104 protein-coding genes, 3 tRNA genes, 1 other RNA gene, 1 pseudogene and 1 riboswitch (2 of these 110 cut by a window edge) are annotated in these 114,073 nt (G+C 65.2%); of the genes and pseudogenes, 54 read left to right on the top strand and 55 right to left on the bottom strand.

From position 1 onward, the window contains the following. From ACJ8FR_RS11765 to ACJ8FR_RS11755, 3 genes are all read left to right on the top strand, one after another. A protein-coding gene (locus tag ACJ8FR_RS11765; RefSeq protein WP_407828804.1) for a pyruvate dehydrogenase complex E1 component subunit beta crosses the window boundary here: on the top strand, positions 1-785 show its 3' portion. The gene continues 649 nt to the left of window position 1, outside the view; 785 of the gene's 1,434 nt are visible here — the last part of the coding sequence; the start codon falls outside the window, past its left edge; it ends in the stop codon at positions 783-785. Next, positions 778-1,437, top strand: a complete 660-nt coding sequence (locus tag ACJ8FR_RS11760) for a squalene/phytoene synthase family protein (RefSeq protein WP_407828849.1) — start codon at positions 778-780, stop codon at positions 1,435-1,437. The genes ACJ8FR_RS11765 and ACJ8FR_RS11760 overlap by 8 nt, the downstream gene beginning before the upstream one ends. A 63-nt stretch (positions 1,438-1,500) precedes the next feature. Next, entirely contained in the window at positions 1,501-1,983 is a 483-nt protein-coding gene (locus tag ACJ8FR_RS11755; protein WP_407828803.1) for an EF-hand domain-containing protein, read from the top strand. A 62-nt stretch (positions 1,984-2,045) separates the two neighbouring features. Here ACJ8FR_RS11755 and ACJ8FR_RS11750 read toward each other — a convergent pair whose 3' ends face one another. Next, positions 2,046-2,636, bottom strand: a complete 591-nt coding sequence (locus ACJ8FR_RS11750; RefSeq protein WP_407828802.1) for an aspartyl/asparaginyl beta-hydroxylase domain-containing protein — start codon at positions 2,634-2,636, stop codon at positions 2,046-2,048. A gap of 109 nt (positions 2,637-2,745) precedes the next feature. Here ACJ8FR_RS11750 and ACJ8FR_RS11745 point away from each other — a divergent pair, with 109 nt between their 5' ends. Beyond that, positions 2,746-3,432, top strand: a complete 687-nt coding sequence (locus tag ACJ8FR_RS11745; protein ID WP_407828801.1) for a sulfotransferase domain-containing protein — start codon at positions 2,746-2,748, stop codon at positions 3,430-3,432. On the opposite strand, the gene trmFO is transcribed toward ACJ8FR_RS11745, so the two are convergent. Next, positions 3,370-4,749: a methylenetetrahydrofolate--tRNA-(uracil(54)-C(5))-methyltransferase (FADH(2)-oxidizing) TrmFO gene (gene trmFO, locus ACJ8FR_RS11740; protein ID WP_407828800.1), complete on the bottom strand. Its 1,380-nt coding sequence runs from the start codon at positions 4,747-4,749 to the stop codon at positions 3,370-3,372. The two genes, ACJ8FR_RS11745 and trmFO, sit on opposite strands and share 63 nt — an antisense overlap. A 92-nt stretch (positions 4,750-4,841) precedes the next feature. On the opposite strand from trmFO, the gene ACJ8FR_RS11735 reads away from it, so the two are divergent. Both ACJ8FR_RS11735 and ACJ8FR_RS11730 read left to right on the top strand, forming a co-directional pair. After that, the gene (locus ACJ8FR_RS11735) at positions 4,842-5,273 is read left to right on the top strand and encodes a DUF488 family protein (RefSeq protein WP_407828799.1); all 432 of its coding nucleotides are present in this window, start codon (positions 4,842-4,844) and stop codon (positions 5,271-5,273) included. Between the two features lie 85 nt (positions 5,274-5,358). Beyond that, positions 5,359-5,943, top strand: coding sequence for a DUF4142 domain-containing protein (locus ACJ8FR_RS11730; RefSeq protein ID WP_407828798.1), 585 nt, complete (start codon positions 5,359-5,361; stop codon positions 5,941-5,943). 48 nt (positions 5,944-5,991) lie between these two features. On the opposite strand, the gene ACJ8FR_RS11725 is transcribed toward ACJ8FR_RS11730, so the two are convergent. Then, on the bottom strand, positions 5,992-6,459 hold the full coding sequence (locus ACJ8FR_RS11725; RefSeq protein WP_407828797.1) for a host attachment family protein: 468 nt from the start codon (positions 6,457-6,459) through the stop codon (positions 5,992-5,994). Between the two features lie 80 nt (positions 6,460-6,539). Further along, positions 6,540-9,350 carry a DNA gyrase subunit A gene (gene gyrA / locus ACJ8FR_RS11720; RefSeq protein WP_407828848.1) on the bottom strand — a complete coding sequence of 937 codons (2,811 nt, stop codon included), beginning with the start codon at positions 9,348-9,350 and terminating at the stop codon, positions 6,540-6,542. A gap of 305 nt (positions 9,351-9,655) precedes the next feature. Between gyrA and ACJ8FR_RS11715 the strand changes: the two genes are divergently transcribed. From ACJ8FR_RS11715 to ACJ8FR_RS11685, 7 genes are all read left to right on the top strand, one after another. Further along, positions 9,656-10,930, top strand: a complete 1,275-nt coding sequence (locus ACJ8FR_RS11715; RefSeq protein WP_407828796.1) for a tetratricopeptide repeat protein — start codon at positions 9,656-9,658, stop codon at positions 10,928-10,930. Positions 10,931-11,081: 151 nt separating this feature from the next. Then, positions 11,082-12,632 carry a sensor histidine kinase gene (locus tag ACJ8FR_RS11710; RefSeq protein ID WP_407828795.1) on the top strand — a complete coding sequence of 517 codons (1,551 nt, stop codon included), beginning with the start codon at positions 11,082-11,084 and terminating at the stop codon, positions 12,630-12,632. A gap of 53 nt (positions 12,633-12,685) precedes the next feature. Further along, a tRNA-Ile gene (locus ACJ8FR_RS11705) sits at positions 12,686-12,760 on the top strand. 73 nt (positions 12,761-12,833) lie between these two features. Continuing rightward, a tRNA-Pro gene (locus ACJ8FR_RS11700) sits at positions 12,834-12,910 on the top strand. Positions 12,911-13,088: 178 nt separating this feature from the next. Next, positions 13,089-18,470 (top strand): HAMP domain-containing protein, encoded by a 5,382-nt coding sequence (locus tag ACJ8FR_RS11695; protein ID WP_407828794.1) that lies wholly within the window; start codon positions 13,089-13,091, stop codon positions 18,468-18,470. Between the two features lie 3 nt (positions 18,471-18,473). Beyond that, positions 18,474-20,546 carry a response regulator gene (locus ACJ8FR_RS11690; RefSeq protein ID WP_407828793.1) on the top strand — a complete coding sequence of 691 codons (2,073 nt, stop codon included), beginning with the start codon at positions 18,474-18,476 and terminating at the stop codon, positions 20,544-20,546. An 85-nt stretch (positions 20,547-20,631) separates the two neighbouring features. Next, positions 20,632-20,850: a hypothetical protein gene (locus tag ACJ8FR_RS11685; RefSeq protein WP_407828792.1), complete on the top strand. Its 219-nt coding sequence runs from the start codon at positions 20,632-20,634 to the stop codon at positions 20,848-20,850. Positions 20,851-20,927: 77 nt separating this feature from the next. Here ACJ8FR_RS11685 and ACJ8FR_RS11680 read toward each other — a convergent pair whose 3' ends face one another. From ACJ8FR_RS11680 to ACJ8FR_RS11670, 3 genes are all read right to left on the bottom strand, one after another. Beyond that, positions 20,928-21,221, bottom strand: a complete 294-nt coding sequence (locus tag ACJ8FR_RS11680) for a hypothetical protein (RefSeq protein ID WP_407828791.1) — start codon at positions 21,219-21,221, stop codon at positions 20,928-20,930. A gap of 26 nt (positions 21,222-21,247) precedes the next feature. Beyond that, positions 21,248-22,651 carry a M20/M25/M40 family metallo-hydrolase gene (locus tag ACJ8FR_RS11675; RefSeq protein WP_407828790.1) on the bottom strand — a complete coding sequence of 468 codons (1,404 nt, stop codon included), beginning with the start codon at positions 22,649-22,651 and terminating at the stop codon, positions 21,248-21,250. 70 nt (positions 22,652-22,721) lie between these two features. Next, positions 22,722-23,792 (bottom strand): PA0069 family radical SAM protein, encoded by a 1,071-nt coding sequence (locus ACJ8FR_RS11670; RefSeq protein WP_407828789.1) that lies wholly within the window; start codon positions 23,790-23,792, stop codon positions 22,722-22,724. Between the two features lie 312 nt (positions 23,793-24,104). Here ACJ8FR_RS11670 and ACJ8FR_RS11665 point away from each other — a divergent pair, with 312 nt between their 5' ends. From ACJ8FR_RS11665 to ACJ8FR_RS11655, 3 genes are all read left to right on the top strand, one after another. Continuing rightward, positions 24,105-25,160, top strand: a complete 1,056-nt coding sequence (locus ACJ8FR_RS11665) for an outer membrane protein (RefSeq protein WP_407828788.1) — start codon at positions 24,105-24,107, stop codon at positions 25,158-25,160. A 349-nt stretch (positions 25,161-25,509) separates the two neighbouring features. After that, on the top strand, positions 25,510-26,580 hold the full coding sequence (locus ACJ8FR_RS11660) for an outer membrane protein (RefSeq protein WP_407828787.1): 1,071 nt from the start codon (positions 25,510-25,512) through the stop codon (positions 26,578-26,580). Positions 26,581-26,859: 279 nt separating this feature from the next. Continuing rightward, a complete protein-coding gene (locus ACJ8FR_RS11655) occupies positions 26,860-27,747 on the top strand; it encodes an outer membrane protein (RefSeq protein WP_407828786.1) in 888 nt (295 codons plus the stop codon). 59 nt (positions 27,748-27,806) lie between these two features. Here ACJ8FR_RS11655 and ACJ8FR_RS11650 read toward each other — a convergent pair whose 3' ends face one another. Both ACJ8FR_RS11650 and ACJ8FR_RS11645 read right to left on the bottom strand, forming a co-directional pair. Continuing rightward, positions 27,807-29,408 carry a lytic transglycosylase domain-containing protein gene (locus tag ACJ8FR_RS11650; RefSeq protein ID WP_407828785.1) on the bottom strand — a complete coding sequence of 534 codons (1,602 nt, stop codon included), beginning with the start codon at positions 29,406-29,408 and terminating at the stop codon, positions 27,807-27,809. A 206-nt stretch (positions 29,409-29,614) separates the two neighbouring features. Next, positions 29,615-30,349, bottom strand: a complete 735-nt coding sequence (locus ACJ8FR_RS11645) for a uracil-DNA glycosylase (protein WP_407828784.1) — start codon at positions 30,347-30,349, stop codon at positions 29,615-29,617. A gap of 90 nt (positions 30,350-30,439) precedes the next feature. Between ACJ8FR_RS11645 and ACJ8FR_RS11640 the strand changes: the two genes are divergently transcribed. The 5 genes from ACJ8FR_RS11640 to ACJ8FR_RS11620 are packed head-to-tail and all read left to right on the top strand — an operon-like array spanning position 30,440 to position 37,083. After that, on the top strand, positions 30,440-32,089 hold the full coding sequence (locus tag ACJ8FR_RS11640) for a 4Fe-4S dicluster domain-containing protein (protein ID WP_407828783.1): 1,650 nt from the start codon (positions 30,440-30,442) through the stop codon (positions 32,087-32,089). 28 nt (positions 32,090-32,117) lie between these two features. Next, the gene (locus tag ACJ8FR_RS11635; protein ID WP_407828782.1) at positions 32,118-33,740 is read left to right on the top strand and encodes a tetratricopeptide repeat protein; all 1,623 of its coding nucleotides are present in this window, start codon (positions 32,118-32,120) and stop codon (positions 33,738-33,740) included. Next, complete coding sequence (locus tag ACJ8FR_RS11630) at positions 33,737-34,549, top strand: 4-(cytidine 5'-diphospho)-2-C-methyl-D-erythritol kinase (protein ID WP_407828781.1); 813 nt, start codon at positions 33,737-33,739, stop codon at positions 34,547-34,549. Before ACJ8FR_RS11635 ends, ACJ8FR_RS11630 begins: the two co-directional genes overlap by 4 nt. A 9-nt stretch (positions 34,550-34,558) precedes the next feature. Then, positions 34,559-35,917: an NAD(P)H-hydrate dehydratase gene (locus tag ACJ8FR_RS11625; protein WP_407828780.1), complete on the top strand. Its 1,359-nt coding sequence runs from the start codon at positions 34,559-34,561 to the stop codon at positions 35,915-35,917. After that, on the top strand, positions 35,914-37,083 hold the full coding sequence (locus ACJ8FR_RS11620) for a class I SAM-dependent RNA methyltransferase (RefSeq protein ID WP_407828779.1): 1,170 nt from the start codon (positions 35,914-35,916) through the stop codon (positions 37,081-37,083). The genes ACJ8FR_RS11625 and ACJ8FR_RS11620 overlap by 4 nt, the downstream gene beginning before the upstream one ends. On the opposite strand, the gene ACJ8FR_RS11615 is transcribed toward ACJ8FR_RS11620, so the two are convergent. From ACJ8FR_RS11615 to ACJ8FR_RS11600, 4 genes are all read right to left on the bottom strand, one after another. After that, positions 37,073-37,525, bottom strand: a complete 453-nt coding sequence (locus ACJ8FR_RS11615) for an MAPEG family protein (protein ID WP_407828778.1) — start codon at positions 37,523-37,525, stop codon at positions 37,073-37,075. The genes ACJ8FR_RS11620 and ACJ8FR_RS11615 overlap by 11 nt on opposite strands. 139 nt (positions 37,526-37,664) lie before the next feature. Continuing rightward, positions 37,665-37,979, bottom strand: a complete 315-nt coding sequence (locus ACJ8FR_RS11610; protein WP_407828777.1) for a hypothetical protein — start codon at positions 37,977-37,979, stop codon at positions 37,665-37,667. 124 nt (positions 37,980-38,103) lie between these two features. Then, positions 38,104-39,162 (bottom strand): 1,9-bis(guanidino)-5-aza-nonane synthase, encoded by a 1,059-nt coding sequence (locus tag ACJ8FR_RS11605; protein ID WP_407828776.1) that lies wholly within the window; start codon positions 39,160-39,162, stop codon positions 38,104-38,106. Between the two features lie 96 nt (positions 39,163-39,258). Then, a complete protein-coding gene (locus ACJ8FR_RS11600; protein WP_407828775.1) occupies positions 39,259-40,488 on the bottom strand; it encodes a type III PLP-dependent enzyme in 1,230 nt (409 codons plus the stop codon). A gap of 207 nt (positions 40,489-40,695) precedes the next feature. Between ACJ8FR_RS11600 and ACJ8FR_RS11595 the strand changes: the two genes are divergently transcribed. Further along, on the top strand, positions 40,696-41,634 hold the full coding sequence (locus ACJ8FR_RS11595; protein ID WP_407828774.1) for a threonine/serine dehydratase: 939 nt from the start codon (positions 40,696-40,698) through the stop codon (positions 41,632-41,634). Here the strand turns inward: ACJ8FR_RS11595 and ACJ8FR_RS11590 are convergent. After that, positions 41,631-41,885: a hypothetical protein gene (locus ACJ8FR_RS11590; RefSeq protein ID WP_407828773.1), complete on the bottom strand. Its 255-nt coding sequence runs from the start codon at positions 41,883-41,885 to the stop codon at positions 41,631-41,633. The two genes, ACJ8FR_RS11595 and ACJ8FR_RS11590, sit on opposite strands and share 4 nt — an antisense overlap. Before the next feature lie 52 nt (positions 41,886-41,937). On the opposite strand from ACJ8FR_RS11590, the gene ACJ8FR_RS11585 reads away from it, so the two are divergent. Further along, positions 41,938-42,105: a hypothetical protein gene (locus ACJ8FR_RS11585; protein WP_407828772.1), complete on the top strand. Its 168-nt coding sequence runs from the start codon at positions 41,938-41,940 to the stop codon at positions 42,103-42,105. On the opposite strand, the gene ACJ8FR_RS11580 is transcribed toward ACJ8FR_RS11585, so the two are convergent. After that, positions 42,077-42,760 carry an alpha/beta hydrolase gene (locus ACJ8FR_RS11580; RefSeq protein ID WP_407828771.1) on the bottom strand — a complete coding sequence of 228 codons (684 nt, stop codon included), beginning with the start codon at positions 42,758-42,760 and terminating at the stop codon, positions 42,077-42,079. The genes ACJ8FR_RS11585 and ACJ8FR_RS11580 overlap by 29 nt on opposite strands. A gap of 98 nt (positions 42,761-42,858) precedes the next feature. Here ACJ8FR_RS11580 and ACJ8FR_RS11575 point away from each other — a divergent pair, with 98 nt between their 5' ends. The 3 genes from ACJ8FR_RS11575 to ACJ8FR_RS11565 are packed head-to-tail and all read left to right on the top strand — an operon-like array spanning position 42,859 to position 45,388. Next, positions 42,859-43,941, top strand: a complete 1,083-nt coding sequence (locus ACJ8FR_RS11575; protein WP_407828770.1) for a cysteine desulfurase family protein — start codon at positions 42,859-42,861, stop codon at positions 43,939-43,941. Continuing rightward, complete coding sequence (locus tag ACJ8FR_RS11570; protein WP_407828769.1) at positions 43,938-45,056, top strand: cysteine desulfurase family protein; 1,119 nt, start codon at positions 43,938-43,940, stop codon at positions 45,054-45,056. Before ACJ8FR_RS11575 ends, ACJ8FR_RS11570 begins: the two co-directional genes overlap by 4 nt. Further along, on the top strand, positions 45,053-45,388 hold the full coding sequence (locus tag ACJ8FR_RS11565; RefSeq protein ID WP_407828768.1) for a 2Fe-2S iron-sulfur cluster-binding protein: 336 nt from the start codon (positions 45,053-45,055) through the stop codon (positions 45,386-45,388). The genes ACJ8FR_RS11570 and ACJ8FR_RS11565 overlap by 4 nt, the downstream gene beginning before the upstream one ends. Here the strand turns inward: ACJ8FR_RS11565 and ACJ8FR_RS11560 are convergent. Then, on the bottom strand, positions 45,385-46,071 hold the full coding sequence (locus ACJ8FR_RS11560) for an EF-hand domain-containing protein (RefSeq protein ID WP_407828767.1): 687 nt from the start codon (positions 46,069-46,071) through the stop codon (positions 45,385-45,387). The genes ACJ8FR_RS11565 and ACJ8FR_RS11560 overlap by 4 nt on opposite strands. 56 nt (positions 46,072-46,127) lie before the next feature. Beyond that, positions 46,128-46,958: an EF-hand domain-containing protein gene (locus tag ACJ8FR_RS11555; RefSeq protein WP_407828766.1), complete on the bottom strand. Its 831-nt coding sequence runs from the start codon at positions 46,956-46,958 to the stop codon at positions 46,128-46,130. Positions 46,959-47,048: 90 nt separating this feature from the next. Here ACJ8FR_RS11555 and ffs point away from each other — a divergent pair. The 8 genes from ffs to ACJ8FR_RS11515 all read left to right on the top strand — a co-directional run bounded on the left by ffs (position 47,049) and on the right by ACJ8FR_RS11515 (position 54,137). Beyond that, an RNA gene (gene ffs, locus ACJ8FR_RS11550) (signal recognition particle sRNA small type) lies at positions 47,049-47,143 on the top strand. A gap of 58 nt (positions 47,144-47,201) precedes the next feature. Then, complete coding sequence (locus tag ACJ8FR_RS11545; protein WP_407828847.1) at positions 47,202-48,809, top strand: DNA polymerase III subunit gamma/tau; 1,608 nt, start codon at positions 47,202-47,204, stop codon at positions 48,807-48,809. A gap of 10 nt (positions 48,810-48,819) precedes the next feature. Next, a complete protein-coding gene (locus tag ACJ8FR_RS11540; RefSeq protein WP_407828846.1) occupies positions 48,820-49,143 on the top strand; it encodes a YbaB/EbfC family nucleoid-associated protein in 324 nt (107 codons plus the stop codon). Positions 49,144-49,207: 64 nt separating this feature from the next. Further along, positions 49,208-50,809 (top strand): long-chain fatty acid--CoA ligase, encoded by a 1,602-nt coding sequence (locus ACJ8FR_RS11535; protein ID WP_407828845.1) that lies wholly within the window; start codon positions 49,208-49,210, stop codon positions 50,807-50,809. 71 nt (positions 50,810-50,880) lie between these two features. After that, on the top strand, positions 50,881-52,551 hold the full coding sequence (gene ettA / locus ACJ8FR_RS11530) for an energy-dependent translational throttle protein EttA (protein ID WP_407828765.1): 1,671 nt from the start codon (positions 50,881-50,883) through the stop codon (positions 52,549-52,551). Positions 52,552-52,672: 121 nt separating this feature from the next. After that, a complete protein-coding gene (locus ACJ8FR_RS11525) occupies positions 52,673-53,008 on the top strand; it encodes a GIY-YIG nuclease family protein (protein ID WP_407828764.1) in 336 nt (111 codons plus the stop codon). A 4-nt stretch (positions 53,009-53,012) separates the two neighbouring features. Then, positions 53,013-53,594 (top strand): YdeI/OmpD-associated family protein, encoded by a 582-nt coding sequence (locus ACJ8FR_RS11520; protein ID WP_407828763.1) that lies wholly within the window; start codon positions 53,013-53,015, stop codon positions 53,592-53,594. 255 nt (positions 53,595-53,849) lie between these two features. Further along, positions 53,850-54,137 carry a DUF1905 domain-containing protein gene (locus tag ACJ8FR_RS11515; RefSeq protein WP_407828762.1) on the top strand — a complete coding sequence of 96 codons (288 nt, stop codon included), beginning with the start codon at positions 53,850-53,852 and terminating at the stop codon, positions 54,135-54,137. Positions 54,138-54,141: 4 nt separating this feature from the next. On the opposite strand, the gene ACJ8FR_RS11510 is transcribed toward ACJ8FR_RS11515, so the two are convergent. Both ACJ8FR_RS11510 and ACJ8FR_RS11505 read right to left on the bottom strand, forming a co-directional pair. After that, positions 54,142-54,711, bottom strand: coding sequence for a PAS domain-containing protein (locus ACJ8FR_RS11510; RefSeq protein WP_407828761.1), 570 nt, complete (start codon positions 54,709-54,711; stop codon positions 54,142-54,144). Positions 54,712-54,871: 160 nt separating this feature from the next. Beyond that, positions 54,872-55,606, bottom strand: coding sequence for an NYN domain-containing protein (locus tag ACJ8FR_RS11505; protein ID WP_407828760.1), 735 nt, complete (start codon positions 55,604-55,606; stop codon positions 54,872-54,874). Between the two features lie 161 nt (positions 55,607-55,767). On the opposite strand from ACJ8FR_RS11505, the gene ACJ8FR_RS11500 reads away from it, so the two are divergent. Next, positions 55,768-56,181: a hypothetical protein gene (locus tag ACJ8FR_RS11500; RefSeq protein ID WP_407828759.1), complete on the top strand. Its 414-nt coding sequence runs from the start codon at positions 55,768-55,770 to the stop codon at positions 56,179-56,181. 24 nt (positions 56,182-56,205) lie between these two features. On the opposite strand, the gene ACJ8FR_RS11495 is transcribed toward ACJ8FR_RS11500, so the two are convergent. After that, positions 56,206-56,841 carry a carbonic anhydrase gene (locus ACJ8FR_RS11495; protein ID WP_407828758.1) on the bottom strand — a complete coding sequence of 212 codons (636 nt, stop codon included), beginning with the start codon at positions 56,839-56,841 and terminating at the stop codon, positions 56,206-56,208. Between the two features lie 65 nt (positions 56,842-56,906). On the opposite strand from ACJ8FR_RS11495, the gene lipA reads away from it, so the two are divergent. Both lipA and ACJ8FR_RS11485 read left to right on the top strand, forming a co-directional pair. Further along, positions 56,907-57,827 (top strand): lipoyl synthase, encoded by a 921-nt coding sequence (gene lipA / locus ACJ8FR_RS11490; protein ID WP_407828757.1) that lies wholly within the window; start codon positions 56,907-56,909, stop codon positions 57,825-57,827. Continuing rightward, on the top strand, positions 57,827-58,288 hold the full coding sequence (locus tag ACJ8FR_RS11485; protein WP_407828756.1) for a type II toxin-antitoxin system RatA family toxin: 462 nt from the start codon (positions 57,827-57,829) through the stop codon (positions 58,286-58,288). The genes lipA and ACJ8FR_RS11485 overlap by 1 nt, the downstream gene beginning before the upstream one ends. Here the strand turns inward: ACJ8FR_RS11485 and ACJ8FR_RS11480 are convergent. Then, the gene (locus ACJ8FR_RS11480) at positions 58,249-58,752 is read right to left on the bottom strand and encodes a CinA family protein (protein ID WP_407828755.1); all 504 of its coding nucleotides are present in this window, start codon (positions 58,750-58,752) and stop codon (positions 58,249-58,251) included. The genes ACJ8FR_RS11485 and ACJ8FR_RS11480 overlap by 40 nt on opposite strands. Further along, positions 58,749-59,894: a bifunctional 2-C-methyl-D-erythritol 4-phosphate cytidylyltransferase/2-C-methyl-D-erythritol 2,4-cyclodiphosphate synthase gene (locus ACJ8FR_RS11475; protein ID WP_407828754.1), complete on the bottom strand. Its 1,146-nt coding sequence runs from the start codon at positions 59,892-59,894 to the stop codon at positions 58,749-58,751. The genes ACJ8FR_RS11480 and ACJ8FR_RS11475 overlap by 4 nt, the downstream gene beginning before the upstream one ends. Before the next feature lie 51 nt (positions 59,895-59,945). Between ACJ8FR_RS11475 and dusB the strand changes: the two genes are divergently transcribed. The 5 genes from dusB (at position 59,946) to hflX (ending at position 66,461) form a co-directional block, all read left to right on the top strand. Beyond that, the gene (gene dusB / locus ACJ8FR_RS11470) at positions 59,946-60,944 is read left to right on the top strand and encodes a tRNA dihydrouridine synthase DusB (protein ID WP_407828753.1); all 999 of its coding nucleotides are present in this window, start codon (positions 59,946-59,948) and stop codon (positions 60,942-60,944) included. Between the two features lie 61 nt (positions 60,945-61,005). Continuing rightward, positions 61,006-63,270 carry an ATP-binding protein gene (locus ACJ8FR_RS11465; protein ID WP_407828752.1) on the top strand — a complete coding sequence of 755 codons (2,265 nt, stop codon included), beginning with the start codon at positions 61,006-61,008 and terminating at the stop codon, positions 63,268-63,270. Continuing rightward, positions 63,270-64,652: a sigma-54-dependent transcriptional regulator gene (locus ACJ8FR_RS11460; RefSeq protein ID WP_407828751.1), complete on the top strand. Its 1,383-nt coding sequence runs from the start codon at positions 63,270-63,272 to the stop codon at positions 64,650-64,652. The genes ACJ8FR_RS11465 and ACJ8FR_RS11460 overlap by 1 nt, the downstream gene beginning before the upstream one ends. Positions 64,653-64,662: 10 nt before the next feature. Continuing rightward, complete coding sequence (gene hfq / locus ACJ8FR_RS11455; protein WP_407828750.1) at positions 64,663-65,157, top strand: RNA chaperone Hfq; 495 nt, start codon at positions 64,663-64,665, stop codon at positions 65,155-65,157. After that, entirely contained in the window at positions 65,154-66,461 is a 1,308-nt protein-coding gene (hflX, locus tag ACJ8FR_RS11450) for a GTPase HflX (protein ID WP_407828844.1), read from the top strand. Before hfq ends, hflX begins: the two co-directional genes overlap by 4 nt. Here hflX and mazG read toward each other — a convergent pair. The 9 genes from mazG to ACJ8FR_RS11405 form a co-directional block, all read right to left on the bottom strand. Beyond that, entirely contained in the window at positions 66,440-67,192 is a 753-nt protein-coding gene (gene mazG / locus ACJ8FR_RS11445; protein WP_407828749.1) for a nucleoside triphosphate pyrophosphohydrolase, read from the bottom strand. The two genes, hflX and mazG, sit on opposite strands and share 22 nt — an antisense overlap. A gap of 66 nt (positions 67,193-67,258) precedes the next feature. Further along, a complete protein-coding gene (locus ACJ8FR_RS11440) occupies positions 67,259-67,831 on the bottom strand; it encodes a TIGR02281 family clan AA aspartic protease (protein WP_407828748.1) in 573 nt (190 codons plus the stop codon). A gap of 11 nt (positions 67,832-67,842) precedes the next feature. Next, on the bottom strand, positions 67,843-68,610 hold the full coding sequence (locus tag ACJ8FR_RS11435; RefSeq protein WP_407828747.1) for an MBL fold metallo-hydrolase: 768 nt from the start codon (positions 68,608-68,610) through the stop codon (positions 67,843-67,845). Next, positions 68,607-69,395, bottom strand: a complete 789-nt coding sequence (locus tag ACJ8FR_RS11430) for a TatD family hydrolase (protein WP_407828746.1) — start codon at positions 69,393-69,395, stop codon at positions 68,607-68,609. Before ACJ8FR_RS11430 ends, ACJ8FR_RS11435 begins: the two co-directional genes overlap by 4 nt. After that, a complete protein-coding gene (gene metG, locus ACJ8FR_RS11425; protein WP_407828745.1) occupies positions 69,392-70,903 on the bottom strand; it encodes a methionine--tRNA ligase in 1,512 nt (503 codons plus the stop codon). Before metG ends, ACJ8FR_RS11430 begins: the two co-directional genes overlap by 4 nt. A 23-nt stretch (positions 70,904-70,926) precedes the next feature. Continuing rightward, positions 70,927-71,907, bottom strand: coding sequence for a DNA polymerase III subunit delta' (locus tag ACJ8FR_RS11420; protein WP_407828744.1), 981 nt, complete (start codon positions 71,905-71,907; stop codon positions 70,927-70,929). Then, a complete protein-coding gene (gene tmk / locus ACJ8FR_RS11415; protein ID WP_407828743.1) occupies positions 71,904-72,530 on the bottom strand; it encodes a dTMP kinase in 627 nt (208 codons plus the stop codon). The genes ACJ8FR_RS11420 and tmk overlap by 4 nt, the downstream gene beginning before the upstream one ends. After that, positions 72,527-73,705 (bottom strand): D-alanyl-D-alanine carboxypeptidase family protein, encoded by a 1,179-nt coding sequence (locus ACJ8FR_RS11410; RefSeq protein WP_407828742.1) that lies wholly within the window; start codon positions 73,703-73,705, stop codon positions 72,527-72,529. The genes tmk and ACJ8FR_RS11410 overlap by 4 nt, the downstream gene beginning before the upstream one ends. A 40-nt stretch (positions 73,706-73,745) precedes the next feature. Further along, a complete protein-coding gene (locus ACJ8FR_RS11405; protein ID WP_407828741.1) occupies positions 73,746-74,840 on the bottom strand; it encodes a lytic transglycosylase domain-containing protein in 1,095 nt (364 codons plus the stop codon). Positions 74,841-74,954: 114 nt separating this feature from the next. Between ACJ8FR_RS11405 and ACJ8FR_RS11400 the strand changes: the two genes are divergently transcribed. The 6 genes from ACJ8FR_RS11400 to ACJ8FR_RS11375 all read left to right on the top strand — a co-directional run bounded on the left by ACJ8FR_RS11400 (position 74,955) and on the right by ACJ8FR_RS11375 (position 81,969). Continuing rightward, positions 74,955-75,044 (top strand) — tRNA-Ser (locus tag ACJ8FR_RS11400). Beyond that, a complete protein-coding gene (locus ACJ8FR_RS11395) occupies positions 75,017-75,526 on the top strand; it encodes a BlaI/MecI/CopY family transcriptional regulator (protein ID WP_407828740.1) in 510 nt (169 codons plus the stop codon). The genes ACJ8FR_RS11400 and ACJ8FR_RS11395 overlap by 28 nt, the downstream gene beginning before the upstream one ends. Then, a complete protein-coding gene (locus tag ACJ8FR_RS11390; protein ID WP_407828739.1) occupies positions 75,526-77,421 on the top strand; it encodes a M56 family metallopeptidase in 1,896 nt (631 codons plus the stop codon). The genes ACJ8FR_RS11395 and ACJ8FR_RS11390 overlap by 1 nt, the downstream gene beginning before the upstream one ends. A 67-nt stretch (positions 77,422-77,488) precedes the next feature. Next, the gene (locus ACJ8FR_RS11385; protein ID WP_407828738.1) at positions 77,489-78,400 is read left to right on the top strand and encodes a hypothetical protein; all 912 of its coding nucleotides are present in this window, start codon (positions 77,489-77,491) and stop codon (positions 78,398-78,400) included. A 140-nt stretch (positions 78,401-78,540) separates the two neighbouring features. Continuing rightward, entirely contained in the window at positions 78,541-80,703 is a 2,163-nt protein-coding gene (locus ACJ8FR_RS11380; protein WP_407828737.1) for a TonB-dependent receptor plug domain-containing protein, read from the top strand. Between the two features lie 75 nt (positions 80,704-80,778). Continuing rightward, the gene (locus ACJ8FR_RS11375; RefSeq protein WP_407828736.1) at positions 80,779-81,969 is read left to right on the top strand and encodes an acyl-CoA dehydrogenase; all 1,191 of its coding nucleotides are present in this window, start codon (positions 80,779-80,781) and stop codon (positions 81,967-81,969) included. A gap of 4 nt (positions 81,970-81,973) precedes the next feature. On the opposite strand, the gene ACJ8FR_RS11370 is transcribed toward ACJ8FR_RS11375, so the two are convergent. From ACJ8FR_RS11370 to ACJ8FR_RS11360, 3 genes are all read right to left on the bottom strand, one after another. After that, complete coding sequence (locus ACJ8FR_RS11370) at positions 81,974-82,507, bottom strand: GNAT family N-acetyltransferase (RefSeq protein WP_407828735.1); 534 nt, start codon at positions 82,505-82,507, stop codon at positions 81,974-81,976. Positions 82,508-82,512: 5 nt separating this feature from the next. Next, positions 82,513-82,743 carry a 50S ribosomal protein L31 gene (rpmE, locus tag ACJ8FR_RS11365; protein ID WP_407828734.1) on the bottom strand — a complete coding sequence of 77 codons (231 nt, stop codon included), beginning with the start codon at positions 82,741-82,743 and terminating at the stop codon, positions 82,513-82,515. A gap of 99 nt (positions 82,744-82,842) precedes the next feature. Next, the gene (locus ACJ8FR_RS11360; RefSeq protein ID WP_407828733.1) at positions 82,843-83,379 is read right to left on the bottom strand and encodes a DUF6580 family putative transport protein; all 537 of its coding nucleotides are present in this window, start codon (positions 83,377-83,379) and stop codon (positions 82,843-82,845) included. Between the two features lie 54 nt (positions 83,380-83,433). Further along, a riboswitch (cobalamin riboswitch) is annotated at positions 83,434-83,584 on the top strand. Positions 83,585-83,676: 92 nt separating this feature from the next. On the opposite strand from ACJ8FR_RS11360, the gene ACJ8FR_RS11355 reads away from it, so the two are divergent. Next, positions 83,677-85,530, top strand: a complete 1,854-nt coding sequence (locus tag ACJ8FR_RS11355; protein ID WP_407828732.1) for a TonB-dependent receptor plug domain-containing protein — start codon at positions 83,677-83,679, stop codon at positions 85,528-85,530. Here the strand turns inward: ACJ8FR_RS11355 and fabZ are convergent. The 11 genes from fabZ to rpsB form a co-directional block, all read right to left on the bottom strand. After that, positions 85,499-85,963: a 3-hydroxyacyl-ACP dehydratase FabZ gene (fabZ, locus tag ACJ8FR_RS11350; protein WP_407828731.1), complete on the bottom strand. Its 465-nt coding sequence runs from the start codon at positions 85,961-85,963 to the stop codon at positions 85,499-85,501. The two genes, ACJ8FR_RS11355 and fabZ, sit on opposite strands and share 32 nt — an antisense overlap. 6 nt (positions 85,964-85,969) lie before the next feature. Beyond that, the gene (locus ACJ8FR_RS11345) at positions 85,970-86,557 is read right to left on the bottom strand and encodes an OmpH family outer membrane protein (protein ID WP_407828730.1); all 588 of its coding nucleotides are present in this window, start codon (positions 86,555-86,557) and stop codon (positions 85,970-85,972) included. Further along, positions 86,557-89,202, bottom strand: coding sequence for an outer membrane protein assembly factor BamA (gene bamA / locus ACJ8FR_RS11340; RefSeq protein ID WP_407828729.1), 2,646 nt, complete (start codon positions 89,200-89,202; stop codon positions 86,557-86,559). Before bamA ends, ACJ8FR_RS11345 begins: the two co-directional genes overlap by 1 nt. A 120-nt stretch (positions 89,203-89,322) precedes the next feature. Next, positions 89,323-90,435, bottom strand: a complete 1,113-nt coding sequence (locus ACJ8FR_RS11335; RefSeq protein WP_407828728.1) for a M50 family metallopeptidase — start codon at positions 90,433-90,435, stop codon at positions 89,323-89,325. Between the two features lies 1 nt (position 90,436). Beyond that, positions 90,437-91,597: a 1-deoxy-D-xylulose-5-phosphate reductoisomerase gene (locus ACJ8FR_RS11330; protein WP_407828727.1), complete on the bottom strand. Its 1,161-nt coding sequence runs from the start codon at positions 91,595-91,597 to the stop codon at positions 90,437-90,439. After that, a complete protein-coding gene (locus ACJ8FR_RS11325) occupies positions 91,594-92,226 on the bottom strand; it encodes a phosphatidate cytidylyltransferase (protein WP_407828726.1) in 633 nt (210 codons plus the stop codon). Before ACJ8FR_RS11325 ends, ACJ8FR_RS11330 begins: the two co-directional genes overlap by 4 nt. Beyond that, positions 92,223-92,996 carry an isoprenyl transferase gene (locus tag ACJ8FR_RS11320; protein WP_407828725.1) on the bottom strand — a complete coding sequence of 258 codons (774 nt, stop codon included), beginning with the start codon at positions 92,994-92,996 and terminating at the stop codon, positions 92,223-92,225. The genes ACJ8FR_RS11325 and ACJ8FR_RS11320 overlap by 4 nt, the downstream gene beginning before the upstream one ends. Beyond that, the gene (frr, locus tag ACJ8FR_RS11315; RefSeq protein ID WP_407828724.1) at positions 92,993-93,553 is read right to left on the bottom strand and encodes a ribosome recycling factor; all 561 of its coding nucleotides are present in this window, start codon (positions 93,551-93,553) and stop codon (positions 92,993-92,995) included. Before frr ends, ACJ8FR_RS11320 begins: the two co-directional genes overlap by 4 nt. Positions 93,554-93,557: 4 nt before the next feature. Further along, a complete protein-coding gene (gene pyrH, locus ACJ8FR_RS11310) occupies positions 93,558-94,280 on the bottom strand; it encodes a UMP kinase (protein ID WP_407828723.1) in 723 nt (240 codons plus the stop codon). A 91-nt stretch (positions 94,281-94,371) separates the two neighbouring features. After that, the gene (gene tsf / locus ACJ8FR_RS11305) at positions 94,372-95,316 is read right to left on the bottom strand and encodes a translation elongation factor Ts (protein WP_407828722.1); all 945 of its coding nucleotides are present in this window, start codon (positions 95,314-95,316) and stop codon (positions 94,372-94,374) included. A 127-nt stretch (positions 95,317-95,443) separates the two neighbouring features. Then, positions 95,444-96,199 (bottom strand): 30S ribosomal protein S2, encoded by a 756-nt coding sequence (gene rpsB / locus ACJ8FR_RS11300; RefSeq protein ID WP_407828721.1) that lies wholly within the window; start codon positions 96,197-96,199, stop codon positions 95,444-95,446. 198 nt (positions 96,200-96,397) lie between these two features. Between rpsB and ACJ8FR_RS11295 the strand changes: the two genes are divergently transcribed. Then, the gene (locus tag ACJ8FR_RS11295; RefSeq protein ID WP_407828720.1) at positions 96,398-96,619 is read left to right on the top strand and encodes a hypothetical protein; all 222 of its coding nucleotides are present in this window, start codon (positions 96,398-96,400) and stop codon (positions 96,617-96,619) included. Here the strand turns inward: ACJ8FR_RS11295 and ACJ8FR_RS11290 are convergent. Continuing rightward, entirely contained in the window at positions 96,582-97,307 is a 726-nt protein-coding gene (locus tag ACJ8FR_RS11290) for a CDP-alcohol phosphatidyltransferase family protein (RefSeq protein ID WP_407828843.1), read from the bottom strand. The genes ACJ8FR_RS11295 and ACJ8FR_RS11290 overlap by 38 nt on opposite strands. A 38-nt stretch (positions 97,308-97,345) precedes the next feature. Beyond that, positions 97,346-98,086, bottom strand: coding sequence for a phosphatidylserine decarboxylase (locus ACJ8FR_RS11285; RefSeq protein WP_407828719.1), 741 nt, complete (start codon positions 98,084-98,086; stop codon positions 97,346-97,348). Between the two features lie 101 nt (positions 98,087-98,187). Between ACJ8FR_RS11285 and ACJ8FR_RS11280 the strand changes: the two genes are divergently transcribed. Next, positions 98,188-99,432: an NADP-dependent isocitrate dehydrogenase gene (locus ACJ8FR_RS11280; RefSeq protein ID WP_407828718.1), complete on the top strand. Its 1,245-nt coding sequence runs from the start codon at positions 98,188-98,190 to the stop codon at positions 99,430-99,432. Here the strand turns inward: ACJ8FR_RS11280 and ACJ8FR_RS11275 are convergent. After that, positions 99,371-100,591: an FAD-dependent oxidoreductase gene (locus tag ACJ8FR_RS11275; RefSeq protein WP_407828717.1), complete on the bottom strand. Its 1,221-nt coding sequence runs from the start codon at positions 100,589-100,591 to the stop codon at positions 99,371-99,373. The two genes, ACJ8FR_RS11280 and ACJ8FR_RS11275, sit on opposite strands and share 62 nt — an antisense overlap. 46 nt (positions 100,592-100,637) lie before the next feature. On the opposite strand from ACJ8FR_RS11275, the gene ACJ8FR_RS11270 reads away from it, so the two are divergent. Further along, positions 100,638-102,398, top strand: a complete 1,761-nt coding sequence (locus ACJ8FR_RS11270; protein WP_407828716.1) for a cation:proton antiporter — start codon at positions 100,638-100,640, stop codon at positions 102,396-102,398. On the opposite strand, the gene ACJ8FR_RS11265 is transcribed toward ACJ8FR_RS11270, so the two are convergent. Next, positions 102,395-102,853 carry a hypothetical protein gene (locus ACJ8FR_RS11265; protein WP_407828715.1) on the bottom strand — a complete coding sequence of 153 codons (459 nt, stop codon included), beginning with the start codon at positions 102,851-102,853 and terminating at the stop codon, positions 102,395-102,397. The genes ACJ8FR_RS11270 and ACJ8FR_RS11265 overlap by 4 nt on opposite strands. A 75-nt stretch (positions 102,854-102,928) precedes the next feature. Further along, on the bottom strand, positions 102,929-105,583 hold the full coding sequence (alaS, locus tag ACJ8FR_RS11260) for an alanine--tRNA ligase (protein ID WP_407828714.1): 2,655 nt from the start codon (positions 105,581-105,583) through the stop codon (positions 102,929-102,931). Positions 105,584-105,663: 80 nt separating this feature from the next. Here alaS and mtgA point away from each other — a divergent pair. Next, positions 105,664-106,392 (top strand): annotated as a pseudogene (gene mtgA, locus ACJ8FR_RS11255) (monofunctional biosynthetic peptidoglycan transglycosylase); the annotation flags it as partial. Positions 106,393-106,723: 331 nt separating this feature from the next. Then, on the top strand, positions 106,724-107,383 hold the full coding sequence (locus ACJ8FR_RS11250; RefSeq protein WP_407828713.1) for a hemerythrin domain-containing protein: 660 nt from the start codon (positions 106,724-106,726) through the stop codon (positions 107,381-107,383). 2 nt (positions 107,384-107,385) lie between these two features. Here ACJ8FR_RS11250 and dnaE read toward each other — a convergent pair whose 3' ends face one another. The 5 genes from dnaE to proS all read right to left on the bottom strand — a co-directional run. Continuing rightward, entirely contained in the window at positions 107,386-110,832 is a 3,447-nt protein-coding gene (dnaE, locus tag ACJ8FR_RS11245; protein WP_407828712.1) for a DNA polymerase III subunit alpha, read from the bottom strand. 61 nt (positions 110,833-110,893) lie between these two features. Further along, the gene (locus ACJ8FR_RS11240) at positions 110,894-111,793 is read right to left on the bottom strand and encodes a lysozyme inhibitor LprI family protein (RefSeq protein WP_407828711.1); all 900 of its coding nucleotides are present in this window, start codon (positions 111,791-111,793) and stop codon (positions 110,894-110,896) included. Between the two features lie 35 nt (positions 111,794-111,828). Then, on the bottom strand, positions 111,829-112,503 hold the full coding sequence (locus ACJ8FR_RS11235) for an ABC transporter ATP-binding protein (protein ID WP_407828710.1): 675 nt from the start codon (positions 112,501-112,503) through the stop codon (positions 111,829-111,831). Next, positions 112,496-113,746 carry a lipoprotein-releasing ABC transporter permease subunit gene (locus tag ACJ8FR_RS11230; protein ID WP_407828709.1) on the bottom strand — a complete coding sequence of 417 codons (1,251 nt, stop codon included), beginning with the start codon at positions 113,744-113,746 and terminating at the stop codon, positions 112,496-112,498. Before ACJ8FR_RS11230 ends, ACJ8FR_RS11235 begins: the two co-directional genes overlap by 8 nt. Then, a protein-coding gene (gene proS, locus ACJ8FR_RS11225; RefSeq protein ID WP_407828708.1) for a proline--tRNA ligase crosses the window boundary here: on the bottom strand, positions 113,743-114,073 show its end. 992 nt of this gene lie beyond the right edge of the window; only the last 331 of its 1,323 coding nucleotides appear in the window; its start codon lies off the right edge, out of view; it ends in the stop codon at positions 113,743-113,745. Before proS ends, ACJ8FR_RS11230 begins: the two co-directional genes overlap by 4 nt.

Raw genomic sequence — 114,073 nt, 5'->3', positions numbered from 1 at the left:
TCGGCACGGGCGCGGCAATGGGGGGCTTAAGGCCGATCGTCGAGTTCATGACCTTCAACTTCGCGATGCAGGCGATCGACCACATCATCAATTCGGCGGCCAAGACCAATTACATGTCGGGCGGGCAGATGCGCTGCCCGATCGTGTTCCGCGGGCCCAATGGCGCAGCGGCGCGGGTCGCCGCCCAGCACAGCCAGAATTACGGGTCCTGGTACGCGCATGTGCCGGGCCTGATCGTGATCTGCCCCTATAGCGCGGCCGATGCCAAGGGCCTCCTCAAGGCCGCGATCCGCACCGACGATCCGGTCGTGTTCCTCGAGAACGAACTGCTCTACGGCCAGCATTTCGACGTGCCCCAGCTCGACGATTACGTTCTGCCGATCGGCAAGGCGCGGATCGTCCGCCCGGGCAAGGACGTGACCATCGTCAGCTATTCGATTGGGGTCGGAGTTGCGCTCGAGGCGGCGCAGGAGCTGATGGCGCAGGGCATCAACGCCGAGGTCATCGACCTTCGCACGCTCCGCCCGCTCGACAAGGCGACGGTGCTACAGAGCCTCAAGCGCACCAACCGCATGGTGGTGGTCGAGGAGGGCTGGCCGGTCTGTTCGATCAGTTCGGAGATCATCGCGATCGCGATGACCGAAGGCTTCGACGACCTCGACGCGCCGGTGCTTCGCGTGACCGACGTGGACGTGCCGCTGCCTTACGCCGCGAACCTCGAGAAGCTGGCGCTGATCAAGGCGGGCCAGGTGGTCGAGGCGGTGAAAGCGGTCACCTATCGCTGAGCGCGGGCTCGACCACGACCGCCGGGTCGCGCTCGACCAGCTGCCACGCGCCGTCAGAGGCGCCTTTTCGGCCTTGTGGAACCTGGACCTGGCCTTTGCCGACGTCGTCACGACGAGCAGCGACCCGCGGCTCGGCGCGATCCGCCTCGCGTGGTGGCGGGAGCGGCTCGAAGGACTTGATCAGGGCAAGGTGCCGGCGGAGCCGCGGCTGCGGGCCGTCGCCGAAGAGCTTGTTCCGCTCGGCGTCAGCGGCCAGCAGCTGTTGCAGCTCGAAGACGGGTGGCTGCCGCTGCTGGAGCCGTTTCCGTGGAGCGATCCGCAGGCCGAGGGTCTGAAGTTGCGCGGGGGGATCTTGTTCGGCGCCGGTGCGCGGCTCCTCGGCGCTGAGGCGAGCGACGGTGAAGCCGCCGGGGCGTTTTGGTCGCTGATGGACGGCGCGCACCATTGCAGTGATTCCGCGTCGCGAGACTATCTCTTGAGTGAGGCGCGTGCGGCGTTGGCGGGCCTCGGCGAGAGGCTGCCGCGGCAATTGCGGCCGCTGACGGTGATCGCGGCACTCGCCGCCGCCGATTTGGTGCGGCAGGGTCGCGGACTGGCGCGGCTGTCCGCCGTGGTTCGCCATCGGCTCGTGGGTAGTCTGCCCCACGGTTGACAGGGGTGCCTCCAATCTGGAGGTTGCCGCCCGTGCCGAATCTCCTCTCGAAGGAGATGTGCCTTGCTGCGATTCTTTGCCGGCGCCGCCGCCTGCTTCCTCCTCCTGACCGGCGCATTCCTGATCTGGCAGTCGCGTGCCGCAAAAGGTCCTGTCTTGCCTGGAGCGCCGCCGGCGCGCGCGGCGAGCGCGTCACTATTCGGCGCAGCCGAGCCGCTCCAGGCGCCCGAGGCCGATGCCAAAACGCGCGAAGAGAAGCGCTTCAGCCGCTACGACAAGAACAAGGATGGAAAGGTCGCCGCGGACGAGTATCTCGCCGCCCGCCGCCGGAATTTCGACAAGCTCGACCTCGATCACAACGGCGCGCTCGGTTTCCAGGAATATGCGGCCAAGGGGATCGAGAAGTTCAACACGGCCGGCGGCCGCAAGGGATGGCTGTCAGCGGCCGAATTCGTGGCGACCGCGCCGCCGCCAGCGAAGCACAAAGCAGCGTGCAGTTGCCGTAGCTCCGCCCCGGCGGAGGTGGACAACGCGAATGATGATTAGGCTGGTTTCAGCCGATCCAGCCGCGCACCAAGGGCATTACGGGCGCGGTCGCCAGCCCGAGGTCACGCGACGCAACGTTCTTCAGGATCTTCGATGATCTCACCCGGGACGACATAGTCGACGATCAGGTGGACGCGGCCATTATCGGTCGGATTCCGCACGGCGTGTTCCTCCCGATTGTTGATTTCCCAGATTTCGCCCGGCGCTAGATGCCGGATATCGTCGCCGACCTCGAACTCGATTCGCTGGTCGGTCGTAATCGCGATATGATTCCGGTGTGACCGAAGGAGCGTGTCACCACCGTCGCGGTGGCGATATATCCAGCAGTGCGGATTTAGACGCGTGAGGATGATCCTGATGAAATATCCCTCATCGTCCGTTCCAGGGACAGGGGGATTGGCCTTCCTGATGATCGTCAGCGCGGGTTCCAGGAGCGGCTCGAGTTGAGCCAAGCGTGGCCAAGGCGTCGGTTGCGTATGGCGCCCGTCGTCATCATAGAGCAACGGGATCGACTGGGTCCCGCGATGCATGTTGTATGAGTGCTGGCGACCGACATGTTCAAGCCATGCGGCTTCGCCGAAAGACTCGACCGCGCGTGCCAATGGCGCCGGATCGATTGCGCCGATGTAGCGAAACGTGCCGTCGAAATACATGCTATGCTTCCTTCAACGCCTGGCGGCTTTCGCCTTCAGAAAAGATGGTTCCGCTCTTCCATCCGCTGCGTGGATGCAATCTCGATTTCTTGGGGCTTAGCGGCACGACATGATCGTAACGGACCGACTGGTATTTCTGCATCTTCATAAAAGCGGCGGCACTTTCGTCAACGTGTTGCTGATGCGCTGCGTGCCTTCTGCGAGGCAGATTGGTTACCACCTGCCTTATCGCGAATTACCGCAGCCCTATCGCAGCCTTCCGGTTGTCGGCACCGTCAGAAGTCCTTGGGATTATTACGTTTCGTGGTACCATTTCCAACGCAACCAGCACAACCCGAATGTGCTTTTTCGCATCTGTTCGAACGCCGGACAGCTCGGTTTCAAGGAAACGATCACCAATCTGGTAGGACTGTCCGCGGACGAACCTCGCCTCGCGCTTCTCGAAGCGGGCGTGCCGGACACCTTCACTAATCATGGCCTGAATCTCACAAAGAAATGCGTCGGCGAGCTTCGGGAAGGGCAGCTGGGATTCTACAGTTTTCTGTACGAGCGCCTTTATGCCGGAGCGCAGCAGGCGACGATCCTTCGGATGGAACGCCTCCGCGAGGAACTGCGGACGACGCTTTCGCTGCTCGGACACCTGCCCAATGAATGTGCTGACCGCTTTCTAAAGCAGGTTCCGCGCCTGAATGTTTCGCCGCACGATGTGAGCTCGCGCTATTTCGATGATCGTCTAGCTGCCCTCGTCGCCGACCGCGATCGACAGGTCATCGAACGCTACGGCTACACGCTCTGAGCGGTCAGTCGTTTCGCTCCAGTGCGCCAAAGCGGCGCGGGCGCGGTCGGTGTAGGCCTTCTTGCGGTCGGCGCGCTTCCATCGGCCGGGAAGCGGGGGCATCAGGCCGAAATTGACGTTCATCGGCTGGAAGGTCTCCGCGTCGGCGCCGCCGGTGATGTGGGCGAGAAGCGCGCCCATGGCGGTTTCCGGCGGCGGTGGCGTCATGGCGTCACCGCGCAGCTCGCCAGCAGCGAAACAGGCGGCGAGGATTCCGACCGCGGCGCTTTCGACATAGCCTTCGCAGCCGGTGATCTGCCCGGCGAAACGGATGTTCGGTTTCGACTTCAGGCGCAGCTCGCGGTCGAGCAGCCGCGGCGAGTTGATGAAACTGTTGCGATGGATCCCGCCGAGCCGCGCGAACTCGGCTTTCTCGAGACCGGGGATGGTGCGGAAAATGCGGACCTGCTCGCCATGCTTCAGCTTGGTCTGGAAGCCGACCATGTTCCACAGGGTGCCGAACGCATTGTCCTGGCGGAGCTGGACTACCGCATAGGGCGAGCGGCCGGTGCGGGGATTATCGAGGCCGACGGGCTTCATCGGGCCATGCCGCAAAGTCTCGGGGCCGCGCTCGGCCATCACTTCGATCGGCATGCAGCCTTCGAAATATGGGGTGTCGGTTTCCCATTCCTTGAACGGCATCTTCTCGCCGGCGACCAACGCCGCGACGAAGTCCTCGTACTGCGGTCTGTCGAGGGGGCAGTTGATGTAATCTTTCCCACCTTTGTCCCAACGCGCGGCCATCCAGGCGACGTGCATGTCGACGCTGTCGCGGTGAACGATCGGGGCGATCGCGTCGAAGAAGGCGAGAGCGCTTGTCCCGGTCTCGGCGGCGATCGCTTCGGCCAGCCGCGATCCCGTGAGCGGGCCGGTGGCGATGATGGTGGGGTGATCGGGGAGCGTGTCGACGCGCTCCCGGACGACACTGATGTTCGGATGGCGCTCGATCGTGTCCGTGACTTCGGCGGCGAAGCCTTCGCGGTCGACAGCCAGCGCCGAACCGGCGGGGACGCGGTGCTGGTCGCCCGCGCGGATGATCAGCGAACCAAGCGCGCGCATCTCCTGGTGGAGCAGGCCGACTGCATTGTGATCGGCGTCGTCCGAGCGGAAGCTGTTCGAGCAGACCATTTCGGCGAGGCGGTCAGTCTCGTGCGCAGGCGTGGTGTCGCCGCCGCCGCGCATCTCGCTGAGGCGTACGCGCAGGCCGGCTTCCGCGAGCTGCCACGCCGCCTCGCTGCCGGCGAGCCCGCCGCCAATGATGTGAATGTCGAAAGCCATTGTTCGATCGTCATTGCGGGGAGTGAGGCGATGAAGCAATCCACTTGCGCCGCTGGATTGCTTCGCTCTGCTCGCAATGACAGGGAAGAGCCATGCGCATTTTCACCATCGGCTACGAGGGCGCGACGGTCGGCGAGTTCCTGGCCGCCCTGCAAAAGGCCGGCGTCGAACGCGTCATCGACGTCCGCGCGCTGCCATTGTCGCGGCGGCCCGGCTTCTCGAAGTCGCCGCTGCGGGCTGCACTCGAGGAAGCCGGGATCGAATATGTCCACTTGAAGGCTCTGGGAACGCCGGCGGAGGGCCGCGCTGCAGCGCGGGCAGGGCGGCATCAAGACATGGCGCGGATCTACGCCGGCCAGCTCGAGTTGCCCGAGGCGCTGGCCCAATCGGCGCAAATGCTCGACCTTGCGCGCGAGCGGCCGAGCGCCTTGCTGTGTTTTGAACGTGAGCCGGCGGACTGCCACCGGACCTTGCTGCTTGACGCCGTGGCGCCGAACGTCGAGGCGCTTCATCTGTTCGCCTGACACCATCAGATCAGCACTCGGAACCGCGCGCGTCATTGCCGGTTTCTCCTCCGCAACGATGACCGAAAGATAGGGAGAAGCGTCGATGAGGAAACTGGGGATCCTGCTCGGCGGAGCGCTTGTGCTCGCCGCTTGTGCGCAGCGTACGCCTGTGCCGGTTGATCTCAACAACGCGCTGCTGGCGCCGGGCTTCCTCGCCCAGGCCGGGAGCGCCAACGAGTTCGAGATCGAATCGAGCCAGCTCGCGCTACAGGCATCGCAGAATGCCACGGTGCGCAATCTCGCCAACGTGCTGATCAGCGACCATACGCAACTTGGGCAACAGGTCGGGGCAGCGGCCGTGTCCGCGCACCTCGCGCCGCCGCCGCCGACGCTGTTGCCGGCGCAGCAGGCGACGCTCGACCAGTTGCGTGCCGCGGGCACCGGCTACAGCTTCGATCAGGCGTACCAGCAGGCGCAGATCACGGCGCACCAGCAGGCCATCGGGCTGATGCAGAATTATGCAACCAGCGGTGATGTGCCAGTGTTGCGGACCACCGCCGCCAGCGCCATTCCGATGATGCAGCGGCACCTCGCGATGGCGCAGTCGCTGGTGGTCACCCCGCCGCCACCGCCGGCGCCACCACCGCCTCCACCGCCGCCGGTCCGGCGCTCGGGCGAGCGGGGCTAAAGCGCGTATATTCGGAAGGGCTCGGCGTCGTCGCCGGGCCCTTTCGATTCACGCGGTCGGCAAGTCGCCGGCGGCCGTCTCGCTTTCGAGCAGGGCTTCGATGTCGGGGACCGGCCGGCCGCTCATTTCCTTGTTGATCGTGCTGACGATGCGCCTCGCGACTTCCTTGTGAAGGCATTTCTTGAGGACTCCGAGCGCCTTGGGCGGGGCGACGATCGCCAGTGCATCGAAATCGCCGCGAAGGACTCGCGACTTCAGTTCATCGGCGGCGTCCTTGATCCAGCGGTCCTCTTCCTGTTGTTGAAAATCAGCCTCCTCATAGGTTGAGCGGCCATAGCCAAAGCTTTGCTTGGCCGTCCCTGGCGCATCGGTCTTGATCTCCCGGTCCTTGCGGTCCCGGCGCGCACCATGCGCCTCGGTTCTAAGGTCGATCTGATTTTCATCGCCATGATTGCGGAAGAACAGCATCTTGCGGCCGTCGGCGACGAGGACCAGCGCATCGTGGGGAAGGGGCATGGATCAGCTTCTCCTTAAGTGTCGAAGACGAGAACGCGGCCCTGTCCCAGCAAGTTTCAGCAGCTCGTCGCAGCCGGACCTTACTCCGGCTCCGGGTCCGCGGGACGGTCGAGCTCGCTCTCGCCGACGATCGCATCCTCGGTCGGCGCGATTTCATCGCCGCCTTCGATCTCGATCTCCTCCTCGTCGCTTTCGTCGATCTTGGCGACGCTGACGACATGCTCGTTCTCGCCGACACGGAAGATCGTTACACCCTGGGTGTTGCGGCCCATGACGCGGATGTCGCCGACCGTGGTGCGGATCATCTTGCCCTGGTCGGTGACCAGCATCAGCGCCTCGCCCTGGTGCGCGGGGAAGCTCGCGACGACGCAGCCGTTGCGCTCCGAGGTATCGATGTTGGTGATGCCCTGGCCGCCGCGGTTGGTGCGGCGATATTCATAGGCCGAAGAGCGCTTGCCATAGCCGTTCTCGGTGAGGGTGAGGATGAACTGCTCCTTGTCAGCAAGCTCGGCGACACGCTCCGCGGCAAGCGTGCATTCGACGTCCTCGCGCTCGCGCCATGGCGGGCATTTCAGATAGGCCTCGCGTTCCTCCTGTGTCGTGCCGACACGGTGGAGGATCGACATCGAGATGACCTGGTCGCCCGTGTGCAAGCGGACTCCGCGTACGCCCCGCGACGTGCGCGACTGAAACTCGCGGACATCGGTCGCCATGAACCGGATCGCCTTGCCGTTGCGGGTGGCGAGCAGCACATCGTCACCCTCGGTCAAAAGCTCGACCCCGATGAGGCGGTCGCTGGGATCGCCCTGGTCGTCGCTGTCGTCGCTCTCGGTCTCCTCAGCCGGTCCGATGCCGAAGCGCATTGCGATCTTCCCGGCGGTGGGGATGTTGGTGAAGGCGGCCATGCTGTTGCGGCGCACGGTCCCGTTGGCCGTTGCGAACATGATGTGCAGGCCGCCCCATTCGGCTTCGTCCTCGGGCAGGGGCAGGACGGTCGAGATGGTCTCGCCCTCCGCCAAGGGGAGCAGGTTGACCATCGGCCGGCCCTTGGTGTTGGCGCCGCCCTCGGGCAAGCGCCAAACCTTCATCCGGTAGACCCGCCCGAGGTTGGAGAAGAACAGCACCGGGTTGTGGGTCGAGGTCACGAACAATGTAGTGACCGCATCCAGTTCCTTGGTCGCCATGCCGGCGCGGCCCTTGCCGCCGCGTTTCTGCTCGCGGAACACCGTGAGGGGCGTGCGTTTGATGTAGCCTTCCATGGTCACGGTCACGACCATGTCCTCGCGCTCGATCAGGTCCTCGTCCTCGATACCGTCGGCGGCGGGGGCGAGTTCGGACATGCGGGGCGTCGAATATTCCGCGTCCACCTCATCGAGTTCTTCGCGCATCACCTCGTAAAGACGGACTCGGTTAGCAAGGATCTCGAGCAGCTCGCCGATGTTGACGGCGAGCCCCTTAAGCTCATTGCCGATCTCGTCGCGGCCGAGGGCGGTGAGGCGGTGCAGGCGAAGCTCGAGGATCGCCTTAACCTGCGCGTCGCTGAGCTTGTATTTCTCGCGCTTGGCCTGCGGTTCGACCGCTTCGACGAGCTGGATGTACGGGCGGATTTGCTCACCGGGCCATTCGCGCTCGAGCAGCTTTTCGCGCGCTACGACCGGGCTCGCCGACCCGCGGATCAGCTTCACGACCTCGTCGAGATTGGTCACCGCGACGACAAGGCCGAGCAGGAGATGGGCCCGCTCGCGGGCCTTGAACAGCTCGAACTTCGAGCGGCGGGTGATCACTTCCTCGCGGAAGCGGATGAACGCCTCGATGAAGTCGCGCAGGGTCAGCGTCTCGGGCCGGCCGCCGCGGATCGCGAGCATGTTGGCGGGGAAGCTCGACTGCGCCGGGGTGTGCCGCCACAGCTGGTTGAGCACGACGTCCGGGGTGGCGTCGCGCTTCAGGTCGATGACGACACGGACACCCTCGCGGTTGGATTCGTCGCGGATGTCGGCGACGCCCTCGATGCGCTTGTCCTTGGCCGCCTCGGCGATCTTCTCGACCAGGCCGTTCTTGCCGACCTGATAGGGGATTTCAGTGAGCACGATCGAGCGCCGGTCGCCGCGTCCCTCCTCGACGTGGTGACGCGAGCGCAGCATGATTGAGCCGCGGCCTGCCGTGTAGGCGCCGCGGATGCCCGACTGGCCAAGGATGAACCCGCCGGTCGGGAAATCGGGGCCCTTCACATGCTCCATCAAGCCTTCCGAGCTGATCGCCGGATCCTCGATGTAGGCGCGGCACGCGGCGAGCACTTCGCCCAGATTGTGCGGCGGGATGTTGGTCGCCATGCCCACGGCGATCCCGCCGGCGCCGTTGACCAGGAGGTTGGGGAAACGCGCCGGAAGAACCTGCGGCTCGCGCTCGGAAGCATCATAATTGGGCTGGAAGTCGACCGTGTCGCGGTCGATGTCGCCCAAGAGGAAGTTCGCGACCTTGGCGAGGCGCGCCTCGGTGTAGCGCATCGCCGCCGGCGGGTCGGGATCCATCGAGCCGAAATTGCCCTGGCCGTCGATCAGCGGCACGCGCATCGACCAATCCTGGGTCATGCGAGCAAGGGCATCGTAGATCGCGCTGTCGCCGTGCGGGTGATACTTACCCATGACGTCACCGACGATGCGGCTCGACTTGCGGTAGGGCCGGCCGGCGACATAGCCGGCTTCCTGGCACGCGTAGAGGATCCGCCGGTGAACCGGCTTCAGGCCGTCGCGCACGTCGGGCAGCGCGCGGCTGACGATCACGCTCATCGCGTAATCGAGGTATGAGGTCTTCATCTCCTCGACGATGGAGATTGGCGTGATCGCGCTGTCGCCAGAAGGCGGTGGGGTGGTTGGTGCCGGGTTGTCGTCGATCGGGGGCTGAGTGGCCAAGAAGCGGTCCTGCTAGACTGAGGTGTAGGAGAGGGCGGCCGAATGCCGCTTGCCCCCTTCACCCTAGTTAGTCGCACTCTCGGGCAAGCGCCACCCCGCGCGTACGCGCGCGAGGGAGGAATTCATGCAGCGGCACTTGGGATCGGGCGATTTCCGGTGCGAATCCAAACGGTTCAAAGGCCGTTCAGAGCGCATCTGCCAAGCCGCTTGGCCTTGCAACATTCCGGGTCTAATGCGCCGCCGACATTCCTCGCCGGCGTAACCGGCCGCAACAGGAGAGCCCGCTCATGAAGCCGATCACCACCACCGCGCTTGCGTTCGTCATGGCCCTCGCGGCAACTCCCGCAGCCGCCCAATATGGCAGCAGCGCGCCGCAGCAGCCGCCGCCGGAGCTTCCGCCGCGGGCAAACCAGCAAGAGGCGGCGCAACCGCAGGCTCAACCCAAGATCAAGCCGTCGGCGAAGGCCCTGAAGGCGATCATCGAGCTTCAAGACGCGGTCAACAAGAACGACGTCGCCAACGTGCCGGCCAAGGTCGCGGCGGCACAGTCGGTCGCGACGACCAAGGAAGACCGCTATTTGATCGGCCAGTTGGAGATCAAAGCCGGGCTGGCGGCAAAGGACAACACGTTGCTGGTCGCCGGCGTCGATACGGTCGGGTCCTCCGGCTATGTCGATGGCGCCAAGGCAAGCGAACTCTACCTCAGCCTCGGTTCGACGCTCTACAACGCCAAGCAATATGCGCAGGCCCAGGCGGCCTTCCAGAAGGCGATCACCGCCAATCCGGCCAATTCGAATGCCATCGCGATGCTTGGGGAAGCCTATCTCACCCAAGGCCAGAAGGCAGAGGCCGCCGCCGCGTTCCAGCGTGCGGTCCAGGCGAGCGTGGCGGCCGGCCAGAAACCCGACGAGGCGCTTCTCAGGCGGGCTGTCGCCATCGCCTACGAGACGCAATCGCCCCAAGCAGTCGACCTCGCCCGCCAATGGGTTGCGGCCTATCCCAGCGCCGACAGCTGGCACAATGCGATCGCCATCTACCGCAATCTCAACAGTCCCGACGTCGAGGGCACGCTTGACCTGTTGCGCCTGATGCAAGCCGCGGGCGCGCTGACCAGCGCGGGCGATTATGGACTTTTTTCCCGCGCGGCCGCCGAGCAGCTCAACTATAACGAGGCGCAGGCCGTGGTGAACGCAGGGATCGCGGCGAAGCTGGTCGATCCCTCGGCGCCCGAATTCCGCGACGTCGTGGTCGGACTCAAGGCCAAGAACATCGCCACCGCCGCCGACCTCGACGTCGCAACCAAGAGCGCGCGCGATGGAATGGCGCTGTTGCGTATCGGCGACCGCTACTACGGCATGGGCAACTACGCCAAGGCGGCGGAACTCTATCGCATGGCAATGGCCAAGCCCGGCGTCGACACTGCGGTCGCCAACCTTCACCTCGGGATGGCGCTTGCGCGCGCCGGCGACAAGCCGGCGGCGACGGCGGCATTCAACGCGGTCACGGGCCCGCGCGCCGGCATCGCCAAATTCTGGCTTGCCTACGTCAACCAGAAAGCCTGACGGCGGTCGTCGCGTTCGGGCCGTCGACGCGCGGCAGCCCACCGAGACGGGCTTGTGCCGTTTCGGGATGGTTAAATCGTTTCCCCTTAGCGCTTGGTAAATGCTCGCTTAGAGCGGGTTACGAGTGCGTCCGAAGGAAACGAGCAAAAAGGTGCGGTTCGACGATCGTCTGCTGACCGTCCTCAACCAGCCGGCGGAGGACCGCCACGATGCGGCGGTGCGGTGGCGCCAGCTGGTCGACCTCGTCGCGCGCGCCGGTGCGATCAGCGCGAGCCCGGTGCTTGCCGAGGCCCTCGCAGCCATCCGCGATGAAGCCGCTCGGGTTGACGAGGGGGTTCGCGCCGCCACTGCCCGCTCGGTCGCGGCGCTGCCCTTGCCGCTCGGTCTGCTCGAATATTTCGCCTCGGACACCTTGAGCGTGTCCGCGCCGGTGCTTGCTGCGGCAACGCTCGATTCGTGGCAGTGGCGTGCGCTTGGCGCCGTCGGCGACGATGAAACCAATACATTCATCGCAACCCTCCATCCCGAAATTCGCGCCGAACCCCATGCCGAAGCCGAGTCTCGGCAGGCCGAGACCGTCGTGCGCGAGGCAACTCTGGTCGGGGCCGCAGATCGACCAACGGGCTCTCCGTCGCTGCAGGACGTGATCGAGCGCATCGAGCGTCGGCGCCGGCTGCGCTCGGATCAGCCGGCGGCGCCAAGCCAGAGCGCAGCACCAGTGGCCGGGTCACCGGCCTTGTTCCGCTGGGAATGCGGCCCGGGCGGCGAGATCGCCTGGGTCGAGGGCGCGCCGCGAGGGCCTCTCATCGGCAGATCGATCGCGCGGCAACAGGAGAATGACGGCGACCGCGTCGACGTCGACGTGGTTCGCGCGTTTGCGGCGCGCGCGCCGTTTCGCGATGCGTCGCTGCGCGTCGGCGGCGCCGGACCGGTCGCGGGAGAATGGAAGATTAGCGGCGTTCCCGCATTCGAGCCGAGCGACGGCCGCTTCGCCGGCTATCGCGGGGTCGCATTGCGCGACACGCCGGCAGCCGTTGCCGCCCCACAGCGGGAGATGCTTCCGGACGTGCTTTCGGATCCGGATTCGGTGCGCGAGCTGGTCCACGAGATCAAGACCCCGCTCAATGCGATCATGGGTTTCGCCGAGATCATCGAAGGGCAATATCTGGGTCCGGCGGACCGCGGCTACCGCGAGCGCGCAGCCGAAATCGGTCGCCAGGCGCGGCTGCTGCTGACGGCGACCGACGACCTCGATTTCGCGGCCAAGGTTCATTCATCCATTGGCGACGCGCGCGAACGCGTCGACCTTGGAGCGCTGGTCGAGCGAGCGGGTGGCGAGCTGCGCGACATGGCCGGCAAGCGGGGCGTCGAGGCGACAATTGTTCGCGCGCGCCGCGAAGTCGCCGCAGCGGTCGAGCCCGAGCTTGCGGACCGGTTGCTGTTCCGATTGTTCGGCGCGCTCGCCGACCGCGCCGAGCGCGGCGAGCGGCTCCAGGTATCGGCCGAACAGGGGAGCGACGGTCCGCGGATATCGATCAGCCGGCCTGCGGCGCTGAAGGGGATCGGCGATCCTGAGCTGTTCGAGGGGGCCGGCGTCGAGGGCGCCTTTTCGTTGCGCCTCGCACGCGGGCTTGCCCGCATCGCCGGCGGCGATCTCGTCAGCAGCCGCGACACATTCGCACTGCTGTTCCGCCGCGCCTGACGTTCGCGCCTTGGCGGGCGCTCAGCCTTTCTCTATCCCGGCATGACCGGGGAGGGCCTGTAGCTCAACGGTAGAGCCGGCCGCTCATAACGGCTAGGTTGTAGGTTCGAATCCTGCCGGGCCCACCATTTTCACGCGCAGGCAATCCCGGGGGATTGCCGAGCATGAAAATCTGAGCGAAGCGAGGGCCGGCTCCAATGTCGGGGAGTGGCGCAGCCTGGTAGCGCATCTGCTTTGGGAGCAGAGGGTCGCAGGTTCGAATCCTGTCTCCCCGACCATCTTTTCCTCGTGGCCGCTGCGGAAATCCCGAATTGACGGGTAGCGGCTGATGGAATGAAAACCTTCATTTTTCAGGAAGCGTAAACCGATTCTTTTGATAAGGTGGGAGTCCGCAGCCGGGGGGCTGCGCTTGGATCAACCACGGGTGGGGGGAGAAGAGCCACCGGAGTAACACGCGTGAACATCCAAGCCCCGCGGGACTTTATCGATCGCCGCCAGCTCGTCAGCGCGCTTCGCGCGTTGCGCCGCGGTGACTTCTCTGTGCGCCTCCCCGAAGAGGTTGACGGCGCGGATGGCGAAATCGCCAGTATCTTCAACGAAGTCGTGTCCCTCAACGAGGAGATGACGCAGGAGTTCGAGCGGCTCTCCAAGGTCGTCGGCAAGGAAGGAAAGATTAGCCAGCGGGGGCGGGTGAAGAACGCGCGGGGCGGCTGGGAAACGGCGATCCGTTCGGTCAACGAGCTGATCGAGGACATGGTCCAGCCGACCGCGGAAGTTTCCCGCGTCATCGGCGCGGTCGCCAAGGGCGACCTTGCACAAAGCATGACGGTCGAGATCGACGGTCGGCCGCTGCGCGGCGAATTCCTGCGCATCGGCAAAGTCGTCAACACGATGGTCGATCAGCTGAACGGATTCGCCTCGGAAGTGACTCGCGTGGCGCGCGAGGTCGGCACGGAGGGCAAGCTCGGCGGGCAAGCGCGGGTGAAAGGCGTCGCCGGTACGTGGAAGGACCTCACCGACAACGTGAATGCGATGGCCACCAACCTCACTGGCCAGGTGCGCAACATCGCCGAAGTGACGACGGCCGTGGCCCGCGGCGATCTTTCCAAGAAAATCACCGTCGAGGTGAAGGGCGAGATTCTCGAGCTCAAGAACACTATCAACACGATGGTCGATCAGCTCAACGGCTTCGCTTCGGAGGTGACGCGCGTTGCCCGCGAGGTAGGCACCGAAGGCAAGCTTGGCGGTCAGGCGCGCGTTGAAGGCGTCGCCGGCACGTGGAAGGACCTCACCGACAACGTCAATCTGATGGCCGACAATCTCACCGGCCAGGTGCGCAACATCGCCGAGGTCACCACGGCCGTCGCCAAGGGCGACCTGTCGAAGAAGATTACGGTCGACGTGAAGGGCGAGATCCTCGAGCTCAAGAACACCATCAATACGATGGTGGATCAGCTGAACGGCTTCGCTTCGGAAGTCACGCGCGTGGCGCGCGAGGTCGGCACCGAAGGCAAGCTCGGCGGGCAGGCGCAGGTTCCGGGAGTCGCGGGCACATGGGCCGACCTCACCGACAACGTCAATCTGATGGCCGCGAACCTTACCGGTCAGGTCCGCAACATCGCGGACGTCACGACGGCGGTCGCGAAGGGCGATCTGTCAAAGAAGATTACCGTCGACGTGAAGGGCGAGATCCTCGAGCTGAAGAACACCATCAACACGATGGTCGACCAGCTCAACTCATTCGCGTCCGAAGTCACCCGCGTCGCCCGCGAAGTTGGCTCGGAAGGAAAGCTCGGCGGCCAGGCGCAAGTGGAAGGCGTCGGCGGAACCTGGGCCGACCTCACCGACAATGTGAACCTGATGGCCGGCAACCTCACCGCCCAGGTGCGCAATATCGCCGAGGTGACGACGGCGGTCGCGAAGGGCGATTTGTCCAAGAAGATCACGGTCGACGTCCGCGGCGAGATTCTCGAGCTCAAAAACACCATCAACACGATGGTCGACCAGCTCAACTCGTTCGCGTCCGAAGTGACGCGCGTCGCCCGCGAAGTGGGCTCGGAAGGCAAGCTCGGCGGCCAGGCGCAGGTCGAGGGCGTCGCCGGAACCTGGGCCGATCTTACGGACAGCGTGAACCTGATGGCCGGCAATCTGACCGGTCAGGTCCGCAACATCGCCGAGGTCACCACGGCCGTCGCGAAGGGCGACCTGTCGAAGAAGATCACGGTCGACGTGAAGGGTGAAATCCTCGAGCTCAAAGATACCATCAACGTCATGGTGGACCAGCTGAACGCGTTCGCGTCCGAGGTGACGCGCGTGGCCCGCGAGGTCGGCACGGAGGGCAAGCTCGGCGGGCAAGCTCAGGTGCCGGGCGTCGGCGGGACGTGGAAGGACCTTACCGACAACGTCAACGCGATGGCCGCAAATCTGACCGGGCAGGTCCGCAATATCGCGGAGGTGACGACGGCCGTCGCTTCGGGCGACCTGTCGAAGAAGATCACGGTCGACGTGAAGGGCGAAATCCTCGAGCTGAAGAACACCATCAACGTCATGGTCGACCAGCTCAATTCCTTCGCGTCGGAGGTCACCCGCGTCGCGCGCGAGGTGGGCACCGAAGGCAAGCTTGGGGGCCAAGCTCAGGTGCGCGGCGTCGGCGGCACCTGGAAAGACCTCACCGACAACGTCAATCTGATGGCCGCGAACCTGACCGGCCAAGTGCGCAATATCGCCGACGTGACGACGGCCGTCGCGAAGGGCGACCTGTCGCGGAAGATCACGGTCGACGTGAAGGGCGAGATTCTTGCCCTCAAGAATACCATCAATACCATGGTCGACCAGCTCAACGCGTTCGCCTCCGAGGTGACCCGCGTGGCGCGTGAAGTGGGCACGGAAGGCAGCCTCGGCGGGCAGGCCCAGGTGCCGGGCGTCGGTGGAACCTGGAAGGATTTGACAGACAACGTCAACCTCATGGCGACCAACCTGACCAACCAGGTGCGCGGCATCGCCGAGGTCGTCACCGCGGTTGCACAGGGCAATTTGAAGCGGAAGCTGACGCTTGACGCCAAGGGCGAGATCGCCGCGCTCGCCGACACCATCAACTTCATGATCGATACGCTTTCGACCTTCGGCGACCAGGTCACCAACATGGCCCGCGAGGTCGGCATCGAGGGCAAGCTCGGCGGCCAGGCGCGGGTGCCGGGTGCCGCGGGCCTGTGGCGCGACCTCACCGACAACGTCAATCAGCTCGCTGCGAACCTGACCAACCAGGTGCGCTCGATCGCCGAAGTGGCAACCGCCGTGACCAAGGGCGACCTTACTCGCTCGATTGCGGTCGAAGCATCGGGTGAAATGGCGGCGCTCAAGGACACGATCAATGAGATGATCGCGAACTTGAAGGAGCAGACGCTCAAGAACGCCGAGCAGGATTGGCTCAAGACCAATCTCGCCCGCTTCAGCCGCATGCTGCAGGGAGAACGCGACCTCGCGACCGTCTCCAACCTCATCATGTCCGAGCTCGCGCCGTTGGTGAACGCCCAATACGGCGTATTCTATGTGACCAACCGCGAGGAAGAAGAGACCAAGCTCGAGCTTGTGGCCAGCTACGGCGCCGAGAATGCCGACGAGCTGAGGCAGGAGTTCCGCCTGCGCGAGGGCCTGATCGGACAGGCCGCCGCCGATCGTCGTCCGATCCTGCTCAAGGACGTCCCGCCGGAGTTCATCAGGATCGGTTCGGGACTCGGGCGCGCGACCCCGGCCAGCGTCAACATCCTCCCCGCGCTGTTCGAGGACGAAGTGAAGGCGGTGATCGAGCTCGCCTCCTTCGGCGAGTTCAACGAAACCCACCAGAACTTCCTCGACCAGCTGATGGAATCGGTCGGCATCGTGTTGAACACGATCGCAGCGACCATGCGCACCGAGGGGCTGCTCAAGCAATCGCAGCTGCTGACTCGGGAGCTCCAGGCGCGACAGACGGAACTGACGCGCAAGCAGCAGGAGCTGCACGCGACCAACGAGGAGCTGCAGGAGAAAGCGCAGCTGCTCGAGAACGAAAAGAAGCAGGTCGAAGCCAAGAACCTCGAGATCGAGATGGCCCGGCGCGCACTGGAGGAGAAGGCCGAACAGCTGGCGCTCACCTCGAAGTACAAGTCAGAATTCCTGGCCAATATGTCCCACGAGCTTCGCACGCCGCTCAACTCGCTGCTGATCCTGTCGAAGCTCCTCGCCGACAATGCGCAGGGCAACCTCCTCGAGAAGCAGGTCGAGTTCGCGCGGACGATCAACTCTGCGGGTTCGGACCTCCTCAATCTCATCAACGACATCCTCGATCTGTCGAAGGTCGAATCCGGTACGGTGACGATCGAGGTCGGCGATATGCCGATGGCGCATCTCAAGCAGCACATGGAACGAACCTTCCGCCAGCTCGCGGCCGACAAGGCCCTCGACTTCAACGTGAAGTTCGATCCCAAGCTGCCGCAGACCGTCCGCACCGACGAGAAAAGGCTGCAACAGATCGTGCTCAACCTGCTGTCCAACGCCTTCAAGTTTACGTCGAAGGGCAGCGTGACGCTTGGGGTGCGGCTGGCGAACAAGGGCTGGAGCCCAAATCAGCCGGCGCTGCGCGAGGCCAGCAAGGCGATCCAGATCTCGGTCACCGACACCGGCATCGGCATCCCGGAGGAGAAGCAGCGACTGATCTTCGAGCCCTTCCATCAGGCCGACGGCACGACCAGCCGTAAATATGGCGGGACTGGCCTTGGCCTCTCGATCAGCCGCGAGATTGCCCGTCTGATCGGTGGCGAGCTCCAGGTCCGCTCGATCCCGGGGGAGGGCTCGACCTTCACGCTGTACGTCCCGCTCGAGGCCGAGCCTTCTGCCGTTGCGGAATCCTCGGCCATCCGGCTCGAAAATAGCGGAGCGGTCATCCCGACCGCTTTGCCCACGGGATTCGAGGTCAATGATGACCGAGACGATCTCGGCAAGGATCCGTTCGTGCTGATCGTCGAGGATGATCCGACTTTCGCGACTATCCTCCTCGATGCAGCTCACGAAGCGGGTTTGAAGGGGGTCGTTTCGACCGCGGGAGCCGGCACGCTGGCGATGGCGCGAAAGCTTCAGCCGAGCGCCATTACGCTCGACCTTGGGCTTTCCGATATCGACGGGTTCGTCCTTCTCGACCTGCTGAAGCACGACCCGGACACAAGCCACGTGCCGATCCACGTGATTTCCGGCGTGGACCGGACGAAGTCGGTGATGGGGATGGGGGCATTCGGAGTTACCGAAAAGCCCGCCGAGCGCACCGAGCTCGTTCGGGTCTTCCGATCGCTTCTCCGGGAGGTGTCAAATCAGAAACCGAAGCGGCGCAAGGCCAAAGCCGCGGAGGCCGTCGCGCCGTTGAACCGGCCGGTGCCCGAGCTTGCAGGCGCCAAGGTGCTCATCATCGACGACGATATCCGCAACATCTTTTCGCTGACGAGCGTTCTGGAGAGCCATGACGTGGAAGTGCTCCACGCCGAGCGGGGAAAGGATGGCATTCTGATCCTGGAACAGACGCCGGGTGTCGACGTCGCCCTCGTCGACATCATGATGCCGGACATGGACGGCTATCAGACGATGCAGGAAATCCGGCGGTTGGCGGAGCTTGCCGACCTGCCGTTGATCGCAGTGACCGCCAAGGCGATGAAGGGCGACCGTCAGAAATGCCTCGACGCGGGGGCCTCCGATTATATCGCCAAACCGGTCGACATCGAGCTGCTGCTGGCATTGCTGCGCGTGTGGATCGCACGCGGCCGCGAGGCGCAGGCCGCCGTTGCCCGACCGATCCCACTCGAGGCTGCGGAGTAAGCGGTGAACCGTCCCGCCAAAGAAATCCCCGCCGTGCTTCAGCCGGAGCAGGGGCGGGCGGAGAAGCCGGAACGCGACCGCGCGCGAGTCCTTTTGGTCGATGACGACGAGCCCAACTTGCTTGCCGTCGCGACCGTGCTCGAAGATCTCGGCGAAGTGGTCCTCGCGCGTTCCGGCGACGAAGCTCTGCGCCATTTGCTCAAGGGCGAATTCGCGGTGATCCTGCTCGACGTCTACATGCCCGGGATGGACGGATATGAGACCGCCCAGATCATCCGCAACCGCGACCAGACCAAGGGCATTCCGATCGTCTTTCTGTCGGCGGTCAACAAGGAAGCCGAGCATCAGCTACGCGGCTACGCGATGGGTGCCGTCGATTATGTGTTCAAACCCGTCGATCCCATGATCCTCCGATCGAAGGTCGCGGTGTTCGTTGAGCTGTTCGAGAAGACCAAGGAGGTCGAGCGCAAGGCGCGCCACGAGCAGGCGCTCCTGGATGCGAACCTTCGCGCCAATGCCGAGCGGCTGAAGGCCGAACAGGAACTACGCCGCGCCGAGCAGCGCCAGGCGGCGATCATCCAGTCGCTGCCGATGGTCTTGTATCTCGAGCCGATTGACGCGGCGCAGCGCGCGCCGACCTACGTCAGTGGCGACCTCGAGGCGATTTGCGGTTTCTCTTTGGAGCAGGTCCAGTCAGAGCCGACAATCTGGGTCGAGCGGCTCCACCCTGACGACCGCAACCGTGTCCTGGCGGCACTGGAAGCACGGCGCAAATCGGGCCGATCGTCGATCGAGTATCGCTGGCATTGTGCCGACGGCAGCTACAAGCATTTCCTCGACCAGGCCGTGCTGCTGAGGGACGCCGACGGCAAACCGGTTGAGTTCGCCGGAACGTTGACCGACATCACGGAGCAGCGCTCGCTCGAAAGCCAGCTGGTCCAGGCCCAGAAGCTGGACGCGATCGGCAAGCTAACCGGCGGGATCGCGCATGACTTCAACAATCTTCTCGCAGCGGTGATCGGCGGCCTTACCCTGCTCGAGCGCCGCGGGACTCTAGAAGATGAGCAGCAGCGGATCCTCGGCATGGCCAAGCGGGCGGCCGAGCAGGGCAGTGAGCTCGTCCGCCGCCTGCTGGCCTTTGCTCGTCGCCAGCGCCTGCAGCCTCACACGATCGACCTGACGGCCTTGCACGAGGCGGTGTCCGACCTCCTGACTCACACCCTCGGCGGACTTGTGAATGTCGAATGGCACATCGGCGATGCGACCTGGATGGTCTTCGCAGACCAGGCGCAGCTTGAGCTTGCCTTGCTCAACCTCATCATCAACGCCAGGGATGCAATGCCCGAAGGCGGAACGGTGACGATCCTCGCGGAAAACCAGAAACTCGCCAATGTCGGGCCCCCTGGCCTCGAACCGGGGGAGTATGTGCGCATCGAGGTGACGGATACCGGCAGCGGGATCTCGCCCGATCACCTCGAAAAGGTGATGGAGCCGTTCTTCACGACCAAGGACGTCGGAAAGGGCAGCGGGCTCGGCCTCAGCATGGTCTATGGCTTTGCCAAGCAGTCAGACGGCGCGTTTCGCCTGGAAAGCGAACTCGGCAAGGGCACGACGGCCGAGCTATGGCTACCGCGCGCGCCCGAAGCCGTGGTCGCAGATGCTGTCGAACTGGTCGAACCCGAGGGTCACCAGCTTCGTGCGTTGAAGGTGCTCCTGATTGATGATCACGCCGAAGTACGAAACATGACCGCAGCAATCCTTGAGGATGGCGGGCACGCGGTCGTTCAGGCGGATAATGGCGTTGAAGCGCTGGCGATTATCGACAAGCGCGATGGGGATTTCGACCTGCTGATTACGGATTATGCCATGCCGCATCTCTCGGGCACCGATTTCCTGCGGGAAGCGCAGAAGTCGCACCCTGCGGTCCCGGCGCTGATGATCACCGGTTACGCCGAGACCGACATGATTAATCATCGCCCGGCCGGCGTCGAAATGCTCCTCAAGCCATTCACGCCGGCAACGCTCGAGGCTGCGATTGCGCGTGCCTGCGGCGCGGAAACGATCACGATTCGATGAGCCGACCGAATTCGCCGGTGCGACGCGAAACCGGCAACGCTTCCGGCATGTTGAGTGGCATTCGGTGGGAAAAAGGGGCTACGGCGTGCCTGACGCACACGATCTGAACGGCGCGAATTTCGAAAAAGTGAATTTGACCCTGAACGAAGGGTTGAAGAGCTGCCGGGCGATTGTTTCGGGATACCGTGCATTGATCGCGGGCTCGTCGGACAACGACAATCTCGACGCAGAAAATTCGGCGGCGCCGATTGAGATATCCGACGCACTCGGAACTCAAAGCCAGCAGAATTCCAACACTAGTTGATGCACTCCCGCCTCCACCTTCTCGCGCGTGGCGAGAAAGGTGGGGCGTTCGCCATCGGCGGGCCCGGCCGTCCGCGGCTATTTCGATTTGTTCTCGGTGGTCGTCGTCGTCGTTTTCGAGGTCGTGTTGGTGTGCTCATCGTGGCCGATCTTCACGTCGATATCGGCGTTGCCGACCTTGTTCTCTAGCTTGTCGCCGGTCTTCTGAACGTCGTTGCCGATGTCGGCGGCGATGTTCTGCGCCGTGTTGCCGATGTCCTCGGCAGTGTTTTGGGCGGTGTTTTGGTCATATTGAACGGTGACGGCATTGCCGTCCTTGCTGACGTTGCAAGCGCCGAGAAGCAGCAGCGGAATGGCCAAAGCAATGCGCATCCTATTTCTCCCTGGTTTTGCGAGGGTCAACGCCGCTTCGGCTGTTTCGCTCCCGGCTCGATTCCGCCGGACAGCACCGCGAGCATCGCTGTCCAGGCGGCGACGTTCTGCCTGAGCTGCGCGGGGTCTATTTTGTCGAGCGTGTCGTCGGGCGTGTGGTGCCAGTCGAAATAACGGGTGCCGTCCTGGCTGAGCGAAATCCAGGGAGCGCCCGCGGTGATTGTTGGCTCGACATCCGTCCCGTCGGCTTCGCCCTTGTCGTTCTTGGTGATGCCGAGCGGAGCCAGCGCCGCTGTAAGCTGCGCATAAGCCGCGGGATCACTCTTCATCAGCTGGGAGCTGAAGCGCCACACGCGGTCGGCCCCGAAGTCGCTTTCGCCGGCGATGGCATGGGCTTCCTTCCCGTGGGCGGCAGCATAGGCCTTGCCGCCCAGGCCGCCGGGCTCCTCGGCGCCAAACCACACCACGCGGATCGTGCGGAGCGGGCGGCCCGCGTCCATGATGTGCCTGGCGGCAGCAGCGGTTATCGCGATCCCGGTGCCGTCGTCTATCGCGCCGGTGCCGAGGTCCCAGCTGTCGAGGTGGCCACCGACAAGCAGGATCGGCGCTTTGGCGTCGCGTCCCGGAACCTCGGCGATCACATTACCCGAATGGCCACCCTCGGCTTTCTGGCTGACAAGCGTCAGGTGCATCACGACGGGTTGCCCACGCTCGAGGATTCGAACGAGCTGCTCGGCGTCGGGGACGGAGAGCGCGCCCGCCGGGATCGGCTTCGCGCCGTCGGTGAAATATTGGATGCCGGTGTGCGGGTTGCGGTGGTGATCGGTGCCGATCGAGCGGATCACGATCCCGATCGCCCCTTTGAGCGAGGCGATGGTTGGCCCCTGGCGCCGTGGAGCGCCGAACTGGCCGTAGCCCGAGCCATCCTGCGCCGGCATCATGTGATGGTCGATGAAGACGATCTTGCCGCGGACCGCGTTGTCGGGCGCGGCGCGAAGCGCGTCGAGGCTATCGAAATAGACGATCTGTCCGGTGATCCCGGCCGCGGTTGTCGATCCGCTGTAGCCGAGCGCGGCGATGGCGAGCTTCTGCGGGAAGGGCGAGACGATCTCGGCGCTTTCGGCACCGCGGGTCCATACCGGCATGGTGAAAGGCTCGATGTGGACATTGGCGAAACCCATCGCGGTTAGCCGCTTCACCGCCCAGTCGCGGGCGCGGGCTTCGGCCTCCGTTGCGGCGAGGCGCTGGCCGACTTCGGTGGTCAGTCCTTCGACGATGTCCCAGGCATAATGGTCGTTGGCGAGCGCCTCGTCGCGAAGAGCGGCGACCCGCGGGTCACCGACGACCGGCTGCGGCAGGGTGGTGATCGACTGCTGTGCGATGGCAGGGGCGGCTGTGAAAAACAGCGCGGCGAGGAGCGTTCGGTTCATCGTGTGGTGCCTAAGGAGGGAAGGGCGGCAAGTCACCGCTCAGCATCGATCAAATCTTGCCATTGGTCGATTAAAGCAGGCGCATCTGATCGCCCTCGGGCGGGCGGAAGAGATCGGTGCGGAGAGGGAATTTGGCCTGCCTGAGTCCGTATTTCTTGCAGGCGATCTCGAACCGGGTCCGAAGCAGGTCCGCCCAGGGCCCCTGGCCGCGCATCCTGCTGAAGAAGTTCGGGTCGTTGTCGCGGCCGCCGCGCAGCGACCGGATCGTCGCCATGACCTTGGTCGCGCGATCGGGATAATGCTTGTCGAGCCAGGCGCGGAACAGCGGCGCAACTTCGTGCGGAAGACGCACCGGAAGATAGAAACCGCCCGGAGCGCCGGCCGCGACCGCGGCTTCGACGATATGTTCGAGCTCCGGGTCAGTGATCTGCGGGACGACCGGCGCGATGGCGACGAAACAGGGGACGCCGGCGTCGTTCAGCGCCTTCATCGCGGCGAGGCGCTTCCTCGGCTGCGGAGCGCGCGGTTCGAGCCTGCGCGCGATCCCGGGATCGAGCGAAGTCACCGACAGCGCGACCGAGGCGATCCTGAGATCCGCCGCCTGCTTCAACAGGTCGAGATCGCGGAGCACGCGGTCCGATTTGGTGGTGATGGTGAACGGGTGGCGGGTTTCGAGCAGAAGCTCGACGATCGAGCGGGTGACGCGCCAACGCTCCTCGATCGGCTGATAGGGGTCGGTGTTGGTGCCCATCGCGATCGGCCGGCATTCGTAGGCCGGGCGCGACAAAGCGGCATGGAGCAGCTGGGCAGCATTTGGCTTCACGAACAGGCGCGATTCAAAGTCGATGCCGGGTGACAAATCGTGGAAGGCGTGGGTCGGGCGCGCAAAGCAATAGATGCAGCCATGCTCGCATCCGCGATAGGCGTTGATCGAGCGGTCAAAGCCGATGTCGGGCGAGCTGTTGCGCGTCAGGATCGACTTCGGGTGCTCGATCGTGACGGTCGTCCGACGCCGCGGCACGCCGTCGAGCGCCTCGACCTGGTCGAGCCATTCTCCCTCGACCACGCGCTCCTGGAGGTTGAAGCGCGTCGGCGTTGGATTGCGAGTTGCGCCCCGCCCGTGGTTCGATTCGACCGGCATGGCGCGAGTCTACGCGTTCGACGGAACATATCAAGAACAAGGAATTCATGATCGCTGGCCGCCGAAGCAGGAATCGTGAGAGAGCGAGCAGATCGGCGAGATATGAATTAACCAGCCACCGACAGCGAGTATTACTGAAATATTTCAACGCCATATCAGCGATTTGGAAGACAAACCTGACAAATTCACTGTTGCAAGCGTGCAACAGGTGGTCTGGAATTGATGAGGTTTGGCGGCCGGATTCCGAAACGTCTGTTGCACGCCCAGATTTGCCTGCCCATTCTTCCGCACCAACTTGGAAGGAGGCGTCCCATGATGCGCAAACTCTTGCTGGCGAGTGCCGTGGCGGCGATCGCAACGCCCGCGGTGGCTCGCGACGGTCTGCCTTATGTCGGGCTCGAAGGCGGCGTCCTCTTTCCGCAAAACATGAACGGCGCCCTGACGGCGACCTTCACGCAGACGGCTCAGGTGCCCGCGGCCGGAACAGCCGCTGCCGCGCCGGGCACCGGTAGGGTCGGAACCGCGCCGGCAGTTCCGACGATCATAGCCCAGGACCCGAACGTCCGGTTCAAGGCAGGCTATGACATCGACGCGATCGCGGGCTATGACCTGGGCATCTTCCGGATCGAAGGCGAGCTCGGCTACAAGAGCGCCAATATCAAGGACTTCAATGACTTCGGGTTTGGTGCGGCGGTTACGACCGCGCTGGTTCCGACCGGCTCGACCACTCCCGCCGGTAGCACGACGTTCGTCTTTCCGGTCGCAGGCGTGACGCCGTTCAACCTTGGCGACCATGTCAATGTCTGGTCGGGCATGCTTAATGGTCTGCTCGACTTCGGCGACGAGAACGGCCTGTCATTCTACGCCGGCGGCGGTATCGGCCTTGCCAGCGTCAGGATCTTTGGCAACAGCGACAGCGCATTCGCATATCAGGGCATTGCGGGCTTGCGTTTTGGGCTGGGCTCGGGCGTCGATATCGGCCTGAAGTACCGCTACTTCCGCACCGGAAACGTGAACCTCGGCTCTGGTACAACGACTTTTACGAACACGAGCACCGTTGCGGTCGCCAACGTGCCCGCGCCGGGCGGAACGGCATCAGGCACGACGAATGTGACTTTCTCGCGGACGGGCACCATCAACGGCACGTTCACCGACCATTTCGCGTCGCATAGCCTGCTGCTGAGCCTCGCCTATAACTTCGGAGCGCGGGCGGAAGCACCGCCTCCGCCTCCGCCGCCACCGCCGCCGCCACCACCGCCGGCGACGCAGACCTGCCCGGACGGCAGCGTGATCGACGCGACGGCGACGTGCCCGGCACCGCCGCCTCCGCCGCCTCCGCCGCCTCCGCAACGCGGGGAGCGCGGATAAGCGCAAGCGCTTCGAGCGTCAGTCCAGAGCCTCCCGGGCACACGCCCGGGGGGCTTTTTTTGGTTGAGGAGGTGCTTCACGACCGCAGTCAGACTGCAGCGCTGGAAATCAAAATCGTCGGGCACATGAATTGTGCGGGGACGCACAATCGGGTGGAACGACAGCAGGCTGAGTTCCGAGAGAATGCGGAGCTAAAACAGCAGCTTGAATGGCGAGGCTCTCCGGAAGGCTGTTGCAAGGCTGCAACAGTAAGTAGCGATTGAGTCAGCCTGGCGGCGCGATTCTGAAACCTTCACCGTCTCCGCTGGTTGCGGGGCCATTCTTCCAACCGAAAAGGAGGCATCTAATGATGCGCAAATTCTTGCTCGCGAGCGCCGTGGCAGCGATCGCCACACCGGCGCTAGCCCGGGACGGCTCGGCCTATGTGGGGCTCGAAGGGGGCATCCTCTTCCCGCAGCACATGACCGGGATATACACGTCGACTTTCACGCAGACCGCGCAGAGTCCCGCGGCGGGCACCGCCGCAGTGGCACCCGGCACCGGCGTCGTCGGGACGTTGCCCGCGACCTTCACCACGCCTGTCGCACTCGTGAGCGGAAGCGCGGAGACCCGCTTCAAGGAGGGTTACGACATCGACGCGATCGCCGGATACGACTTCGGCATGTTCCGGCTCGAAGGCGAGCTCGGCTACAAGCATTCCAGTATCAAGTCGTTCACCCAAGCCACGGCGTTCGGAACGGCGGTGACCACGGCCCTCAACCCCGCCGGCGCGACCACAACGACTGCGTTCGTCTTTCCGGCGGGCAACCTGACCACCTTCAACCTCCGCAATAACGTCAACGTATGGTCGGGCATGATCAATGGCTTGCTCGACTTCGGCGATCCGAACGGCGTGTCCTTCTACGCCGGCGGCGGCGTTGGCTACGCGAGCGTCAAGGCCTTTAACACCAACACCAGCGACAGCGCCTTCGCTTACCAGGGCATTGCCGGCGTTCGCTTCGCGGTTAGTCCGAATATGGATATCGGGCTGAAGTATCGCTATTTCCGCACCGGCAACCTGAACTTCGCGCCCGGAGCGACCGCGTTCACTTCGACCAGCACCGTTGCAGTCCCCAACGTCCCCGCCGCGGCAGGCGGCGCCGCGTCGGGCTCGACCAATGTCGCGTTCACTCGCACGGCCACCGTGGTCGGGGCATTCAACGACCACTTCTCGTCGCACAGTCTGCTGCTCAGCCTGGCCTATAACTTTGGGGGCGTGGCCGAAGCGCCGCCTCCGCCTCCTCCGCCGCCGCCGCCACCACCGGCTCCGGCGACGCAGACCTGCCCCGACGGCAGTGTGATCGACGCGACGGCGACCTGCCCGGCACCGCCGCCGCCGCCGCCGCCGCCGCCGCCCGCGCAGCGCGGCGAGCGCGGCTAAGCGCCGGCCCAGCGCCAGCAAAGAGCCTCCCGGGACCAGTGCCCGGGAGGCTTTTTCGATGGGCCGAGCGGGAGGATCCGCTGGACGCGCATCGCCAAGTTCCACGCCGCGAATCGAGAACATAATTAGAACGCAGGATTAATAACGGCGAGCCGTGGTTGTTCCGCCGACGAACCGAGACGGCTGAAGCATTCGTAATGTTCGATTCATCTGGGAGCCAGCTTCGACCCCCCACTGCCGCGCGCAACAGGGGCTCATAGAAGCCAAAGGGAATCATCCATGAAAATCTATCTACTGGCGGCGGCCGCGACGGCGGCGGCATTCGCGACGCCCGCCTATGCTGGAGCTGACGGTCCCTACGTCGGGATCGAAGGCGGCGTGGCACTGCCCCAAACCACCGATCTCGACGTCATCCTCAACAATACGAGCGTGACACCGAATACCTCGACGACTGAGGTCAATGGCTACAGCGTCAAGTCGAAGACCGGCTACGACGTGGACTTGCTGGCGGGATACAAGCTGGGACTGCTGCGGATCGAGGCCGAAGGCGGGCATCAGCGGGGGAGTGTCAAAAGCCTGACAGTTTCCGCGCCGCTGCTGACCGATGTCGGCACCGCCTCGGGGACGGCCGTCACCGCGGCGAACTTTCCCGTCGGAAATCATATCGGCGTTACCAAGTTGATGGCCAATGCGCTGCTCGACAGCGACTTCGGGTCGGGCTCGCGATTTGGCGGCTATATCGGGGGCGGCGCCGGCCGTGCATGGACCAGCTACACGGGCAGCAACGCCAGCGCCTGGGCGTACCAGGGCATTGCCGGGCTTCGTTACGCGCTTACGCCGAACCTCGATGCCGGGGTGAAGTACGAATATTTCCGGACCGCCAAGCTCAACTTCGGGGATGCGTTCGCGGTGAACGGAACCAACTTCACCACCAATGCGAGCGGGCACTTCGGCTCCAGCAATGTCCTCGCGAGCCTGGTCTACAACTTCAACTCGCGTGAGGCTGCGGCACCGCCGCCACCGCCTCCGCCGCCTCCGCCACCCGCGGCGCCGGCGACACAGACCTGCCCCGACGGCAGCGTGATCGACGCGACGGCGGCCTGTCCGGCACCGCCGCCACCGCCACCGCCACCGCCGCCGCCCGCACAGCGCGGCGAGCGCGGCTAAGCGCCCGAGTTTCGGCCTTAGTAAAGAGCCTCCCGGGCCGCGGGGTCCGGGGGGCTTTTTTAGTGGTTGAGCGCCGTCATAGTGGTTGGGAAGGTCGGCCAGCGATGCTCGGCCATCGCGTGCAGCGTCGTGCGATCCTCGTTGTTGAGGCCCTCGTAGACCCACATGTTCCGAAGCACCGCGGGCACGTAGTAGCGCGTCTCCCAGTAAGGGATGGATTCAATCCACAACAAGGGATCGCCCTTGTCGTTGATCCCGGCCCAACGCGCGACCGGCAGCGGCCCGGCATTGTAGGACGCGATCACCCGGGGCAGCTGCCCCGCCGTCGCGGACGAACCGCGCATCGTCTCGATGAAGCTCTGGCCGAATTCCAGGTTGAACCGCGGATCCGTAAGGTTGGCGCGCGAATAAGCCACGCCGCGGCTGTTCGCCATCTGCTGCGCGGTAATCGGCAGCACCTGCATCAAGCCGACCGCGCCGGCGCTGCTGACCGCGGTCGGCCGGAACGCCGATTCCTGGACGATGTGTCCGAAGGCGAGCGCCGGATCGACCCGCCAGCCATTGAGCGGGGTCCAGTGGGGATTGGGATAACGGTCCGACGAATCCGAACGCGCGCCCCACTGGCCGTTATTGGCGAGCCACAGCTGCGCGGCAGGGAGATCGAGGTGCTTGGCGAGCTGGATCAACGCATGATGCTCGGACGGCACGCAGATCCTGGCCTGGTGCCGGAGCATCTGCTCGGCCAGCGCCGGTTCGCCAATCTTGGCCAGCTCGACCGCGCGCTGGACGTTGGGCAGGTTCTCGACCGGCGGGTCGCTGCCGATGAACGGGTCGACCGTAAGCCTGGTCGGCAAGCCGAGCGTCTCGCGCGCGACGAGGCCGTAGAAGCTTTCCGTGGCTTCGGCGGTATTGGCTGCGGCTTTCAGAAGCCTGGCGACGGATCCGGGTCGCCCGGCGGCCTGCTCGGCACGCGCGGCCCAATAATAGCCGCCGGCGCGAAGCTCGCGTTGCTGGGCGAGCTGCGCCACCCGCTGGAAGGTGGAGGAGGCCGCATTCCAGTCCGCGAGGCGCCATGAGGCAAGCGCCGACACCCAGGCCGCCTGGCTCGCCCATTCGCCAGCCGCTCCCTGGCGCCAGGTATCGGCGACCCGGCGCGCGTCCATATCCTGGCCCATCACGTAATACACGAACGCGACGCGGGTCGCCGCCTCGGCCCGCGCCTCGCCCGACAGCTGGGGCGCGTAGAGGATCAGCTGTCCTTCCGCGCCGGCGGCATCGTCGGCCTTGACGAGCGGATCGAGAACGGCCCGCAGCTGGTCGGCATAGGGCTCGCCCTGGACGGGTTTGGCCTTGTAGCGGATCGGCGCCGAGCCGATGCTGTAGATCGGCCTGTCGCCAATGATCGAGGGCGGGGTCAGCGCGCCGCGCCTGATCGCCATGTTCGCGAGCTGCTCGGCCTGAGGCAGCTCGGGCGCCTCGGCAATCAGGGCCTCGAGCGAGCCGAGGTCGACGACCGGTGATCCCCTGGCGGTGTAAAGCTCTGCCTTGGCGACCGGCGTTAGAACGCTCCTCGGCAAAGCGGCGATGCCGGCCTGGGCCGACGCCCAATTGCCGGCATCGATCGCGTCGAACACGCCGCGCCAGTCCTTGGGTACGGTCACCGGCCTGGGGAGGTTTTGAGAGACGATAACGGGGCTTTGAGCGGCGGGAACTGTTGGCTGCGGCAGATCTGCGGTCGGAGGAGCGGGCAAGCTTCGTTGGGCCGGCGGCGGGGCGTTTACCGGCAAAGGCGCAAGCGGGTCAGGCGAGCTCTGCGCGAATAAGGGCGCGGCCCAGACAAGACTCCCGAATGCGAGCAGGCCACACTTCACGATTCGTCCTCCATCAAAAGCAGCAAGTCCTTCCATGCCAAGGATTTGTTTGAGGGCCGATTAATCAGCGACCGCGGGTGGAAGGTGGCGACCGTGCGCACGCCTTCGATCTTGTGGACGTGAGCGCGCGCCTGGACCAGGGGCTTGCCGAGCAGCGCCTGTGCCGGTCCGTCGCCGAGCAGCAGCAGGCGCTTCGGCGCGGCAAGCTTGATGTGCTTGCGGGCAATTTCCGCGCATTCGTCGCGCTCGGCGGGCGACATTTTCGAACCGGGCAGGTGAAGGCAGGAGAGCGAGGCGCTGTAGGCCTGCTCCACGGGAATCTTGATTGCTGCGAGCATTCGCTTGGTCAGTTCCCAGGCGTCGCCGCCGATCGGCTGGCCGGCGGCCGAATCCTCGAAGGTGGGCGAGTCGCTGAGCAGCATGATCGCAGCATCTTCGGGCCCGTGGGGCATGATCCGCTTCGCCGTTGCCGAGACCAGCGGCAGCTGCATGCTGCTCGACAGCCAGCCTTGAAGTTCCGCGAGCGTCTCGTGAGCCGGTTGAACGATGTTCGCGGGCTTCACTTCGGCCAGCGTGGCTGGCAGATTCGGCGGCGGCGAATGCAGCCAGTCGCGGGAATCCTCCTGGACCAGCACATCGACGCCCGCGTCGAGCCACCAGGTCAATGCGCTGCGCGCCTCGGCAATGCCGATCGGATTCGCCTGCCCGCCCACGTCTACTCCCTTGGCCATACCTCGCGCGGCATTGACGGCGCGGTCAAGGAATTGGCAGGGCATTTGAGTCGAATTGTGTTCCGGCCGCGACAGGACGAAGGGAAGGGGATGAGCCAGCGCGAATCCATGGCCTATGACGTGGTGATCGTCGGGGGTGGGCCAGCGGGGCTTTCCGCGGCGATCCGGCTCAAGCAACTGGCGGCGGCTGCCGAGCGCGAGCTTAACGTCTGCATCCTCGAGAAAGGCAGCGAGGTCGGCGCGCACATTCTGTCGGGCGCGGTGATCGACCCGATTGCGCTCAACGAGCTGATCCCGGACTGGAAGGACAAAGGCGCGCCGCTGACGGTGCCCGTCACCGAAAATCATCACTGGGTGCTAACCGGGAAGAGCAAATTCTCGATCCCCGAAATGCTGATGCCGCCGTTGATGCGCAACCGCGGCACCTACACGCTGAGCCTCGGAAACTTCTGCCGCTGGCTGCAGGGCCAGGCCGAGGAGCTTGGAGTCGAGATCTTCCCGGGCTTTCCCGCGGCCGAGATCCTGTTCAACGAGGATGGATCGGTGAGGGGCGTGGCGACCGGCGACATGGGCATTGCGCGCGACGGCAGCCACCGCCCCGACTACCAGCCCGGCATGGAGTTGCACGCCCGCTACACCTTTTTCGCCGAGGGCGCGCGCGGCCATCTGACCAAAAGACTGACCGAGATCTTCGGCCTGCGCGATCAAAGCGGCCCACAGGTATTTGGCATCGGAATCAAGGAATTATGGGACATTCCTGCGGATAAGCATAAGCCAGGGCGAGTGATCCACACGCAGGGTTGGCCGCTTAAGGACGCGTGGGGCGGAGGCTTCCTCTATCACCAGGAGAACAACCAGGTCGCGCTCGGTTTCGTCGTCGCGCTCGATTATTCGAACCCCTATTTGTCGCCGTTCGACGAGATGCAACGGTGGAAGATGCATCCGGCGGTCCGCGCAGAGATCGAGGGGGGCCGACGCGTCTCCTATGGCGCGCGGGCGATCAACGAGGGCGGCTACCAGGCCATCCCCAAGCTCGTCTTTCCCGGCGGAGCACTGATCGGTTGCTCGGCGGGGTTCTTGAACGTGCCCAGGATCAAGGGCACGCACACGGCGATGAAGTCGGCGATGCTCGCCGCCGAAGCGGCGTTCCAGGCTATTGGAGCCGACCGCCGCGGCGACACGCTCGATGCGTACGAGATCAATCTTCGGTCGAGCTGGATCGTCAAAGAGCTGAAGAAGGTCCGCAACGCCCAGCCGGCCGTCGCGCATTGGAGCGGGACTTTAGGAACACTCTACGCCGGGCTCGACATGTGGCTGAACCAGCTCGGGATTGGCGTTCCGTGGACGCTCAAGCACAAGCCCGACAACGAGCGGCTCAAGTGCAAGGACCAGGTGCGGCCGGTCGACTATCCCAAGCCGGATGGCGTGCTGACATTCGACCGCTTGTCCTCGGTGTTCATCTCGAACACCAATCACGAGGAAGACCAGCCGGTTCATCTGACGCTCAAGGACGCCGACATACCGACGGCGATCAACCTGCCGGTATATGCTGGACCCGAACAGCGTTATTGTCCCGCGGGGGTGTACGAATTCGTCGATGGCGAGAATGGTGAACCGAAGCTTCAGATCAACGCCCAGAATTGCGTCCACTGCAAGACATGCGACATCAAGGATCCGACCCAGAATATCAACTGGGTCACCCCAGAAGGCGGCGGAGGCCCCAATTACCCGAACATGTAGACTTCCTGGTTGCGCGGCCGTTGCGGCCTTGGCGCTGAGCTCGTCGCCGGCGCTGGCGCGGCTCAGCCTGTCCGATGCGGCGCGCACCTATGTCGAGGCGCGGGCAGCGTCGATGAGCGGCGATCATGCGCGGGCGGCGCAGCTGCTGGCCGCGCTGGCGCAGGCGCAGCCGGATCAGTCGGACATTGCGCGCAAGGCGCTGAGCGAGGCGATCGGCGCCGGCCAGATGGATTTGGCGCTCGGCCTCGCGCGCAACGTGCCCGCGACCAAGCTGCCGGTCGATGCGCGGCTGCTGCTCGCCACGGAGCAAATCCGGCGGCGCCACCCCGAGCGGGCGCTGCCGTGGCTCGCGGCGAGTGGCGAAACCGGCGACCTGTCGTTCCTCACTCCACTGATCAACGCCTGGGCGGCAGCGGACCGCGGCAACGAGCAGCAGGCGCTCGCGGCGTTCGACCAGATTCCGGCAACCAGCCTGCTCGCGCCGATCAATGCAGAGGAACGGGCGTTCATCCTGCTGAAGTTCCGGCGAACCGCCGAGGCTGAGCCGCTCGCGCGGCAGGCGGTGGGCCGCGCAGGCGCGCGCGAGACGCGGCTCCGGCTCGCCTTCGCGGACGGATTCCTGGCAGCAGGCGACCGGCCACGCGCGTTGATGATCGTCGAGGGAATGGGCGTGGGCGAAGCCGCGGCGCGACAGCGCATCGCCGCCGGCAAGCTGAGCGGCCAGGGCATCGATAATCTCCCGGAGGCGCTGAGCGAGGTGCTGATGGCGTTTGTCGGCGATCTGCTGCGACTGCAGCGGGGAACGCCTCCGATCGGGCTGGTGCAGGTCGCGCGCTACGCCAACCCCCAGAACAGCAGCGCGACCGCTCTGCTCGCTCTTTTGCTTGCCGGGCAGAGCCGGAGCAACGAGGCACTGGCCCTACTGCGTTCGGTTTCCCCCAGCGACGCGTTGATTTCGCAAGTCCGCGACGTCCAGACCCGCATTCTTCGCGACAACAAGAATTTCAACGAAGCCTACCAGGTCGCCGCGAGCGCGGCCGCGGCCCCAAACGCCGACGTCAGCGACCTTTCGCGGCTCGGCGAAGTGCTGGAATCGATGAAGCGGCACAACGAAGCCGCCGACGCCTACGGTCGTGCGATCGCCTTTGCGCAGGCGCAGAAGCTCGATAGCCAATTGTGGTCGCTGCTGCTGCTGCGGGCGAGCGCGCTCGAGGAGGCCAAGCGCTGGCCCGAAGCACGGGCGTCGCTCCAGCAGGCGCTCGCGCTCGCGCCCGACCAGCCGCTGCTGCTCAACTTCCTCGGCTACGCCAAGCTCGAGCGCGGCGAGGATGTGGACGCAGCCGAAGCAATGATCCGCAAGGCCAGCGAGCTTGCGCCTGACGAGGGGTCGATCACCGATTCGCTGGGCTGGGCCCAGTTCAAGCGCGGCAAGGTTGGCGAGGCGATCGTGACGCTTCAGCACGCCGCCGAAAAGGATCCGGCGGAGGCCGAGATCCAGGAGCATCTGGGCGACGCGCTGTACCGCTCGGGCCGCCGCTACGAGGCGCGATACGCTTGGAATGCATCGCTGGTGACGGCGGAGGACGAGACCGCCGCGCGGGTCAAGGCCAAGCTGGCGGGCGGGCTGACTCCGGCCAACGCCGCGCCTTGACGACGCCAGCCCGCGAGATCGCGCCGGCGAAGCTCAATCTCGCGCTGCACGTCAGAGGCAAGCGGCCCGACGGCTGCCATGCGATCGAGACGGTGTTTGCATTCTGCACCGATGGCGACGGGCTCAGCGCGGCATCCGCCGATACCATTTCGCTCGAGGTCACCGGGCCCTTCGCCGGCGGGCTCGGCAACCGTGAAGAGAATCTGGTGGTGAAAGCCGCGCGGGCGCTTGCCGCGGCGGCAGCTTGCGAGCGTGGCGCCGCGCTCACGCTCGACAAACGCTTGCCGATTGCTTCGGGGATCGGCGGCGGATCGGCCGATGCGGCGGCGGCGCTGAGGTTGCTGACGTCGTTGTGGCAGATCGATCCGAAGCACGCGCAGGAGGTCGCGCCGGAACTCGGCAGCGACGTGCCTGCGTGCTTGCTGAGCGTACCGATGCGGGGCGAAGGGGCGGGCGACAAGCTTACTCCGATCGATCTGTCGCATGGCTCCGGGGCACCCGTGCTGCTGGTGAACCCTCGCGTGCAGCTGTCGACGGCCGATGTGTTCGGTCGCTGGGATGGAGAGGACTTCGGGCCGCTCGGAGGGTGGCGCGAAGGGCGCAACGATCTCGAGACGCCGGCAATCGCGCTGGTGCCGCAGATCGAAGCGGTGCTGGCGTGGTTGGGGACGCGGCCCGGGGCGAGCTTCGTGCGCATGTCGGGCTCGGGCGCGACCTGCTTCGCGCTGTTCGACGATGAGGGAGCGTGCGACGCGGCGGCATACGCGGTGCCGCGCGAATGGTGGCATCTGGCGACGTTCCTGCGCTAGGTGCGCGGGATGAACCGCCGCCCGATCCTCACCGCGCATGCGATGCGCGCCGCCGAGCAGGCGGCAATCGATGCCGGCACGAGCGTCGAGCAGCTAATGGAGCGGGCAGGGGCGGGGCTGGCGGAGGCGGCTTATCGGTTCGCGGGGCCCAAGCCCGCGCTGATCCTGTGCGGACCGGGGAATAACGGCGGCGATGGCTATGTCGCGGCGCGCCACCTCGCCGAGCGCGGCGTTTCGGTCCGCGTCGCCGCTTTGTCCGAGCCCAAGAGCGAGTCGGCGAAATCGGCGCGGGCACAGTGGACAGGCGAGGTGGAGCAGCTGTCCGCCGACACCGGAGGATGGCCGCTGTTGATCGATGCGCTGTTCGGGACAGGCCTGACGCGCGGTCTCGACGAATCCGTGAGCCTGCTCTTGTCCGAGCTGGTGCACGAGGCGGCCGTGGCGATCGCCTGCGACCTGCCGAGCGGGGTCGAGACGGACTCGGGCGCGTTGCTCAACCCGCTGCACGATTACGACATGACGGTGACCTTCGGCGCCCTGAAGCCGGCGCATTTGCTCCATCCGGCGATGCACAAATGCGGTCGGATCGTGCTCGCCGACATCGGAATTGCGGCGTCGACCGAGTGGCACGAGATCGCACCGCCTGGGCTTCCGCCGCTCGATCCGGGCGGGCACAAGTACGACCGCGGGCTGGTCCACGCGCTTGCCGGCGCGATGCCAGGAGCGATCGCGCTTGCCGCCAAGGCAGCGGCGAGGGCAGGGGCGGGCTATGTTCGGGTCAGCACCTCGCGGCCGATCGACGGACTCCCAGCGGCGGTGGTCCAGATCGACACGGCGCCGGTGAATGACGAGCGCATCGGCTGCCTGCTGGTCGGTCCCGGGCTTGGCGATGCGCCGCAGGTGCTGACGCTCGCGCTGACGTCGAGCGCGCCCAAGGTGATCGATGCCGACGGCATCACCCATCTGGGCGAGCCGGAGCGGCTGAAGGGCCAGGATACGATCCTCACGCCGCACGAGGGCGAATTCAGGAACTTGTTCGGCGAGATCGCGGGGACCAAGCCGGAGCGCGCGATTGAGGCCGCGCGGCGTTCGGGCGCGGTCGTGGTTTACAAGGGCCCGGACACGCTCGTCGCGGCGCCTGATGGGCGGATCGGGTTCGCGCCACGAGCACATCCGTGGCTGGCGAGCGCGGGGACCGGCGACGTGCTCGCCGGCTTGATCGCCGCGATGCGGGCGCGCGGATTGTCCGCGTTCGAGGCGGCGTGCGCCGGCGTGTGGCTGCACGGCCGCGCTGCTGAGATTGCCGGGCCGCAGCTGATCGCCGACGATCTCACCGACGCGATCCCCGCGGCCATCGCCGCCTTGTGAACGAGCTCGTCGTTCGTATTGCCGCGCGCGGGGACGGGGTCACGGAAAGCGGGCGCCACGTGCCCTTCGGCGTCCCCGGCGACGCGTTACTCGACGATGGCGCGCTCGCCTACGGCCCGCATCATCAGGAGCCGCCGTGCCGGCATTTCCCCGAATGCGGCGGGTGCCAGCTCCAGCATGCGGATGACGAGGCGTACCGCGGCTATCTCGTGTCGCGGATCGAGACGGCGCTGCAGCAGCATGGGCTCACGACCCAGATCCGCGAGCCGCATCTGTCGCCGCCATGCAGCCGGCGGCGCGCGACCCTCAAGGCGCTAAAGGCCGGTTCGGGCGTACTGGTCGGCTTCAACGCCGAAATGTCGCACCGCATCGTCGACATGCATGAGTGCCACATCCTAAGGCCCGAGCTGTTCGCTCTGGTCGCGCCACTGCGGAACCTGCTCGCCGCGATGCTTCAGCCCAAGCGCATCGGCGAAATCCAGCTGACGCTGATCGATGGCGGCGTCGACATGCGAATCAAGGGGGTTCCCGCCGGCAGGCTCGCGGAGATCGAGCAGTTGACGTCGTTCGCAACCGCGCACGACCTGGCGCGGCTCAGCGTCGACCGCGGTCTCGGGCCGGAGGCGCTGTTCGAGCCGCAGCCGGCGAGCGTGACCTTGTCGGGCGTACGGGTCGGCTTTCCGCAAGGCGCATTCCTGCAACCGACCGAGGATGGCGAGGCCGAGCTGATCCTGAGCGTCCAGGAAGCGGTCGGCGGCGTGGCTGCGGTCGCCGATTTGTTCGCCGGGCTCGGCACATTCGCGCTGTCGACGAGCGCGATCTATGCCGCCGAAGCCTCGCGCGACGCGGCGGGGGCACTGAAGCGCGCCGCACCGGCCACGACCATCGAGCACCGCGATCTGTATCGCCGCCCGCTGGACACCAGCGAGCTCAAGCGGTTCGAGAGCGTCGTCCTCGACCCGCCGCGAGCCGGCGCCGCCGAACAGGTCGCCGAGCTTGCTTCCTCAACAGTGGCGCGCGTCGCCTACGTCAGCTGCAACCCGGCGACCTTTGCCCGTGATGCCAGGTCCCTGACCGACGGCGGTTATCGGCTCGACTGGGTCCAACCCGTCGGACAGTTCCGCTGGTCGACCCATGTCGAGCTCGCGGCCGCCTTCAGCCGATAATGCCGCAATCGTGCAGGATCCTCAGGCCCGCGTGCGTCGTCAGGCCGATCAGGCACAGGCTCGCGAGCAGGAAGATCGGGAAGCGGATCGCAACGATGTTGATCGTCGCCTGCACCAGGCTGTGGAGGATTCGGAAGCCGACATAACCCCACGCCAGCCAGTAATTGATGCCGCCCCCGAAATTCATCAGCGCGAGAGTTAGCGCGATCGCATAGAAAATCGTCGGCTGCTCCATCAAGTGAATGTAGTTGTGGGACTTCCACTGCGCGTGCGGGTCCGCGCGGCCTTCGAGGTCGGCTCCGCGCGAGCCGGGCGGAATGTTCGAAAGTGTGATTCCCAAACGCCTGAACTCGGCAAAGCGAGTAATGGCCATCCACAGCATGACGAGAATCGTCCACGCGACGAGCGCCACGACCGGCGCCAGTATCGGACTGTACTGCATGAGCGGTCTCCCCCGAGTGAGGGGGAGGAGGGTGCGTCAGTTTGTTACGCTTGGCAATCGTCCGTGGCGCCGCTTGCGATTCGGCTGGCTGGGCTGCGCCGACTCAGGTCAGCCCGAGCCAAACGGTTGGGCGACCGATCTACCAGGGCCAGCGGACGCCATAGCCGTAGGTTGAATAACCGTACGGATTGTAACCGGAGGAGTACGGTGAATATCCGTACCCCGGATACGAATAGCCGTAGCTCGGGTAGGAATAATTGTAGCTCGGATAGGCGTAACTGTAGGTCCGGTAGGCGGGGCGGCGATAGGCGTAGCTGGAGTATGCGTAACGGTAAGGCGCGTAACGGTAACCGTAGCTGTAATAGCGATGATGATGATGGCGGTGGCGTGCGTCGGCGGGCGTGGCGATCAGCGCGCTCGCTCCCGCCGCCAGCAGAATCAATGTCTTCGACATCGGATAACCTCCATGGGCGTCCTAACGGGCACTCCCTGTCGGCGGTTACAACGTCACATCGGCCTTCGTGTTGCATCGACGCGCCGAACTGAGCCGCGCCGAAGCCCGAGCGTCAGCCTATCCTTCAATCGAACAGCTTGGCGAAGCGGCGCTTCGCCCGGTTGCGCCAGGCGCCGCGGTGCCACGCGTCGCTCGCCAGCAGCGGCAGCACCGAGGTGGCCTCGGCGAACACCATTTGCTCCATCGCCGTCGAGACCTTGCCCCAACTAGCCGCCTCCTGAAGAGTCGAGGAGGAGCAGGCGCCGTCGCGCACGTCTGCGACAGTGATCTGCACCGCATATTTGTGCACTTCGACGTCGTCGTGCCCGAGGATCTCGGCGCAGACGACCGTGTCCTGGGTGAAGTTCTTCGGCACGCCGCCGCCGATCATCAGCAGGCCGGTGGTGCCGGCCTTGATCTTGATGTCGGTGAGCTCGCGGAAGTCGGCAATCGCGTCGAGCACCATGTACGGATTGCCTGCTTTCATCCGCTCGACCTGATGCTTGACGAGGCCGAAGCCCGCCGAGCTGTCCACGAACGCAGGGCAGAAGATCGGCACATCATGCTCGTAGGCGAGCTGGACCAGGCTGCCGGGCTTCTTGGCGTTGCCCTCGCTCAGCCACTTGCCCATTTCGCGAATGAAGGCGCGGCTGCTGTACGGCCGCGGCTCGAGGCTGTCGGCGATCGCGCCGATCGTATGGTCGCAATCCTGCAGCTGCTCTTCATCGATGTACGTGTCGTAAATGCGGTCGATATAGAGCGACCGCAGCGTATCATCGTCAGGGACTTCAGTGGCTTGGTAGTGTTTGTGGCCAAGCGCTTCGAAGAAATCCATGTCGACGATGGAAGCGCCGGTGGCGACGATCGCATCGACCATATTGGAGCGGACCAGCTCGGCATAGAGGTCCATACAGCCGCCGGCCGAGGTCGAGCCGGCGATGACCAGGATGATTGAGCAGCTCTGGTCCTCGAGCATCGTGTTGTAGATCTTCGTTGCCCGCGACAGGTCGCGGCTGGTGAAGCTCATCTTGCCCATCGCGTCGACGATCGGGCGCGCGTCATACTTGGTGATGTCGATATGCTCGACCGGGGTCGCCAGCAGCTCGCGCTTGCGCGTGTCGTTGACCTTGGTTTCCTCGTTCATTTCATGCTCCAAATGCGGCCGGTGCCCCTGCGGAGGCAGGGGCCCAGACTCTTCTCTGTTGCGCTGGGCTCCGGCCTACGCCGGAGCACGATCAAATTACAGCTTCACGACGTTCGACCGAGTGGGTTCGGCGGCGCCGTAAAGGCTCGCCATCGGCTCGTCATCGACGATCGCCGAGTCGGTTACGCCGAAGCCGTTGAACTGAGTGCGCATCGCGCAGCCATAGGCACCGAGCATGCCGACCTCGATATAGTCGCCGGCGCCGACGTCTGCGGGCAGCTCGAACGGTCCAGCCATGCGGTCGAGGTCGTCGCAGGTCGGGCCGTAGAAGCTGAAGTTCATCGGGCGAACGTGCGAGTCCTCGGCCCGGACAAGCCGCACCGGATAGCGCCAGCCGATGTGCGCGGCGTCGAACAGGGCGCCGTAAGCACCATCGTTGATGTAGAGCTCGTCGCCGCGGCGCTTCTCGACGCGGACGAGCACGCTCGCATATTCGGCGCACAGCGCCCGGCCGGGCTCGCACCACAATTCGGCCGAATAGCTGATCGGCAGCGCCTCGAACGCCTGGTGGATCACGGCGAAATAGGTTTCGAGCGGCGGCGGCTCCATGCCGGGATAGGACGAGGGGAAGCCTCCGCCGACATCGACGATGTCGACCGTGACCGCGGCCTCGACGATCGCGTCGCGGACGCGCGCCATCGCTTCGGCGAACGCTGCCGGAGTCATCGCCTGGCTGCCCACATGGAAGCAGATGCCGAGCGCATCGGCCGCCTGGCGGGCGGCGAACAGCAGGGTGGCGACATCGCGCGGGTCGGCGCCGAACTTCGATGCGAGGCTGAGCTTGGCGTGGTCCGAGCTTACGCGGATACGGACCAGCAGGTTGAGGTCGGTCGCGGGCACGCCGTCGGTGGCGGTCGCCCGAACGATCTTGTCGAGCTCCTCGATCGTATCCAGGCTGAACGTCTTCACGCCATGCTCGAAATAGGCCTCGCCGATCGCTTCCTCGGCCTTCACCGGGTGCATCAGGCAGATGACCGCCTCGGGCAGCGTTTCGTGGACCAGCCGGACCTCGCTGATCGAGGCCACGTCATAATGGGTGACGCCCGCGTCCCAGAGGATTTGCAGCAGGTCGGGCGACGGGTTCGCCTTGACCGCATAGAGCGAGCGCCCAGGGAACTTCTCGACGAAGAAGCGGGCGGCGCGACGCGCAGCGTGCGGACGAAGCAGTGTGACCGGCTGAACCGGTTTCAACATGGCGATAGCGGCAGCCCCCCGGCTGCCGGTCGGGGCGGACGCTAGCCCCAGCGCGCGATGATGCTTGTGCAACTCAAGGGACCTCCAACAGGCTTGTTCAACATAAAGCTGCCTTGCGGTTGGAAGTCCCATGGGGCAGCGGGAGCGCGATATATGAAGGGGATATCCTTAAGTAAAGGTTTTTTGGACCCGCATCGCCAATTCCCCGCTTTTTGTCATTCGTTTGCAACGCTTCGTCGAAAGGGTAGCAACATCAAACACTTAACCGAATCGACGAAAGTGAGTCGCGAGGACGTCCTCGGCGCCGCAGGGCGGATCGGCGAGCTCGTCCAGCACACCCCGTTGATCGAGAGCGAGGTCGCGGGCGTTCGCGTTTGGCTCAAGTGCGAATGCCTGCAGACCGGCGGCTCGTTCAAGCTGAGGGGCGCGACCAACCGGCTGCTCCAGCTGTCGCCGGAGGAGCGGGAACGCGGCGTCGTCGCCTTTTCATCGGGCAACCATGCGCGCGGCGTGGCGATAGCCGCGCGGCGGCTCGGCATTCGCGCGATCATCATCATGCCGGCGGACGCGCCCCAGGTGAAGATCGAAGGCACCCGCGGCGAGGGCGCCGAGATCATCTTCTACGACCGCCGAAACGAGAGCCGCGAGGCGATTGCGGCGCGCATCGCGGCCGAGACTAGGGCGACCGTCGTGCCGAGCTTCGACGATCCGGCGATCGTCGCCGGGCAGGGCACCGCGGGCCTCGAGATCGTCGAGCAGCTCGGCCGCGCGCCGGCGCGCATCGTCATTCCGTGCGGCGGCGGCGGCCTGGCGTCGGGAATCGCGCTCGCCGTGCCCGAGGCCGAGATCGTCGTCGTCGAGCCCGAAGGCTGGGACGACATGGGGCGCTCGCTCGAGCTTGGCGCGATCGTGCCCGTGGCGGCCGACGCGCCCGACACGTTCTGCGATGCGATCCAGACGCCGCTGGTGTCGCCGATCACCTTCGGCATCCTGCGCGAACGCCATGCCCGCGCCCTTTCCGTGAGCGATGCCGAAGTGGCCAAGGCCATTCGCTTTGCGTGGGAAAGGCATGACCTGGTGGTGGAACCGGGCGCGGCCGTCGCGCTCGCGGCGCTGATCGCAGGCAAGCTCGAGCCGAAAGAGGATACGGTCGTGGTCGTGTCTGGCGGGAATATCGATCCGGCGCTTCACGCGCGGATCATCGGCGAACGGGATTAGCCGACGCTGCGGGCCCGATATTCGCCTGGCTCGACGTGCGCGGGGCTGGAGCGCTCGACGGCCTTGGTCAGCTCCTCGAGCTCGGCGGCGAGCGTCTTCAATTCCGCCGCAAGGAAGCGCCGCTCATTCTCGGCAACCGATTCGGATGCGTCGATCAGCGTATCGAGCATCATCGCGATGCACGGCAGGATCGTCTCCTCGATCCGCTCGAACGCCTCGTCGAGGCGCGCCTGCTGGTCCACCTTCGGCATTGCCGCAATTTGACCGATGTTGGTTAAGTCTTGATGAAACTCGGCGCCGGAAATGGATAAATTCCCGTCAGTTGCGATGACCGCGGCGATGATTGCTGCGTTCGTGCTGCTTGGCGGCGGCCTCAGCCTCGTGCGTCGCGGTCAAACGCGGGTGCGCGGCGCGCTGATGATCGTCGCCGCGCTGGTGATCGTCACGAACGTGATGATCTGGACGGTATAGCCGGCTTGATCGGGTCGGTCGCGAGCCGCATGTCGAGATAATCGTCGACCGATTTCATCAGCAGGTCGAGCTCGTTCGCGAAGAAGTGGTTCGCGTTGGGAATGAGGTCGTGGTTGATGGTGATGTGCCGCTGCGTGCGGAGCTTGTCGACCAGCTTCTGCACCGCGCTCGGCGTGACCACCTCGTCCGCTTCGCCTTGGATGATGATGCCCGATGAGGGGCAGGGGGCGAGGAAGCTGAAGTCGTACATGTTGGCCGGCGGCGCGATCGAGATGAAGCCGCGGATCTCGGGGCGCCGCATCAGCAGCTGCATCCCGATCCAGGCGCCGAAGCTGACGCCCGCGACCCAGGTCGTCTCGGCCTCGGGGTGGATCGACTGCACCCAGTCGAGCGCGGACGCGGCGTCGGACAGCTCGCCGATGCCGTTGTCGAACACGCCCTGGCTCTTGTTGACGCCGCGGAAATTGAACCGGAGCGTCGCGAAGCCGCGCCTGACGAAGGTTTGATAGAGCAGTTGGACGATCTTGTTGTTCATCGTGCCGCCGGCCTGCGGGTGCGAGTGCAGGATCAGTGCGACCGGTGCGCGCGGACGAGTGCCGGGATGAAAACGTCCTTCGAGGCGCCCCTCCGGGCCGGGGAAAATGACTTCGGGCATGTGCTCGCTTATGAAGGTGCTGCTCGCGGGTGCGCGGCAGCGTCGGCTCCTATATAGGGCTGGGCATTCAGGTGGCAATTGGCAGGAATTCGGCTGTTTTGAGCTCAGCGGAGCGCCTTTACCTCGACCATGCGGCGACGACGCCGATCCTGCCCGAGGCTCGAGCGGCTGTCGCCGCCGCGATGGAGCACTGGGCCAATCCGAGCTCACCGCATGCCGACGGCCGCGCCGCGCGCGCCGCGTTCGAAGGCGCGCGCCGCTCGATCGCGGACGCGCTCGCCTGGCGTCATGACGTCATCCTCACCTCCGGCGCCAGCGAAGCGGTGCAGATCGCCGCAGCGCGGGCCAGGGCGGAAAGGCGGATTGTCGGACCGACCGAGCACGACGTGGTGATTGCCGCCATGGGCGAGCAGGCCACCATGTTGCCCGTCGACGGGAACGGCCTGATCGACGTCGCCGCGCTCCGGGCCGAGCTCGTAAAGGGGCCGGCGCTGGTCGCGATTCAGCTCGTCAACAATGAGACGGGCGTCGTTCAGCCGATTGAGCACATTCAGGAGGTGGTTCGCGAGGCCGGCGCGTTGCTGCTCGCCGATTGCGCGCAGGGCGCCGGCAAGACCGCGCTTCCGGAAGCGGATTTCATCGCGGTCTCGGCGCACAAGCTCGGCGGGCCGCCGGGTGTCGGAGCGTTGCTCGTCCGCGACCTCGCAACGCTTCAGCCGAGCGGCGGGCAAGAACGCGGCTATCGGCGCGGGACCGAGAATTGGCCGGCGGTTGCGGGGATGGCGGCGGCGCTCTCGTCGCATACCTTCGCTGACGCGCTGCCGAGGCTGGTGTTGCTGCGCGCGATGCTCGAGCAGGAGATTAGAAGCGCGGGGGGGATCGTCATCGGCAGCGAGGCGCCGCGGATCGCGACGATCGGCGCTTATGCGATGCCCGGTGTCGCGAGCGCGAGCCAGCTGGTCCAGCTCGACCTGGCCGGTATCTCGGTGTCGGCGGGCAGCGCCTGTTCGTCGGGAAGCATGAAGCCGAGCCGGGTCCTCGCCGCGATGGGCATCCCTGAAAATATTGCCGGATCGGTGATCCGCGTCAGCTTCGGCCCGACGACCAGCGAAGCGGACATCGAACGATTTACCACGGAGTGGCGTCGGATCGGGTCGCTGGCGAAAGCCGAGGCGGCATGATCTACCTCGATTACCAGGCGACCACGCCAGTCGCGCCGGAAGTCGCCAAAACGATGCAGCCGTGGATCGAGGAAAAATACGCCAACCCGCATTCGCCTTCGCGTTGGGGCAACGAGGCCGAAGCGGCGATCGAGGTTGCGCGCAAGCAGGTCGAGAAGGCGCTCGGGGCGAAGGGCGGAAGCCTGGCCTTCACCGGCAGCGCCACCGAAGCGATCAACTGGGCGCTCAAGGGCACGGTCGAGAAAGCGCCGAAGGGCAGGAACCGAATCATCACGGTCGCGACCGAGCATGCGGCCGTCCTCGACACGTGCGAGTGGCTCGCCGGACGCGGAGTCGACCTCACGGTCCTTCCGGTGCTTCTCGACGGGTGTCTCGATCTCGACCTGTTCGAGCGGGAGCTGGACGAACGCGTGCTGCTTGTCGCGGTCATGATGGTCAACAACGAGATCGGGGTCAGGCATCCGGTGAGCGCGATCTCTGACATGGTTCACAAGGCCGGAGCCCTGATGATGTCCGATGCCGTCCAGGCATTCGGCCGCGTCGACGTATGCAAGGGACCCGACCTGATCGCCATTTCCGCGCACAAGATCCATGGACCGAAGGGCATCGGCGCGCTGTGGATGCGAAAGGGCAGTGAGCCCGCGCCGTTGATACATGGCGGCGGGCAGGAGCAGGGGCTGCGCTCCGGCACGCTGTCGCCGATGCTGTGCGTCGGCTTCGGCGCGGCGGCCAGGCTCGCCGACGAGCGTTGCACGCTCGACTACGACCATGTCCAAAAGCTGTGGAACGCCGCCGTTCATGCGCTGGGCCCCGGCTGGATCGTCAACGGAAGCGTTGGCCACCGCTACAAAGGCAATCTCAACATTCGGCGCGAAGGCGTTGATGCGGCTCGGCTTATTGCGGATCTGCGCGATGTTGCCTTCTCGCTCGGCAGCGCCTGCGCCAGCGGCTCCGGACGGCCGAGCCATGTGCTTCGCGCGCTCGGGCTCGACTATCGCGCGGCGCGCTCGTCGATCCGGCTCGGCTTCGGCCGCTATACGACGCAGCAAGAGCTGGTCGATGCGTGCCGGCGGATCGCGGCGCATGCGGTCGCGCAGGAGAAACTCGACGCGTGACCCTGGTGCGTTTCTTCAAGGCTGACGGAACCCTCGACAAAGAAGTGGACGCGGCGCCGGGTCAGCGGCTGCTCGACGTCGCCTGGACGGCGGGTCAGCCGCTCGAAGGCGCCTGCGAGGGCGTTATGGCCTGTTCGACCTGCCACGTGATCGTGGAAGCGGAGGATTTCGAGCGGCTCCCGCCGGCCAGCGACGAGGAGGAGGATCTGCTCGACCTCGCGGCGCACGCGACGCACACTTCGCGTCTCGCCTGCCAGATCATCCTGACCGAGAACATGAAGTCCTTGACTGTGCGGGTGCCGCCAGAGGCGCGCAACTGGATGGGGCGCTAGCGGTCGAGGGGAACCGGCACGGCGACCCGCGGGTCGACCGACTCCTTCTGGCGCTTGCGTTGGTGCAGGGTGCCAAGCACGATCGTCCACTTTGCCTGAAGCGCATCGAGCGTGAGTGCTCCGCGACGGTCCGAGTCGAGTAACTGGAAACGCGCCAGGGCCGCCTGTTGGAACTCGGTGCGGGAAATGGTGCGGTTGAAGTCGGCGTCCGCCGCGGCAACTGGTTCGGGCATGTTGAGCAACCCGTACCGCGCTGCGCCTTGAAGGCCGGACAGCGAGTCAGGCTCACCGTCGCCACGGCGGTAGCGCCGATCTTTCGCAAGCTGTTCGCCGTCTTCAGCGGCCTTTGCTGGCGCAGCTTCCCCGGGACGGCGCCTGAGTCGCGAACTGAGCTGGATGTCGGGCGCGAGCTCCCATTCGTAGTGGATCAGCTCTTCCGGTCCGATCTCGCCGTCTCCGTCGCTGTCGAGCGTGGCGAAGAAGCGATCGGCGTCGGCCTGCATTTCGCCGGGGGTGATTTGCCCATCATGATTGCGGTCGGCCTGGTCGAACCAGCGGGCGAGCGTGTCGTCGGTCGCGGTGCGCGCGCGGAACGGTTCGCCCATCGGGCTGATGAACGGAGCCCAGGCGTGTCCGACGACGTTGATCGGCCGCTCGGCCGGCGCTGCTGCAACGAGCAACACGGGCAGACACCTTACGAAAAGGCCCGCGCAGTGGGCGCGCCAATCGATGGTTGAGGTCATTTGTAGGCTGGTGGTTGGTAGGACTGGCTGTCGTCACTCGGTGGCGGCGACCCCGGTGTCACGTTCCGATTGGGCTGCGCCGCCGGTGCAGGGCGGACACTCGCTAGCGCCGGAAGGGTCAAATAGCCGTGATGATCGAGGTCGAGCGCGATGAAGCGTTGCGCTGCCGCCTGCCTGAACTCCGATAGCGAGACGCCGCGGTTGAAGTCGGCATCGGCCGAAACGACGGGCTCGGGAAGGTCGAGCAGGCCATAGCGACTGGCGCCCTGGTGGCTCTCGTCGCCGCCCCGGGCGTGGAAGCTCCCGCGGTGACCACCGCCGCCGCCGCCTCTGCCGTCGCCCCCGCCCGGACGATGACCGCCTCCGCCGCCACCGCGATGACCGCCGCCGCCATATCCGCCGCGTCCGCCGCGCTCGCCTTCGCCGCTGCTCTCGGGCGCCGGTCCGAGATCCATTGCGAAGCCGCCGCCGCTCCGGATCTCGGGTGCGATGACTTCTTCGTAGCGACTTATATCGTCGGGATCGATTTCGCCGTCGTGATTGACGTCGAGAAGCGCAAAGAAGCGCTCGGCATCGCCCTGCATCTCATCGAGGGTCAATCGGCCGTCATGGTTGCGGTCGGCTTGCGCGAACCAATCGGCGAGGCCGTCATCGCTGCGGTCGCGAGGCCGGAACGGCTCGCCCATTGGGCTGATGAACAGACGCCCGCCATGGCGCGAGGCGAAGGGAGGGACGGGCGGCGGAGCGGGGGCCGTTGCGGGCGCCTGGGCGGCGCTCGATGCGAGCATGAGCAGGAAGGGGACCATCACCATCTCCAAGTCAAGCATTGCGGCGGCTTGCTGGGAAGTGAATGGCACATGAAATCGTGCGGACGTCGCCTCAACTTGCATGGCGGAGGGCCATCGCCCATATGCGCGACTGGAAGTCGGCGGACGGCGCTGTCGCCAACCTGGTCAGATCCGGAAGGAAGCAGCCACAACGATTTCGTGCCGGGTCGTCGGCTTCCACCGCTCGCATTGGCGAGCCTCTCCCCCTAAACCGCTGTTGTGACCGACGACGAATCGCCCGCATTGGGCCTCGACCTTCCCGAGGAGCCCGCAACGCCGGCCGCGGCATCGCCGTACCGCGTGCTTGCGCGCAAGTACCGACCGCAGACCTTCGCCGAGCTCATCGGCCAGGACGCAATGGTGAAGACTCTTGCCAACGCGATCGATCGCGGGCGCGTAGCCCATGCGTTCCTGCTGACCGGCGTACGCGGCGTGGGAAAGACCTCGACCGCGCGGCTGATTGCCAAGGCGCTGAACTGCATCGGGCCAGAGGGGCAGGGTGGGCCGACGATCGACCCCTGCAACGTATGCGAGCCGTGCCGCGCGATCAGTGAAGGGCGGCACATCGACGTGATCGAGATGGATGCCGCCAGCCACACCGGCATCGACGACATCCGCGAGATCATCGACGCGGTGCGCTACGCTTCGGTCAGTGCGCGCTACAAGATCTACATCATCGACGAAGTCCACATGCTGTCGAAGGCGGCTTTCAATGCGTTGCTGAAGACGCTCGAGGAACCGCCAAGCCACGTGAAATTCCTGTTCGCGACGACCGAGGTGAACAAGGTGCCGGTGACCGTGCTGTCGCGGTGCCAGCGATTCGACCTGAGGCGAATCCCCGCGGAGAAGCTCGTGGCCCACTTCGCGCAGGTGTCGAAAGCCGAAGAGGTCGAGGTCGATCCCGAAGCACTGGGCATGATCGCGCGCGCGGCGGAAGGCTCGGCCCGCGATGGCCTTTCGATCCTCGACCAGGCGATCGCCCACGGCGCGGGCGCCGTCACCGCCGACCAGGTGCGGGACATGCTCGGCCTCGCCGACCGCGGCCGAATCCGCCGGCTGCTGCAGCTAGTCCTTTCGGGCGACGCAACCGCCGCGCTCGCCGAGCTCGACGAAGCGCATGACCTCGGGATCGACCCGACCCAATTGCTGCGTGGGCTGATGGAGGCGCTGCACTCGGCCACGCGGGCGAAGGTCGGAACGAATGCGGGCGCCATGCTCAGCGCGGAGGAACGCGAAAGCGCCGCCGAAATGGCACGGCAGCTCTCGTGGGGCCTGATCCACCGGCTTTGGCAGATGCTGCTCAAGGGCCTGCAGGACGTCGAAGTCGCCCCCGACCCGCGCGAAGCCGCGGAGATGGCCTTGCTCAGGCTGATCCACGCCGCCGACATGCCGGACCCGGCTTCGCTAGTCGCGAAGCTTACCGGCGACGGGACCGCCGCCCCGACGTCGTCCGCGCCGGCCAGCAAACCATCTGGTGCCAACGCCCAGCTGCCAGCCGATTTCCCGGCACTCATCCGCTTGCTCGAACGGAGCGGCAGACACAATCTCGCCGTCCAGCTTCATGACCAGGTCGGCCTGGTGCGCTACGCGCCGCCCGAACTGATCGTCAGGCCGTCCAAGCCGCTCGGCGGGGATTGGCCGCGCGAGCTGGCACTGGAGCTCAAGTCGATTACGGGAACCGTGTGGAAGGTGTCGTTCGCCGACGAACCCGGCGAACCCTCGTTGCTCGACCAGGAGAAAATGGCCGAGGAGCGCGTTCGCGCTGACGTGCTTGCGGATCCCAACGTGCGCGCGGTGATGGACGCTTTCCCCGACGCGGAGCTCGAAACCTTTCCAACCAGAGGCGGCTGACATGCCCGAATTGCCTGATTTCGACGAGATCATGAAGCTGGCGCAGAGCGCGCAAGCCGAATTGCAGAAGGCGCAGGATAATCTCGACCAGATCGAGGTCGAGGGCGCCGCGGGCGGCGGACTGGTCAAGGTCCACGCCACCGCCAAGGGCCGAATCCTCGGCGTCGAGATAGACGAAAGCCTGCTTGCGCCGTCCGAGAAGACGATGCTCGAGGACCTGGTCGCGGCCGCCATCAACGATGCGCGCACCAAGGCCGATGCCGCCGCGGCGGGCGAGATGCAAAAGATGCAGAGCAGCTTGCCCCTGCCGCCGGGATTCAAGCTGCCCTTCTAGCCGTTTCCGCGGCCCTGTTTTTGCGGCATGATGCGCGCTCCTTGGGGGAGACGCGCTGATGGGCATGCTCGGCGCAATGCAGGATTTTCCGCTCCGCATCATGCGGTTGATGGACCATGCCGAGCGCGAGCACGGTAACCGCGAAATCGTCGCGGCGCGTGCCGATGGAACCATTGTCCGAACCAACTGGAAGAACCTCGCGCACGACGCGCGGCGGATGGGGCAGGCGCTTGAGCGGCTTGGCATCAAGCCGGGTGACCGCGTCGCGACGCTGGCAATGAACCATGACCGGCACCTCGCCGCCTGGTTCGGGGTGGCCGGGATGGGCGGCGTTCTTCACACCTTGAACCCGCGGCTGTTCGACGATCAACTCGCCTACATCATCACCCACGCCGAGGACCGAGTGATCCTCTTCGACCAAGCGTTTGAGCCGCTCGTCGAGCGGCTGAAGCCGCGGCTGGCGACGGTCGAGCATTACATCTGCTTCCAGAGCGATTTCGACGCATGGCTCGATGCCGAGGACGGCGACTATGCCTGGGCCGAGGGCGACGAGCGCGACCCGTGCGGCCTGTGCTACACCAGCGGGACGACCGGGAACCCCAAGGGCGTGCTGTACGAGCATCGTTCAACCGTGCTCCACGCAATGTCGATCATCGCCCCCGATTGCTTCGACGTATCGGCCCGCTCGGTCATGCTTCCGGTGGTGCCGATGTTCCATGCCAACAGCTGGTGCATTCCTTATGCGGCGGCAATCGCGGGGTTCAAGCTGGTGATCTGCGGCGACAATGTCCCCAAACATCTGTGCAAGCTGTTCAACGAAGAAGGGGTTACCCATTCGGCCGGCGTGCCGACCGTCTGGCTGGGCATGATCGACCATGTCGAGCGGACCGGCGCCTCGCTGGGCGCGCTGCGCCTGGTGATCATCGGAGGCTCCGCGGCGCCCGAAGCGACGATTCGCTGGTTCCGCAAGCGCGGCGTCCACGTCAATCATCTGTGGGGCATGACCGAGATGTCGCCAGTCGGCACGATCGGCGCGCCGCCGCCCAACTGGGATTCGATGAGCGACGACGAGCAGGTCGACTATATGACCCGCGCCGGGCGCTCGATGTTCGGGGTCGAGCTCCGCGTCGTCGACGACTCCGGCAAGGTCCTGCCGCGCGATGGGGTCAGTTCGGGCCGGCTGCAGACGCGCGGACCCGCCGTCCTCCGCCGCTACTTCAAGCACGATGAAGATGCATGCAGCGAGGGCCAGTGGCTCGACACCGGCGATGTCGCCGCGATCCATCCCGACGGATCGATCCAGATCACCGACCGCGCCAAGGACGTGATCAAATCGGGCGGTGAGTGGATCAGCTCGATCGATCTTGAGAATGCGGCGATTGGCTGCGCCGGAGTCGCGGAGGCCGCGGCCATCGGCATCCCGCACCCCAAATGGGACGAACGGCCATTGCTGCTTGTCGTGCGCTCCGATGGCAGCCGGGTGAGCGAAGGCGAGATCAGGGCCCATCTATCGCAGGAGCTCGCCAAATGGTGGCTCCCGGACGCGATCGAGTTCGTCGACGAGTTGCCGCATACGGCCACGGGCAAGCTCAGCAAAAAGGATTTGCGCGACCAGTATCGCGATTACCGCTTCGCGACCGCGCATGCGATGGTCGGCCGCGACTAGAAAAACCGCGCCCGAACGCCTAACTGGCCGGCAACTCTTCCAGCACTTTCCCGAAGGACATCCGCGACCCCATGGCCGCCCAATACAGCTTTGTGATGAAGGGCCTGACCAAGGCCTTCCCGGGCCAGAAGCCCATCCTCAACAACATCCACCTGCAATTCTACCAGGACGCCAAGATCGGCATCGTCGGTCCGAACGGATCGGGCAAGTCGACGCTGATGAAGATCATGGCGCAGCGCGATAAGGAATTCACCGGCGAGGCCTGGCCGGGCGAGGGGATCAGCGTCGGCTATCTCGAACAGGAGCCGCAGCTCGACCCGAGCAAGACCGTCAGGGAGAATGTCATGGACGGGGTGCGCCCGGTCGCCGACATGCTCGACCGGTTCAACGCCATCTCGGCGCAAATGGCCGACCCGGGCGACGACTTCGACGCGCTGATGACCGAAATGGGCGAGCTCCAGGAGAAGATCGACGCGGTCGACGGCTGGACCCTCGACAATCAGCTCGAGATCGCGATGGATGCATTGCGCTGCCCGCCCGGCGATGCATCCGTCACCAACCTGTCCGGCGGCGAGAAGCGGCGCATCGCGCTGACCCGGCTGCTGCTGGAAAAGCCCGGCATCCTGCTTCTCGACGAGCCGACCAATCACCTCGACGCCGAGAGCGTCCAGTGGCTGGAGAAGCATTTGGTCGACTATCCGGGCAACGTCATCCTCGTCACCCACGACCGCTACTTCCTCGACAATGTCGTGAATTGGATCCTCGAGCTCGATCGCGCCCGCTACTACGTCTACGAAGGAAACTACTCCACCTATTTGGAAAAGAAGTCGAAACGGCTCCAGCAGGAGGAGCGCGAAGAAGCCGGCAAGCAGAAGGCGATCGCCGACGAGCTGGAGTGGATCCGGCGCTCGCCCAAGGCCCGCCAGGCCAAGTCCAAGGCACGCATCAAGGCCTTCGACCAGCTGGTGGAGGCGCAGGAGAACCGCGCGCCGACCAAGGGCGAAATCCTGATCCAGATGCCTGAGCGGCTCGGCGGCAAAGTGATCGAGGTCAAGAGCCTCACCAAGTCGTACGGCGACAAGTTGCTGTTCGAGAATTTGAGCTTCAGCCTGCCGCCGGGCGGGATCGTCGGGATCATTGGCCCCAACGGCGCCGGCAAGACGACGCTGTTCAAGCTCATTACCGGCCAGGAGACGCCCGACACGGGTGAGGTCGAGGTCGGGCCGACCGTGCATCTCGGCTATGTCGACCAATCACGCGACGCGCTGAACGCCAAGCACAATGTGTGGGAGGAGATCAGCGACGGTGTCGATGTGATCAAGATCGGCAAGCACGAGCTCAACAGCCGCGCCTATGTCGGCGCGTTCAACTTCCGCGGCCCCGACCAGCAGAAGAAGGTCGGGCAATTGTCGGGCGGCGAGCGCAACCGCGTGCACTTGGCGAAAATGCTCAAGGACGGCGGCAACGTGCTGCTGCTCGACGAGCCGACCAACGACCTCGACGTCGAGACCCTGCGCGCGCTCGAGGACGCGCTCGAGAATTTCGCCGGCTGCGCGGTGGTCATCAGCCACGACCGCTTCTTCCTCGACCGCTTGGCGACCCACATCCTCGCGTTCGAAGGCGACGGCGAGGTCACCTGGTTCGAGGGCAATTTCGAAGCGTACGAAGAAGACAAGGTCCGCCGCCTGGGCGAGGAAGCGACGCGCCCGCACCGGATGACGTACCGGAAATTGACGCGGTAATCCCGACATCGTTGTTAAGGTAGCTGAGCAGTCTCACACTTAGTGGGATCTCGCGCCCGCCATGAGCTTCGTTCGTCACCCCGGGCTTGACCCGGGGTCCACCTTCTCTTCCACTGTGGCAATGGAGCGCACGCCCTGCGTCTACCTTCTCGCAAGCGGCTTTCACGGTACGCTTTACACCGGAGTCACGTCGAATTTACTAGGTCGCATCTGGCAGCATCGCGAAGAGGTCACCAAGGGCTTCACTTCTCGATATGGGGTCAAGCGGCTCGTTTGGTTCGAAGTGCATGAAACGATGCACGGAGCGATCAGCCGCGAGAAATCAATCAAACGGTGGCACCGCAGCTGGAAAATCGACCTGGTCGAGCGCAACAACCCAACTTGGCGTGATTTGGCACAAGACTTCGGATTTAACTCGCTGATCAAGAAGGTGGATCCCGGCTCAAGGCCGGGATGACGGCATGGCGCTGCAACCCACCTTCTTCCCCACCGAAGCCGACTTCCGCCGTTGGCTCGAGGCCAATCACGAGACCGCGCCCGAGTTGCTCGTCGGCTTCTGGAAGAAAAGCAGCGGCAAGCCTTCGATCGACTGGCCGCAGGCGCGCGACCAGGCTTTGTGCTTCGGCTGGATCGACGGCATCCGCAAATCCCTGGGCGAGGACGCCTACACCATTCGCTTCACGCCTCGGCGCAAAGGCAGCATCTGGAGCAGGGTCAACCTCGCGCGCTACGAGGCGCTTACCACTTCGGGTCACATGACCCTTCGCGGCGTCGGCGCCTATGAGCAGAACAAGCACAAGAGCGGGCTCTATTCTTACGAGAATGAGCAGAAGGCGCTGACGGAGGCCGAGGAAAAGCAGCTCCGCAGCGACAAGACGGCGTGGGCCGATTGGGAGAAGCGGCCGTCTGGCTACCGCAAGGTCGTGCTCCACTGGATCACCAGCGCCAAGAAACCGGAGACGCGGGCCAGGCGCCTGGCCATATTGATCGAGGTCAGCGCGAAGGGCGAGCGGATCCCCGGCTACGACTGGCAGAAGAAATGACTGGCAAATTAGGATTTCATTTGTCAGCAATCCTGCGGCTCTTTTGAATTCGTGAACTCAGCCCCGCAGCACCGGAAATGGCGGTGAGAAGATGAGCCCGAACGTCGCCATCACCGTGAACATTGGGAACATTCGCGCGCAGCCTGTCCGGGGGACGGGCGAGCACGAATGTCGCGCGCAGCCTGTCCGGGGGACGGGCGAGCACGAATGTCGCGCGCAGCCTGTCCGGGGGACGGGCGAGCACGAGTGTCGCCTATGATCACCGTCACCGTGCCCCTCAAGCTCTGGAGCGGCGACAGCGGCAGCTGGCATTTCGTCACCGTGCCCGAGGAGCAATCGGACGAGATCCGCGCGCACTGCCTGGCGAGCATGCGCGGCTTCAAGTCGGCGCGGGTCGAGGTGACCGTCAACGGTGTCACCTGGCGCACCTCGGTGTTCCCGGTGAAGAGCGGCGGCTATTTCCTGCCGGTGAAGGCCGACGTTCGGCGCAAGGCGGACATTGCCGCCGGCGACCAGGTCACGGTCGAACTGGAGCTGCTTTGACGGCTTAGTTGTCGTTCACGCCGCGAAGCTCGGCCGCGGCGCGGTCGAAGCCTTCGGCCATTTTTTGGAGAACGATTTCGCTTTCGCGACTGTAGAGCGCACCGGCGAGGCGGCGGCAGCGCTCGGCCTGAAGCGAGAGCGCTTCGCTCTGCTCCCGAGTCACGTCGATCAGCATGTTTACAGCGCGCGTCATGTTGCCGTCGCCGTCAAACAAGGGTGTGGGATAGGGCCGGAACGCGACGCGGCTGCCGTCGGGGCGTTCGGCGATCGCAACCGCGTCTCTAATCACGCGCTGGCCGCGAATCGCGTCGGCCATCGGGCATTGATCGTGGGGCATGAACTCGCCGGTCGCCGAGTAGATCTTCCAGGTGACGCACCAGCGGTCGCGACCGCGTTGCGGCTCGCGGCCCGCGAATTCTACGCAGGCGCGATTCCAGTAGGTTACCGCGCCATCGGGGTCGGTGATGTAGATCGGCGCCGGAAGCTCGTCGAGCACGGACTCCCAATTTGAGAGGCTCGACAAAGCATCAAGCGCAGTGTCCAGAATCTGTTCTGGATTTTGGCCAACCAACATGAATCGTGATCTTCCAACCCAGCTCGCGTGGCAGAACGGTCCTCCACACGGCCCTGTTCCCCCATCGAACAGAAACTAGCCGCGTGTGTCGGCTAGAGCACAGTGGAAGACTCGGTACGGCTCCGAAATTTCTGTGGACGATCAATCCACAGCCGGCCGCCTAGCGCAGCCGCTTGACCAGCAGGCGGCCGTCGTCGCCGGTCTTGACCTCGAAATTGGGCACGGCGCGGATGAGGTCGGACAGGCGGGTGTAGCCGAAGTTGCGCGCGGCAAAGCTCGACACGGCCTTGGCGCGCTGGCCGAGCTCGGAGAGCGGTGTGTAACCCTCTTCGTCGCGCTTCGAGGCCTTGTAGGCTGCGCCGAGCACCTGCAGCAGCTCGGTATCGACCGGGCGCGTGCCGGCCGCGGCCTTGGGCTGTTCGAGCTGCTCCTCATCATTCATGGCCAGCGCGCCGACGTCGAAGAAACGGGTGCAGGCTTGCTGGAACGAAACCGGGGTCTTGGCCGTGCCAAAGCCGTAAACCGGAAGCCCGTCCTCGCGGATTCGCTGGGCGAGCGGCAGGAAATCGCTGTCCGACGACATGATTCCGAAGCCGTCGACATTGCCGCGGTAGAGCAGGTCCATGGCATCGATCGTCATGCGCATGTCGGTCGCGCTCTTGCCCTTGACCACATCGAACTGCTGCATCGGGATGATCGAATGCGGTCCGGTCTGCGCGCTCCAGCCCTTCAGGCTCGCCTTCGACCAATTGCCGTAAGCGCGGCGGATGTTGATCGTTCCGAGCTCGCCGAGCACGAGCAGCACTTCGTCGAGATGCTCGGGCGAGGCATTGTCCGCGTCGATCAGCAAGGCGATATTGGCTTCCTGCTCGGGCAAGCGGTCGCGGTCGCGCATTCCGAATCCTTTCGGCACTCCTGTAGCGCGGCGTCGCGGATTGACCACCGTCCGGCGCTCGGGCCGTCTCAAGCTGAACCGCAGATGATCACTGCCGGAACGAAAAGCCGCTTGGAGCACTAATGTCGGTTACAGGGGGCGAGTTGAGGAAGGACGGGACGATGAGGAAGCTTGGTCTTGCGGCAGTCCTCGCCGCCAGCATTGCGGCGACCGGCTGCACGACATATCCGAACCAGTACGGCTACGATCCGTACGGCTATAACAACGGCTATTACAACAACGGTTATTACAATAACGGCTACAACAGCGGCTACGGCTACAACAACGGCTATTACGGCAACGGCACGAACGGCTCGAACGTTGCGGCCGGTGCTGCCGTCGGCGCGGTTGGCGGCGCGATCGCCAGCCGGGCGCTCGGCGGAAGCGCGGTCGGCGGCGCGGTCGCCGGTGCGATCCTTGGCGGCGTGCTCGGCGCGAGCATCAACGGTCGGCAATATTATCGCGATACACGCGGCTATTGCTATTACGTCGACCAATACGGACAGCCGCACTACAACTATAACACCCGCTGCTAATCGCGCTTTCCGGCTGTTGAACTGCTAGACGGGGCGGAACTCACCTTCCGCCTCGTCGAGCACGTACAAGCGACCTTCGGCGACCGAGAAATGGGCGCCATGCAGCTCGAGCTCGCCGGCGCGCTCGCGCTCCGCGATCCACGGAAAGGTACGCAGATTGGCGAGGCTGACCTTCACGGCCTCGCGCTCCATCTCGAGGAAGGCGTCGCTGTCGAGGTGGTGATGATGGGCTCGGACCTGGTCGCGCGCGGCGCTCAGCATCCCGACCCAATCGGCGATGAAATGGCCTTCGCCATGTCCGGCATCGTCGAACTGGCCGGTCAGCGCTGCCGCGCAGCCGCCGCACAAGCCGTGGCCCATGACCATGATCTCGCCGACCTCAAGCTGCGTCACCGCAAATTCGAGCGCGGCCGAGACGCCGTGATGGCCGCGTGTCGTCTCGTAGGGCGGCGCAAGCGCGGCGATGTTGCGCACGACGAACATCTCCCCCGGCCGCGCGTCGAAAATCTGCGCCGGGTCGACCCGACTGTCGGCGCACGACAGGATCATCACTTTGGGACTCTGGCCCTCGGCGAGCTCCGACCAGCGCGCGCGCTCGTGCGCCCAGTCGTGCTCGCGGAAGCGGCGATAGCCTTCGATCAACTGCGTGAGATACGGCATCTGTCGCCGCTAGCGTGCCCGGCGCGGGGGTGGCAAGCGGCGGCGGCAATCGCTATCTGCGCCGCATGAACGCTCCTGCCGCCGTACCCCCAAAGCAGCGCAAGCCCGACTGGATCCGGGTCAAGGCTCCGGTCAGCGAAGGATATCATGCGACGCGCCGGCTGATGCGCGAGCTCAATCTCGCTACAGTGTGCGAGGAGGCGGCCTGCCCGAACATCGGCGAGTGCTGGACCAAGAAGCACGCCACGGTGATGATCCTCGGCGACACCTGCACTCGGGCCTGCGCCTTCTGCAACGTCAAAACCGGCATGCCGCGCGCGGTCGACCCGCTCGAGCCCGAGCATGTCGCGACCGCAGCGGCCGAGCTCGGCCTCGAGCATATCGTCGTCACTTCGGTCGACCGCGACGATTTGCCTGACGGCGGCGCTCGCCAGTTCGTCAAGGTGATCGAGGCGCTGCGCAAGCGCACGCCCTCGACGACGATCGAAATCCTGACTCCCGACTTCCGCAACAAGAGCGAGGCGGCGGTCGAGGAAATCGTCACTGCGGGGCCCGACGTCTACAATCACAATCTTGAGACGGTGCCGCGGCTCTATCCAACCATCCGCCCAGGTGCGCGCTACTATGCCTCGCTACGGCTGCTCGAGAGTGTGAAGCGCAAGGCGCCGCATATCTTCACCAAGTCCGGGTTGATGGTGGGATTAGGCGAGCAGCGGCTCGAAGTGCACCAGGTGATGGACGACATGCGCTCCGCCGGCGTCGATTTCCTGACCATGGGCCAATATCTCCAGCCGACGCCGCGGCATGCGAAGGTCGAGGAGTTCGTGACGCCCAAAGCGTTCGAGGCTTATGCGGCTATCGCAAGAGCCAAGGGGTTCCTGCTGGTCGCCGCTTCGCCGCTGACCCGGTCGAGCTACCATGCCGGCGACGATTTCAAGAAAATGCAGGCGGCACGTCTCGCGCAGCTGGAGCGTTCGAACGGCTGATGCCGCGTCACAGCGAGACCCGTCACCTACCGTACACACCCGAGCAGCTGTTCGAGATGGTTGCCGATGTCGCGCGCTACGACGAATTCCTGCCGTGGGTGGTCGCGGTGCGCGTCCGTTCGTCAAGCGAGAAGGAGACGATCGCCGACCTCGTGGTCGGCTTCAACGCCTTCAAGGAACGCTTCACCAGCCGCGTGGTCAAAGAGCGGCCGAGCCGGATTTGCGTCGACTATGTCGAGGGCCCGCTCAAATTCCTGCACAACGAGTGGCAGTTTGATCGTGCCCCAGACGGCGGCACGAACGTGCGCTTCTCGGTCGATTTCGCGTTCAAATCGCGGCTGTTCGAGACGCTCGCTGGCTCAATGTTCGATCGCGCGCTGAGGCGCATGGCCGGCGCGTTCGAACAGCGCGCCGCGGCGCTCTACGGCATCAATAGCTCGAGCGCGCAGAGCGCGGCCTGAAGCCGCACGCCCGAGCGGGTCTTCTCGTCGAAGAACTTCTGGTCGGCGACGATCTTGGCCGGGTCGGCGTCGCGCTCGGCGCGAGCGAAGACGACCGTGCCCACGGGCTTCTGCGTGGTGCCCCCGCCGGGCCCGGCGATCCCGGTGATCGCCACCGCGACGTCGGCGTCGGAGGCGGCGAGCGCACCGCGGGCCATCGCCCAGGCGGTGGCGACGCTGACCGAGCCGAAGGTGTCGACCACGTCTTCCGAGACCTTGAGCTGTGAGATTTTCGCAGCGTTGGAATAGGTTACGTAGCCTGCTTCAAACACATCCGAAGATCCGGCGATCTCGGTCAGGGCCGCGCTGACGAGCCCGCCGGTGCAGCTTTCGGCGATCGCGATGCGGCGCCCGGCGGCGCGGTTGGCCTCGACCACCTCGCGTGCCTTACCGACCAGTTCGTCGGGCAGAAGATAGTCGCTCACTTGGCCCAAAATCCCATCCGAATGCTGGCGACGGCCTGGGCGGCGATGCCTTCGCCGCGCCCGGTGAACCCGAGGCCCTCGGTCGTCGTCGCCTTCACGCTGACCTGATCAACGCTCAACCCGGCGATTTCGGCAATCCGGGTCCGCATCGCCGCCCGATGCGGTCCGACTTTCGGCTCCTCGGCGATGATCGTGCAGTCGACATGGTCGATGAGAGCGCCTCGTTCACGAACCAGGTTGACCGCATGCGCGAGGAACACGGACGAATCTGTACCCTTCCAGCGCGAATCCGCAGGCGGGAAATGCTCGCCGATGTCGCCGAGGCCGGCAGCGCCGAGCAGCGCGTCGGTGATGGCGTGGAGCACCACGTCGGCATCGCTGTGGCCAGCCAGGCCGCGGGTATGGGGCAGTTTTATGCCGCCGAGCATGATTGGGCCTTCGCCGGCAAAAGCGTGGACGTCGAAGCCCATGCCGGTTCTGGGAGTCAGGCAGCCGGCGAGCCATTGTTGCGCGCGCTCAAGATCAGCCTGACTTGTGAGCTTCTCGAGCGCGGGGTCGCCTTCGACGGCAGCGACCTTCATACCGGCCGCCCTGAGGACAGTGGCTTCGTCAGTGGGCGCGGGCCCCTTCCACAGTTCATATGCGGACTCAAGCGGGCCGAGGCGGAAGGCCTGGGGCGTCTGGACTCGCACAAGATCTGTCCGATCGACCGGCTCGCCGAGCGTCGCCGCCGCCCGCGCCAAAGTGTCGCCCACCTGGAGCACCGGCGCGGCGCCATCGAAGAACTCGAGGCTGGCGAGCAACCGGTCGATCACCGCTGGCGGACAGAAGGGCCGTGCCGCGTCGTGGACCAGCACCGCATCTCCGTCGATCGCAGAGAGGCCGGCGCGCACGGAATCGGCGCGCTCGGCGCCGCCGGTGATGAGCTCGCCGACATCGAGCCCGTCGAGCGCTTCGGTGGCCTTGTCGCGCTGTCCGTCCGCGATCACCACCCGCGTCGATCGCACGGCAGGATGACGGATGAGAGCCTCCACCGCCCAGCGCAGCACCGGCTTGCCGCCGAGGGGCCTGAACTGCTTCGGCACTCCGCCGCCAAGGCGTTCTCCGCGGCCGGCGGCGACGATCAGCGCAGTGGTAGCCATGGCGGCGCGCCTTGCCCCTCCAAAGGCCGTCCTGTAAAGCTGCGCCTTCCCATGACCGTTCTGAAGCCCATTCACGTCGGACCCGTCCGGATCGACGCGCCGGTGATCCTGGCGCCGATGACCGGCGTCACCGATCTGCCGTTCCGGCGCGTGGTCAAGCGCTACGGGGCGGGGCTGACGGTGAGCGAGATGATCGCCAGCCAGGCGATGATCCGCGAGACTCGCCAGTCGCTGCAGAAGAGCCTGTGGGATCCGGCCGAGGATCCGGTCTCGCTCCAGCTCGCCGGCTGCGAGCCGGAGGTGATGGCCGAGGCGGCGAAGCTCAACGAGCAGCGCGGCGCGGCGATCATCGACATCAACATGGGCTGCCCGGTGAAGAAGGTCGTCAACGGCGAGGCCGGGTCGGCGCTGATGCGTGACCTTCCGCTGGCTGGGAAGCTGATCGCGGCGACCGTTGCCGCGGTGAAGGTACCGGTGACGCTCAAGATGCGCATGGGCTGGGACCATTCGAGCCTCAACGCGCCCGAGCTGGCGCGCATCGCCGAGGACCTCGGCGTGAAGATGATCACGGTCCACGGCCGCACGCGCTGCCAGATGTACAAGGGCGAGGCCGACTGGGCGTTCGTGCGCCGGGTCAAGGACGCGGTCGCCATCCCGGTCATCGTCAACGGCGACATCTGCTCGATCGAGGACAGCCGCGAAGCGCTGCGCCAATCGGGCGCGGACGGCGTGATGATCGGCCGCGGCGCCTATGGCCGGCCGTGGCTGATCGCCCAGGTGACCAGCGAGCTCAGCGGGGGAGGGCATCGCCCCGATCCGAGCCTCGACGAGCAGCTCGCAACCATGCTCGAGCAATATGACGACATGTTGCGGCTGTACGGGACGCACACCGGGGTCAATCTCGCGCGCAAGCACATCGGCTGGTACACCAAGGGCCTTCCGGGATCGGCCGAGCTGCGCAACACGGCCAATCAGCAGGATGATCCGGCAGTTGTTGTCCAAATGTTGCAGGACTTCTACGCGCCGTGGCTCGCGCGCTCCGCAGCCTGAGCAGAAAACCGTTTCAACGACTGTGTTGTTTCTGCAACGCCCATGCTAGGGCGCTCGCCGGATGGATGCGCGTACGGCCGAATCGCCGGTGATTTCAGAGCGGGACAGCTGGCTCCAGCGGGAGCGGGCGAGCGGGCGGTTCTACGACCGCCTCGGCTGGCTCATTGCGGTCATTCTCGCCGGCATCATGGCGTTCAGCGTCTGGCTCCTGCGGCGCGCGGCCGAACCGGGCACCTTGTTGACGCCGCCATTGATTGCGCTGCTGCTGATCGCCAATCTGCTGCCGGCGATTGCGCTGATGGTGCTCTATTCGCGGCGCATTGCGGTCCGACGCGCGGAGCAGGGCGGGCTTGGCAGCGGCCGCCTCCACGTCCGGCTGGTTGCGCTGTTCTCGGTCGTCGCCGCGGTGCCGACCGTCCTGGTGGCGATCTTCGCCTCGCTGCTGTTCCAAAGCGGGCTCGAATTCTGGTTCTCCAACCGCGCCCGCACGATGCTCGAAAACACGGTCCAGGTGGCGCAGGCGACATATCGATACGAACTTGACCGGGTCGGCAATGAAGCAAACACCATGGCCGGAGACCTGACGGGCTATCTCCAGAAAGTTCCGATCGACGATCCCCGATTCAACACTGGTCTGGCCTATCAGACCTATCAGCGTTCGCTCAACGAAGCGGCAATTATCAGAGTAGGTTCGGATGGCGAGCCGCAAACGCTGGCGGTCGCGGCCGGCAATTACGGCGTCAATATCGATGCTCGGCGAATCAAGGCGGCGATCGCCAAGCTTGATTCGCTTCCGCAAAGCGCAGACGTCGATGCCGGTACGCCCAACCGGGTCTCCGTGCTTACGCGGCTGGACCCTGGCACCAATACCTACCTGTATGTCGGCCGGTTTGATCCTCAGATTTCGGCACAGATCAGCCGCGCGAACACGGTGTTGCGCGACTATCACACTCTTCTCGAACGCTCTCGAGCCAATCAGCTGAAGTTCAATGCCGCGCTTCTGCTCGGCGCGCTGGTCATCGTCGGGCTATCGATCTTGACCGCGCTCGGACTCGCCGACCGGCTTGTCCGCCCAGTGGGTGAGTTGGTCACCGCAGCCGGCCGGATCGAGGCGGGCGACTTCTCCGCCCGGGTGCCGGTCACGCGGACCGAGGACGAAGTCCAGACGCTGGCAGCCGCCTTCAATCGGATGACGGAGCGGCTCGAGGAGCAGACCAACGCCCTGCGCTCCGCCAACACCCAGCTCGAAACCCGACGCGCGTTCATCGAAGCCGTACTGTCGAGCGTCACTGCCGGCGTGGTGGCGGTCGACACGAGCCTGAAAATCCTGCTGCTCAACCGTTCGGCCGAGACCTTCCTTCAGAAGGGGCAGGCGGAGATCGAGGGTCAAGCGCTGGCGTCGATCTCGCCCGAGCTCGACGAGTTCATGCGCGGCGAGCAGTCGGAAGCGAACGTGCTGATTCCCGGCGACGGCGGCCAGCGCACGCTGGCCGTCAAGCGCGTGCGTTATCAGGACGGATCGGTGCTGACGTTTGACGACATCACCGACCAGCTGTTCGATCAGCGCCGTGCGGCCTGGTCGGACATTGCCCAGCGGATTGCACATGAGATCAAGAACCCGCTGACGCCTATCCAGCTCGCCGCCGAGCGATTGGAGCGCCGGTTCGGCAAGGAGATCGTGTCGGACAAGGAGACGTTCGAGCGGCTGACCGCGACCATCGTCCGGCAGGTCGGGGATCTTCGGCGGATGGTCGACGAATTCTCGAACTTCGCGCGGATGCCCAAGCCCGTGTTTCGCGAGGAAGACGTGCACGAGATCGCGCGCCAGGCCCTGTTCCTGCATGAGGTGGCGCACCCGGCGATCAGCTTTGCGCTCGACCCACCTGAGGGCGATTTCCGCATGGTCAGCGACCGGAGGCAGCTCGCCCAGGCTCTAACCAACATCGTCAAGAATGCCGTGGAAGCGATTGAATCGCGCCGTAATCGTGGCGAGCATAGCCTGGCGGGCGACCGGGTTGAACTGAAGCTCCAACAGACTGGGGCGCAGCTTGTCATCGACGTGCTCGATACCGGCATCGGACTGCCCGACGACCGCGAACGGCTGACCGAGCCTTATATGACCACGCGGGTAAGGGGGACGGGCCTCGGCCTCGCGATCGTCAAGAAGATCGTCGAGGAACATATGGGCGAGATCGCTTTCCTCGACCGCGCCGGCGGGGGCACGCACGTGCGCATCTCGTTCGACACGGAGAAGCTCCGCGAGCTCGGCGCCGATCCGGGCCCAGACAACAGCAATCGCATTAGCGAACAGGATGAGGAAATCTGATGGCGCTCGAAGTTCTTGTGGTCGACGACGAAGCGGACATTCGCGACTTGGTCAGCGGAGTGCTGGAAGACGAAGGTTACACGGTGCGGACCGCTGCCGACAGCACCCAGACGCTCGACGCGATCGAGGAGCGACGTCCGTCGATGGTATTGCTCGACGTTTGGCTGCAGGGTTCGAAGCTCGACGGGCTGCAGGTCCTCCAGGAGATCAAGCGACGCGATCCGACCATCCCCGTCCTGGTGATCTCGGGTCATGGCAATCTCGACACGGCCGTCGCCGCGGTGAGGGAAGGGGCGGTCGACTTCATCGAAAAACCGTTCGAGGCGGAGCGCCTGATCTATCTCGTCGACCGGGCGACGGAGACCGAGCGCTTGCGGCGCGAGAACGAGACGCTTCGGCTCCAGGTCGGGCAGGAAGACCAGCTGCAGGGCAGCTCGATCGCGATCAACACCGTCCGCGCCACGCTTAAGCGCGTCGCGCCGACCGGCAGCCGCGTGCTCATCTCCGGTCCGCCTGGCGTGGGTAAGGAGATCGCGGCGCGGATGATCCACCAATGGAGTCCGCGCGCGCGCGCGCCGTTCATCGTGCTGTCGGCAGCAATGATGAGCCCCGATCGCGTCGAGGAGGAATTGTTCGGCAGCGAAAACGACGGCGTGATTCGTCCCGGACTGCTCGAACATGCCCACGGCGGCACGCTGTTTTTGGACGAGATCGCCGACATGCCGCTGACGACGCAGGGCAAGATCCTGCGCGTACTGACCGACCAAAGCTATGCGCGGGTCGGCGGGCAAAGGCCGGTAAAGGTGGACGTCCGCGTGCTCTCGGCGACGTCGCGCAATCTCCAGGACGAGATTAGCGCGGGGCGGTTCCGCGAGGACCTGTTCTATCGCTTGAATGTGGTCCCGGTCCGCCTCCCGGCATTGCGCGAGCGGCGCGAGGACATCCCCGAGCTGGTTAGCCATTTCCTCGCCCGGATCGCGGCGGAGCGGCGGATGGCCGCTCCGTCGGTTTCCGAAGAGGCGGTAGCCGCGCTTCAGGCGCATGATTGGCCCGGCAACGTCCGCCAGCTGAGGAACATTATCGAGCGGACGCTGATTCTCGCGCCCGGCGACCGCGTGGCGTGCATCGAACTCGATCTGCTGCCGCCGGAAATCCTTGAAAATCAAAGCGCCATGAGCAGTGCGAGCACGGGCATGGCGATCATGGGTAGCCCCCTTCGCGAGGCGCGCGAATCCTTCGAGCGTGAGTATCTCAAGATCCAGATCCGGCGCTTTTCGGGCAACATCTCGCGTACAGCCTCGTTCATCGGGATGGAACGATCCGCATTGCACAGGAAGCTCAAGGCGTTGGGAATCGGCGAAAAGCGCGAGGGCGAGGAATAGAGGTGCCGCGATGGCCGCGCGATCGCTGAGCCTGCAGGATCATTTCCTGAACAGCCTGCGCCGAGCCAAGCTCCCGGTGACCATTTTCCTGGTCAAGGGCGTCAAACTGCAAGGCGTGGTCACCTGGTTCGACGCTTTCTCACTGTTGCTGCGACGGGAGGGGGCTTCGCAGCTGGTTTATAAGCATTCGATCTCGACCATCATGCCGCCCGAAATGCTGCCCGACTTCGTCGCGACTGCACCTGAGGTCGACGGGGCGAAAGGGAGCCTTCAGGACCAGTTCCTCGCCGCCGCCACGCGCGACAAGGAACGCATGACCTTGTTCCTGATCAACGGCGTGATGCTGCAGGGCGCGGTCACCGGGTTCGACCAGTTCAGCGTCGTCCTCGAACGCGGCGGGCAGGTTCAGCTGGTCTACAAGCATGCAATCTCCACGCTGCAGCCGGCACACCCGCTGACCCTTGGCGGGGGAGGGGCAGGCGAGAGCGAGGGAGGAACGCCCTGAGCACGTTCGACGGCAATGGCGCGATTGAGGTGGCGCGCGGCGAACGCGCGATCATCGCCGTGCCCGAGCTGCCGCGCGAAGGCTCGCGGCGCTCCGCCGAGGCGAGGGTAGAGGAGGCGCGGGGTCTTGCCGACGCGATCGGCATCAACGTGGTCGCGGCGCGGCCGCTGCGCGTCCGCGCGGTCCGGCCAGCGACTCTGCTCGGGAAGGGCCAGGTTGAGGAGATCGCGGCGCTGGCCAGCGACAAGCGCGCCGGGCTGCTGATCGTCGATGCGGCCTTGACGCCAATCCAGCAGAAGAATTTGGAAGACGAGGCCGGGACCAAGGTCATCGACCGGACCGGCCTGATACTGGAGATTTTCGGTGAGCGAGCGGCGACTGCGGAAGGGCGGCTGCAGGTCGAGCTGGCGCATCTCGATTACCAGGCGGGCCGGCTCGTCCGCAGCTGGACCCACCTCGAGCGTCAGCGCGGCGGGTTCGGATTCCTCGGCGGTCCGGGCGAGACCCAGATCGAGGCCGACCGCCGCCTGATCCGCGACCGTATGGCCAAGATCCGGCGCGAGCTCGGCCAGGTGAAACGCACGCGCGGGCTGCATCGCGGCCGCCGCCAGCGCGCACCGTGGCCGGTGATCGCGCTGGTCGGTTATACCAACGCCGGTAAGTCCACTCTTTTCAATCGCTTGACCGGAGAAGCCGTGTTCGCGGAGAACCTGCTGTTCGCGACGCTCGACCCGACCATGCGCGACATCCGGCTGCCCGGCTTCGACAAAGCGATCCTTTCGGACACGGTGGGCTTCGTCTCGGATTTGCCGACCGAACTGATCGCCGCCTTCCGGGCGACGCTGGAGGAGGTGCGTGAAGCTGACCTCATCGTCCACGTTCGCGATATGGCTCACGCAGATCGCGAGGCGCAGCGCGAAGACGTGGAGGACATACTGGCATCGCTCGGGCTTGCGGAAGAGGGCGCGCCGCCGCGGATCGAGGCTTGGAACAAGGTCGACCTGCTGCCGGAAGAAGACCGCCGGCGGCTCGATGAGGAGGCTCGGCGCCGCGCAGACGCCATGCCCATTTCCGCAACGTCGGGCGAGGGGATCGATGCCCTGCGGGGACTCATGGGCGAGAAATTGCGCCACGGCGAGCAGGTGCACCGCATTCGCGTGCCGGCGGGCGCCGGGGAGCGGATCGCCTGGCTGCACTCGCGCGGCGAGGTGATCGAGCAGCATGTCGATGAGGACGAGCTCGAGATCTCGGTCCGGTTGTCCCCCGATAATTGGGCGCGTTTTCAGGGGACCGAGTCGACTTGAGCCTTTTTCGCGCGAGCCCAGAGCGCTTCTTTGTCGTCGAGCGACAAGTCGGCGAAGCCGGGTTCCTGCTCGATTGCCCTAAAGCGCTGCTCGAACTTCCGATTCGCTCCTCTTAACGCGGCTTCTGCGTCGACGTTAAGATGACGTGCGAGGTTCACAACGGCAAATAAGAGGTCGCCGAGCTCGTCCAGCTTGCGGTCGTGATCACTTTCCGCGTCGAGCTCGGCAAGCTCCTCGTCGATCTTGGCCCGAGGGCCCGAAGCATCCGGCCAATCGAAGCCGACCCGCGCTGCGCGCCTCTGCAGCTTGGCGGCGCGATCCAGCGCCGGAAGGGCCAAAGCCACGCCCGCAAGCGCGCTCTTGTCGGGGTCGGCAGCGCGCTCGTCGGCCTTGATCTTCTCCCATAAGTGGTGACCGCCATGCTCGGCATCGCTAAAAATGTGGGGATGGCGGCGTTCCATCTTGTCGCAGATGCGGTCGAGAACGTCATCGAGCGTGAACAGGCCGGCTTCTTCGGCCATCCGCACGTGAAACACGACCTGGAGCTGGAGATCGCCGAGTTCGTCCGCCAGCGAATCCATGTCTTTGCGCGCGATCGCGTCCGCGACTTCGTAGGCTTCCTCGATCGTGTAGGGGGCGATCGTCTCGAACGTCTGTACCGTATCCCATTCGCAGCCGCTGACCGGGTCGCGCAACCGGCGCATGATCTCGACGAGGCGATCAAGCGGCATGGGGGCCCCTCCGCTGCCGCTGATCTGTAAGTATGATAATATGCATTATGTAAAATCCAACTTGGGTCAAGGGACCAGAACCAGCCATCGCCCTTCCACGCCCCAGCGGCTCAAAGACGATAAATAATTCATCCCGAGAACGTTGAGATCGTCATTGTCGGCAATCTCCAGGCCGACGTCGTGCTGGACGATGCCGCCCACACGCAGTTCGGCCGCGCGGCCGTTCGCGACCCGGATAACGCCATTGCCGGTGCGCACGAACTGGTCGCGGCGCGTTGAAATTTCGACCCCCGCCGCCTTTGCCGTCGCCCGATCGATTGTCGTCGTGGTGGCGCCGCTGTCGACCAAAAACCTGACGTCGCGGCCGTTGAGCTTCGCGTCGACCCAGAAATGGCCGTCGATCGCCATCGGGATGCGAGTTTCCCGTCCCTGTTCGACCGGAGTTCCGACGGCTTCAGCCTTCAGGCGTTGCGCAACCCAACCCAAATTGTCACGAAATGTGAAAAGGATAAAGCCCGCTCCGAAGATCGCGACCCAGGCCAGCGCCATGGTCAACATCTTCGCCGCGGGCTCGCGCCTTGAGATCAGCGCTCCAGACACGAGCATGATGGCCATGAGCAGATAGACGCCGCCGAGCATCAGGTCGTTGGTCATCGGAGTTGGATCTCCAGCCCATCATAGGCCGGCGCCGCCCAGTCGGGCAGCTCGGCAACCAGCGTGTGATAATCGAGCCCATTGCCCATGTGCACCAGAAAAAGCTGGCCGACGCCGAGGTCGCGGGCAAATCCGAGCACCCCGTCGAGGTGCATGTGCGTCGGGTGCGGCTTGCGCGTCAGGCAGTCGGCGATCCACACGTCCACGCCTTGGTAGAGCGATGCCATGTCGTCGCTCATGTCGCTGAAGTCGACCGCATAGCCGACGGAACGGCCTGCCTCGTCGAAGCGGAGGCCTAGCGACGTCGGCCCACCGTGCGGCTGGTCGACGAAGCGGACGCGGGCGTTCCCGAAGCGAAGCTCGTCCCCAAGCTGCCGTGCGGCCACGATTGGCCGATAGAAATCCGATTGGCCGAACGCGTAGGCGAAGCGGAGCTCTAGCTCCTCTATGACGTCACCCCGTGCGTGAAGCGGCACCGGGCCACCGGTCGCCTGCGATACCGGCCGCAGCTCGTCGATTCCGTGGCAATGGTCGCCGTGAGCGTGCGTCACGATCACCCCATCGAGCCGGCTGACCTCTGCGCCCAGCAATTGCTGGCGCAGGTCGGGGCCGCAATCGACTAGCATCCGTTCGCCCGAGCTTTCGACGAGGATCGAGGTTCGCAGGCGCTCGTTCCGCGGTTCGTTGGGATCGCACAGACCCCAGTCGTTGCCGATCTTCGGCACACCGGTCGACGTCCCGCATCCGAGGATACGGACCTTCAAGCGGTTGGCCTTTGGGCTTTCTTGAACAGATTGAAGAAGTTGTCCGTCGTCGTCTCGGCGAGTTGCTCGGGATCCTCGCCTCTGAGTTCGGCGACGAACGCGGCAGTGTCGACGACGAAGGCGGGTTCGCATTTCTGGCCGCGGTGCGGGACCGGCGCGAGGAACGGCGCGTCGGTTTCGACCAGCATCTGGTCGGCCGGCAGCCATTTGGCCGTCGCCTGAAGATCGGCTGCATTCTTGAAGGTCACAATTCCAGACAGCGATACATAGAAGCCGAGGTCGAGCCCCGTGCGCGCCAATTCCGCCGAACCGGTGAAGCAGTGGAGCACGCCGGTCACGCCCCCTTCCCTGACAGCGGCGGAGAGGATCTCCGCGGTGTCGTCCTCCGCGTCGCGGGTGTGGACCACAAGGGGCAGCCCCGTCTGCCGCGCTGCGTCGATATGGGCTTCGAAGCGCTCGCGCTGCGCGGCGCGATCTGACTTGTCGTAATAATAATCGAGGCCGCATTCGCCGATTGCAATCACGCGTGGGTGCTCGGACGCTTCGGCCAGCGCAGCCGCGCCGAGGTCGGGATGGGCGTCTGCTTCGTGGGGATGCACGCCGACGCTTGCCCAGACGTCGCTCTCGCGCTCCGCAACCGCGATGATGTCGCTCCACTCGCGCTGGCGCGTCGAGATGTTGAGGAAGCCGGCCACGCCGCGTTGCCGCGCGTTTTCAAGAACTTCGGCCTGACGCTCGATCAGACCTTCGTAATTGAGGTGGCAATGGCTGTCGATCAGCCTCATGCCGCCTCCTCCTCGTCCTCCAGCAGCTCGAGGCGCGGAAATAGCGGCGTCGGTTGCGCGATGGGTGCGCCGCCTTCACCGGCATCGATCACGCTCAGCAACTTGTCGGCAGACTCCGGGATGATCGGCGCGATGGCGACGGTCAGCTTGCGCAGGGCCACCACCAACGTGCCCAGCACCGCGGCCATTCGTTCGGGATCACTCTCGCGCAGCGCCCACGGCGCCTGGGCGTCGACATAGGCATTGCAGGCGAACACGGCGCGGAGCCACGCTTCGATGCCGGCCGAGAAAGCGAAACGTTCGAACGCTTGCGGCACATACTCGTCCACGGTCTTGCGCACCATGTCGAGCAGCTGGACATCGTCGCCGGCGTCACCTCCGCCAGGAAGAACGCCGCCCAAATTCTTGTGGATCATCGATAATGTACGCTGCGCGAGATTGCCGAAACTGTTGGCCAGCTCGGCATTGGCGCGCGCGACGATCGCCTCCGCGCTGTAGCTGCCGTCCTGGCCGAACGAGACTTCCCGCAGCAGGAAGTAGCGCAGCGCGTCCACGCCGAAGCGGTCGGCGAGCACCATCGGATCGACGACATTGCCGACGCTTTTGGACATCTTCTCGCCGCGGCTGAGCAGGAAGCCGTGGCCGTAGACCTGCTTTGGAAGGGCGATTCCGGCCGACATCAGAAAGGCTGGCCAGTAGACCGCATGGAAGCGCACGACGTCCTTGCCGATCAGGTGGACGTCGGCCGGCCAGTAGCGGCCCCACAGTTCCGTGTCGTCAGGATAACCGAGGCCGGTGATGTAATTGGTCAGCGCGTCGAGCCAGACGTACATCACATGATCGTCGCTGCCCGGCACCGGCACGCCCCAATCGAAACTGGTGCGCGAGATGCTGAGATCCTTGAGGCCACCCTCGACGAAGCGGACGACCTCGTTGCGGCGGCTTTCGGGACGGATGAAGTCCGGATTGGTCGCATAATGGTCGAGCAGCGCCTGCTGGTACTTGGACAGCCGGAAGAACCAGCTCTCCTCAACCGTCCATTCGACCGGCGTGCCGTGGGGCGACAGCTTTGATCCGTCGTCGGCCGGCGTCAGCTCGTCTTCCTCATAATAGGCCTCGTCGCGGACCGAGTACCAACCCTCGTAGCGGCCGAGGTACAGGTCCCCCCTCTCCTCCATCGCCTGCCAGATCGCCTGGCTGGCGCGGTAATGGTCGGGCTGCGATGTCCGAATGAAGCGATCGTATGACACGTTAAGAATGTCGCACATGCTTTGGAAAAGTTGAGACATTTTGTCCGAAAATGCGCGTGGCTCGACGCCCTCGCCGCGGGCAGCCTGGGCCATCTTGAGGCCATGCTCGTCGGTGCCGGTCTGGAAGCGCACGTCGCGGCCCTGCTGCCGCTGGAAGCGGGCGATCGCGTCGGCGGCGATCGCCTCATAGGCGTGGCCGATGTGCGGCGGACCATTGGGATAGCTGATCGCGGTCGTGATGTAGAAGGGATCGGCCATGCCGTTGCCCTAGCCGCCGCGCACTACCGCTTCAAGGAAGGGGCGCCGGCAACCTCCGCGAGCATCCCGCCGATCTGAAACACGGTCGCGGCAGGGTCGAGCGACAAACGCGGTGCGACCGCGGCCAGCTCGCGCGCCCGGCTATAGGCGTCGAGCGCCCGTTCGCGGGAAGCCCCGTTCAGCCGGCGCGCTTCGCGGGCGATAAGGGAGGGCGCCAGGTCGAGGAATGCGGCATAGCGGCCCGCGGCTCCCTTCTTCCCCAGTTCGGACGCAAGGTCGGAACGCCGGGCGTTCGTCGGGTCGCCTTGCCGGAGGATGGCAAGGGCCGCATCCTCGAGCTTGGCCAGGCCCAGCTCCGCGAACGCAAGTGCCCGTCCCGCTGAGCCGAACGACACCGAAATGATGCGCTGGCGTTCCGCCGCGGCGAGGGCCGGAGCATGCTGCGTCAGTATTGACGTCATGGCGTCATCGTCGAGCTTGTGGAAATCGAGGCGTCGGCAGCGCGAGCGGATCGTCGGAAGCAAGCGGCCGGGCGCATGGCTGACGAGGAAGAACAGGCTGTTGGCCGGCGGCTCCTCGAGCATTTTGAGCAAAGCGTTGGCGCCGGAGGGCTCAAGCTCGTCGACCGTGTCGATGACTGCGACGCGCCAGTCCGACATCGCCGGGCTGAGGTCAAAGAGCTCGGCGAGGCCGCGCACCTGATCGACGCTGATATTGCGGGCAAGGCCTTCGCCCCGCTCCTTCGGCAGCCGTTCAAGCCAGCGCATATCCGGATGGCTTCCCGCCTCGATCAGCTTGACCATCGGATGGTTGCCGGCGCTGTCCAGTCCGGGCAGGTCGAATGGGGGTCCCGCGGCCTCCGCCAGCACGCGGCGAGCGGCGGCATGCGCAAAGCTCGCCTTCCCCACGCCTTTCGGTCCAGCCAGCAACCACGCATGGTGCAACTTGCGTGATGCCCAAGCGGTTGTGAACTGGTCGACCGCGCGGTCCTGGCCGACGATCACGGCAACAAGTCCGCCAGCGCGTCGATCAACCGCTCAGTGACTTCCTGCGGCGTTCCCGACGCATCGACCAGCTTGACGCGCTCGGGCTCTTCCGCCGCGATGATGTGGAACGCGGCCTCGACCTTGCGGTGATAATCGTCAGAGCGGCCGCCAATGCGGTCGCTTCCGTCGGCGTCCCGGGCGCGCGCCCTTTCAGCCCCGCCTTCGAACGTGAGCACGAGCGAGCGATCGGGAAAATCGTCGCCGATTCCGAAGGCGTTGATCGCGCGCACGGCCTCGATGCCGAGGCCGCCAGCGCCGCCCTGATAGGCGAGCGAGCTGTCGACGAAACGGTCCGAAAGAACCCATTGCCCCCGTTCGAGCGCAGGTCGGATGGTTTTCGCGACGTGGTCCGCGCGTGCCGCTGCGAACAGCAAGGCTTCCGCCGGCGCATTCCAGCGATCCTCGTTGCCGCTCAGCAGCAGGTCGCGGATCCTCTCCGCGCCATCGCTCCCCCCCGGCTCGCGGGTCACGATGACGTCAAGGCCGCGCTTGCGTAGCGCCTCGGCAAGCGCACCAAGCTGGGTCGACTTGCCGACCCCCTCCCCGCCTTCGAGGGTGATGAATCGTCCGCGGGGGCTCACGCCATGCCGAACAACGACTTGAGGCCGAGCCAGATGCGCCCGAAGAAGCCGGCGCGCCCAACGTCATCGCCCGCGACCAGTGGCACGACCTGCGGCGGCGTGTCACCGGTCGTCACCACGAGCTGGGCGACCTCCTGGCCCTTCGCGATCGGCGCCACGAGCGGCCCTTCGTAGCGGATTTTCATTTGCACCGTGCCGCTCGAGAGGCCGGCGGGGACGGTCACAGCCAGGTTCCGGGGTGCGACCAGAGGGACTTGGCTAGAGCTTCCGAGCTGGACCTTGGCAACCCCGACCTTGGCTCCCGCCGAGAATAGCGGCTTGGCCTGCCACGCCCCGAAGCCCCACTGGATTAGCCGCGTCGATTCCTGGACTCGCGCGTCCCAGCTCGGCAGGCCCGCGACGACTTCGATGAGACGGCGTCCGTTCTGATCGGCCGAGCCGGTGAAGCCATAGCCGGCCTCGTCGGTATGCCCGGTCTTGAGCCCGTCCGCGCCCGGAACCTTACCGAGGATCGGGTTGCGGTTGGCTTGTGTGATGTCCTGGTTGGAGCCCAGCGTCTTGCCCCAGGTGAAACTCGGTAACGAATAGAATTGCTTGTACAGCTTGTAATGGTGCTCGATCTCGTACCGGGCGAGCGTCGCAAGGTCGCGCGCGCTGACGTAAGTGACGCCATTGTCGGGCCAGCCGTTGGCGGTCCCGAAATGGCTGTTGGTGAGCCCGATCTTCTTGCCCAGGGCGTTCATCTGGCCGGTGAAGGCCTGCTCTGTTCCGGAGATACATTCGGCGAGCACAACCGAGGCATCGTTGCCTGACAAGGTGACGATCCCCTTGAGGAGGTTCTCGACGCTGACCTGCTCGCCCGGCGACAGGAACATGGTCGAGCCGGCCGCAGGCCCGTGCCATTTCTGCCACGTTTCCGGCCGCACCGTGCACATCTTGTTCAACGGAAGCTGACCCTTGTCGATCAGCTCGAACGCGACGTCGGTGGTCATCATCTTGGCCATCGAGGCCGGCGGCATGCGCGCATCGGCATTCTTGGCGTAGAGCGTCGCGCCCGACGACAGGTCGAGCAGATAGGCGACTTTCGCCGGCGTATCGAACTGCGGCGCGGCTGCGGGAGCAGCGCTTGCGAGGAGGAGCGAGGCGGCGGCGGCGAGAATCATGGTGCGCGGCATGGAGTTGGACAGCTTCCTCAATTCAAGGTGAAGGCTCTGTCTATCGCCGCGCAATCGCGTCCGCCAGAACTCCGACCGAAATCGCGTAGAAATTCGAGCAATTATAATCGAGGATCGCGCGATAGTTCGCGGTCGCAAGGTAAGCGGTCGCATAGGGACCATCAGGCTCGATCAGGCTCGCCATCTCGTTATCGGCAATAGAGCGGCCGATCGGCGTTACGCCGAGGGCGCGCCACTCGCGCATCGTCAGCCAACGGCTATGGCGCCGATAGACCTGCGGACAACGCGACGCGGTGGTCCGCGAGACGATCGCGGCGCGGTTGAGATTGGCGGGCGTGCGGACCGGGATTCCCCAGGGGATGTTCGGCTTCCACCCGGCGTCACGAAGATAAGACGCAATTGAAGCGAGGCCGTCGAGCTCATTGCTCCAAATGTCGGAATATCCGTCGCCGTCGCCGTCCGCCCGCAACCGCAGCGCCACCGAGGGCATGAACTGCGGATAGCCGGTCGCGCCCGCCCAGCTTCCTTTCAGGCGCCAGCGCGGGACACCCTCATCCATCAGCTTGAGCGCCGCGACGAATTCGGTTTCGAAGAAATCGCGGCGGCGGCCGTAATATCCGAGGCTGGCAAGCGCCTGGAGCAGATCGGTGCTGCCGGTGACCCTGCCGTAGCTGGTCTCGAGGCCCCAGATCGCCATGAGCACCGCGGAATCCACGCCGTAGCGCGCTTCCAGGCTGCGCAAACCGTCATAGTGGTCGGAATAATTTGCCTGCCCGCGGCGGATCAGCGATTCGGTGACGTGCGCGCGCAAATATGGCTGCAGCGCGCCGACGACCCCGCCGCTGCTGCGGGCGATCGGTTCGGTGCGCTCGAGTTCGATGACCCATTCGTTGCGAGTGAGCCCGGGAACGTTCGCCTGGACGGTGGCTTCACGCACACCCTGCTGGCGAGCAAGCGCCGCGAGGCGCAGCTTGTAGCCATACCATGGGTCCATGACCGGTACGGGTTGGCTGTAGGATGGCTCGAGGCCGCTCGCCTGCGCCAATTGCACCGGGACACCATCGCGGACCGGCGGCGCGGCTGAACCCAGCGAAGCCGCCGCGAGCCCGATCGCTGCCCATCCATTCGTTCCCAACACGACCTCCTCTACCGGGGCCGAGGCTAGGGTGGAGAGCCCCTACCCCGCTAGCATGGTTCGACGCGCGCCTTGCACAGCTTGTCGTGCCGACGGTATGCGACCGGGCATTAAGGAGAGGTGGCCGAGTGGTTTAAGGCAGCGGTCTTGAAAACCGCCGTGGGTTCACGCCCACCGTGGGTTCGAATCCCACCCTCTCCGCCACTGCCCCCGCTTACGCAGACTCATTCATCTTGCGTTCACGCTACAAATGTAGCACATGTTGGTCCGCCCAAGGCGATTCTGCCGGGCAAAGGGGAACAGCAGTGCTGAGCAAGTTGCCGCCGCGTGAACGCCAGATCGTGGACATCCTCTATGAAAGAGGTGCCCTAGCCGTTGCCGATATCTGCGATGCTTTGCCTGTCCAGCTGAGCGGCTCTGCCGTCCGAGCCATGCTCAAGCGACTCGAAGACAAAGGTTATGTTCGCCGCGCCGGATCGGAACGGGGCTTCCTCTACAGCCCGGTGGTGTCGGACACCGTCGCCAAGAAGTCCGCGCTGAGCGAGATCGTTCGAGTCTTCTTCAACGGGTCGCCGGCCAGTGCGGCGAGCGCTCTGCTCGGCATGTCGGACAAACTCAAGCAAGATGAGATCGACGAGCTCGAGCGGATGATTGCCCGCGCTCGCAAGTCGAAGGGGGGCCAGTAATGCCTGTCCTCATCGGAATTGCGCTGAAGTCGCTGCTGATCGCGGGCCTCACGCTCGGCCTGCTCCAGCTGATGCGAAATCGCTCCGCTGCCGAGCGCTCGTGGGTCGCGCATGTCGGGCTGCTGGCGTTGGTAATCGTGGCTTTTGCCCCGCTCGTCCTGCCAAGCTGGACTGTGCGAGCGCCTTCGATCTTGGATCGCGCTCACCTGGCCGCGACGGTGTCGCAGCCAGCTGCAAGCGCCGTGAGCGCAAAGGCTGTCGTGGGGACGAGCGCGACGCCTATGTCCGTCGCAGCGGCACCCACCGCTTCCGTCCACCGCGCATCCGCGGATCCGGTCCTCGACCCGATTGCGGCGTCGACCGCGCTTTATGCGATCCCCGCGGCCATCCTCTTGTTGCTCACCTTTCTCGCCCTTGCCCGACTGGTCGCGCTCCGAGCACGCGCCGAGGTGCTCGTCGACGCGCACTGGTTGAGTGCCCTCGCCCGCGCGCAGCGGCGCATGGGGTTTAAGCACGGCACCGCGCTGCTCACCAGCAATGAGCTCGCCTCGCCGATCAGCTGGGGCGTGATGCGTCCGGTGATCCTGCTCAACAGCCGGGCCGTCGAGGCGACCGCGGAAGCCGAGGCGATCATCGCCCATGAGCTCGCCCACGTCGCCCGGATGGACTGGATCAAGCTCCTGCTCGCCCGCATTACGACGGCCTTGTTCTGGTTCAATCCCCTCGTCTGGGCGCTCGCTCGCGAGGCGCACCAACTGCGCGAGGAAACCGCCGACGATACCGTGCTCGCCGCTGACATCTCCGATACGGATTATGCCCAGCTGCTGGTGGGAGTCGCCAGGCACGAGTGCCCCGGCCTGCTGCTTGGCGCGCATGGTGTCGCTCCCTCGAAAAGCTCGCTGGCGCGGCGGGTGGCGCGCGTGCTCGACGGCAAGTCGGTGCGGGGCCCGGCCGCGCGCGGTTTCGCAGCCGGCGTGTTTGCGGGCGCGGTGCTCGTCGCCGCCCCGCTTGCGGCGCTTACGTTCACTCCAGCGGCGCCAAAGACGCTTCCGACTGGATTCCTCGGTCTTGCGGCCGCAAGCTCACCGGCGGCCTCTTATCCGGAAGGTTCCGGCCAGGCAGCCGACCTGCCCCACATCATCGCCAGGGGCGTCTCGGCGTCGGTGACCACCGCTGTCGCGGCGGCGACCGCAGTGACGCCGGACATTGTCAACCAACAGCAGCGGAATTTCCGCGTGGAATCGCCGAACGGCGCGACGGTCGAGGAGGTCAACGGGAAGCTCGTCTCGACCGGGCCCAACGGGGCGACGGTGACCATCTATCCGCCGGACGCGAACGGCCGCAAAAAAATCGTCGCGCGCGCAGCAAATGGGGCGACCTCAGTCACCTATGCGAATGCCGATGATTGGGCCGATCGCCACCACAACAAGGCCATCGACCGGGCCATCGAGATGAAGGCCGTCGGGGTGACGCCCGAATATGTCGGCGCGATGCGCGCCGCGGTTCCGCGGCTCGGCGCGGTCGAGTTTGAGGATTTCGCCCAATTCAAGGCGGTTGGGGTCACGCCGGAATTCGCCCGCGATCTCGTTTCCGCCGGTTTTCCATCCATCACTGCCGACCAGCTGACCGAGGCGCGAGCCGTCGGAGTGACGGGCGCCTATGTCCGGGCGATGCGCGCGACGGGCCTGCAGGGAAATATCGACGATTTCATCGAGCTTCGCGCCGTTGGCGTCGATCCCGGCTTCGCAGCGCGGGTCAAGGCCTCGGGGCTCAAAGTTCGCAGCGCCGAAGATCTCGTCGAGCTGAGGGCGATCGGAGTTACCCGTCCGCCAGTACCCCCAATTCCCCCTGTTCCGCCGCGTGCGTGGAACCCGGACCCGAACCCCGACGGCTGAACCCTCCGCCCCTGGCCTCCCGATCTGAATCTATGCCGCATTCGAACCGCCCGCTTCGGGCGAACGGGTGAACTTTGCCCACCGACTCCAAAGGAGAACCAACATGACCGGTCGTCTCGCTCTCACCTCCGCCGCGCTGCTTGCCTTAGGCACGATCATTTCGGCCGCCCCGGCAGCGCCCGGCAACGAGATTCGCTTTTCCCTCGAAGCGCAACATGGCGACGCGGCGAAAATCCGGGCGAATTTTCGGGACGACAGCAATGGCGCTGACCGTAATAATTGGTCGACCGGTTTCCTCCCCTCCGAACTCGTTGGGTTGGAGGTGTCCTCCTTTCGCGCTGCCGGCTCCCGACCGCTTCACTTCGCCATAGTCCGCGAAGCCGGGCACCTCGACTGCGCCGGAAATGGCGGCGGCAATTATGCGGTCGGTGGCTGCCGTTTTACCGACAATGCGGCGTTCACGCAGCTGCTCGTCAGCCGCGGTGTCGGGCGGGCGAACCGCGAGCAGGCCTTCGGCCTGATGGCTGTGAACGCGCGGCGCGAGGTCATCGATGCGGTCGCCGCAGCTCACTATCCCACGCCCAGCATCGACGACTTGATGGCTCTCGCCGCGCTCGGTGTCGACGGCGCGTACATCAGCGGAATGGCCCGAGCCGGCTACCGGCCGGGTACGATCCACTCCCTTGTCGAGTTCAAGGCGCTGCGGATCACACCCGAGTGGATCGCCGGGTTCGCTCGGGTGGGTTACGCCAATCTACCCGGCGATGACTTGGTGCAGCTGCGTGCTCTTGCCATCACGCCAGAGTATATCGCCGGATTCCAACACCTCGGGTACCGCGACTTGGCAGTCAGCCAACTCGTCGAGCTGAAGGCGCTCAACATCACGCCCGAGTTCGTTCGGAACGCAGTTGGTGAGCAGTTGGCGATGCCGCCCGTCAACCACCTCGTCGAGATGAAGATGTTCGGCCGAGCGCATTGACGAAGCCACAGCGGTCCATTCGTCGCTTCGTATGCCGGATGGGCGCTTTGGTCGAACTGTTGGCCGATTGATCGACGCCTCATGGCGACCGGAAAGCCAGGTCGCATAGAGGTGCCGGCGGAACATCCAAAGGGGATATTGTGACGCGCACGCTGTTGCTCGCAACGGCCGGAATGGCTGTGCTTACCGTGGCAAACGGTGCGGTCGCCCAACCCGCGACCACCGCACCCGTCCAGCCAACCGCGCGAGCCAGCCGGACGACGGTCTATGAGGCCGGCTTCTTCGCTCAATATGCGCCGCGGAGCGCCCTCGACATGGTCCAGCGTGTCCCGGGCTTCTCGCTCGACCTTGGTGCGACGCAGACCCAGCAGGGCAGCGTCGACGTGCGCGGCTTCGCCGGAACCGCCGGGAACGTTGTCATCAACGGCGCGCGGCCAAGCACCAAGGCGGAGACGATCGATGTCACACTGTCGCGGATTCCGGCACAGCAGGTGATTCGCGTCGAGCTTGGGCCGGGCGACCTCTACGGCTCGGATTATGCGGGGAAGAGCCAGGTCCTCAATGTGGTCCTTTCGCAGCAGTCCGGGATCGACGGCAACGTCACGGCCTCGGCCAAACGCTGGTACAGCGGTTTCATAAACACCGACATCCAGGGATCCGCACTGATCCGCCGCGGGGCTTCGACTCTCAATTTCTCGGCGGGAACAGGCCGTAATCGCCAGATCGAGGAAGGCGACGACGACCTCAGGGTAGTCAGCACTGGCGAACTCCTCGAGCACCGGCGCAAGCACAACAGCTATTTCAACAAGGATCCGTTCGTGTCCGCCGCTTGGGGCGTCGAGCATGGATCTGATAAGGCTTTCCATCTCAATGCCCGCTGGCAGCCGAGCAGCTTCGACTTGTTTCAGAGTAACCGCGTAACGCCCACCGGCGCGCCACAGCACGACGACAATTTGATCCAGACCTACCGCGACCCGGTGGTCGAGCTGGGCGGAGATGTCACCCGGCCACTGGCCAAGGGCGCCTTGAAGTTCGTCGCGCTGGCGACGCGGCGCAAGCGCAACGACGTCGATCAATACATTCAGCACGATGGCCTGCTGTCCAACAATGCTGCGGTCGATGGCGGGTTTGAGCAACATGTACGTGCGCATCGGAACGAGACCATCGGGCGCGTCAGCTGGACGCGCGCCAACCTTTTGGGGCTGTCCTTCGAAGCCGGTGCAGAGGCGTCGTATAATACCTTGCTCGACAGCACCGATTTGTTCGCGATCGACGAGAACGGCCAGGAAGAGCGGATCGACCTTCCGATCGCCAATGCGACGGTCAAGGAGAAGCGCGGCGAAGTCTATGTCAACGTCGGCAAGACGCTGTCGCCGTCGCTGCGGATCGACGGTGGGATCAATTACGAATTCTCAAATCTACGGGTCAGCGGAGACGCTACCGCGAACCGGACGCTGAAATTCTTGAAGCCCAGCCTGACGGTCGACTGGAAGCTTGGCGGCGGCTGGCACAGCCAGCTCTCCATCCGCCGGACCGTGGCGCAGCTGAATTTCTATGATTTCATCAGTTTCGGCGACCTCTCGGTCAAACGCGTCACGGGAAGCAACGCCGATCTTCAACCGCAACGGTCGTGGGAATATCACGCGACCATCGAGCACCCGATTCTCGTCGACGGACTGTTCAAGCTCGACGTCGGGCACGACCAGGTCAGCTTGCTCCAGGATCAAATCCTGATCGTCGACGACCGCGGCAATGCGTTCAGCGGCCCGGGCAACCTTGGCACCGGCAAGCGCGATTTCGCGTCATTGACGCTCGACGCACCGCTCGGCGGCCTGTGGTCGGGGCTTCGCGCCAAGCTTACCGGCACACTGCAACGGACTCGGGTCGAGGACCCGATCAGCCATAATCAGCGGAAGTGGAGCGGCTACTGGCCGGCGTGGCAGTGGGACTTTACGGTACGGCGCGACACGGGACGAATGTCGTACGGCTTCGAGCTTAACGACAATCAGCGGTTCACTTTCTATCGAACGGACGAATTCGACACCAACATGAACCGCGGCCCCTACATGACGGCGTTCGTCGAATATCGGCCGACGCCGCGCCTGGCGGTCAACTTCAGCGTCGACAACGCATTGGATACCCATGCGGCCCGAGACCGGATCCTGTTCCGGCCTGATCGCGCTCATCCGATCTCCGTGTTCGACGAGTTCCGCGATCGCGATCGCCACCCGAGCTTCCAGATCACGCTGAAGCAGAGCTTCGGCGGCGCGACTGGGACGCGGGTTGCGGCGAAGGGCCAGTGACCGCCGGCGGGGTGGCGCGTTTGGCGCGCCACGGCTAAGAGCCGCCCGACTTCATTAAATGCGGGGATCCAAGCCGTGGCCGAGCCAGCCATCCTGCCGTTCGACTGGCAGGATCCGTTCGATCTCAATCACCAGCTCACGGACGAGGAGCGGCTCGTCCGCGACACGGCCGAGGGCTACGCGCAGGAGAAGCTGCTGCCGCGGGTGACGAGCGCCTACATGGAAGAGCGGTTCGACCGCGAGATCATGAGCGAGTTCGGCGAGCTTGGTCTGCTCGGAGCGACGATCCCGCACGAATATGGCGGCGCGGAGCTTGGATATGTGAGCTACGGGCTGATCGCTCGAGCAGTCGAGCGGGTCGATAGCGGTTATCGCTCGGCGATGTCGGTCCAGTCGAGCCTCGTGATGTACCCGATCTACGCCTACGGGTCGGAGGAGCAGCGCAAGAAATATCTCCCGAAGCTGGCAACTGGAGAATGGATCGGCTGCTTCGGACTGACCGAGCCCGATTCCGGCTCCGACCCCGGCAGCATGCGGACGCGCGCCCAGAAGGTGCAGGGCGGCTATGTCATTTCCGGCACCAAGATGTGGATTACCAACTCACCCATCGCCGATGTGTTCGTCGTCTGGGCGAAGTCCGACGCGCATGACGGGAAGATCCGCGGCTTCGTACTCGAAAAGGGCGCCAAGGGGCTGACCGCGCCGAAGATCAAGGAGAAGCTGTCGCTTCGCGCCTCCGTCACCGGCGAGGTCGTCATGGACGCCGTTGAGGTCGGCGAAGACGCGCTTTTGCCCAATGTCGAAGGCCTCAAGGGGCCGTTCGGCTGCCTCAACCGGGCGCGCTATGGGATTAGCTGGGGCTCGATGGGCGCGGCCGAGGCATGCTATGCGGCCGCGCGACAATATACGCTCGACCGCAAGCAATTCGGGCGCCCTCTCGCCGCCAACCAGCTCGTTCAGCTCAAGCTCGCCAACATGGCGACGGAGATCACGCTCGGTCTGCAGGCGTCATTGCGGGTCGGCCGCCGACTCGAAGCAGACGAGCTGATCCCGGAGACGATCAGTCTGGTGAAGCGCAACAATTGCGGCAAGGCGCTCGAGATCGCGCGGATCGCGCGCGACATGCACGGCGGCAACGGCATTTCCGCCGAATTTCACGTGATGCGCCACGCCGCGAACCTCGAGACGGTCAACACATATGAAGGCACGCATGACGTGCATGCGCTGATCATGGGCCGGGCGATTACGGGTTTGAGCGCCTTCTAACCGGTCAGCCCCACGCCGGGCGCCTGAGCACCAGGGTTGGGCTGTCGTGATAGACCACCTCGGTCACCGGCTCGAACCCAAGCCGTTCGGCCAGCTTCAGCGAAGGTGCGTTCGCCGGGGCGATGATCGCCCACAGCGGCGTTGGGGAAAGATTGTCCTTCGCCCAATCGAGCACCGCAGCGCAGGCTTCCGAGGCCATCCCCTGCCCGTGCGTCTCGGTATCCAGAATCCAGCCCATCTCGGGCTCATCGCCGAATTCGGGCTCGATATCGCGCCAGGCGGTGAACAGGCCGGCGTTGCCGATCAACTTGCCATCGGCTTTGCGTTCGACTGCCCAGGTTCCGAACCCGTTGAATTGCCAATTGCCCACGGCCGCGAGCAGGCGGCGCCAGCAGTCTTCCGCCGTTGCGGGCGCAGGTCCGAAATGACGATGGACCTCGGGCTGGCGAAGGATCGCGTGATAGGGGCGGAAGTCGTCCTTGCGCCAATGCCGCAGGACAAGCCGGTCGGTTTCAATCCGCGGTGCTTCGCGGAGCAAGCTGCTTATTTCTTACCGAGCGTCAACCCGCCGAAGCGCTTGTTGAAACGCGCGACCTGGCCGCCCGTATCGAGCAGCTTCTGGTTGCCGCCGGTCCAGGCCGGGTGCACTTTCGGGTCAATGTCGAGGTGGAGGGTGTCGCCTTCCTTGCCCCAGGTCGAACGCGTCTGGAACTTGGTGCCGTCGGTCATTTCGACGTTGATCATGTGATAATCGGGATGAGCGCCGGACTTCATGTTATTTTTCCTTGAGTTAGCTGCTGGTTTCCGACCAGCGGCAACAAGTTGAGCGGCGCCTCTACAGGGGCGGTCGAAAAGTTGCAACCAACCGGCGGATCAGGCCGCTTGCGGCGCCCTGCCCTGCCGCAGCCGGGGCGCGGCATGCTCGGCCACGCGCAAGCCACCGAACAGCAGCGTTGCGTAGAACAGGTCGCCGGCGAGCGTGTTCTGGAAGAAGGGAATCGCCGCGACATAGCAGCCGACGAGCCCGCCGGCGGTATGGGGATACATGCCGCTTAGCGCCCAGGTCCCGAAGTTGCTGACCAGGAAAAAGACGATTGCGCTGGCGAGTGCGGCGCCGGCAACGCGCAGCACTGAGACCCGAGACAGGGCGACCCACCCCACCAGCACGATCAGCGTAACCGCCAGATAAGTGATCCACATCCCCGAATAGAAACCGAGTATGGCATCGCTAAGCAACATGGCACCCAGAGGTGCGGCGAAGGCCAGCGGGCGGCGGCCGAGATAGGCGCCGCTGAACAAGGCCATCGCTCCGATCGGCGTGAAGTTGGGCGGATGCGGAACCAGGCGCAGGACGGCGGCGACGAGGATCGCGGACAGGATAGCGACGATGCGGCTGTAGTTGACTGTCATGGGCCTCCCCTTAGCCGCGACAAGCACAATTTGACAGCCCGCCACGGGCGAGCTTAGCACGGCTTCGACTGGGGTGCCGCCCACGGACGCAAGTCCGGCGGGGGCGGTTCAAAGGGAAGCCGGCGAAAATCCGGCGCTGTGCCCGCAACTGTGAAGCCGAGCTTGCTCGGCAAGTCAGGAACCTGCCTTGGTCCGTCGTCCGTTTCCTCGGCCGGGTCCAGCCGCGGGGCGTGGGCCTCGCTGCCTTCAGGCGGCGCATCCCTCTGTGACGACAGGTTCGTCAACAGGGAGGATCACATGCCCGCATTGCCAATAGACACCAACCAGATCGTCATCACCGCCTCGCGCGTTCCGCAGCAGGAAGCGCAAACCCCCGCGAGCGTCACCATTATCGACCAGCAAAGGATCAAGCGGCTCGATGAGCCGCTGGTCAGCACCCTGCTGCGGCTGACGCCCTCCGTGGCAGTCGCAACATCGGGGCCTGCCGGGTCCTTCACCGAAGTTCGCATCCGCGGGGCTGAGAACAACCACACCTTGCTCTTCATCGACGGCATTCGGGCGAACGACCCCGCGAGCGGCGATTTCGCTCGCTTCGAGCTGCTGAACGCAGACATCGCCTCTCGCATCGAGGTGCTTCGCGGCCCACAATCGGCCTTGTGGGGCTCGGACGCAATCGGCGGTGTCATCGCCGTCAATGGCACGAACGACCACGCGGGGTACGCGGCGGCCGCCGAAGCCGGTTCCTATGGATTCGCGCGCGGCAGCGGTTCCGCCGCAATTTCCAGCGGAGAGACACTTCTGGCCGGTGCCGTCGGCTGGCAGCGGGCAACGGGTATCGATAGCTTCGGCGCACCCGGCGGTGATAGGGATGGCTATCACAATCTAGCCGCGCGGCTGCGGGCTTTGGCCGCGTTGACCCCGAATGTTCGACTTGGCGCTGCGGGCTTCGCACTGAGCGGATACAGCGAGTTCGATGGTTATGACCCGGTCACATTTGCGCGGACCGACACGCTCGACAACAGCCGGAACCAGCTTGATGCAGGGCGTGTCTGGGTCGAGTATGGCAGCAAGGCATCCCTGTTGAAGGGGCATATCGGCGCGTCGCTGCTAAACTCGTCGAACCGGAACTTCCTTGCCGACACGCCGGTGAACCGCACAAGCGGAACACGCCGCACCGTCGACGCCCAAGTCGAGCGACAATTCTCTGCCGGGGCATTGGATCAGACTCTGATCTTGGCAGCAGAGACGGAGCGCGAAACTTTCCATGCTCGAGGCCAGAGCTCGGGCCTATCCACCGATCAGGACCGTGGCCGCCGTCACAGCGCGCTTACGGCGGAGTGGCGCGCGAAAGGCGGTCCGGTCGTCGCCGACGTCGCGCTTCGCCGCGATTTCTTTGACCGGTTCAAGGACGCGACGACCTTCCGCGCTTCTGCGCTCGCGGATGTCGGCCGGGGATTCGCGCTCGCCGGCTCGTTCGCCGAAGGAATGGCGCAGCCAACCTTTTTCGACCTCTACGGGACCTTCCCCAACAACTTTATTGGCAACCCGTCGCTGGAGCCGGAAACGTCTCGCGGATTCGAAGGGTCGCTGCGCTTTCGTCGGTCAACCGTCAGCGCGTCCATGACAGCCTATCGGCAGCGCCTGCGCCATGAGATCGTCGATGTGTTCAATCCGGCGACCTTCCTGCTGAGCACGGCCAATAGCGATCAAGTCAGCAATCGTTGGGGCGTGGAGGCTGAAATCGGCTGGCAGATCAAACCGCACCTCCGCCTCAGCGGCAATTATTCGTTCCTGCACGCGACCCAGCCGGATACGATATCGGGACGGCAAGTTCGTGAACTCCGCCGGCCCAAGCACAGCGGCGCGGTCGTAGCTGACGGGAGCAGCGGCCCCTGGAGCTATGGCGCGTCAATTGCATATGCAGGTTCGCATCTCGACGTCTTGGAAGTTCCGCCGTTCGGAATTGCGCGCGTGAAGCCTTACTGGCTTGCCGGCGGGCGGGTCGCTTACACGATCAGGCCCGGCGTTGAGCTTTTTGCGCGCGGTTCGAACCTGTTGGGCGCCAACTATCAGGAAGTCGCCGGCTACCATACCGAAGGCCGAGCAATGTTCGCGGGGATCAGGCTGGCGGATCGGCGATCATCGCCGTGAAGCTCGCCTCTGCGGCGAGGTTGCCGTCGACGCTCGCGCGGCCGGCGAACTTGCATACGCTCGAACGCTTCTGGACGAACTCGACCTCGAGCTTGAGGAGAACCCCGGGTTCAACGGGCTGCCGAAACTTGGCGCCTTCGATGGCCATGAAGTAGACAAGCTTGCCCGAGCCGGCGAGGCCGAGCGCCTCGACCGCGAGAACGCCCGCGGCCTGGGCGAGCGCTTCGATGATCAGCACGCCCGGCATGATCGGTCGTGCCGGGAAATGCCCTTGGAAGAACGGCTCGTTGATTGTCACCGCCTTGATCGCGACGATGCCCTTGTCCGGATCGAGGCTCTCGATCCGGTCGACGAGCAGCATCGGATAACGATGCGGCAGCGCCGCCATCACCCGCTTGATGTCGAGCGGACCGATGGCGGCGCTTTCAGTCATCAGTATCTAGCGGCCCTGCGGTTGCGGCGTCGCGGGTGCGGCGGGGGCGTTCGTCTGGATCGCCGGCAGGGCGACATTGAGCCCCGCAACCACATCATTGGACACATCGAGCGCGCTCGCCGTCGCCAGCGTCGAGCCGACTTCGACCATGAGGTTGGCGCCACGACGTTGCATCACCTGACTGTAGATAGGGCCGAGCTTGTCGCCGATCTGCTTCTGGACAAATTGCTGATTGCGCTGGATTTGCTGCTGCTGTCGCTGAAGTTCCTGCGCCGCTTGCTGTTGCTTGTTCTGGAAAGCCGTGATGCGCGCCTTAAGCGCGGCGTCCGGCTCCTTGCCCCCGAGGGCATCCACCGCGGCCTGAAGCGATTTGCCTTCGGTCTGGAGCGGCGTGGCCAGCGCGCCTTCGCGGCCCTGGTACGCCTGAACCTGCGACCTCAGCGCCGCCGCCGCGGTCTTGCACGCGTTGCAATTGGTGCTGACCTTATCGAGGTCGACCACCGCGACGATGGCTGGCGGAATGGCTTGCGCCTCAGCGACTGTCGGGAGCGCCATCGGAGTGGCGAGCGAAGCGAACATGAGCATTTTTTTCATCAGAATTGAGTTCCTACGTTGAAGCTGAACAATTTCGTGTCGTCGCCCTTCTGCTTCATCAACGCCTTTGCGAGGTCGATGCGAAGCGGTCCGAAGGGCGAAACCCAGTTAACGCCGATGCCGATCGACAGGCGCGGCCTCGGCGAGTTGCCGAGGAAGCGCTCCTGGAAGCCGGGGGTCGCTAAGAACAGTGCCGGGTCGTGAGCGACGCCGTTCGAATCGACACTGCAATTCGCCGCTGATGTGGTGAACGGCACGTCGGTGGTGGTGGTTGCGATCGGGGTGCAAATGTTGCGCACATCCTGGAGAAGCGGCGAAGTAATGCTCCACAGCGAGCCCGCGTCCAGGAAAGCCGACGGCCTCAGGCCCAGACTCTTTAGCCCCGAGCTGAGCGGGAACTGCAGCTCAAGCCGGCCCATATAATAGGCGCGTGCGCCGATGGCGTCGGTAATGACAGCCTTGGTCAGATCGAGCGTGCCGTCGGCATTGTAGGGAACGCGCTGGATGCGCGGGCCGAGGCCACGGATGTCGAATCCCCGCAGGCCGATGTCGAAGAAGCGGTCGGTCAGGCGGACAGCGTCACGTCCGGGGCCCGGCGATTTCTGGAGCGGAGCGATATAGCCGCCCTCGCCGTGCGCCGAGAAGACCCAGCCGCCACCGATCGACTTGAACTTGGTGGCGTCGATCCGCGAGCGGATATAACGCACGTTTCCGCCGAGGCCGGCGAAGTCCTCGGACCAGGTCAGGCGCTGGCCGCGTGTCGGGCGGATTCCGTCGGTGTCATCATACACGGTCGAGAAGCCGATGAGCGAGGTGAGCCGCTTGCCGATTTCGTCGCACAAATAGCGTCCGGCCTTGAGCGGATCGCAGACCGCCGGGAGGGGCCCTGCGCCGTCGGGATCGGTGTAGAACGTCGCCGGATCGAGCGAGATCCGATCGGTCTGGAGCGTATAGCGGCCGCCGAAGCTCCAATATTCGGTAATCGGGAAGCCCATCCGCAACGCGCCGCCGGTCGTGACCTGCGAATAGGTGGTGTTGCGGCTATTGCCGATGAAATTGAAGTTGCGGTAGTCGCGCCGGAAGAGGTTACCGCCAAACAGGATCGGCTTGTCGAGGAAATAGGGGTCGGTGAAACCCGCCTCGATCGACTTGGAATAGACGGACCAGTTGACCGACGCGTCGAGCGTCTGGCCCTTACCCATGAAATTGTTCTGGCTGACCGCGAGCTGGATGACGAAGCGCTCGAGGCTCGAATAACCGCCCGACAGCGACAGCTGCCCGGTTGGCTTCTCCTCGACATTCACGCCGAGCACCACGCGGTCAGGCGCCGAACCCTCGGTCTGCTTGATCTCCAGCTTCTCCTGGAAGAAACCGAGGCTCTGGATGCGGTCCTGGCTGCGCTTGACCCTCAACGCATTGAAGGCGTCGCCCTCGTTGAGGCGGAATTCGCGCCGGATGACCTTGTCGCGGGTCGAGGTGTTGCCGGTGATGTCGATCCGTTCGACATAGACGCGCGGCGTCGGCCCGACCTTGATGGTCAGGTTCATCACCTTCTTTTCGGCGTCGCGGTTGTAGGCCGGGTTGATGTCGGCGAACGCGTAGCCGAGGTTGCCGGCGGCCTCGTTGAGGTTGGTGACCGTGTCCTCGACCAGCTTGGCATTGAACCATGCGCCGGGCGTGATGTTCGCCAGTTTCACGATCTGCGCGTTGGGGAAATCACGCAGAGCGCTGTCCGCCTCGACGGTGCCGAAGCGGTAACGCGGGCCCTCGTCGACAACGTAGGTGATGACAAAATCACGCCGATCGGGAGTGAGCTCGGCAAGCGCTGAAACGACCCGGAAATCGGCATAGCCCTGGGTTAGATAATAGGCCCGCAATTTCTGCTGGTCGGCGGCCAGGCGATCGGGGTCGTAGGTATCGTTCGACTTGAGGAAGCCGAGGACGCCGCCCGACTGGCGCGTGTACATCTCCTTGCGCAGCCGCTCGTCGGAGAAGTGGGTGTTGCCGAGGATGTTGATCGCCCGAACCTTGGCGAGATCGCCCTCGTAAATCTCGAACACCACGTCGACGCGATTCTGGTCGAGCTGGACGATTTTGGGATCGACGCGCGCGGCAAATCGGCCCTGGCGCCGATAAAGCTCGAGGATTCGGTCGACGTCCGCGCGAACCGCGCTGCGGGTAAATATCTGCCGCGGAGCGAGCTTGATCTCCGGTGTGATCTTATCGTCCTTGAGGCGCTTGTTGCCCTCAAGGATGATGCGGTTGATCACTGGATTCTCGCGGACGTTGATGACGAGGTCGCCGGTCTCGGCGCCGCCGATCGTTACGTCGGCGAAAAGCTGGGTCGCGTAGAGATCCTTGAGCGCCTGATCGAGCGTCGCGGCGGTATAGGTCTGACCCGGAGCGAGGTTCGCGTAAGCCCGGATGGTCTCCGGCTCGAGACGCTGGTTGCCGTGGACGCCGATCGAGCGAATCGTCCGCACGGCCGGCGCGGGCGCTACGGCGGGCGCGATCGTGGCCGCTGGTGTCTGGACTGTCGGCTGCGCGGTGGCGGGCGCTGCGGGCCGCTGCGGTGGCGGCGCCGGAGCGACTTGTGCGAGGAGCGGCGTGGATGTGCCACCGAGCACCGTTCCCACCATGAGCATTGCGCCGGCGCGCCGGCTAAAAGTCTTCGACCTTGAAATCACGCGTCCCCGCCTTGTGTGCCAATGGTGCTGCGGCGCGCTCCGCCGCCAAGCCCCGATTACTGCCCTGCCCCAAGCCTTCTAGCCAATCAAGCGCTGTAGCCGGTCCCACAGGCCAAGTGAGCCCAAATCGTTGACGGTCGTGAAGAGAACGAGTGCAAGAATGACGGCAAGTCCACCGCGAAACGCCCATTCGAGCGCCCGAGCGCTGATTGGACGGCGGCGGATTGTTTCGACTGCATAGAAAAACAGATGCCCTCCATCCAGCATCGGGACTGGCAACAGGTTGATGAATCCCAGATTAATTGAAAGCAGCGCCAGCAGCTGAACAAAGGGCAATGCGCCCAATGACGCTCCCTGGCCGGCGATCTGCGCGATCCTGATCGGTCCCCCGATCTCCTTGGTCGAAACGCGCCCACGGGTCATCTCGATGATTCCGTCGACGATCGAGCGCGTGATCAGCCAAGTGTAGCGGGTCGCGTCGGGGATCGCGCGGTAGATCGGCAGAGGCGCCGGCGATACGCCGAGTATCCCGCGCCTGAACTTGTGCCCAAGGGCGTCGGGCGCGTCGTCCGAGGCTAAATGAACTGCGACCTCCCGAACCCGCTGGCCGCGTTCGACGCGCAGCTGCACAGTCTCACCTGGGTGTGCGACAACAACCGACTGGATAACCGTGAAATTGGCCGTCTCGCGGCCGGCGATCGACAGAATTCTGTCGCCCGGTTGCAGCCCGGCCGATGAAGCGGCGGTTTTGGGGAGAACCTTGCCGATGACGTTGGTGCTCGGGCCGCCCAGCGTCATGAAGATCGCCGCGAAGATCAGGATGGCGAGCAGGAAATTGGCCGCTGGACCGGCGAGCACGACGAGGAACCGCTGCCATACCGGGCGCAACTGGAACGCCCGCTCCCGCAGATGCGCGGGGATGGATTCCATTTCCGCCGGACCGCTTGCCGGCGTCATGTCGCCGACGAACTTCACGTAACCGCCAAGCGGCAGCCAGGCGACCTTCCAGCGCGTTCCGAGCTTGTCGGTCCAACCGACGATTTCGTGCCCAAAGCCGATCGAAAAGGTTTCGGCGGGGATGCCGAAGAGCCGCGCAACCAGATAATGGCCGAGCTCGTGGAAGAAGACGATCGGACCCAGCGCGCAGAGGAACGCGACGAGTACGAGCCAGAGGGGTGGATTCGGCAACATCTTAGGGGCAGCTCGCTGTCATCATGGCCTTCGTACGGTCGCGGGTCACGCGGTCGATCTCCAATACATCGCCGATTGAGTGCGGCGCATCGTAAGCCGCACTGCTAAGCGCTTCCTGAACGAGACGCACGATGTCCGGAAACCGGATATGGCCAGCAAGGAAGCTCGCCACGGCGCCTTCATTGGCGGCGTTGAGGACGATGGGAGCCGCCCCGCCCGCTTCCAGCGCTTCGCGAGCGAGGCGCAACGCCGGGAATCGCTCCAGGTCGGGCGCTTCGAAGTCGAGGCGCGCGATTGTTGCCAGGTCGAGGCGCTGCGCGGGGGTTGCGATCCGCTCCGGCCAGGCGAGTGCATAGGCGATCGGGATCCGCATGTCCGCGGTGCCCAGCTGGGCCAGTACCGAGCCATCGACGAATTCAACCATCGAATGCACCACCGACTGCGGATGGACGAGAATGTCGATCCGCTGGGACGGCAGTTTGAACAGATAATGGGCTTCGATCAGCTCGAGCCCCTTGTTCATCATCGTCGCCGAATCCACGGAAATCTTCGCGCCCATCGACCAGTTCGGATGAGCGACGGCTTGGGCCGGGGTGGCGGCACCGATGATCTCGGCGGACGCAACGCGAAACGGCCCGCCGCTTGCGGTCAGGATTATCCGTGAGACGTCATCACCACGGTTACCGGCAAGACATTGAAAGATAGCATTATGTTCGCTGTCTACGGGAAGTATCGTCGCGCCGCTTGAGGCTGCGGCGTCGGTCATCAGCGCGCCGGCCGTGACCAGCGCTTCCTTGTTGGCGAGAGCGACCGTCTTGCCCGAATCGACTGCCGCCATCACCGGTTTCAGGCCCGCGCAGCCGACGATTGCCGCGATGACCAGCTCAGCCTCGCCCGCAGCCGCTTCAAGAAGCGCATCCTCGCCCGCCGCGACGCGGCAGGTCGTGCCGACGAGCAATTCGGCAAGTTGGCTGTAGCGGGCTTCATCGGCGACGACCGCGAGCTTCGCGCCAGTGCGCCGGACAATATCCGCCAGCGCTTCGACGTTGGTCGCGGCCGTGACCGCGGTCACTTCGAATGCATCGGGGTTGCGTTCGACGAGGTCGAGCGTCGACTTGCCGATCGAGCCGGTGGCCCCGAGGATGGCGATCTTGCGGGTCACGTCAGCCCTAATAGCTGCGCAGCGGCCGCCAGCACAGCCACGGGCACGAGGCCGTCGAGGCGGTCGAGGACGCCGCCATGCCCCGGAAGCCAGTTGCCGCTGTCCTTGATCCCCGCCCGCCGCTTCATCCAGCTTTCGAACAGGTCGCCAAGCTGCGCCGCGATCGCCAACAGCGGCGGCAAGGCGAGCAGCGGTTTCCCCAGCCCCGTCGCCAGCGCCCAGCCGCCGCCGAACAGCGTCGCTGCGAACATGCCGCCGTAAAGCCCTTCAACCGTTTTGTTCGGGCTGATCGACGGGGCGAGCTTGCGCTTGCCGAACTTGCGGCCGGCGAAATATGCCCCGATGTCAGTCGCCCACGTCACGATGAACGCCCAGATCAGCAGCTCCAGGCCATGGGCGTCGCGTTCACGCACCCACAGCAAAGCGAGTGCTGGAAGAAGCGCGTAGATGAAGCCTGATATATACCAGACAGCACCCCAGCCACGGACGATACGGGTCCATTCGTAGAACATTGCAGTGGCGACTGCAGCGACGAGAACGGCCAGCACATATCCGCCCTGGACCGCCGCCAGCAACGCGACGGCGACGAGGATCAGGCCGGTGGCGGTGCGGACGAGAAGCTCGTTCAAGCCGCCGACCCTCGCCCGCCGAACCGGCGCTCGCGCGCGGCGTAAACTTTGAGTGCCTCCGCGAACGTCTGCTCGTCGAAGTCGGGCCATAGCGTGTCCACAAACAATAGCTCGGCATAGGCCGCCTGCCACAGCAGGAAGTTCGATAACCGCTGCTCGCCGGAAGTGCGGATCAACAGGTCGAGCTCGGGCAGGCCGGCAGTCTGCAACTCGGCCCCAATTGCCGCCTCATCGATCGAGGCGGGGTCGATCTCGCCGGCGGCTGCCTTCACTGCCAGGCGCCGGGCCGCGGCCGTGATTTCGGCACGCGATCCGTAGCTCAGCGCAATGACCAGCGTCAGCCGGTCGTTCGACGCGGTCCGCTCGACCGCCTTCTCGAGCCGGTCAACCAGCTCTCCGCCGAACGCCGAATGATCGCCGATCAATCTCAGCCGCACTCCTTCCTTGTCGAGCGTCTTAATCTCGCGCTCCAGATAGAAGCGCATGAGCGCGGTGAGGTCGGCGATCTCTTCCGTGCTGCGCCGCCAGTTCTCCGACGAGAAGGCGTAGATGGTGAGCACTTCAACACCATGATCGGCCGCAGCCTGAAGCGCACGCCGGACCGCTTCTGCACCGGCGCGATGCCCCGCCGCTCGGGGCAGCCCGCGCTGCTTCGCCCAGCGGCCATTGCCGTCCATGATGATCGCGACGTGCCTTGGTATCGGGCGCGGAACCCTGTTGCCGCTTCCGGGCCCGGCCGCGCCCTCGATCGGGGCCGGTGCCAAAGTCACTTGCCGAGGATTTCCTTTTCCTTGGATGCAGCGGCGTCGTCGATCTCGTTGATCGTTTCGTCAGTGAGTTTCTGCACTTCATGCTCGAGCCGCTTGCGCTCGTCTTCGCTGATCTCGTGCTTTTTCTCATCGGTCTTGAGATGCTCCATCCCATCGCGGCGAACGTTGCGCACCGCGATGCGCGCCTTTTCCGCATATTGCCCGACGAGTTTCGCCAGCTCCTTGCGCCGCTCCTCGGTCAGTTCCGGGATTGGCAGGCGGATCATTTGGCCGTCGGTAATCGGATTAAGTCCGAGCCCGGCGGAGCGGATCGCCTTTTCTACCGGGCCGACGTTCGAGCGGTCCCACACCTGGACCGAGAGCATCCGCGCTTCCGGAGTCGATACCGTCGCCACCTGGTTAAGAGGCATGTTGGATCCGTAAACCTCGACATGGACGGGATCCAGCAATGCGGTCGAGGCACGGCCGGTGCGCAGACCGCCGAGGTCGTGCTTCAGCGCCTCGACCGCGCCGTGCATGCGGCGCTTCAGATCAGCGGTGCTGACGGTGGTCGTCATGTCCTTACTCCCCAGTCTGGACGATGGTCGCGATCCCGCGCCCGGCCAGCACTTCGGCAAGATTGCCGGGCTGGCGGACGTTGAACACGACGATCGGAATATTGTTGTCGCGGCATAAAGCCACCGCGGCGGCGTCCATCACCTTGAGGTCGTCGCTCAGCACCCGGCCGAAGCTGACCGTGTCATAGCGCTCGGCACCGGCGACCTTCTTCGGATCGGCGGTATAGACGCCGTCGACGCTGGTACCCTTGAACAGCGCGTCGCAGCTCATCTCGGCGGCGCGCAGCGCGGCCGCGGTGTCGGTCGTGAAATAGGGATTGCCGGTACCGGCCGCGAACAGCACGATCCGCCCCTTCTCGAGGTGCCGCAGCGCGCGCCGCCGAATGTAAGGCTCCGACACGCTCGCCATCGGGATCGCCGACAGGACGCGCGTATCGGCGCCGAGCTTCTCGAGCGCGTTCTGCAGCGCCAGCGCGTTCATCACCGTCGCCAGCATCCCCATATAATCCGCCGTCGCCCGATCGAAACCCTTGGCGGCGGCGGCCATGCCGCGGAAGATGTTGCCGCCGCCGACGACGACACACAGCTCATGCCCCTGCGCCTTGGCGGCGGCGATCTCGCCGGCCATGCGGTCGACCGTTTCCGGGTCGATGCCGAACTGGCCCGTCCCCATCAAAGCTTCGCCCGACAGCTTGAGCAGGATGCGGTTGAAGCGCGGGCGGGTCATGCGGCGGTTGATTCCCCAAGATGCAACGAAGGCGGCTCCGCCTTTATGGCCGAGCCGCCCGGTTGCCAACTGCTTAGCGGCGGTCGCGTGGTTAGGCGACCGGTTCCGCCCTGGACGTGCCGGCTGCGGCGGCGACTTCGGCGGCGAAGTCTTCCTGCTTCTTCTCGATGCCCTCGCCGAGCTGGAAGCGGACGAAACCGATCAGCTCGATGCCGGCGCCGGCGTCCCTGGCGGCCGCGGCGAGGACCTCGGCGACGGGCGTCTTGTTGTCCATCACGAACAACTGCGAGATGAGCGCATTCTCCTTGCGGAACTTGGCGAGACCGCCTTCGACCATCTTGTCGACGATCGCCTGCGGCTTGCCGCTCTCCTTCGCCTTCTCGAGGGCGATCGACCGCTCGCGCTCGATCAGCGCCGCGTCGAGGTCCTCCGCCGTCAGCGCCAGCGGGTGCGCGGCGGCGACGTGCATTGCGATTTGCTTGCCCAGCGTCTGGAGCGTCTCGGCCGGAGCGCCGCTCTCGAGCGCGACGAGAACGCCGATCTTGCCGAGGCCGGGAGCGACCTGGTTGTGGACATAGGACACGACCGCGCCCTCGGTCACTTCGAGCACCGCGGCGCGGCGCAGCGACTGGTTCTCGCCGATCTTCGCGATATTGTCGGTCAGCTTCTCCTGGACGGTGCCGCCGTCCGGATAAGCGGCGGCGCCCAGCGCCTCGACGTCGGTGCCGCGCTCGAGCGCCAGCCTGCCGACGTTCCTGACGAAGTCCTGGAACAGCTCGTTCTTGGCGACGAAGTCTGTTTCGGAGTTGACCTCGACGACCGCGCCGCGCTTGCCCTCGACAACAACCCCGACCAGCCCTTCGGCCGCGGTTCGGCCAGCCTTCTTCGCGGCCGCGGCAAGACCCTTGGAGCGGAGCCAATCGATCGCGGCTTCCATTTCCCCTTCGTTCTCGGCGAGCGCCTTCTTGCAGTCCATCATGCCGGCGCCGGTGCGCTCGCGCAGTTCCTTCACTGATGCGGCCGTGATCTCAGCCATCTGAATTTTTCCTCTGATCTCCCCTCCCTCGCGAGGGAGGGACCGGGGGTTGGTATTTGGCAAGTTGGAAAGGTGGGGACGTTCGACCCACCCCTCAATCCCCTCCCTGCCCGGGAGGGGAAAAAGATCAGGCTTCCAGCGCGGCCTCGACGGGCGGCTCGGCCATCTCGCCGACGTCCTGCCCGCGCGCGGCGGCATTGCCGGCGCGGCCTTCGCCGATCGCCTGGGCGACGGCGTCGGTGTAGAGGCGGATCGCGCGGCTGGCGTCGTCGTTGCCGGGGACCGGGAAAGCGATCCCGCTGGGGTCGCTGTTCGAATCGAGGATGGCGACGACGGGAATGCCGAGCACGTTGGCCTCCTTGATCGCGAGCTCCTCCTTGTTGGTGTCGATCACCACCATGACGTCGGGAAGGCCGCCCATGTCGCGGATCCCGCCGAGGCTCTTCTCGAGCTTGTCGCGCTCGCGCGTCAGCTGGAGGACTTCCTTCTTGGTCAGGCCGGCGGTGTCGCCCGACAGCTGCTCCTCGAGGCTCTTCAGGCGCTTGATCGAGTTGGAAATCGTCTTCCAGTTGGTCAGCATACCGCCGAGCCAGCGGTGATTGACGAAATGCTGGCCCGAGACCTGCGCGGACTCGGCGATCGCGTCCTGCGCCTGGCGCTTGGTGCCGACGAACAGCACCTTGCCGCCGCGGGCGACGGTCTGCTGGACGAAGTCGAGAGCGCGGGCGAACAGCGGCACCGTCTGCGACAGGTCGATGATGTGGACCCCGTTGCGGTCGCCGAAGATGTACGGCTTCATCTTGGGGTTCCAGCGGTGGGTCTGGTGGCCGAAATGCGCTCCGGCCTCGAGCAATTGCTGCATCGTGACGACGGTGGTCGCCATAGGTCTTCTCCTTCCGGTTCTGCCTCGATGGAGCCAAGTCACCAGCCTTGCGGCCGGCACCGGGATGTAAGCTCCATCTGTGGAATGCGGCGGCCCCTAGCCCAAGCGGCCCCGCGTTTCAAGCGCAGCGCTCATGCGAAGCCGTGGCTTGACACATGAGAACAAATCAGGAACATAGCCGCCTCCAAGGAGGATGCGATGACGGCAGCAATGGGCACCCTGATCTTTCTTTCCACCCTGTGGTTCCTGGTGGTCGTGGGTGCGGCGGTTCTTGAGGAAAGCGGCGCCAAGATCGCCGCCGCCCTCAAGGGCAGGCAAAACGTGCCGTCGCCGCTCCGGCTTTCCGTCACAGCTGGGCAAAGCCGCAGCCGGCACGCTCAGCCTAGGGGCGTGCCCGTAATCTGGCGCGCCGCCGCTTGACCCGCTCGTAGCTGGCGAAGGCGACCGGGATCATCAGCAGGTAAAGGACGGCGAGCCCGAGCAACGTCGGCCATGGAGTCACGATCAGCGCGGCGCCGAGCAAGGCGATTCCGGCGAGCGCGAAGAGCCGCCAGGCGCTGCGGACGCGAATACTCGCCCAGCTGTAGGTCGGCAGGCTCGAGATCATCAGCGCGGCGATGAACAGGGTCCACGGCATCACCGCCTGCCAGGCGTGGAACCGCTCGTCGCCGGTGATCAGCCACAGATAGATCGGCACGAACGCGAGGCCCGCGCCGGCCGGCGCCGGTACCCCGGTGTTGAACCCCGCCGACTTGTGCGGCTGCTCGGCGGCGTCGAGCCGGGCGTTGAACCGCGCGAGGCGAAGCGCGCAGCACACTGCCAGCGCAAGCGCGGCAATCCAGCCGAAGCGCGGTGCGGCCTGCAGCGACCACAGGAACAGGATCAAGGCCGGCGCGGTGCCGAAAGCGATATTGTCGCTCAAGGAATCGAGCTCCGCGCCGAAGCGGCTTTCCGCGCGCAGGAGCCGGGCGATGCGTCCGTCGATCCCGTCGAGCACGCCGGCGAGGACGATCGCTCCCAACGCCCGCTCCCACTCGCCGCGGATTGCGAGGCTGACCCCGGTCAGCCCCATGCACAAAGCGACCGCGGTCACCGCGTTGGGAATCATCGCACGGAACGGGATCCGCCGGGGATCCCGCTCATCGGTCACTGGCTGATCCCGGTCAGGGTCACGTCGACGCCGATCTCGGCGAGCACGGTCTCACCGGCGATCGCCCGTTGGCCAAGCAGCACGCGCGGCGACGTCCCGCTTGGCAAATAGACGTCGACCCGGCTGCCGAAGCGGATGAGCCCGACGCGCTGCCCGGCGTCGACCGTGTCGCCCTGACGGACGAAGGCGAGGATGCGCCGCGCGACCAGGCCGGCGATCTGGGTGAAACCGATCCTCAGCCCGTCGGCGCCTTCGATCAGCAGATGTTGGCGCTCATTGTCTTCGCTCGCCTTGTCGAGGTCGGCATTGACGAACTTGCCGGGGACATAGGCGACGCGCGTGATTCGTCCGGAGATCGGCGCCCGGTTGATGTGGACATCGAACACACTCATGAAGATCGACACGCGCGTATAATCCGGGTCATGCAGCCCGTCGGACCCGCGCAGCTCGGCCGGCGGCGGCACCTTGGCGATCATCGTCACCAGGCCGTCAGCGGGCGCGATCACCAGGCGATTTCCGCGCGGCGTGGTGCGCACCGGGTCGCGGAAGAAGCTCGCCACCCAGATCGTCAGGCCGACCAAGAGCCAGCCGAGGATGCCTGCGTGCAAGACGAAGGCGAGCAGCGCCGCAGCGCCGGCGCCCACGGCAAATTTCCGGCCTTCCGGATGGACCGAAGGGAAGCGCCACTTGACTGTTGTCATCGGCAGCGGACTGTCATGCTTGTCGAGGTTGGGCATGGCGGGTTCCTTAGTGGCGGCATGCTTGCTGCACAACGGCGCGGTTGCCTGTCCGCGGCGCCGGTCCTAGAGCGCGGCGCGAACCAGAACGCAGGACAACAATGGCCAAGATCAAGGTGAAAAACCCCGTCGTCGAGCTCGACGGCGACGAAATGACCCGCATCATCTGGCAGTGGATCCGCGAGCAGCTGATCCAGCCCTATCTCGACGTCGACCTGCTCTATTACGACCTGTCGATCGAGAACCGCGATGCGACCGACGACCAGGTTACGGTCGATGCGGCCAACGCGATCAAGCAGCATGGCATCGGCGTCAAATGCGCGACGATCACGCCGGATGAGGCGCGCGTCGAGGAATTCAAGCTCAAGAAGATGTGGAAGTCACCCAACGGCACTATCCGCAACATCCTCGGCGGGTGCATTTTCCGCGAGCCGATCGTCATTTCCAATGTGCCGCGGCTGATCCCCGGCTGGACCGACCCGATCGTGGTCGGCCGCCACGCTTTCGGCGATCAGTATCGCGCGACCGATTTTCGCGTTCCGGGCCCCGGCAAGCTGACGATGAAATGGGTCGGCGAGAACGGCGACGAGCTCGACTTCGAGGTGTTCGACTTTCCCGGCTCGGGCGTCGCGATGGGCATGTACAACCTCGATGCCTCGATCCGCGACTTCGCACATGCCTGTTTCAACTACAGCCTGGGACGCAAATGGCCGCTCTATCTGTCGACCAAGAACACTATCCTCAAGACCTATGACGGCCGGTTCAAGGACATCTTCCAGGAGATTTACGAGAGCGAATACAAGGCGAAATTCGCCGAAGTTGGCATCGAATATCAACACCGCCTGATCGACGACATGGTGGCAAGCGCGCTCAAGTGGAGCGGCAAGTTCGTATGGGCGTGCAAGAATTACGACGGCGACGTCCAGTCGGACCAGGTCGCCCAGGGCTTCGGCTCATTGGGATTGATGACGTCGGTCCTGATGACCCCGGACGGAAAGACCATCGAGGCCGAAGCAGCGCACGGCACCGTCACGCGCCACTACCGCATGCATCAGCAGGGCAAGGCGACCTCGACCAACCCGATCGCCTCGATCTTCGCGTGGACCGGGGGCCTCAAGTATCGCGGCAAGTTCGACGAGACGCCCGAGGTGGTGCGCTTCGCCGAGACGCTCGAGCGGGTGTGCGTAGAAACGGTCGAGGCCGGTCAGATGACCAAGGACCTCGCCATCCTCGTCGGCCCGGAGCAGGCGTGGATGACGACCGAGCAATTCTTCGAGGCGATCGTCAGGAATCTCGAGGCGGCGATGGCCGAGGAGCAATTGGCGATCGAACCCGCTCGCGCCTGACGCCGAGACCGATGAATCGGCCAGGGATGCGCCGCAGCAGTGGAAAGTGGTCGAGCAAGCGCACGACCAGTGGCGCCTTGACGATCGGCCCGCCAGCCTGAAGCAGGCGCCCGATGACTCTGTCCTGCGCAAGCTTTTGCGCGCCCTGGATGACGCGCGTCGGGAACAGCCGGCGCTGCTCGACCTTGTGCAGCAGCGAGTCGACGTCTTTGCCTGCGGCGAGCGGACCGGCGAGGATGTTGGCGGCGGCGACCGCGTCCTGGACGGCAAGGTTGATGCCGATCCCGCCGATCGGCGACATGGCGTGGGCGGCGTCGCCGATGGCGAGAAGGCCGGGGCGATGCCAGCAGGTCAGCCGGTCGAGCGCCACGCTGAGCAGCTTGAGATCGCTGATGTCGTCGAGTTCGCGGACATCGAGGCCGGGCGCCGCCTGGGCGACCTCGTCCCGGATCGCGCCGATGCCCTTTGCCTGATAGGCGTCGGCCGCGCCCTTCGGAATCAGGAAGGCGCATTGCCAATAATCGCGCCGGTCGATCATCACGAGCAGGCGCGAGCGGGCGACGTTTCCGCGAAGCCCACCTTTCTCATCCGGCGACTTCGGGATTCGAAACCAGAAGACATCCATCGGCGCGCCGAGCGTCTCGAGTGGAAGCATCGTACGCACAATCGACGCGCGGCCGTCCGCTGCGATCACCAGTTTGGCGCGTAGGTCGTCACCCCCCGTCAGCCGGACGCCGTCAACCCTGCCCTCGCCTTCGATGAAGCCGGCCACAGGCGCTTCCATCCTCAAGTGAAAACCGGGGAAGGCCTTGGCTTCCTCGCGCAGGAAATCGAGGAAGTCCCACTGCGGCATCATCGCGATGAACGGCGCCGGCGTCTTGAGGTGCGAGAGGTCGCCGATCCTCCACTGTCGCCCGGCCATCCTGAGCTCGGCGCTGTCGAGCTCGCTGTGCGGACGCTTGAGAAAACGCTGGAGCATCCCGAGCTGGTCGAGGATCTCCATCGTCGAGGGGTGGACCGTGTCGCCGCGGAAATCGCGGAAGAAGTCGGCGTGCTTCTCGAGCACCAGCACGTCGCAGCCGGCGCGCGCGAACAGCAACCCGGCCATCATCCCGGCCGGCCCGCCGCCGACGATAATCAGATCATGGTCTGGCGTCATGACGTCAGCCCTATCGCCGCGGGGACGAAAAAGGCACAACAAATCCATGGCGGGCGAACTCGGCGGACACGCGCTCAAGGATGCGCTGGTGATCCTGGGCGCGGCCGGCATCGTCATTCCCGCCTTCGCGCGCCTCAAGATCTCGCCGGTCATCGGGTTCATCATCGTCGGGATGGTCGTCGGACCGTTCGGCCTTGGCGCGCTGGCCGAGCACCGCCCCTGGCTCAACCCCGTCACGATCACGGATCGCGAGGGCATCGAGCCGTTCGCCGAGTTCGGGATCATCCTGCTGCTGTTCGCGATCGGGATGGAACTCAGCTTCCGGCGGTTGTTCGCGATGCGCCGGGCGATCTTCGGGATTGGCGCAGCCGAGATGCTGCTGGGATCCGTGCTGATCGGTACCGGCCTGTGGCTCGCGGCCGAGTCTCCCGCGAGCGCGGCGACGCTGGCGGTGGCGCTTGCCATGTCGTCGACCGCCCTCGTCCTGCCGATCGCGGGCATGAGCTCGCCGGTAGGCCGCGCCGCTTTCGCCATGCTCCTGTTCGAGGATTTGGCGCTGGTCCCGTTGCTGTTCGTCCTGACCAGCGCAGGTCCGATCGGCGGCCTGCCGCTCGTGCTGGCGAAAGGCGCCGCAATCGTCCTCGTTTTGGTCCTGGGCGGACGGTATCTGTTGCCGCCGCTGTTCGCCCAGGCCGCCCGGACCAAGAGTCCCGAGCTGTTCCTCGCGGTCAGCCTGCTCACGGTCATCCTCGCGAGCCTTGCAACGGCCGCGTTCGGCCTGTCGCCGATCGTCGGTGCACTGGTGGCCGGCCTGGTGATCGCGGAAACCGACTATCGCAGTGAAATCGAAGTGATCACCGCTCCGTTTCGCGGCCTGGCCCTCGGGGTTTTCCTGATCACCGTCGGGATGCGGATCGATTTGCAGATGCTTGCAGCGCTTTGGCCGCAGCTGGTGGGTGCACTTGCGGCGGTGCTGGCGGTGAAGGCCCTGGTGACCAGCGGCTTGCTGCGCATGAGCGGCTCGCGGTCCGGGACCGCCGCGGAAACCGGGCTGCTGATGGCCTCGCCCTCGGAGACGACGCTAATCCTGATCGGCGCCGCGGCGGCGACGGGCGCGATCGCTGCGGGGACGGCGAGCTTCTGGCAGGCGGTGACGGCGCTCGGCCTGACGATCACGCCCTTGCTTGCCATGCTCGGCCGGTTCGCGGGAGGCAAGGTCGATGAACGCCGTGTCGATGAATACATCGAAGGCGACATCAAGGGCCGCACGATCATCTTCGGATTCGGACGCGTCGGACGGATGGTCGCGGACATGCTGATCGTCCACAAGCGGCCCTATCTCGCCGTCGACAGCGACATCGACGGTGTCGCGCATGCCCGGGAGGCGGGTTACCATGTGCTGTTCGGCGACGTTCGGAGGCCCGAACTCGCCGACAAGCTCCATCTCGGCCACGCGGCAGCGCTGGTGCTGACGATGGACGATCCGGTGCTGGTCGCGCAGCTTGCCCGGCGTATCCGCGGGGGGATGCCCGACCTGCCGATCATTGCCCGCGCTCGCGACACGGACCACGCCGCGCAGCTCTACAAGGCCGGCGTGACGGACGCAGTGCCGGAAACGCTCGAAGCATCATTGCAGCTCGCCGAGGCGGTGCTCGTCGACGTTGGCGCACCGATGGGCCCGGTGATCGCCTCGATCCATGAGAAGAGATCGGAGCTGCGCTCCGCGATCATGGCGGAGGCCGAGCTTAGCTCAGAGCCGAGATTAGGCCGCCTGCGACTGCGCGATTCCAAGCAGGAGAGCGGTTAGGAGCCGGCATTTGCTTTCCTCACGATCTGCTCGAACTCCGCCCTGGTCATGTCCAGCAGCACGCCAGCCTTGTTATGGCCGAAGGCGTCGGCTGGGACTTTCACCTTCCCGGTTGCGCTCGAAACAACGACTCCGTCGGGACCAATCTGCTCGATCCTGGCGATGGCGACGCCGGTCTTGTCATTCACCGGTGCACCCGCCGCCAGCTCCGACGCCTTCGCCGGCCGTGACCGGCCCAGATATTTTTGACCGCTCAACCTGTCGGATAATTCGCGCTCGCGTTGCTTCAGGAGCATATCGTGCATGTCGGGCGTGGAGAACGAATCGTGCGCGCCCAGATCAGAGTTCCGGATGTCGGGCGCCGGTCCCGACGGCGCATTTCCCGACATTTGGGCAAGACTGGCCGCTGGAGTCAGACTCGCGGCAATCCCCAAGACAACAAGCAATTTGCGCATGATCACCCCCTCATTCGGCGGGTCGATTATTGCTCCGGACGGTGAGGAACGCCAGCCTATCTGAAGCGGTGTCAATCAAGCCGCGACCTTCTCCAGCGCGCCGCGAACCGCGTCGAGCGCTGCCTTGGCCTTCGAGCCCTCCGGGCCGCCGCCCTGGGCCATGTCGGGACGGCCGCCGCCGCCCTGCCCGCCTAGCGTCGCAACCGCCGCTTTGACGAGATCGACCGCGCTCACCTGGCCGACGAGGTCGTCAGTGACTCCGACGGCGACGCTCGCACGGCCTTCGTTCACCGCGATCAGCGCGCCGATGCCTGAGCCGAGCCGCTTCTTCATGTCGTCAACAGCGGCGCGCAAATCTTTGGGATCCAAGCCTTCCACGACCTGCCCGAGGAACCTGTGACCGTTCACGTCCTCGGGAGCGACCGCCTCGGAACTCCCGGGACCACCACCCATTGCCAGTGCCTTCCTCGCGTCGGCAAGCTCGCGCTCGAGGCGCTTGCGTTCCTCGACCAGCGCCCCGATGCGCGCCGGGACCTCGTCTGGCGCGCTTTTGAGCGTTGCCGCGGCCTCTCGCAGCCTGGCGTCGCGATCGTTGAGCCACTGGCGCGCGGCTTCGCCGGTCAGCGCTTCGATCCGCCGGACGCCCGACGAAACCGCACTTTCCGAGACGATCTTGAGCAGCTGGATGTCGCCGAGCGCGCGGACGTGCGTGCCGCCGCAGAGTTCCACGGAATAGTCCGCGTCGATGTCGCGGCCCATGCTCAGCACTCGCACCTCGTCGCCATATTTCTCGCCGAACAAAGCCATGGCGCCCGCGCCGATCGCCTCTTCGGGCGTCATCAGGCGCGTCGCCACCGGCTCGTTGGAGCGGATTTGCGCATTCACCTCCGTCTCGACCGCCTCGAGCTCCTCGCGGGTCAGCGCCTTGGGGTGCGAGAAGTCGAAGCGGAAATAATCAGGCGCCACCAGGCTCCCCTTCTGCGTCACATGCGTGCCGAGGTGCCGGCGCAGTGCGGCGTGCAACAAGTGCGTCGCGCTGTGGTTGGCGCGGACCCGGTTGCGGCGCTCGGCATCGACGGTCTGGTGGACGGTTTCACCAACCGAAAGCTCGCCGGCCACGACCTTCGTCCGCAGCACATGGAGCTTGCCAAGCGGCTTCGACGTGTCTTCAACATCGCCGACGAAGCCTTTGAGAGTCGTCAGTTTTCCGCTGTCACCAACCTGACCGCCGCTCTCACCGTAAAAGGGTGTCTGGTTGAGCAGGACCTCGACAGTCTCGCCGACCTCCGCCCGTTCCACACGCTGGCCATCCTTGACGATCGCGAGCACGACGCCTTCGCCTTCGTCACCCGAGTAACCGGTGAACTCGGTCGCGCCATGTTCCTCGACGAGGTCGAACCAGATGTCCTCGCTCGCTTTCGAACCGGAGCCTTTCCAGGCGGCGCGCGCCTTGGCCTTCTGCCCGGCCATGGCGGCGTCAAAGCCCGCCTGGTCGACCTTGAGGCCGCGCTCGATCAGCGCCTGCTCGGTAAGGTCGAACGGGAAACCAAAAGTGTCGTAGAGCTTGAACGCGGTCTCGCCCGGCAGCGTGCCGCCCTCGCCCAGTTCGGCCGTCGCGTCGTCGAGCAGCTTGAGACCATTCGCGAGCGTCTGGCGGAAGCGCGTTTCCTCCTGGCTCAGCGTCGCCTCGATCAGCGGCTGCGCACGGAGCAGCTCGGGATAAGCGGAGCCCATCTCGGCGACCAGCGCCGGCACGAGGCGCCACATCAGCGGCTCCTTCGCCCCGAGCAGGTGAGCATGGCGCATGGCCCGCCGCATGATCCTGCGAAGGACATAGCCCCTGCCCTCGTTCGCGGGCAGGACGCCGTCCGCGATCAGGAAGCCCGAAGCGCGCAGATGGTCAGCGATGATGCGATGGCTCGCGGTCATGTCGGCGGCATGGTTGCCGCTCAGCGACTGCGAGGCGTCGATCAGCGCCTTGAACACATCCGTGTCGTAATTGTCGTGGACGCCCTGGAGGACCGCGGCGATGCGCTCGAGGCCCATGCCGGTGTCGATGCTCTTGCTCGGCAGCTCCGAGACGATCTCGTTCGCCGCCTGCTCATATTGCATGAAGACGAGGTTCCAGATCTCGACGAACCGGTCGCCGTCCTCCTCGGGGCTGCCAGGCGGGCCGCCGGGGAGGTGATCGCCATGGTCGTAGAAGATCTCAGAGCAGGGTCCGCACGGGCCGTCGTCGCCCATCGCCCAGAAATTGTCCTTGGTCGGGATGCGAATGATCCGGCTCTCGGAAAGGCCCGAGATCTTCTTCCACAGATCGAACGCTTCGTCGTCGGTATGATAGACGGTGGCGGTCAGCCGGTCCGGGCTGACGCCCCACTCCTTGGTCAGCAGGTTCCACGCAAGCTCGATCGCACGATCCTTGAAATAGTCGCCGAAAGAGAAATTCCCGAGCATTTCGAAGAAGGTGTGGTGGCGCGCGGTGTAGCCGACATTGTCGAGGTCGTTGTGCTTACCGCCCGCGCGGACGCATTTCTGCGAGCTGGCGGCGGTCTTGTACGGCCGCGTCTCGAGGCCGGTGAAGACGTTCTTGAACGGCACCATGCCGGCGTTGACGAACATCAACGTCGGGTCGTTCTGAGGCACCAGCGGCGCCGACGGCACCCGCGCGTGTCCGCTCTTCTCGAAATAATCGAGGAAGCCGCGGCGGATGTCGTTGGTCGAGGTCATCTCAAGCCGATGTAAATGCGCTGCCGCACTGCGGCAAGGCGAGGTCTTGGCAGCGCGGGCAAATCCGCTACGCAATCGCAATGGCGAAGCGAAAGTCCACGATTCCGCGCTACAAGCGCCGGCGGCCGCGGGGCTCGATCCTCGGCCGAATTTTTGGCTGGATCGTCAAGCTGATCGTCGGGTTCGTGGCCGCCTCGATCCTGTGGGTGCTGGCTTATCGCTTCATCAACCCGCCGACCACGATCACGATGCTCGGCGATCTGGTCGCCGGCCGCGGCGCGCATCGTGACTGGATGCCGATTGGCGAGATCGATCGCGACATGGTCCGCGCCGCGATTGCCGCCGAGGATGGGAAGTTCTGCTCGCATCACGGGTTCGACTACCAAGCCATTGAAAATGCAATGCAGCGCAACGCGTCTGGTGGGCGAATCCGTGGCGGGTCGACGATCAGCCAGCAGACGGCGAAGAACGCCTTCCTGTGGCAAGGCGGCGGCTATGCCCGGAAAGGCGTCGAAGCCTGGTTCACATTCCTGATCGAGCATTTGTGGGGCAAGCGCCGGATCATGGAGGTCTATCTCAACCTCGCCGAGACCGGCGTCGGGACCTATGGCGTGAACGCGGGCTCGCAGCGCTATTTCGGGCATGACGCCAGCGCGATGAGCGCGGTAGAGGCCGCCCGGATCGCAGCGGTGTTGCCATTGCCCAAGGAACGCGGAGCCGTCGCCCCCAAGGGCTTCACGCGCCGCTATGGCAACATAATCGCCGCGAGGATCGGGACGGTCGGACGCGACGGGCTCGACAGCTGCATTTACCGGGGCGCCGTGGCGCCGGTGAACAAAGCGCCGCCGCCGGTCGCCAGGAAGACCGGGCCGCTGCCGGGCGAGGAGTATGAGGCGAAGAAGCCGCTGCCGCCGCTCGAGAATGCGGTCAGTGAGCTTCCGCCGGCTTCGACCGAGCCGCTGGAGCCCGCTCCCGCGCCGGCCAATTCGGCCGCGCCCACCCCGCCGCCCGAGCAGCCGGAGACGTCGCAGAACAGCCTTTAGGACAAAGCGCCGAAGCGAGCTCAGAAAGCGGTTCGCAACAGGAACGCCGCCCCTCCCCTATCCGTTTAACGCGGTAAATCCAGGCAGAGGAGGAGTTATGGTTACGCGTACCCAAAGCCGCCCGTCGAACAGCAGCAGCTCGAGCGAGAATCGCGCTAGCCGCGGCAATCGCCGCAGCACGAGCAACAGCGGCGAACGCAGCGCATTCTCGTGGAGCGAAGGCGCCGGCCCGGTGGTTGCCGCGGCGCTTGGCGGCGTGGCGATCGGCTTCGCAGCAAATTTCGGCCGCAAGGCCCTGATGCAGGGCATGGAAGCGGCCGCCGGCGACTGGGACGCGATCCTCGCGACCGAGCACGACCTGGCGCTCGCGCTGTTCGACAAGATGCTGGCGACCGACGAGACGCAGACATTCAAGCGCAAAATGCTGCTGATGAAGCTGACCCATGCGCTCGAGAAGCATGCGCACCAGGAAGAGATGGTGGTCTATCCGGCGCTGCGCGAGGCGAACGAGGCGGGCGACGCCGATCACCTCGAGGGCGAGCACGGCTACATCAAGACCTTCATCTATGAGCTCAACAAGATGGGCTCGGACTCTCCGACCTGGCTCGAGAAGGTTCGCGAGTTCCGGCAGCTTGTCGCTAGCCATGCGCACATGGAGGAAGAGCAGGTCTTTCCCAGCTTCAAGAAGGAGCTGAGCGAGGAGCAGAACGCGCGCGTCACGAGCCTCGTGAACCGCGACGGCTTCTGGATGGCCTGAGCCTAGCCGACGAGGGCGAGCTTCGGCGGCTCTTGGACCGAGAGGTCGACGCTCCCCTCGCCGCTGATGCGCTCGATCCGGGCGGCGATCTCGGCATCGAGCGCAAAATCGCGGCCGGCGACGATGACTGCTTCTCCACCCGAGGACATCGGGACGATGAAGCGCACGAGGCCGTTCGATCCTCGCATTTCCGCCAGTTCGCGGGCGATGCGCTCCGCCGCTCCACTGTCCGGTACGCGGACGGTCATCTGCAGCCGCGTGCGCCTGGCAAGGTCGGCGAGCGGCTGGAACCGCTTGACGGTCACCCGCGGCGTCTCGTCGCCGGCCCGCCGGTCGAGCTCGACGCTCAGTAATCCGCACTGTCCGGCCTTCGCCGCCTCTTCGAGTGCTGCGGTGACCTCGTCGTCAAATGCGGTCGCGACGAACTGGCCGCTGCGGTCGCTCAGCGTCGCCATCATGTAGCGGCGACCTTTCGCTGACGTGCGCCAGCGCGCCTCCTCGACGAGGCCGGCCATGGTCGACCCCACCCGCTCGCCTTCCGCGACATAGGTCTCCGCGATTTCGGCGAAGGTCTTGACCTTGTGCGCCGCAAGCAGGTGCCGGGAAGCGTCGACCGGGTGGGCCGAGAAATAGAAACCGAACGCGTCGCGCTCGGCGGCCATGCGCTGGGCGAGCGTCCACCCGGCGTCGCGCGGCAGCCGGATCGGCGCGGCCTCGGCCGAATTGGCGCCGAACAGACCCGCCTGGCCGCTGGTCCGCTGGTCGTGCGCGCTTGCCGCGTGGGCGAGGATCGTCTCGGCCGCGGCGAATACCGCGGCGCGCTCGGGCTTGATGCTGTCGAAGGCGCCCGCCGCGGCCAGGCTTTCCAGCTGGCGGCGGTTGAGCAGACGCGGATCGATGCGCGCCGCGAAATCCTCGAGGCTGGTGAACGGCCCGCCGCGCTCGCGTTCCTCAACCAGCGCTTCCATCGCTTTCTCGCCGACGCCCTTGAGCGCTCCGAGCGCATAGCGGACCGCTCCGTCTTCGACCGTGAAGAAAGCGTCGCTCGCATTGATGTCGGGCGGCAGGCACTCGACCCCTCCGCGGCGCATGTCCTCGACGAAAATCCCGAGCTTGTCGGTGAGCGCCAGGTCGAAGCTCATCGATGCGGCGTAGAATTCGGCGCGGTGGTGCGCCTTGAGCCAGGCGGTCTGGTAAGCGACCAGTGCGTAGGCGGCCGCATGGCTCTTGTTGAAGCCATAGCCGGCGAACTTGTCGATCAAGTCGAACAGCTCTTCGGCCTTGGCCGGCGGGATGTTGTTGTGGGTCGCGCAGCCGTTGACGAAGGTCTCGCGCTGGGCGTCCATCTCGGACTGGATCTTCTTGCCCATGGCGCGGCGAAGCAGGTCGGCCTGTCCAAGCGTGTAGCCGGCGAGCAGCTGCGCCGCCTGCATCACCTGCTCCTGGTAGACGAAGATGCCGTAGGTCTCGGCGAGGATGCGCTCGAGCAAAGGGTGCGGATATTCGATCCTCGTCCGTCCGTTCTTGCGGTCTCCGAACATCCCGATGTTGTCCATCGGGCCGGGCCGATAGAGCGCGACGAGCGCAACCACGTCGCCAAAGCTGGTCGGGCGAATGGCCGCCAGGGTCCGCCGCATGCCTTCGGATTCGAGCTGGAACACACCGACCGCATCGCCGCGCTGGATCAGCTCGTAGACCGTCGGGTCGTCCCACGGCAGCTTCTCGAAATCGACCTCGACCCCCTGCTCCGCTAGAAGGCGGCGGCCTTCCTTCAGCACCGAGAGCGTCTTGAGGCCGAGGAAGTCGAACTTCACCAGCCCCGCCGCCTCGACATATTTCATGTCGAACTGGGTGACGGGCGTGTCGGAGCGCGGGTCACGGTACAGGGGCACGAGCTCGTCGAGCGGCCGGTCGCCGATGACCACGCCGGCGGCGTGGGTCGAAGCATGGCGCGGCAGGCCCTCTAGCTTCATCGCGAGGTCGAACAGCCGTTTCACCTCGGGCTCGGCCTTGTACTCGGCGGCCAGCTCCGAAATGCCGTTCAACGACCGTTCGAGCGTCCACGGATCGGTTGGATGGTTGGGGATGAGCTTGGCGAGCCGGTCGACGTGCCCGTAGCTCATCTGCAGGACACGGCCGGTGTCCTTCAGCACCGCGCGCGCCTTTAGGCGGCCGAAGGTGATGATCTGCGCGACCCGGTCGCGTCCGTACTTCCGCTGGACGTACTGGATGACCTTGTCGCGGTGGGTTTCGCAGAAGTCGATGTCGAAGTCGGGCATCGACACGCGCTCGGGGTTGAGGAACCGCTCGAACAGCAGGTCGAGCGCGATCGGGTCGAGGTCGGTGATGGTGAGCGCCCAGGCGACGACCGAGCCCGCGCCGGAACCGCGGCCGGGCCCCACCGGGATGTCGTTCGCCTTCGCCCATTTGATGAAGTCGGCGACGATCAGGAAGTAACCCGCAAAGCCCATGCCGGTGATCACCTCGAGCTCATAGTCGAGGCGCTCGCGGTAGTGCTGCTGGTCCTCGGCGGCGCGGCCCTCGAGCCGCACGGCAAGCCCGGCATGGGCGTCGCGGCGGAGCTGCTCATCCTCATTGTCGCTGAGCCGCGGAAGGATTGGCCTGCGGTTGGGGGCCGCGACGGCGCAGCGCCGCGCAATTACGGCCGTATTGGCGATCGCTTCGGGCAAATCGGCGAACAGCTCGGCTACCGCGGCGCTATCCTTGAGCCAGGCATCGGGCGAGGAGCTGACGCGGTCGCTGCTTTCCACATAGGCCGAGCTGGCGATGCACAGCATGGCGTCGTGCGCGGCGTGATAGCTTGGATCGGCATAGGCCGCGGGGTTGGTCGCAACCAACGGCAGGTCGCGCGCATAAGCGAGGTCGAGAAGCGACGCCTCCGCGGCTTCCTCGGTCGCATCGTGCCGGCGCGACAGCTCGACGTACAGGCGTTCGGGGAACAGTGCCTGGAGGTGGTCCAGATAGCCTGCGGCCTTGATCTGCTGGCCATCCGCGATCAGCCGGGCAAGCGCGCCTTCGCGGCCGGCGGTGAGCGCGATGAGGCCCTCGCCGAAGTCCTTCAGGCGCTCGAATTCGACGTGCGGGTCTTCCTCGACGGGTCGATCGAGATGCGCCGCGGAGACGAGCTTGCAGAGGTTCGCATAGCCTTGATCGTCCTTGGCGAGCAGGGCCAGCCAGTCGATGCGCTGCTCACCGCCAAGGTCGGCGGGCCGAGACACGGCGAGCATCGCGCCCACGATCGGTTGCACGCCTTTGGCGAAGCAGGCTTCGCTGAACGGCATCACGCCATAGAGCCCGTTGCGGTCGGTCAGCGCGACGGCGGGGAAGCCGAGCTTCGCGCCGCGCTCGGCGATCGTCTTGGGCTCCATCGCGCCTTCGAGCATGGTGAAGGAGGAGAAGACGCGGAGCGGAACGTACGGCTGAGTCACAGTCTGTTTATGGGATACGCCCCGGGATCAGGAAAGCGCGCGGCGGTCACTTATCCCCAAATTAGCGCGGCGCCTGCCAACGTCCCTCGATGATGTCGCGGATCTCGCGCACGCGGCCAGCGTAAGCGGCCGCCATGCATTGGCGGTCCGGACAGCGGTCGCGATAGGCATAGAAGCGCTGCGCCGTCTGGCGGAGCTGGTCGCGCTGCTCGGGCGTGGCGACGCCGACCGCGCGGCCGTATTCGATGGACATATCGCGATCGAGGGCCGCCAATGTGCTGTCGCCGCAGACGGCGATTTCGCCTCTCGACCGGGCGTTGGCGCAGCCGGAGCTGGGCCGCGCGGTGGGCGTCTGCGGTGCGGCCGGTGGCAGCGGTGTCTGGATTGCACCGCCACTTAGCGCTTGCGGAGCGATGCCATTCTGCTCCGCTGGCGCGCTTGACGCAGGCGGCGCTTGCGCGACCCGCGAAAGTGTCGCGAGCGGCGTGATGATCGCGTCCGCGTTGCGCAACAGCACGACCGACCCGCTGCCGTCCGCGGCCGGCTGCACGCTATAGTCGACATCCGACGACAAGGTTCGGCGCCCGCCGACAACCGCCACGCCCGGCGGCAGGTCGAGGGACAGCGAGCCCGAGCAATTTACCGCGTGGGTCGATTGATCCTCGCTCTCCATCACCGGATTTTCCATGCGCACGACGGCGTAGGCGGAAAGCCGATCATAAGCGGCCTGATCGCTCCCGCGCAGCTGTGCCGCCCGGCGAAACAGCTCGCGCTTGATGAGGTCGTAGGTCGCTTTGCTCGCGCAGGCTTTCTCGTTGGTCGCCCCGTTCGCCATCGAGGTCCGGCTGTTCGTCAATTTGTCCTGATCGTCGTTTCCGCGAGTGGCGAAATAAGCGACGACGAGCACCAGCAGGACGAGGCCGCCGATCAGCGCGATGGTGGTCCAGTTGAGCCTGCGCACGGGCGCTTGAACGCGGCGATCCCGGTCCGGCTCCACTATTCGAGCCGCCCCTCGTGAAGGCGCACAACGCGGTCCATCTTGGCCGCCATGCGCTCATTGTGGGTCGCGACCAGCGCGGCTGTCCCCTCGCCCCGCACGAGGCGGAGAAACTCGGCGATGACCACGTCGGCGGTATGCTCGTCGAGGTTGCCGGTGGGCTCGTCGGCGAGGATCAGCGGGGGCTTGTTGGCGAGCGCTCGGGCGACAGCGACGCGCTGCTGCTCGCCGCCAGAGAGCCTTGCCGGCCGATGATCGAGCCGCTCCGACAACCCCAGCGTGCCGAGCAGTTCCCGCGCCCGCTGGCGCGCGGCCTCCGGCTGCGTGCCCTTCACCAGCTGCGGCAGGACGACGTTCTCGACCGCGTTGAACTCGGGCAGGAGGTGGTGGAACTGATAGACGAAGCCGAGCAGCTCCCGGCGCACGCGGGTGCGGCCCTCGTCGTCGAGCCGCGACGCCTCCTCGCCTGCGAGGCGGATCGAGCCCTGGAACCCGCCCTCGAGCAGGCCGACCGCCTGGAGCAGGGTCGACTTACCGGAGCCGGACGGGCCGAGAAGCGCGACGATCTCGCCCGGAGCCACCTCGAGATCGACGCCGCGCAACACCTCGATCGTGACATCGCCTTGGACGAAGCTGCGCTTGAGGTCGCGGGTGACCAGAACCGGCTCACTCATAGCGAAGCACCTGGACCGGGTCGGTGCTCGCCGCCTTGTACGCCGGGTAGAGCGTCGCAAGGAACGACAGCACCAGCGCGGTCAAAATGATGGCGACAATCTCCACTGGATTGGGCTTGGCCGGCAAATCGGTCAGAAACCGAACCGACGGATCCCATAGATTCTGGCCGGTCACCGCCTGGATGCCGTCGACGACGTCCTGGCGGAAATAGAGAAAGATCGCGCCGAGGACGATGCCGAGCACGATCCCCAGCGAGCCGATGGTGACACCAACCGTCACGAACACTTTCATCATGCCGCGGCGGCTCGCGCCCATGGTGCGGAGGATCGCGATGTCGCGGGTCTTGGCGCGAACCAGCATGATCAGCGAGGAGAGGATATTGAACACCGCGACGAGCACGATCAGCGACAGGACGACGAACATCGCGACGCGCTCCACCTCGAGCGCCTGGAACAAAGCCGAGTTCATCTGGCGCCAGTCGACGATGCCGCCGCGTCCCTGGACCATGCGCCGGATCGGCGCGATGATCTCGTCGACGCGATCCGGATTGGTGGTCTGGATCTCGACCATGCCGACCTGATCGCCCATCAGCAGCAGTTCCTGCGCGTCTTGCATCGGCAGCAGAACGAACGCTTTGTCGTAATCGTAGACGCCGATCTCGAACACCGCGCCGACGGTGTAGGTGACCTCACGCGGAACGGTGCCCATCACGGTCGAGCGGCCTTCGGGATTCCACAAAGTGATCTGGCTTCCGGGATAGGCACCGAGGGTATCCGCGAGGCGCGAGCCGATCGCGACCTTGCCGCTACCAGGTGTCACCGACCGCATGTCACCGGCCACGACACCGCCCATGATCGTCCTGTTGCTGCGGATGTCCGACACGCGCATGCCGCGCACCAGTGCGCCTTCGAAACGGCCGTTGGCGGTCGCCATGAGCGGCGTCTCGATCAGCGGAACGGCCGAGGTGACTCCCGGCGTTTTCTTTGCGGCGTCGGCAATCTGTTCCCAGCCGCCTAGCCGCCCGTCATAGCCCTGGACGACCGCATGGCCGTTGAGGCCGACGATCTTGTCGAACAGCTCGGCGCGGAAGCCGTTCATCACGCTCATCACGATGATCAGCGCGGCCACGCCGAGCGCCACCGCAAGCAGGCTGATGCTGGCGACGAGGAAGATGAAGCCTTCACCCTGTCCGGGCAGCAGGTAACGTCGGGCGAGCATCCGCTCGGCACGGTTGAGGATCATGACGTCAGTCTCGCGAGGGCGCTTTCAATACTTAGCTCCTCGCGCTCGCCGGTTGAACGGCGCTTTAACTCGACGGTGCCGGCCGCAATTCCGCGCGGACCGACAATGACCTGCCAGGGTAGGCCGATGAGATCCATCGAGCCGAGCTTGACCCCGCCGCGCTCATCGCGGTCGTCGTAGAGCGTCTCGACGCTGGCCGCCTTGAGCTGCGTGTAGATCGCCTCTGCGGCAGCGGCGCTCGGTTCATCGTCGGCGCGCATGGTGACCAGCCCGACGCGCCACGGCGCGACCGCCTCAGGCCAGACGATGCCGGCCTCGTCATGGCTC

Origin of the sequence: Sphingomonas sp. (assembly GCF_045810705.1) — a bacterium.
Lineage (GTDB): Bacteria > Pseudomonadota > Alphaproteobacteria > Sphingomonadales > Sphingomonadaceae > Sphingomicrobium.
This window is presented reverse-complemented; position numbering and strand designations above follow the sequence as displayed.

Coding starts and splice junctions, on each gene's coding strand:
- ACJ8FR_RS11750 (WP_407828802.1), bottom strand. CDS start 2,636: ATGTATTTCGACGGCACGTTTCGCTACATCGGCGCAATCGATCCGGCG.
- ACJ8FR_RS11745 (WP_407828801.1), top strand. CDS start 2,746: ATGATCGTAACGGACCGACTGGTATTTCTGCATCTTCATAAAAGCGGC.
- trmFO (WP_407828800.1), bottom strand. CDS start 4,749: ATGGCTTTCGACATTCACATCATTGGCGGCGGGCTCGCCGGCAGCGAG.
- ACJ8FR_RS11735 (WP_407828799.1), top strand. CDS start 4,842: ATGCGCATTTTCACCATCGGCTACGAGGGCGCGACGGTCGGCGAGTTC.
- ACJ8FR_RS11730 (WP_407828798.1), top strand. CDS start 5,359: ATGAGGAAACTGGGGATCCTGCTCGGCGGAGCGCTTGTGCTCGCCGCT.
- ACJ8FR_RS11725 (WP_407828797.1), bottom strand. CDS start 6,459: ATGCCCCTTCCCCACGATGCGCTGGTCCTCGTCGCCGACGGCCGCAAG.
- ACJ8FR_RS11715 (WP_407828796.1), top strand. CDS start 9,656: ATGAAGCCGATCACCACCACCGCGCTTGCGTTCGTCATGGCCCTCGCG.
- ACJ8FR_RS11680 (WP_407828791.1), bottom strand. CDS start 21,221: ATGCGCATTGCTTTGGCCATTCCGCTGCTGCTTCTCGGCGCTTGCAAC.
- ACJ8FR_RS11675 (WP_407828790.1), bottom strand. CDS start 22,651: ATGAACCGAACGCTCCTCGCCGCGCTGTTTTTCACAGCCGCCCCTGCC.
- ACJ8FR_RS11670 (WP_407828789.1), bottom strand. CDS start 23,792: ATGCCGGTCGAATCGAACCACGGGCGGGGCGCAACTCGCAATCCAACG.
- ACJ8FR_RS11665 (WP_407828788.1), top strand. CDS start 24,105: ATGATGCGCAAACTCTTGCTGGCGAGTGCCGTGGCGGCGATCGCAACG.
- ACJ8FR_RS11660 (WP_407828787.1), top strand. CDS start 25,510: ATGCGCAAATTCTTGCTCGCGAGCGCCGTGGCAGCGATCGCCACACCG.
- ACJ8FR_RS11655 (WP_407828786.1), top strand. CDS start 26,860: ATGAAAATCTATCTACTGGCGGCGGCCGCGACGGCGGCGGCATTCGCG.
- ACJ8FR_RS11645 (WP_407828784.1), bottom strand. CDS start 30,349: ATGGCCAAGGGAGTAGACGTGGGCGGGCAGGCGAATCCGATCGGCATT.
- ACJ8FR_RS11640 (WP_407828783.1), top strand. CDS start 30,440: ATGAGCCAGCGCGAATCCATGGCCTATGACGTGGTGATCGTCGGGGGT.
- ACJ8FR_RS11625 (WP_407828780.1), top strand. CDS start 34,559: ATGAACCGCCGCCCGATCCTCACCGCGCATGCGATGCGCGCCGCCGAG.
- ACJ8FR_RS11615 (WP_407828778.1), bottom strand. CDS start 37,525: ATGCAGTACAGTCCGATACTGGCGCCGGTCGTGGCGCTCGTCGCGTGG.
- ACJ8FR_RS11610 (WP_407828777.1), bottom strand. CDS start 37,979: ATGTCGAAGACATTGATTCTGCTGGCGGCGGGAGCGAGCGCGCTGATC.
- ACJ8FR_RS11605 (WP_407828776.1), bottom strand. CDS start 39,162: ATGAACGAGGAAACCAAGGTCAACGACACGCGCAAGCGCGAGCTGCTG.
- ACJ8FR_RS11590 (WP_407828773.1), bottom strand. CDS start 41,885: ATGCCGAAGGTGGACCAGCAGGCGCGCCTCGACGAGGCGTTCGAGCGG.
- ACJ8FR_RS11585 (WP_407828772.1), top strand. CDS start 41,938: ATGGATAAATTCCCGTCAGTTGCGATGACCGCGGCGATGATTGCTGCG.
- ACJ8FR_RS11580 (WP_407828771.1), bottom strand. CDS start 42,760: ATGCCCGAAGTCATTTTCCCCGGCCCGGAGGGGCGCCTCGAAGGACGT.
- ACJ8FR_RS11570 (WP_407828769.1), top strand. CDS start 43,938: ATGATCTACCTCGATTACCAGGCGACCACGCCAGTCGCGCCGGAAGTC.
- ACJ8FR_RS11555 (WP_407828766.1), bottom strand. CDS start 46,958: ATGCTTGACTTGGAGATGGTGATGGTCCCCTTCCTGCTCATGCTCGCA.
- ACJ8FR_RS11535 (WP_407828845.1), top strand. CDS start 49,208: ATGCTCGGCGCAATGCAGGATTTTCCGCTCCGCATCATGCGGTTGATG.
- ettA (WP_407828765.1), top strand. CDS start 50,881: ATGGCCGCCCAATACAGCTTTGTGATGAAGGGCCTGACCAAGGCCTTC.
- ACJ8FR_RS11525 (WP_407828764.1), top strand. CDS start 52,673: ATGGAGCGCACGCCCTGCGTCTACCTTCTCGCAAGCGGCTTTCACGGT.
- ACJ8FR_RS11520 (WP_407828763.1), top strand. CDS start 53,013: ATGGCGCTGCAACCCACCTTCTTCCCCACCGAAGCCGACTTCCGCCGT.
- ACJ8FR_RS11515 (WP_407828762.1), top strand. CDS start 53,850: ATGATCACCGTCACCGTGCCCCTCAAGCTCTGGAGCGGCGACAGCGGC.
- ACJ8FR_RS11510 (WP_407828761.1), bottom strand. CDS start 54,711: ATGTTGGTTGGCCAAAATCCAGAACAGATTCTGGACACTGCGCTTGAT.
- ACJ8FR_RS11505 (WP_407828760.1), bottom strand. CDS start 55,606: ATGCGCGACCGCGACCGCTTGCCCGAGCAGGAAGCCAATATCGCCTTG.
- ACJ8FR_RS11500 (WP_407828759.1), top strand. CDS start 55,768: ATGAGGAAGCTTGGTCTTGCGGCAGTCCTCGCCGCCAGCATTGCGGCG.
- ACJ8FR_RS11495 (WP_407828758.1), bottom strand. CDS start 56,841: ATGCCGTATCTCACGCAGTTGATCGAAGGCTATCGCCGCTTCCGCGAG.
- lipA (WP_407828757.1), top strand. CDS start 56,907: ATGAACGCTCCTGCCGCCGTACCCCCAAAGCAGCGCAAGCCCGACTGG.
- ACJ8FR_RS11485 (WP_407828756.1), top strand. CDS start 57,827: ATGCCGCGTCACAGCGAGACCCGTCACCTACCGTACACACCCGAGCAG.
- ACJ8FR_RS11475 (WP_407828754.1), bottom strand. CDS start 59,894: ATGGCTACCACTGCGCTGATCGTCGCCGCCGGCCGCGGAGAACGCCTT.
- dusB (WP_407828753.1), top strand. CDS start 59,946: ATGACCGTTCTGAAGCCCATTCACGTCGGACCCGTCCGGATCGACGCG.
- ACJ8FR_RS11465 (WP_407828752.1), top strand. CDS start 61,006: ATGGATGCGCGTACGGCCGAATCGCCGGTGATTTCAGAGCGGGACAGC.
- ACJ8FR_RS11460 (WP_407828751.1), top strand. CDS start 63,270: ATGGCGCTCGAAGTTCTTGTGGTCGACGACGAAGCGGACATTCGCGAC.
- hfq (WP_407828750.1), top strand. CDS start 64,663: ATGGCCGCGCGATCGCTGAGCCTGCAGGATCATTTCCTGAACAGCCTG.
- mazG (WP_407828749.1), bottom strand. CDS start 67,192: ATGCCGCTTGATCGCCTCGTCGAGATCATGCGCCGGTTGCGCGACCCG.
- ACJ8FR_RS11440 (WP_407828748.1), bottom strand. CDS start 67,831: ATGCTCGGCGGCGTCTATCTGCTCATGGCCATCATGCTCGTGTCTGGA.
- ACJ8FR_RS11430 (WP_407828746.1), bottom strand. CDS start 69,395: ATGAGGCTGATCGACAGCCATTGCCACCTCAATTACGAAGGTCTGATC.
- metG (WP_407828745.1), bottom strand. CDS start 70,903: ATGGCCGATCCCTTCTACATCACGACCGCGATCAGCTATCCCAATGGT.
- ACJ8FR_RS11410 (WP_407828742.1), bottom strand. CDS start 73,705: ATGCCGCGCACCATGATTCTCGCCGCCGCCGCCTCGCTCCTCCTCGCA.
- ACJ8FR_RS11390 (WP_407828739.1), top strand. CDS start 75,526: ATGCCTGTCCTCATCGGAATTGCGCTGAAGTCGCTGCTGATCGCGGGC.
- rpmE (WP_407828734.1), bottom strand. CDS start 82,743: ATGAAGTCCGGCGCTCATCCCGATTATCACATGATCAACGTCGAAATG.
- ACJ8FR_RS11360 (WP_407828733.1), bottom strand. CDS start 83,379: ATGACAGTCAACTACAGCCGCATCGTCGCTATCCTGTCCGCGATCCTC.
- ACJ8FR_RS11355 (WP_407828732.1), top strand. CDS start 83,677: ATGCCCGCATTGCCAATAGACACCAACCAGATCGTCATCACCGCCTCG.
- fabZ (WP_407828731.1), bottom strand. CDS start 85,963: ATGACTGAAAGCGCCGCCATCGGTCCGCTCGACATCAAGCGGGTGATG.
- ACJ8FR_RS11345 (WP_407828730.1), bottom strand. CDS start 86,557: ATGAAAAAAATGCTCATGTTCGCTTCGCTCGCCACTCCGATGGCGCTC.
- bamA (WP_407828729.1), bottom strand. CDS start 89,202: ATGCTCATGGTGGGAACGGTGCTCGGTGGCACATCCACGCCGCTCCTC.
- ACJ8FR_RS11335 (WP_407828728.1), bottom strand. CDS start 90,435: ATGTTGCCGAATCCACCCCTCTGGCTCGTACTCGTCGCGTTCCTCTGC.
- frr (WP_407828724.1), bottom strand. CDS start 93,553: ATGACGACCACCGTCAGCACCGCTGATCTGAAGCGCCGCATGCACGGC.
- pyrH (WP_407828723.1), bottom strand. CDS start 94,280: ATGACCCGCCCGCGCTTCAACCGCATCCTGCTCAAGCTGTCGGGCGAA.
- tsf (WP_407828722.1), bottom strand. CDS start 95,316: ATGGCTGAGATCACGGCCGCATCAGTGAAGGAACTGCGCGAGCGCACC.
- rpsB (WP_407828721.1), bottom strand. CDS start 96,199: ATGGCGACCACCGTCGTCACGATGCAGCAATTGCTCGAGGCCGGAGCG.
- ACJ8FR_RS11295 (WP_407828720.1), top strand. CDS start 96,398: ATGACGGCAGCAATGGGCACCCTGATCTTTCTTTCCACCCTGTGGTTC.
- ACJ8FR_RS11290 (WP_407828843.1), bottom strand. CDS start 97,307: ATGATTCCCAACGCGGTGACCGCGGTCGCTTTGTGCATGGGGCTGACC.
- ACJ8FR_RS11285 (WP_407828719.1), bottom strand. CDS start 98,086: ATGCCCAACCTCGACAAGCATGACAGTCCGCTGCCGATGACAACAGTC.
- ACJ8FR_RS11280 (WP_407828718.1), top strand. CDS start 98,188: ATGGCCAAGATCAAGGTGAAAAACCCCGTCGTCGAGCTCGACGGCGAC.
- ACJ8FR_RS11275 (WP_407828717.1), bottom strand. CDS start 100,591: ATGACGCCAGACCATGATCTGATTATCGTCGGCGGCGGGCCGGCCGGG.
- ACJ8FR_RS11270 (WP_407828716.1), top strand. CDS start 100,638: ATGGCGGGCGAACTCGGCGGACACGCGCTCAAGGATGCGCTGGTGATC.
- ACJ8FR_RS11265 (WP_407828715.1), bottom strand. CDS start 102,853: ATGCGCAAATTGCTTGTTGTCTTGGGGATTGCCGCGAGTCTGACTCCA.
- alaS (WP_407828714.1), bottom strand. CDS start 105,583: ATGACCTCGACCAACGACATCCGCCGCGGCTTCCTCGATTATTTCGAG.
- ACJ8FR_RS11250 (WP_407828713.1), top strand. CDS start 106,724: ATGGTTACGCGTACCCAAAGCCGCCCGTCGAACAGCAGCAGCTCGAGC.
- ACJ8FR_RS11235 (WP_407828710.1), bottom strand. CDS start 112,503: ATGAGTGAGCCGGTTCTGGTCACCCGCGACCTCAAGCGCAGCTTCGTC.
- ACJ8FR_RS11230 (WP_407828709.1), bottom strand. CDS start 113,746: ATGATCCTCAACCGTGCCGAGCGGATGCTCGCCCGACGTTACCTGCTG.